This is a genomic window from Actinomycetospora corticicola (assembly GCF_013409505.1).
Classification (GTDB): Bacteria; Actinomycetota; Actinomycetes; order Mycobacteriales; family Pseudonocardiaceae; genus Actinomycetospora; species Actinomycetospora corticicola.
Window position 1 is genome coordinate 4,188,927 of the sequence record NZ_JACCBN010000001.1, and the last position, 112,207, is coordinate 4,301,133.

At 72.5% G+C, this 112,207-nt stretch carries 120 protein-coding genes, 1 tRNA gene and 1 pseudogene (2 of these 122 only partly in view); 59 read left to right on the plus strand and 63 right to left on the minus strand.

Translation table 11 applies throughout. The annotated features are described in order from the left end of the window. From BJ983_RS20430 to dinB, 9 genes are all read right to left on the minus strand, one after another. Positions 1–95 carry the 5' end (the start) of an amidohydrolase family protein gene (locus tag BJ983_RS20430; RefSeq protein ID WP_179795493.1) on the minus strand. 949 nt of this gene lie to the left of the window's left edge, so only the first 95 of its 1,044 coding nucleotides appear in the window; its start codon is at positions 93–95; its stop codon lies beyond the left edge, outside the window. A 44-nt stretch (positions 96–139) separates the two neighbouring features. Next, the gene (locus BJ983_RS20435; RefSeq protein ID WP_179795494.1) at positions 140–1,168 is read right to left on the minus strand and encodes an alcohol dehydrogenase catalytic domain-containing protein; all 1,029 of its coding nucleotides are present in this window, start codon (positions 1,166–1,168) and stop codon (positions 140–142) included. A gap of 41 nt (positions 1,169–1,209) precedes the next feature. After that, on the minus strand, positions 1,210–2,895 hold the full coding sequence (gene groL / locus BJ983_RS20440) for a chaperonin GroEL (RefSeq protein ID WP_179795495.1): 1,686 nt from the start codon (positions 2,893–2,895) through the stop codon (positions 1,210–1,212). Between the two features lie 123 nt (positions 2,896–3,018). Next, positions 3,019–3,399 (minus strand): propane 2-monooxygenase effector subunit MimD, encoded by a 381-nt coding sequence (gene mimD / locus BJ983_RS20445; protein ID WP_179795496.1) that lies wholly within the window; start codon positions 3,397–3,399, stop codon positions 3,019–3,021. After that, positions 3,396–4,580, minus strand: coding sequence for a ferritin family protein (locus BJ983_RS20450; protein WP_179795497.1), 1,185 nt, complete (start codon positions 4,578–4,580; stop codon positions 3,396–3,398). Before BJ983_RS20450 ends, mimD begins: the two co-directional genes overlap by 4 nt. An 8-nt stretch (positions 4,581–4,588) precedes the next feature. Continuing rightward, the gene (locus tag BJ983_RS20455) at positions 4,589–5,635 is read right to left on the minus strand and encodes an NADH:ubiquinone reductase (Na(+)-transporting) subunit F (protein ID WP_179795498.1); all 1,047 of its coding nucleotides are present in this window, start codon (positions 5,633–5,635) and stop codon (positions 4,589–4,591) included. A 160-nt stretch (positions 5,636–5,795) separates the two neighbouring features. Next, positions 5,796–7,448: a ferritin family protein gene (locus BJ983_RS20460; protein WP_179795499.1), complete on the minus strand. Its 1,653-nt coding sequence runs from the start codon at positions 7,446–7,448 to the stop codon at positions 5,796–5,798. 75 nt (positions 7,449–7,523) lie between these two features. Next, positions 7,524–8,429, minus strand: a complete 906-nt coding sequence (locus BJ983_RS20465; protein ID WP_179795500.1) for an IclR family transcriptional regulator — start codon at positions 8,427–8,429, stop codon at positions 7,524–7,526. Positions 8,430–8,779: 350 nt separating this feature from the next. Then, the gene (dinB, locus tag BJ983_RS20470; RefSeq protein WP_179798062.1) at positions 8,780–10,000 is read right to left on the minus strand and encodes a DNA polymerase IV; all 1,221 of its coding nucleotides are present in this window, start codon (positions 9,998–10,000) and stop codon (positions 8,780–8,782) included. A 101-nt stretch (positions 10,001–10,101) separates the two neighbouring features. On the opposite strand from dinB, the gene BJ983_RS20475 reads away from it, so the two are divergent. The 5 genes from BJ983_RS20475 (at position 10,102) to BJ983_RS20495 (ending at position 14,662) form a co-directional block, all read left to right on the plus strand. Beyond that, positions 10,102–10,632: a DUF2505 family protein gene (locus BJ983_RS20475; RefSeq protein ID WP_179795501.1), complete on the plus strand. Its 531-nt coding sequence runs from the start codon at positions 10,102–10,104 to the stop codon at positions 10,630–10,632. Continuing rightward, positions 10,632–11,747 carry a nuclease-related domain-containing protein gene (locus BJ983_RS20480; RefSeq protein WP_179795502.1) on the plus strand — a complete coding sequence of 372 codons (1,116 nt, stop codon included), beginning with the start codon at positions 10,632–10,634 and terminating at the stop codon, positions 11,745–11,747. The genes BJ983_RS20475 and BJ983_RS20480 overlap by 1 nt, the downstream gene beginning before the upstream one ends. Next, the gene (locus tag BJ983_RS20485; RefSeq protein WP_179795503.1) at positions 11,744–12,805 is read left to right on the plus strand and encodes a spore photoproduct lyase family protein; all 1,062 of its coding nucleotides are present in this window, start codon (positions 11,744–11,746) and stop codon (positions 12,803–12,805) included. The genes BJ983_RS20480 and BJ983_RS20485 overlap by 4 nt, the downstream gene beginning before the upstream one ends. Next, positions 12,795–13,964 carry an MFS transporter gene (locus tag BJ983_RS20490; protein ID WP_179795504.1) on the plus strand — a complete coding sequence of 390 codons (1,170 nt, stop codon included), beginning with the start codon at positions 12,795–12,797 and terminating at the stop codon, positions 13,962–13,964. The genes BJ983_RS20485 and BJ983_RS20490 overlap by 11 nt, the downstream gene beginning before the upstream one ends. 173 nt (positions 13,965–14,137) lie before the next feature. After that, on the plus strand, positions 14,138–14,662 hold the full coding sequence (locus tag BJ983_RS20495; RefSeq protein WP_179795505.1) for a hypothetical protein: 525 nt from the start codon (positions 14,138–14,140) through the stop codon (positions 14,660–14,662). A 134-nt stretch (positions 14,663–14,796) separates the two neighbouring features. Here BJ983_RS20495 and BJ983_RS32450 read toward each other — a convergent pair whose 3' ends face one another. The 3 genes from BJ983_RS32450 to BJ983_RS20510 are packed head-to-tail and all read right to left on the minus strand — an operon-like array spanning position 14,797 to position 16,988. Continuing rightward, complete coding sequence (locus BJ983_RS32450; protein ID WP_179795506.1) at positions 14,797–15,126, minus strand: TraR/DksA C4-type zinc finger protein; 330 nt, start codon at positions 15,124–15,126, stop codon at positions 14,797–14,799. After that, positions 15,123–16,070, minus strand: a complete 948-nt coding sequence (locus BJ983_RS20505; protein WP_179795507.1) for a diacylglycerol kinase family protein — start codon at positions 16,068–16,070, stop codon at positions 15,123–15,125. The genes BJ983_RS32450 and BJ983_RS20505 overlap by 4 nt, the downstream gene beginning before the upstream one ends. Before the next feature lie 51 nt (positions 16,071–16,121). Continuing rightward, the gene (locus BJ983_RS20510) at positions 16,122–16,988 is read right to left on the minus strand and encodes an NAD(P)H-binding protein (RefSeq protein ID WP_179795508.1); all 867 of its coding nucleotides are present in this window, start codon (positions 16,986–16,988) and stop codon (positions 16,122–16,124) included. A gap of 119 nt (positions 16,989–17,107) precedes the next feature. Between BJ983_RS20510 and BJ983_RS20515 the strand changes: the two genes are divergently transcribed. Next, positions 17,108–17,479, plus strand: a complete 372-nt coding sequence (locus BJ983_RS20515; RefSeq protein WP_179798064.1) for a winged helix-turn-helix transcriptional regulator — start codon at positions 17,108–17,110, stop codon at positions 17,477–17,479. On the opposite strand, the gene BJ983_RS20520 is transcribed toward BJ983_RS20515, so the two are convergent. The 5 genes from BJ983_RS20520 to BJ983_RS20540 all read right to left on the minus strand — a co-directional run bounded on the left by BJ983_RS20520 (position 17,446) and on the right by BJ983_RS20540 (position 23,962). Beyond that, a complete protein-coding gene (locus tag BJ983_RS20520; RefSeq protein WP_179795509.1) occupies positions 17,446–18,666 on the minus strand; it encodes a glycoside hydrolase family 88 protein in 1,221 nt (406 codons plus the stop codon). The two genes, BJ983_RS20515 and BJ983_RS20520, sit on opposite strands and share 34 nt — an antisense overlap. 135 nt (positions 18,667–18,801) lie before the next feature. Beyond that, positions 18,802–20,748, minus strand: a complete 1,947-nt coding sequence (locus BJ983_RS20525) for a primary-amine oxidase (RefSeq protein WP_179795510.1) — start codon at positions 20,746–20,748, stop codon at positions 18,802–18,804. Further along, positions 20,745–22,304, minus strand: coding sequence for an APC family permease (locus tag BJ983_RS20530; RefSeq protein ID WP_179795511.1), 1,560 nt, complete (start codon positions 22,302–22,304; stop codon positions 20,745–20,747). The genes BJ983_RS20525 and BJ983_RS20530 overlap by 4 nt, the downstream gene beginning before the upstream one ends. Positions 22,305–22,463: 159 nt before the next feature. Continuing rightward, positions 22,464–22,775 (minus strand): DUF4326 domain-containing protein, encoded by a 312-nt coding sequence (locus BJ983_RS20535; protein ID WP_179795512.1) that lies wholly within the window; start codon positions 22,773–22,775, stop codon positions 22,464–22,466. Then, complete coding sequence (locus BJ983_RS20540; protein ID WP_179795513.1) at positions 22,754–23,962, minus strand: cysteine desulfurase-like protein; 1,209 nt, start codon at positions 23,960–23,962, stop codon at positions 22,754–22,756. Before BJ983_RS20540 ends, BJ983_RS20535 begins: the two co-directional genes overlap by 22 nt. 281 nt (positions 23,963–24,243) lie before the next feature. Here BJ983_RS20540 and BJ983_RS20545 point away from each other — a divergent pair, with 281 nt between their 5' ends. Both BJ983_RS20545 and BJ983_RS20550 read left to right on the plus strand, forming a co-directional pair. Then, positions 24,244–24,414 (plus strand): hypothetical protein, encoded by a 171-nt coding sequence (locus BJ983_RS20545; protein ID WP_179795514.1) that lies wholly within the window; start codon positions 24,244–24,246, stop codon positions 24,412–24,414. A 53-nt stretch (positions 24,415–24,467) separates the two neighbouring features. Beyond that, positions 24,468–25,673 (plus strand): MFS transporter, encoded by a 1,206-nt coding sequence (locus BJ983_RS20550; RefSeq protein WP_179798066.1) that lies wholly within the window; start codon positions 24,468–24,470, stop codon positions 25,671–25,673. Between the two features lie 6 nt (positions 25,674–25,679). Here the strand turns inward: BJ983_RS20550 and BJ983_RS20555 are convergent, their stop codons facing one another. Beyond that, complete coding sequence (locus BJ983_RS20555) at positions 25,680–26,324, minus strand: hypothetical protein (RefSeq protein WP_179795515.1); 645 nt, start codon at positions 26,322–26,324, stop codon at positions 25,680–25,682. A gap of 387 nt (positions 26,325–26,711) precedes the next feature. Between BJ983_RS20555 and BJ983_RS20560 the strand changes: the two genes are divergently transcribed. The 3 genes from BJ983_RS20560 to BJ983_RS20570 all read left to right on the plus strand — a co-directional run bounded on the left by BJ983_RS20560 (position 26,712) and on the right by BJ983_RS20570 (position 29,193). Beyond that, complete coding sequence (locus tag BJ983_RS20560; RefSeq protein ID WP_179795516.1) at positions 26,712–27,932, plus strand: alpha-hydroxy-acid oxidizing protein; 1,221 nt, start codon at positions 26,712–26,714, stop codon at positions 27,930–27,932. Between the two features lie 17 nt (positions 27,933–27,949). Continuing rightward, positions 27,950–28,477 (plus strand): P-loop nucleotide/nucleoside kinase family protein, encoded by a 528-nt coding sequence (locus tag BJ983_RS20565; RefSeq protein ID WP_343054272.1) that lies wholly within the window; start codon positions 27,950–27,952, stop codon positions 28,475–28,477. 152 nt (positions 28,478–28,629) lie between these two features. Next, positions 28,630–29,193 carry a DUF998 domain-containing protein gene (locus BJ983_RS20570; RefSeq protein WP_179795518.1) on the plus strand — a complete coding sequence of 188 codons (564 nt, stop codon included), beginning with the start codon at positions 28,630–28,632 and terminating at the stop codon, positions 29,191–29,193. Here BJ983_RS20570 and BJ983_RS20575 read toward each other — a convergent pair. Continuing rightward, complete coding sequence (locus tag BJ983_RS20575; RefSeq protein ID WP_179795519.1) at positions 29,127–29,624, minus strand: hypothetical protein; 498 nt, start codon at positions 29,622–29,624, stop codon at positions 29,127–29,129. The genes BJ983_RS20570 and BJ983_RS20575 overlap by 67 nt on opposite strands. Positions 29,625–29,712: 88 nt before the next feature. Here BJ983_RS20575 and BJ983_RS20580 point away from each other — a divergent pair, with 88 nt between their 5' ends. Further along, positions 29,713–30,543: an SAM-dependent methyltransferase gene (locus BJ983_RS20580; protein ID WP_179795520.1), complete on the plus strand. Its 831-nt coding sequence runs from the start codon at positions 29,713–29,715 to the stop codon at positions 30,541–30,543. A gap of 57 nt (positions 30,544–30,600) precedes the next feature. On the opposite strand, the gene BJ983_RS20585 is transcribed toward BJ983_RS20580, so the two are convergent. Continuing rightward, positions 30,601–30,864 carry a hypothetical protein gene (locus BJ983_RS20585; protein ID WP_179795521.1) on the minus strand — a complete coding sequence of 88 codons (264 nt, stop codon included), beginning with the start codon at positions 30,862–30,864 and terminating at the stop codon, positions 30,601–30,603. A 427-nt stretch (positions 30,865–31,291) separates the two neighbouring features. Between BJ983_RS20585 and BJ983_RS20590 the strand changes: the two genes are divergently transcribed. Further along, the gene (locus tag BJ983_RS20590; RefSeq protein WP_179795522.1) at positions 31,292–32,806 is read left to right on the plus strand and encodes an amino acid permease; all 1,515 of its coding nucleotides are present in this window, start codon (positions 31,292–31,294) and stop codon (positions 32,804–32,806) included. A gap of 32 nt (positions 32,807–32,838) precedes the next feature. Here BJ983_RS20590 and BJ983_RS20595 read toward each other — a convergent pair whose 3' ends face one another. Beyond that, on the minus strand, positions 32,839–34,002 hold the full coding sequence (locus BJ983_RS20595; protein ID WP_179795523.1) for an agmatinase family protein: 1,164 nt from the start codon (positions 34,000–34,002) through the stop codon (positions 32,839–32,841). Between the two features lie 184 nt (positions 34,003–34,186). On the opposite strand from BJ983_RS20595, the gene BJ983_RS20600 reads away from it, so the two are divergent. Next, positions 34,187–34,522 carry a metalloregulator ArsR/SmtB family transcription factor gene (locus tag BJ983_RS20600; RefSeq protein ID WP_179795524.1) on the plus strand — a complete coding sequence of 112 codons (336 nt, stop codon included), beginning with the start codon at positions 34,187–34,189 and terminating at the stop codon, positions 34,520–34,522. A gap of 28 nt (positions 34,523–34,550) precedes the next feature. Then, positions 34,551–35,978, plus strand: coding sequence for an ABC transporter substrate-binding protein (locus BJ983_RS20605; protein ID WP_179795525.1), 1,428 nt, complete (start codon positions 34,551–34,553; stop codon positions 35,976–35,978). Between the two features lies 1 nt (position 35,979). On the opposite strand, the gene BJ983_RS20610 is transcribed toward BJ983_RS20605, so the two are convergent. Next, complete coding sequence (locus tag BJ983_RS20610; RefSeq protein ID WP_179795526.1) at positions 35,980–37,056, minus strand: HoxN/HupN/NixA family nickel/cobalt transporter; 1,077 nt, start codon at positions 37,054–37,056, stop codon at positions 35,980–35,982. A gap of 198 nt (positions 37,057–37,254) precedes the next feature. Between BJ983_RS20610 and BJ983_RS20615 the strand changes: the two genes are divergently transcribed. The 6 genes from BJ983_RS20615 to BJ983_RS20640 all read left to right on the plus strand — a co-directional run bounded on the left by BJ983_RS20615 (position 37,255) and on the right by BJ983_RS20640 (position 41,426). Further along, the gene (locus tag BJ983_RS20615; protein WP_179795527.1) at positions 37,255–38,796 is read left to right on the plus strand and encodes an amidase; all 1,542 of its coding nucleotides are present in this window, start codon (positions 37,255–37,257) and stop codon (positions 38,794–38,796) included. 26 nt (positions 38,797–38,822) lie between these two features. Next, positions 38,823–39,530, plus strand: coding sequence for a nitrile hydratase subunit beta (gene nthB / locus BJ983_RS20620; protein ID WP_179795528.1), 708 nt, complete (start codon positions 38,823–38,825; stop codon positions 39,528–39,530). Continuing rightward, on the plus strand, positions 39,527–40,147 hold the full coding sequence (nthA, locus tag BJ983_RS20625; RefSeq protein WP_179795529.1) for a nitrile hydratase subunit alpha: 621 nt from the start codon (positions 39,527–39,529) through the stop codon (positions 40,145–40,147). The genes nthB and nthA overlap by 4 nt, the downstream gene beginning before the upstream one ends. After that, positions 40,144–40,563, plus strand: coding sequence for a nitrile hydratase accessory protein (locus BJ983_RS20630; RefSeq protein WP_179795530.1), 420 nt, complete (start codon positions 40,144–40,146; stop codon positions 40,561–40,563). Before nthA ends, BJ983_RS20630 begins: the two co-directional genes overlap by 4 nt. A gap of 56 nt (positions 40,564–40,619) precedes the next feature. After that, the gene (locus BJ983_RS20635; RefSeq protein ID WP_179795531.1) at positions 40,620–40,934 is read left to right on the plus strand and encodes a hypothetical protein; all 315 of its coding nucleotides are present in this window, start codon (positions 40,620–40,622) and stop codon (positions 40,932–40,934) included. 114 nt (positions 40,935–41,048) lie between these two features. After that, the gene (locus tag BJ983_RS20640; RefSeq protein WP_179795532.1) at positions 41,049–41,426 is read left to right on the plus strand and encodes a DUF4333 domain-containing protein; all 378 of its coding nucleotides are present in this window, start codon (positions 41,049–41,051) and stop codon (positions 41,424–41,426) included. A gap of 18 nt (positions 41,427–41,444) precedes the next feature. Here the strand turns inward: BJ983_RS20640 and BJ983_RS20645 are convergent, their stop codons facing one another. After that, positions 41,445–42,419, minus strand: coding sequence for a nitronate monooxygenase (locus BJ983_RS20645; RefSeq protein ID WP_179795533.1), 975 nt, complete (start codon positions 42,417–42,419; stop codon positions 41,445–41,447). Between the two features lie 119 nt (positions 42,420–42,538). Here BJ983_RS20645 and BJ983_RS20650 point away from each other — a divergent pair, with 119 nt between their 5' ends. Together BJ983_RS20650 and BJ983_RS20655 are read left to right on the plus strand one after the other, a co-directional pair. Continuing rightward, entirely contained in the window at positions 42,539–43,600 is a 1,062-nt protein-coding gene (locus BJ983_RS20650; RefSeq protein WP_179795534.1) for an alcohol dehydrogenase catalytic domain-containing protein, read from the plus strand. A gap of 132 nt (positions 43,601–43,732) precedes the next feature. Further along, positions 43,733–43,930, plus strand: a complete 198-nt coding sequence (locus BJ983_RS20655; RefSeq protein WP_179795535.1) for a hypothetical protein — start codon at positions 43,733–43,735, stop codon at positions 43,928–43,930. Positions 43,931–43,933: 3 nt separating this feature from the next. On the opposite strand, the gene BJ983_RS20660 is transcribed toward BJ983_RS20655, so the two are convergent. Then, positions 43,934–44,431 carry a GNAT family N-acetyltransferase gene (locus BJ983_RS20660; RefSeq protein ID WP_343054273.1) on the minus strand — a complete coding sequence of 166 codons (498 nt, stop codon included), beginning with the start codon at positions 44,429–44,431 and terminating at the stop codon, positions 43,934–43,936. Between the two features lie 149 nt (positions 44,432–44,580). Here BJ983_RS20660 and BJ983_RS20665 point away from each other — a divergent pair, with 149 nt between their 5' ends. Beyond that, the gene (locus tag BJ983_RS20665) at positions 44,581–45,234 is read left to right on the plus strand and encodes an alpha-ketoglutarate-dependent dioxygenase AlkB (protein WP_179795536.1); all 654 of its coding nucleotides are present in this window, start codon (positions 44,581–44,583) and stop codon (positions 45,232–45,234) included. A gap of 12 nt (positions 45,235–45,246) precedes the next feature. Here the strand turns inward: BJ983_RS20665 and BJ983_RS20670 are convergent, their stop codons facing one another. Beyond that, positions 45,247–46,137, minus strand: a complete 891-nt coding sequence (locus tag BJ983_RS20670; protein WP_343054274.1) for an alpha/beta fold hydrolase — start codon at positions 46,135–46,137, stop codon at positions 45,247–45,249. Positions 46,138–46,447: 310 nt separating this feature from the next. After that, complete coding sequence (locus tag BJ983_RS20675; RefSeq protein ID WP_179795537.1) at positions 46,448–46,771, minus strand: hypothetical protein; 324 nt, start codon at positions 46,769–46,771, stop codon at positions 46,448–46,450. A 722-nt stretch (positions 46,772–47,493) separates the two neighbouring features. Here BJ983_RS20675 and BJ983_RS20680 point away from each other — a divergent pair. Next, positions 47,494–48,639 carry a rep family protein gene (locus BJ983_RS20680; protein ID WP_179795538.1) on the plus strand — a complete coding sequence of 382 codons (1,146 nt, stop codon included), beginning with the start codon at positions 47,494–47,496 and terminating at the stop codon, positions 48,637–48,639. 111 nt (positions 48,640–48,750) lie between these two features. On the opposite strand, the gene BJ983_RS20685 is transcribed toward BJ983_RS20680, so the two are convergent. The 4 genes and pseudogenes from BJ983_RS20685 to BJ983_RS20690 form a co-directional block, all read right to left on the minus strand. Then, the gene (locus BJ983_RS20685) at positions 48,751–50,682 is read right to left on the minus strand and encodes a DUF3732 domain-containing protein (RefSeq protein WP_179795539.1); all 1,932 of its coding nucleotides are present in this window, start codon (positions 50,680–50,682) and stop codon (positions 48,751–48,753) included. Next, a complete protein-coding gene (locus tag BJ983_RS32730) occupies positions 50,679–50,768 on the minus strand; it encodes a hypothetical protein (RefSeq protein WP_425484815.1) in 90 nt (29 codons plus the stop codon). Before BJ983_RS32730 ends, BJ983_RS20685 begins: the two co-directional genes overlap by 4 nt. Before the next feature lie 65 nt (positions 50,769–50,833). After that, positions 50,834–51,154 (minus strand): annotated as a pseudogene (locus BJ983_RS32735) (three component ABC system middle component); the annotation flags it as partial. Further along, entirely contained in the window at positions 51,151–52,356 is a 1,206-nt protein-coding gene (locus BJ983_RS20690; RefSeq protein WP_179795540.1) for an ABC-three component system protein, read from the minus strand. The pseudogene BJ983_RS32735 and the gene BJ983_RS20690, both read right to left, overlap by 4 nt. Positions 52,357–52,523: 167 nt before the next feature. Here BJ983_RS20690 and BJ983_RS20695 point away from each other — a divergent pair, with 167 nt between their 5' ends. Then, positions 52,524–53,087, plus strand: coding sequence for an NUDIX hydrolase (locus tag BJ983_RS20695; protein WP_343054275.1), 564 nt, complete (start codon positions 52,524–52,526; stop codon positions 53,085–53,087). On the opposite strand, the gene BJ983_RS20700 is transcribed toward BJ983_RS20695, so the two are convergent. Further along, positions 53,084–54,202 (minus strand): NsdA family TPR-like regulatory protein, encoded by a 1,119-nt coding sequence (locus BJ983_RS20700; protein WP_179795541.1) that lies wholly within the window; start codon positions 54,200–54,202, stop codon positions 53,084–53,086. The genes BJ983_RS20695 and BJ983_RS20700 overlap by 4 nt on opposite strands. A gap of 186 nt (positions 54,203–54,388) precedes the next feature. Here BJ983_RS20700 and BJ983_RS20705 point away from each other — a divergent pair, with 186 nt between their 5' ends. The 7 genes from BJ983_RS20705 to BJ983_RS20735 are packed head-to-tail and all read left to right on the plus strand — an operon-like array spanning position 54,389 to position 58,389. After that, positions 54,389–54,787: a hypothetical protein gene (locus BJ983_RS20705; protein ID WP_179795542.1), complete on the plus strand. Its 399-nt coding sequence runs from the start codon at positions 54,389–54,391 to the stop codon at positions 54,785–54,787. After that, positions 54,784–55,155, plus strand: coding sequence for a WhiB family transcriptional regulator (locus BJ983_RS32455; RefSeq protein WP_179795543.1), 372 nt, complete (start codon positions 54,784–54,786; stop codon positions 55,153–55,155). The genes BJ983_RS20705 and BJ983_RS32455 overlap by 4 nt, the downstream gene beginning before the upstream one ends. A gap of 2 nt (positions 55,156–55,157) precedes the next feature. Then, positions 55,158–56,408: an FtsK/SpoIIIE domain-containing protein gene (locus BJ983_RS20715; RefSeq protein ID WP_179795544.1), complete on the plus strand. Its 1,251-nt coding sequence runs from the start codon at positions 55,158–55,160 to the stop codon at positions 56,406–56,408. Continuing rightward, positions 56,405–56,626 (plus strand): hypothetical protein, encoded by a 222-nt coding sequence (locus BJ983_RS20720; protein ID WP_179795545.1) that lies wholly within the window; start codon positions 56,405–56,407, stop codon positions 56,624–56,626. Before BJ983_RS20715 ends, BJ983_RS20720 begins: the two co-directional genes overlap by 4 nt. Then, the gene (locus BJ983_RS20725; protein WP_179795546.1) at positions 56,623–56,970 is read left to right on the plus strand and encodes a hypothetical protein; all 348 of its coding nucleotides are present in this window, start codon (positions 56,623–56,625) and stop codon (positions 56,968–56,970) included. The genes BJ983_RS20720 and BJ983_RS20725 overlap by 4 nt, the downstream gene beginning before the upstream one ends. Before the next feature lie 3 nt (positions 56,971–56,973). Further along, entirely contained in the window at positions 56,974–57,228 is a 255-nt protein-coding gene (locus BJ983_RS20730; protein WP_179795547.1) for a helix-turn-helix domain-containing protein, read from the plus strand. Positions 57,229–57,231: 3 nt separating this feature from the next. Further along, positions 57,232–58,389: a tyrosine-type recombinase/integrase gene (locus BJ983_RS20735; RefSeq protein ID WP_179795548.1), complete on the plus strand. Its 1,158-nt coding sequence runs from the start codon at positions 57,232–57,234 to the stop codon at positions 58,387–58,389. Positions 58,390–58,446: 57 nt separating this feature from the next. Here the strand turns inward: BJ983_RS20735 and BJ983_RS20740 are convergent. Together BJ983_RS20740 and BJ983_RS20745 are read right to left on the minus strand one after the other, a co-directional pair. Further along, positions 58,447–58,519: transfer RNA gene (locus BJ983_RS20740), tRNA-Lys, on the minus strand. 226 nt (positions 58,520–58,745) lie between these two features. Next, positions 58,746–59,114, minus strand: a complete 369-nt coding sequence (locus tag BJ983_RS20745) for a hypothetical protein (RefSeq protein WP_179795549.1) — start codon at positions 59,112–59,114, stop codon at positions 58,746–58,748. Between the two features lie 390 nt (positions 59,115–59,504). On the opposite strand from BJ983_RS20745, the gene BJ983_RS20750 reads away from it, so the two are divergent. Then, positions 59,505–59,981 carry a L,D-transpeptidase gene (locus BJ983_RS20750; protein ID WP_179795550.1) on the plus strand — a complete coding sequence of 159 codons (477 nt, stop codon included), beginning with the start codon at positions 59,505–59,507 and terminating at the stop codon, positions 59,979–59,981. Positions 59,982–59,999: 18 nt separating this feature from the next. Next, positions 60,000–60,389, plus strand: a complete 390-nt coding sequence (locus tag BJ983_RS20755) for a hypothetical protein (protein ID WP_179795551.1) — start codon at positions 60,000–60,002, stop codon at positions 60,387–60,389. Between the two features lie 340 nt (positions 60,390–60,729). On the opposite strand, the gene BJ983_RS20760 is transcribed toward BJ983_RS20755, so the two are convergent. Further along, entirely contained in the window at positions 60,730–61,764 is a 1,035-nt protein-coding gene (locus tag BJ983_RS20760; protein ID WP_179795552.1) for a PHP domain-containing protein, read from the minus strand. An 87-nt stretch (positions 61,765–61,851) separates the two neighbouring features. Here BJ983_RS20760 and BJ983_RS20765 point away from each other — a divergent pair, with 87 nt between their 5' ends. Continuing rightward, positions 61,852–63,441, plus strand: coding sequence for a Rieske 2Fe-2S domain-containing protein (locus tag BJ983_RS20765; protein ID WP_179795553.1), 1,590 nt, complete (start codon positions 61,852–61,854; stop codon positions 63,439–63,441). A 136-nt stretch (positions 63,442–63,577) separates the two neighbouring features. Here BJ983_RS20765 and BJ983_RS20770 read toward each other — a convergent pair whose 3' ends face one another. Beyond that, positions 63,578–64,600 carry an LLM class flavin-dependent oxidoreductase gene (locus tag BJ983_RS20770; protein ID WP_179795554.1) on the minus strand — a complete coding sequence of 341 codons (1,023 nt, stop codon included), beginning with the start codon at positions 64,598–64,600 and terminating at the stop codon, positions 63,578–63,580. A gap of 14 nt (positions 64,601–64,614) precedes the next feature. On the opposite strand from BJ983_RS20770, the gene dusB reads away from it, so the two are divergent. The 5 genes from dusB (at position 64,615) to phoU (ending at position 70,764) form a co-directional block, all read left to right on the plus strand. Next, positions 64,615–65,742: a tRNA dihydrouridine synthase DusB gene (gene dusB, locus BJ983_RS20775; protein ID WP_179795555.1), complete on the plus strand. Its 1,128-nt coding sequence runs from the start codon at positions 64,615–64,617 to the stop codon at positions 65,740–65,742. 5 nt (positions 65,743–65,747) lie between these two features. Continuing rightward, complete coding sequence (locus BJ983_RS20780) at positions 65,748–66,212, plus strand: hypothetical protein (RefSeq protein ID WP_179795556.1); 465 nt, start codon at positions 65,748–65,750, stop codon at positions 66,210–66,212. Between the two features lie 219 nt (positions 66,213–66,431). Then, on the plus strand, positions 66,432–67,430 hold the full coding sequence (locus BJ983_RS20785) for a GGDEF domain-containing protein (RefSeq protein WP_343054276.1): 999 nt from the start codon (positions 66,432–66,434) through the stop codon (positions 67,428–67,430). An 863-nt stretch (positions 67,431–68,293) separates the two neighbouring features. Then, entirely contained in the window at positions 68,294–70,027 is a 1,734-nt protein-coding gene (locus BJ983_RS20790) for an LCP family glycopolymer transferase (protein ID WP_179795557.1), read from the plus strand. A gap of 80 nt (positions 70,028–70,107) precedes the next feature. Further along, positions 70,108–70,764 carry a phosphate signaling complex protein PhoU gene (gene phoU, locus BJ983_RS20795; protein WP_179795558.1) on the plus strand — a complete coding sequence of 219 codons (657 nt, stop codon included), beginning with the start codon at positions 70,108–70,110 and terminating at the stop codon, positions 70,762–70,764. A gap of 142 nt (positions 70,765–70,906) precedes the next feature. Here the strand turns inward: phoU and pstB are convergent, their stop codons facing one another. The 6 genes from pstB to BJ983_RS20825 all read right to left on the minus strand — a co-directional run bounded on the left by pstB (position 70,907) and on the right by BJ983_RS20825 (position 76,884). After that, a complete protein-coding gene (pstB, locus tag BJ983_RS20800) occupies positions 70,907–71,683 on the minus strand; it encodes a phosphate ABC transporter ATP-binding protein PstB (protein ID WP_179795559.1) in 777 nt (258 codons plus the stop codon). Between the two features lie 9 nt (positions 71,684–71,692). Further along, positions 71,693–72,604: a phosphate ABC transporter permease PstA gene (pstA, locus tag BJ983_RS20805; protein WP_179795560.1), complete on the minus strand. Its 912-nt coding sequence runs from the start codon at positions 72,602–72,604 to the stop codon at positions 71,693–71,695. A gap of 58 nt (positions 72,605–72,662) precedes the next feature. Further along, positions 72,663–73,748: a phosphate ABC transporter permease subunit PstC gene (gene pstC, locus BJ983_RS20810; RefSeq protein ID WP_343054277.1), complete on the minus strand. Its 1,086-nt coding sequence runs from the start codon at positions 73,746–73,748 to the stop codon at positions 72,663–72,665. Between the two features lie 23 nt (positions 73,749–73,771). Then, positions 73,772–74,878, minus strand: a complete 1,107-nt coding sequence (pstS, locus tag BJ983_RS20815) for a phosphate ABC transporter substrate-binding protein PstS (RefSeq protein ID WP_179795562.1) — start codon at positions 74,876–74,878, stop codon at positions 73,772–73,774. Between the two features lie 263 nt (positions 74,879–75,141). Then, the gene (gene mshD, locus BJ983_RS20820) at positions 75,142–76,044 is read right to left on the minus strand and encodes a mycothiol synthase (protein WP_179798076.1); all 903 of its coding nucleotides are present in this window, start codon (positions 76,042–76,044) and stop codon (positions 75,142–75,144) included. 39 nt (positions 76,045–76,083) lie between these two features. Further along, positions 76,084–76,884: a winged helix-turn-helix domain-containing protein gene (locus tag BJ983_RS20825; protein ID WP_179795563.1), complete on the minus strand. Its 801-nt coding sequence runs from the start codon at positions 76,882–76,884 to the stop codon at positions 76,084–76,086. A 177-nt stretch (positions 76,885–77,061) separates the two neighbouring features. Between BJ983_RS20825 and BJ983_RS20830 the strand changes: the two genes are divergently transcribed. The 6 genes from BJ983_RS20830 (at position 77,062) to BJ983_RS20850 (ending at position 79,710) form a co-directional block, all read left to right on the plus strand. Then, on the plus strand, positions 77,062–77,508 hold the full coding sequence (locus BJ983_RS20830) for a TlpA family protein disulfide reductase (protein WP_179795564.1): 447 nt from the start codon (positions 77,062–77,064) through the stop codon (positions 77,506–77,508). A gap of 33 nt (positions 77,509–77,541) precedes the next feature. Continuing rightward, complete coding sequence (locus BJ983_RS32740; RefSeq protein WP_372460379.1) at positions 77,542–77,625, plus strand: putative leader peptide; 84 nt, start codon at positions 77,542–77,544, stop codon at positions 77,623–77,625. Between the two features lie 117 nt (positions 77,626–77,742). Continuing rightward, positions 77,743–78,585, plus strand: coding sequence for a sulfurtransferase (locus BJ983_RS20835; protein WP_179795565.1), 843 nt, complete (start codon positions 77,743–77,745; stop codon positions 78,583–78,585). Next, positions 78,585–78,884, plus strand: coding sequence for a DUF1416 domain-containing protein (locus tag BJ983_RS20840; protein ID WP_179795566.1), 300 nt, complete (start codon positions 78,585–78,587; stop codon positions 78,882–78,884). Before BJ983_RS20835 ends, BJ983_RS20840 begins: the two co-directional genes overlap by 1 nt. 50 nt (positions 78,885–78,934) lie before the next feature. Then, a complete protein-coding gene (locus BJ983_RS20845) occupies positions 78,935–79,084 on the plus strand; it encodes a hypothetical protein (protein ID WP_179795567.1) in 150 nt (49 codons plus the stop codon). Further along, positions 79,081–79,710 (plus strand): heme-binding beta-barrel domain-containing protein, encoded by a 630-nt coding sequence (locus BJ983_RS20850; RefSeq protein ID WP_179795568.1) that lies wholly within the window; start codon positions 79,081–79,083, stop codon positions 79,708–79,710. The genes BJ983_RS20845 and BJ983_RS20850 overlap by 4 nt, the downstream gene beginning before the upstream one ends. Before the next feature lie 112 nt (positions 79,711–79,822). Here BJ983_RS20850 and BJ983_RS20855 read toward each other — a convergent pair whose 3' ends face one another. Next, on the minus strand, positions 79,823–80,200 hold the full coding sequence (locus BJ983_RS20855; protein WP_179795569.1) for a hypothetical protein: 378 nt from the start codon (positions 80,198–80,200) through the stop codon (positions 79,823–79,825). 36 nt (positions 80,201–80,236) lie between these two features. Next, a complete protein-coding gene (locus BJ983_RS20860) occupies positions 80,237–80,890 on the minus strand; it encodes a hypothetical protein (RefSeq protein WP_179795570.1) in 654 nt (217 codons plus the stop codon). A gap of 150 nt (positions 80,891–81,040) precedes the next feature. Here BJ983_RS20860 and BJ983_RS20865 point away from each other — a divergent pair, with 150 nt between their 5' ends. The 4 genes from BJ983_RS20865 (at position 81,041) to BJ983_RS20880 (ending at position 84,227) form a co-directional block, all read left to right on the plus strand. Next, entirely contained in the window at positions 81,041–81,472 is a 432-nt protein-coding gene (locus tag BJ983_RS20865; protein WP_179795571.1) for a Fur family transcriptional regulator, read from the plus strand. Beyond that, positions 81,469–82,617, plus strand: a complete 1,149-nt coding sequence (gene ygfZ / locus BJ983_RS20870) for a CAF17-like 4Fe-4S cluster assembly/insertion protein YgfZ (protein WP_179795572.1) — start codon at positions 81,469–81,471, stop codon at positions 82,615–82,617. The genes BJ983_RS20865 and ygfZ overlap by 4 nt, the downstream gene beginning before the upstream one ends. Next, on the plus strand, positions 82,614–83,555 hold the full coding sequence (locus BJ983_RS20875; RefSeq protein ID WP_179795573.1) for a threonine ammonia-lyase: 942 nt from the start codon (positions 82,614–82,616) through the stop codon (positions 83,553–83,555). Before ygfZ ends, BJ983_RS20875 begins: the two co-directional genes overlap by 4 nt. A 102-nt stretch (positions 83,556–83,657) precedes the next feature. Further along, entirely contained in the window at positions 83,658–84,227 is a 570-nt protein-coding gene (locus BJ983_RS20880; protein ID WP_179795574.1) for an RsiG family protein, read from the plus strand. Between the two features lie 57 nt (positions 84,228–84,284). Here BJ983_RS20880 and BJ983_RS20885 read toward each other — a convergent pair whose 3' ends face one another. After that, complete coding sequence (locus BJ983_RS20885; RefSeq protein ID WP_179795575.1) at positions 84,285–85,208, minus strand: DUF8083 family protein; 924 nt, start codon at positions 85,206–85,208, stop codon at positions 84,285–84,287. Positions 85,209–85,344: 136 nt separating this feature from the next. Here BJ983_RS20885 and BJ983_RS20890 point away from each other — a divergent pair, with 136 nt between their 5' ends. Continuing rightward, positions 85,345–85,533 (plus strand): DUF3073 domain-containing protein, encoded by a 189-nt coding sequence (locus BJ983_RS20890; protein ID WP_179795576.1) that lies wholly within the window; start codon positions 85,345–85,347, stop codon positions 85,531–85,533. 132 nt (positions 85,534–85,665) lie between these two features. Beyond that, a complete protein-coding gene (locus tag BJ983_RS20895) occupies positions 85,666–85,884 on the plus strand; it encodes a hypervirulence associated TUDOR domain-containing protein (protein ID WP_179795577.1) in 219 nt (72 codons plus the stop codon). Between the two features lie 215 nt (positions 85,885–86,099). Here BJ983_RS20895 and purM read toward each other — a convergent pair whose 3' ends face one another. The 5 genes from purM to BJ983_RS20920 all read right to left on the minus strand — a co-directional run bounded on the left by purM (position 86,100) and on the right by BJ983_RS20920 (position 92,326). Continuing rightward, complete coding sequence (gene purM, locus BJ983_RS20900; RefSeq protein ID WP_179795578.1) at positions 86,100–87,161, minus strand: phosphoribosylformylglycinamidine cyclo-ligase; 1,062 nt, start codon at positions 87,159–87,161, stop codon at positions 86,100–86,102. Next, positions 87,158–88,777, minus strand: coding sequence for an amidophosphoribosyltransferase (purF, locus tag BJ983_RS20905; protein ID WP_179795579.1), 1,620 nt, complete (start codon positions 88,775–88,777; stop codon positions 87,158–87,160). The genes purM and purF overlap by 4 nt, the downstream gene beginning before the upstream one ends. A gap of 109 nt (positions 88,778–88,886) precedes the next feature. Further along, entirely contained in the window at positions 88,887–91,058 is a 2,172-nt protein-coding gene (locus BJ983_RS20910) for an EAL domain-containing protein (RefSeq protein ID WP_179795580.1), read from the minus strand. Next, entirely contained in the window at positions 91,051–91,845 is a 795-nt protein-coding gene (locus tag BJ983_RS20915; RefSeq protein WP_179795581.1) for an SAM-dependent methyltransferase, read from the minus strand. The genes BJ983_RS20910 and BJ983_RS20915 overlap by 8 nt, the downstream gene beginning before the upstream one ends. A gap of 91 nt (positions 91,846–91,936) precedes the next feature. After that, positions 91,937–92,326 (minus strand): sterol carrier family protein, encoded by a 390-nt coding sequence (locus BJ983_RS20920; RefSeq protein ID WP_179795582.1) that lies wholly within the window; start codon positions 92,324–92,326, stop codon positions 91,937–91,939. 116 nt (positions 92,327–92,442) lie between these two features. Between BJ983_RS20920 and BJ983_RS20925 the strand changes: the two genes are divergently transcribed. Then, a complete protein-coding gene (locus BJ983_RS20925; protein WP_179795583.1) occupies positions 92,443–93,114 on the plus strand; it encodes a GDSL-type esterase/lipase family protein in 672 nt (223 codons plus the stop codon). A 97-nt stretch (positions 93,115–93,211) separates the two neighbouring features. Here BJ983_RS20925 and purL read toward each other — a convergent pair whose 3' ends face one another. Then, positions 93,212–95,515: a phosphoribosylformylglycinamidine synthase subunit PurL gene (gene purL, locus BJ983_RS20930; protein WP_179798077.1), complete on the minus strand. Its 2,304-nt coding sequence runs from the start codon at positions 95,513–95,515 to the stop codon at positions 93,212–93,214. Between the two features lie 277 nt (positions 95,516–95,792). Between purL and BJ983_RS20935 the strand changes: the two genes are divergently transcribed. Next, positions 95,793–96,356, plus strand: coding sequence for a hypothetical protein (locus BJ983_RS20935; RefSeq protein ID WP_179795584.1), 564 nt, complete (start codon positions 95,793–95,795; stop codon positions 96,354–96,356). Here the strand turns inward: BJ983_RS20935 and purQ are convergent. Together purQ and purS are read right to left on the minus strand one after the other, a co-directional pair. Next, the gene (gene purQ, locus BJ983_RS20940) at positions 96,340–97,017 is read right to left on the minus strand and encodes a phosphoribosylformylglycinamidine synthase subunit PurQ (RefSeq protein WP_179795585.1); all 678 of its coding nucleotides are present in this window, start codon (positions 97,015–97,017) and stop codon (positions 96,340–96,342) included. The genes BJ983_RS20935 and purQ overlap by 17 nt on opposite strands. Then, entirely contained in the window at positions 97,014–97,259 is a 246-nt protein-coding gene (purS, locus tag BJ983_RS20945; RefSeq protein WP_179795586.1) for a phosphoribosylformylglycinamidine synthase subunit PurS, read from the minus strand. Before purS ends, purQ begins: the two co-directional genes overlap by 4 nt. Positions 97,260–97,311: 52 nt before the next feature. Here purS and BJ983_RS20950 point away from each other — a divergent pair, with 52 nt between their 5' ends. Then, the gene (locus tag BJ983_RS20950; RefSeq protein WP_179795587.1) at positions 97,312–97,971 is read left to right on the plus strand and encodes an MBL fold metallo-hydrolase; all 660 of its coding nucleotides are present in this window, start codon (positions 97,312–97,314) and stop codon (positions 97,969–97,971) included. Between the two features lie 47 nt (positions 97,972–98,018). Here BJ983_RS20950 and BJ983_RS20955 read toward each other — a convergent pair whose 3' ends face one another. The 4 genes from BJ983_RS20955 to purB all read right to left on the minus strand — a co-directional run bounded on the left by BJ983_RS20955 (position 98,019) and on the right by purB (position 102,158). Then, complete coding sequence (locus BJ983_RS20955) at positions 98,019–98,969, minus strand: alpha/beta hydrolase fold domain-containing protein (RefSeq protein ID WP_179795588.1); 951 nt, start codon at positions 98,967–98,969, stop codon at positions 98,019–98,021. A gap of 99 nt (positions 98,970–99,068) precedes the next feature. After that, a complete protein-coding gene (locus tag BJ983_RS20960; RefSeq protein WP_179795589.1) occupies positions 99,069–99,773 on the minus strand; it encodes a DUF2334 domain-containing protein in 705 nt (234 codons plus the stop codon). Between the two features lie 55 nt (positions 99,774–99,828). Then, a complete protein-coding gene (locus tag BJ983_RS20965) occupies positions 99,829–100,728 on the minus strand; it encodes a phosphoribosylaminoimidazolesuccinocarboxamide synthase (RefSeq protein WP_179795590.1) in 900 nt (299 codons plus the stop codon). Positions 100,729–100,739: 11 nt separating this feature from the next. Next, entirely contained in the window at positions 100,740–102,158 is a 1,419-nt protein-coding gene (purB, locus tag BJ983_RS20970) for an adenylosuccinate lyase (RefSeq protein ID WP_343054279.1), read from the minus strand. A 1-nt stretch (position 102,159) separates the two neighbouring features. Here purB and BJ983_RS20975 point away from each other — a divergent pair, with 1 nt between their 5' ends. Next, positions 102,160–103,191, plus strand: a complete 1,032-nt coding sequence (locus tag BJ983_RS20975; RefSeq protein WP_179795591.1) for a threonine aldolase family protein — start codon at positions 102,160–102,162, stop codon at positions 103,189–103,191. Positions 103,192–103,255: 64 nt separating this feature from the next. On the opposite strand, the gene BJ983_RS20980 is transcribed toward BJ983_RS20975, so the two are convergent. Next, positions 103,256–103,804 (minus strand): TetR/AcrR family transcriptional regulator, encoded by a 549-nt coding sequence (locus BJ983_RS20980; RefSeq protein WP_179795592.1) that lies wholly within the window; start codon positions 103,802–103,804, stop codon positions 103,256–103,258. A 78-nt stretch (positions 103,805–103,882) separates the two neighbouring features. On the opposite strand from BJ983_RS20980, the gene BJ983_RS20985 reads away from it, so the two are divergent. Next, a complete protein-coding gene (locus tag BJ983_RS20985) occupies positions 103,883–105,037 on the plus strand; it encodes an MFS transporter (protein ID WP_179795593.1) in 1,155 nt (384 codons plus the stop codon). Positions 105,038–105,090: 53 nt separating this feature from the next. Here the strand turns inward: BJ983_RS20985 and BJ983_RS20990 are convergent, their stop codons facing one another. The 5 genes from BJ983_RS20990 to purD all read right to left on the minus strand — a co-directional run bounded on the left by BJ983_RS20990 (position 105,091) and on the right by purD (position 110,430). Then, positions 105,091–105,900, minus strand: a complete 810-nt coding sequence (locus BJ983_RS20990; protein ID WP_179795594.1) for a potassium channel family protein — start codon at positions 105,898–105,900, stop codon at positions 105,091–105,093. Between the two features lie 31 nt (positions 105,901–105,931). Next, on the minus strand, positions 105,932–107,098 hold the full coding sequence (locus BJ983_RS20995) for a pyridoxal phosphate-dependent aminotransferase (protein WP_179798081.1): 1,167 nt from the start codon (positions 107,096–107,098) through the stop codon (positions 105,932–105,934). 15 nt (positions 107,099–107,113) lie between these two features. Further along, a complete protein-coding gene (locus BJ983_RS32460; protein WP_343054280.1) occupies positions 107,114–108,526 on the minus strand; it encodes a transglycosylase SLT domain-containing protein in 1,413 nt (470 codons plus the stop codon). Positions 108,527–108,532: 6 nt separating this feature from the next. Beyond that, positions 108,533–108,874, minus strand: coding sequence for a hypothetical protein (locus BJ983_RS21005; RefSeq protein ID WP_179795595.1), 342 nt, complete (start codon positions 108,872–108,874; stop codon positions 108,533–108,535). A gap of 296 nt (positions 108,875–109,170) precedes the next feature. Next, the gene (gene purD / locus BJ983_RS21010; RefSeq protein WP_179795596.1) at positions 109,171–110,430 is read right to left on the minus strand and encodes a phosphoribosylamine--glycine ligase; all 1,260 of its coding nucleotides are present in this window, start codon (positions 110,428–110,430) and stop codon (positions 109,171–109,173) included. A gap of 168 nt (positions 110,431–110,598) precedes the next feature. Between purD and BJ983_RS21015 the strand changes: the two genes are divergently transcribed. Continuing rightward, a complete protein-coding gene (locus BJ983_RS21015; protein ID WP_179795597.1) occupies positions 110,599–111,726 on the plus strand; it encodes a glycerophosphodiester phosphodiesterase family protein in 1,128 nt (375 codons plus the stop codon). A gap of 6 nt (positions 111,727–111,732) precedes the next feature. On the opposite strand, the gene BJ983_RS21020 is transcribed toward BJ983_RS21015, so the two are convergent. Further along, positions 111,733–112,207 carry the 3' portion of an MIP/aquaporin family protein gene (locus BJ983_RS21020; protein ID WP_179795598.1) on the minus strand. 287 nt of this gene lie beyond the right edge of the window, so the window shows 475 of its 762 coding nt (coding positions 288–762); its start codon lies beyond the right edge, outside the window; the stop codon is at positions 111,733–111,735.

Consider the following 112,207-nt stretch of genomic DNA (forward strand, 5'->3'; position numbering starts at 1 on the left):
TGCTCCGCGCCCTCCACCCAGTTCTCGGGCGACGCGTCCCAGTAGTGCATGTGGGAGTCGACGATGAAGTACTTCTCGCCGTTCTTCTCGTACATGGAATACCTCTCCGCAGTTCGTGGTGGTTTCTTGCGGCTGCTTGTCAGGGCACGAGGATCGCCCGGCCGCGGACCTTGCCCGCGTCGAGGTCGTGCAGGGCGTCCAGCGCCTGGTCGAGGCGGTACTGGACGGTGTGGAGGGTGACCTTCCCGGCCTGCGCGAGGACCATCAGTTCCGCGAGGTCGTTGTAGGTCCCGACGATGTTGCCGATGACGTTCTTCTCGCCGGCGACGAAATCGAGGGTCGGGGCGGAGAACTGTCCGCCGTAGCCGAGCACGAAGCAGTAACCGGCCGGCCCGGTCATCGCCCAGGCGTCGTGCTCGGCGCCCTGCTCGGCGACGAAGTCGAAGACGACCGTGGCGCCGCCACCGGTGAGGTCCTGGACGGCCTGGACGTGGTTGCCGTCGGCGACCACGGTCTCCTCGGCCCCGATCTGCTTCGCGAGGTCCAGCGCGGCCTGGTTGCGGTCGACCGCGATGATCTTCGTGGCCGTCAGCGCCGCCAGGGCCTGCACGGCGATGTGGCCCAGGCCGCCGACCCCCTGCACCACCGCCGTCGTCCCTGGGTACAGGTACGGCACCGACTTGCGCACCGCGTGGTAGGCGGTGATGCCGGCGTCGGCGAGCGCGGCCACGTCGGCCGGGTTGGTGTCCGGGTTCAGCTTCACGCAGGCCCGGGCGGTGGTGCGCAGGTACTCGGCCATGCCGCCGTCGTTGTTGGACAGGCCGGGGAAGAAGGCGTCGCCGGTGCACTGCATGTCGCGGCCCGCCCGGCAGGCGAGGCACAGCCCGCAGGAGGGCTGCGGGTGCAGGATCACCGTGTCGCCGACCTTGACGTTGGTGACCGCGTCCCCGATCTCGTGCACCCACCCGGCGTTCTCGTGGCCGATGACGTAGGGCAGGTCGGGGTTCTGGATCGCCTCCCAGTCCCCGTTGACGATGTGCAGGTCGGTGCGGCAGACGCCGGCCCCGCCGATCTTGACGATGACGTCGAGCGGGCCCTGGAGCTTCGGCTCGGCGATGTCGTCGATCGACGGATCCTGCTGGTACTGGTGGACGCGGACGGCCTTCACGGGTGCTGCTCCTTCTCGACGTCGGGGGTGGCCGGGTCTGCTCAGCCCACCGAGGGCCCGAGACCCATCGACTGCGGCGTGCTGGCGTCCGGCGAGGGCTGGGGGATGCCTTCGTCGAGGGGGCCGTACTCGGTCATGAGCGCCTTGTTCCAGGGCGTCTGCTCCTCGGCCACCAGGGAGTTCGTGGTGAGGATGAGGCCGGCGACGGACGCACCGTTCTGCAGCGCCGAGCGCACGACCCGCAGCGGGTCGATGACCCCGAGCTCGACCATGTTGCCGAAGCGGCCCTCGAGGGCGTCGAAGCCCTCGTCGGTGCTCATGTCGCGGGTCTGCTTGACCACGTCGTGCCCGTCGTAGCCGGCGTTCGTCGCGATCAGGTACGCGGGCTCGGACAGCGCGGCCCGGACGATGTCCCGCCCGGTGCGGTAGTCCCCGTTGACCTCGACCCCGTCCAGCACGCTCTCGGCGTGCAGCAGGGCCGCCCCGCCGCCGGCCACGATGCCCTCCGCCATGGCGGCACGGGTGGCCTGCAGGGAGTCGTCGACGCGGTGACGGATCTCCTTGAGCTCGGCGTTGGTCGGAGCGCCGACCTCGAGGATCGCGGCCTTGCCCGAGAGGCGGGCGATGCGCGAGGAGAAGAAGTCCTCGTCGGTGCCGATCGTGGCGCGGTCCATCTCGGCGCGCAGCTGCGACACCCGCGTCTCGCGGGCGGCCGGGTCGCCGAGGCCGCCGATGATGACGGTCTGCTCGCTCGTGGCGCGGACCTGCGTGGCGCGGCCGAGGTGCTCGATCCCCATCTGCTCGATGGAGAACGCGGACGCCTTCGACTGGACCTTGCCGCCGCAGAGCGCGGCCATGTCCTCGAGGAGGTGGACGCGCTTCTCGCCGAAGCCGGGCGCCTGGATGCAGGTGACCTTGAGGTGCCCGTTCACGTGGTTGTGCACGAGCATCTGCAGGGCGGAGCCCTCGACCTTCTCGGCGACGATCACCAGGGGGCGCGGCTCGCGCATGATCCGCTCGAGCATCGGCATCAGGGACCGGACGTCGGAGATCTTCTCGGCGCAGAACAGCAGGTACGGGTCGTCGAGGACCGCCAGCATCGAGCCGGGGTCGGTGACGAGGTAGGGCGAGATGTAGCCGTTGTCGAACTCGAAGTCCTCGACGAAGTTCACGTGCAGACCGTGCAGGGGGCCGTCGTCGACGGTGATGACGCCGTCGTCGCCCACGGTGTGCAGGGTCTGGGCCACGACGCGGCCGATCGACTCGTCGTCGTTGGCGGAGATCGACGCGACCCGGGAGAGCGACTCCACGTCGTCCACCGGGTGGGCCACCGTCGCCAGGTGGTCCACGATCTTCTGCACCGCGATGTCCACGCCGCGCTTGACCAGCACCGGGTTGCCGCCCTGGCCGATGGCCTTGAGGCCCTCGCGGACGATCGCCTGGGCGATCACGGTCGCCGTGGTGGTGCCGTCGCCGACCACGTCGTTGGTCTTGACCGCGGCCTCCTTGAGGACCTGCGCGCCCATGTTCTCGAACTGGTCGCGGAGGAAGATCTCGCGGGCGATCGTGACGCCGTCGTTGGTCACCTCGGGCGTGCCGGTGATCTTCTCCAGGATGACGTTGCGGCCCTTGGGCCCGAGCGTCGACTTCACCGCCTCGGCGAGCTGGTCCACCCCCGCCTGCAGTGCCTGGCGGGCGTCGGCTCCGAATCGCAGTTCCTTGGCCATGGCCTCTCTTCTCCTCGGGAATTCGAAGTCGATAACGGTGGTGGTGGTCGTGCCGGAACCGCCGCCCACCCCACCCGCGACGACAGCGGTGGGCGGCGGTCCGACGTCAGGGGACGGGCCGGATCAGGACTTGTTCACCACGGGCGGGAGCATGTCGCCGATGAATTCGGCGGCCTCCTCCATGTTCCCGAACATCACGGTCCGATCGTCCATGTGGACCATCTTCCCGTAGTGGGTGGACATGTTCTCCTCGAACTCGGCGGCGTCGTAGAAGCCTTCCTCCTCGCCGAGCGCCTCGGAGATCTCGTCGTAGACGAAATCCATCCGACCCTTGCAGTCGACCCGGATCATCGCCGGCAGGTGCGTGACCGTCACGTTCTCCTGACGGTCCATCACCTCCGCGACGACCACGCCGATCTGGTTGTTCATCAAGGTGACGCCGGCCATGCCGGACTCGGTCTTGTCCGCCTTGAACGGGCTCTCGGCGGTCTTGAACTGGGTCACTGGGAGAGCTCCTTCGGGACGTCGAGGCCGAGGTCGCCGAGAATGCCTGCGAAGCGGTTCTTGGCGCGGTCGAGGGAATCCTCGAAACGGGGCGGCTTGTTGTCGGGCTGCGACCACAGGGGCGACATCTGCCGGGCAGCCTCGAGGCACTGCGGCACCCACTTCGAGAGCCACTCCCCCATGAGCGCCTTGTTGTGGTCGGCGAACTCCTTGTCCTGCGTGAGCAGCCCGAAGCACGCCTGGCTCCAGCGCAGGTCGCGCTGGGAGTAGTCGTACTCGCCGGCGCCCATGACGGTCGGGGTCACGTAGTCGCCGTTGCCGGGGGCCGCCTGCTGCACGAGGTTCGACCGGAACAGCTCGCCGAGCAGCGGCTCGAAGATGATGTTCGTCGCGAAGATCGTCTCCGCCCAGTCGTCCTCGATCGCGGTGAGCGCCTCACAGACCTTGCGGACGCCCTGCCACTCGGTGTCGTTGTTCCAGGCGTCGACGTGTGCGGTGCCGTCGAAGCCGTCGATCTCCTCGGAGAGCGTGAGGTTGTAGAGCGCGATGTCCTGGGCGAACCGGATCTTGTGCGCGCTGTTCACGGCCATCGCCGTGTTGTGCATGTTCGTGGGGCCGGAGCGGTTGCAGGCGGCGAACACGTACAGCCCGAAGATGTGCTCGATGTGCATCCACGTGCTGACGTGGCGCTCGACGAACTTCACCCAGTTCGGGTTCCACTGCTCGAACGCCTTGGCGTTGCGGGCGTTCTCGACGTTCGCCGTGATCTGCCGCTCGACGTTGGCGTTGTTCCGGAAGATCGTGAGGTCCCACTCCTCGTTGGGATCCCGGAACTCGTGCCAGCCGTGGGCGGGCCAGTCCTGCACCGGCTTGCCGCCGGAGCCGGGGCCACGCTCGGGCTCGGGGTTGTCGACCCCCCACGCCTTGAGCTTGGTCCAGGTCAGCGGGTAGCCCGAGGAGCCGTCCGCGAAGCCGTAGATCCACCCCTGCGACAGGTAGTGCCGCGGGTCGGGCTGGACCTCGACCGTGACGTCCTCGTAGTGGGTCTGCTTGCGCTTGGCCGGCTTGTAGTAGTTGTAGCGCCGCGCCGACGGGCCGGAGTCGGGGAATTCTTTCGCCCCGGCCTCGGCGTCGGTGAACTGCGGCTTCGGTACGCTTCTCTCGGTCTCGGTGCTCGTCATGTGTCGCCCTATTCCTCCGGCTCTCCGGTGGTGGTGAATTTGTCGAAGAAGATGTTGCGCTCGTCGATCCCACGCTGACTCAGGAGTGCGATGGCCGCGTCCACCATGGGTGGTGGGCCGCACACGTAGGCATCCCTTCCCTTCAGATCGGATTCCTCCGCACGGACCGCTTCGGTGACGAAACCGGTCAGTCCGTCCCACCCCTCTCCCTCGTGATCGGAGAGCACGGGGATGTAGCGGAAGCCGGGGAGCTTGGTCTCGAGCTCGCGCAGTTCGTCCTCGAAGCAGAGGTCGTCCTTCGTGCGGGCCCCGTAGTAGAGGACCGTGCGCCGGGTCGTCTCCTTCTCGACGAGGCCGCGGAGCAGGCCGAGCAGCGGCGCCATTCCCGCGCCCCCACCGACGAAGATGATGTCCGAGGTGCGGTTCTCGCGGAGGGTGCAGGTGCCGAACGGCGCCTCGACCTCGAGCTTGTCGCCGGCCTGCACCTCGTTCTTCAGGAACTGCGAGAACAGACCGTCGGGGTAGATCTTGATGACGAACTCGAACACGCCCTCGCGGTTCGGCGTGTTCGCCATCGAGAAGGACCGGCTCTCACCCGACTCCGGGAGGATGAAGTCCATGTACTGACCGGGGAAGAACTTGATGTCGTCCCCGGCGACCTGGCGCACCACGAGGTGGCGCATGTCGTGGGTGACCGGCTCGTTCGAGAGGACCTCGACGGTGCCCCGCCGCACCGGCAGCCCCGAGCGCAGGACCTCCTCGTCGTAGTTGAGCAGTTCGATCGTGAGGTCGTCATAGGCGTGGGCGCGGCACAGGAGCGTCTGGCCGTCCTCCCGCTCCATGTCGGGCAGGGCGAAGGTCGAGTAGCTGTCGAGCTCGATGTCGTCGATCTCGCCCTCGAGGACGAAGGACTTGCACGCGGCGCACTGGCCCTCCTTGCAGCCGTGCATGAGCTGGACGCCCTGTTCGAAGGCGGCGCGCAGGATCGTCTGGTCCTCGTCGACCTCGATCTCGATGCCCACCGGTTCGAACCGAACACGGTGCTTGTCACCCATCGATGAACTCCTGGAAGAGGGGGATTCGGACACAGCTCGGCCGTAGCCGGAATGCGTTTGAGAAAAGAAAACGCCGGGCCGGGATCGACACACGGCACGGCGGGGGACCGCGAGGGGCCGGAAACACCGGCCCCCCGCGGTTTACTGCTGGTCCGTCAGATCAGGACGTCGCGCCGGCCGGACGGCCGGCCGGGCCCTGCGCGTTGTAGTCCGCCACGAAGGCGGACCGCTCCGAGTCGCTCATCTCGTTGAGGATGACGTTCGGGCTGGCCACGTGCGGCATGCGCCGCATGTGGTCGAGCGTCCACATCTTCTTCGGGTCGAGGTCCAGGTGCGGCTGCGCCGTGAGCGTCTTGCCGTCGTCACGCACGAAGCCCATGTCCTGGATGACGTCGGCCCAGTTCCAGCCGTGGTACAGCGTCTCCCACTCGCGGTGGCCGACGAGCTTGCCCATGTTGGGCGTGTCGCGACCCTCGTAGGTGGGACGGAACGCGACGGCGTCGGTCCAGCGGCAGGCCTCGTGGCAGTACGTGCGCCACTGACCGTCCACCTTGTCGACGACCATGTCCTCACGCACCAGGCAGGGGACCATGCAGGTCCAGCAGCGGTGCGGGTACACGTAGTCGACGTCCTCGGCCACGATCGCGTGGTGACCGTTCGGGCGCGACAGGCGGTTGTAGTTCTCCCACCACTTGCCGTACCGGTCGTACCAGCCCGGGTACTTGTACTCGAACCACTCGAAGTCCTCGTCGGTCATGCCGTCGATCCGCCAGTAGTTGGCGACCCAACCGGTGGCGAAGAACTGCGCGACCTCGTGGACGTAGCCCTTGTTCCAGATCTGGTTCCACGACTCCTCGATGAGGTCGTGGGGGATCACCAGGCCGTACTTCTCGAGCGGCAGGAGGTAGGCACGGTAGTAGTCGTCGTAGATCCACCGACGCCACATCTCCGCGTAGGACTCGCGGTCCTTGCGGCGGTCCTTCGTGCCGTACTCGATGAAGGTACCGATCGCGGCGTCCACGACGCGGTGGTTGTTCCACCACGCGTAGCGCAGGTCGCGCTCGAGGAGCTGGCGGTTGTCCTCGTCCGACAGCGCCATGAGCAGCGTGGCGTAGCCGTTCGAGATGTGCCGCGACTCGTCGGACTGGACCGAGTGGAACACCGTCGGCAGCAGGTAGTCGCCGTTGGCGGCCGCCTCACCGGGCATGGCCACGAACAGGGTGTTCGTGAAGGCCGTCTCGGCGACGATCGTCAGGTAGATGCTGGCCGCGGTGATCGCGTCACCGGTGATGAAGCCCTCGGCGAACTGCCGGCCGATGGTGCCGCAGTAGTCCGAGTGGAAGTTGCGGAGCGTGTTGTTGAACCCCGCCGGGTCGATGTAGTTGTTCATGTACAGGCGCTTGAGGTTCTGCTGGATCGTGCTGTGCCGAACCTCGTCGATCATCTGGATCGCCTGGCCGTTGTGCAGCTCCGGGTTCGGAACCGCCTGGAACAGCATCGGCATCGAGCGCGCGGCCGAGATCTCCGGCAGCGGGATGATCGACAGGAAGAGCTTCTGCCACTCCAGCCAGCGCTCCTGCACCTGGCGGAACATGTTGCCGCGGATCGCGCCGTCCGACGCGCCGTACACGCGGCTGTCCTTCTCCTCCTCCATGGGGAAGTAGGAGCGGAGGACCTGCTTCAGCGGGTCCTTCTTGGCAGCCTTCTTGAAGGTGTAGTCCGTGCCGTATTTCATGTACGGCTCGTGGTACTGCGGCTCCCAGGAGAGTTCCTGGATTTTCTGGTGAGCCTTCGCCAAACTCTGACGGCTCATGCTTTCCTCCTCGGAAAGTACGACGGTGGATGTCTCGGGAGTTCCTGCGGTGCGGGCCGCCGCGCGGCCCCGGAGCTACGCCGGCCTCACCCCCTCCTCGTCGTCGTCGATGCGGTCGGCCGCGACCCGGGCCCGCCACTCGCGCATCGCGGTGGCGGCCACCTCCCGGACCGCGGTGGTCAGGGCGTCGCCGTCCTGGGCGAACCGCCGGGCGGGGCTCGAGACCGCGATGCTCGCCGCGACCCGGCCGTCGGGGGCGACGATCGGCGCGCCGACGCAGCAGAAGCCCTCGGCGAACTCCTCGCGGTCGACGGCCACGCCGTCGCGACGCACGCGTGCGAACTCGCGCTCGAGCCCCGGCGTCGTGGTGATGGTGGTGGCGGTGAAGGCCGTCCGGTCGGGCTGCGCGAGGAGCAGTTCCTCGATCTCCGACGACGTCGCGACCAGCGCCTTCGTGACGGCGAGCGCGTGGGCCTGGGCGACCGGGATGCGCTCGCGCAGGTCGGGGATGCGGGCGAGGCCCTGGTGGCCGCGGGCGTCGACGATCACGGTCGCGTCGCCGTCCCAGCGGGCGAGGTAGGAACGCTGCCGCGTGCGCCAGTAGAGCTCGGTCACCGCGTCGGCGAGGCTCTCGGGCAGCTCGTAGCGGCTGACCGGGTCGTCGTGCCGGCGCAGCGGGCGCGGCTCGACGACGTCCGGCGCCTCGATCCCGTCGGTCGCGTCCTCCTCGGCGGCCCCCCACGGGTCGCCCCAGGGCGGGGCGTCGCTCAGGCGGTAGACGCCGGTGTGGCCGTCGCGGCGGGCGTAGCCCTCCTGGCAGAGCGTGTTGAGCAGGTACCGCGCGGTGGCGGAGCTCTTGCCGATCTCGACGGCGAGCCCCTCGGCGGTGACGCCGTCGCGGGCGGCGGCGAGGTAGCGCAGGGACGTCAGGGCCTCGGCGGCGGTCTTGAGGGAACGCCCTCCGGAACGCTGGTCCGACATCACGCCTCCTCTCCGCCGACGGTGCGAGCGGTCCCGGGTCGCGACGACCCGGTCCCCCGACGGGCCCGGTGGTGGTGGTGGGGCCCGTCGCGCCTCGCCGGAGCGGTGCTCCTCGGCGAGACGTGGACCACTGAACGCGGCGGGACGACCTGTGGTCAACATCACCGTTTCGATGTGCAGATGCTGCACACCGCCGTCGAACCCGGTCGAATGACCGTTCGTCGCAGGTCAGAGAGGTATGGACGCCGCCGAAGTGGGTATCACGAGCTGTTGGTGTCTCAGAGGGAGACACCGCGAGGTCGAGATCCACTCGGTTCCGGCGGGGTCCGCGACCCGCCGTCGGGAGCGGATCACTCGTGCTCGGGCAGCACCGGGACCGAGATTCCCGGGTCCCGGCCGAGCTGGGTCGCGCGGCCGACCGCAGCGGCGCCGAAGCGGGCACGGACGGCGTCGAGGGCGGAGTCGAGCGCCGCCGGGTCGCGTTCGGGCCCGGGTCCGGCGAGCGCGGTGTGCGGCTCGTCGCGCTCGTCGAGGGCGAGCTCGAGCTGCTCGCGGCCGTCGCGATCCAGGTTGGCCAGCGAGAGCCCGATCAGCGTGATGCCGCGCTGCAGGATCATCGACATCGACTCCGTGAGCAGCTCGCGGGCGGCCGCGTCGAGCGCGGCCGTGCGGTCGGTCGCGGTGCGCAGCGTGTGCGAGCGCGTGACGCGCGTGAAGTCGCCGAAGCGCAGCCGGAGCACCACGGTGCGGCAGGTGCGGTCGCCCTCGCGCAGGCGGCGGGCGAGCCGGTCGACGATGCCGGCCAGGATCGTGTCCAGCTCCTCGGGGCTGCGGCGCCGGTTGCCGAGCGCGCGCTGGGAGCCGATCGAGCGGCGCGAGACCCCGGGGGTGACCCGCCGCGGGTCGGAGAACGTCGCGAGGGCGTGCAGGTGGTGCCCGGAGGCCGGACCGAGCAGGGAGACCAGCGCGGACTCGCCCAGCGCCGCCACGTCGGCGACGGTGTGGACCCCCAACCCGTGCAGCTTCGCCGCGGTCACCTTCCCCACGCCCCACAGCCGCTCCACCCGCAGCGGGTGCAGGAACTCGCGCTCGGCGTCGGGCTCCACGACGAGCAGGCCGTCGGGCTTGGCGACGCCGCTCGCGACCTTCGCCAGGAACTTCGTGCGCGCCACCCCCACCGTGATCGGCAGCCCGACCTCGGCGAGCACCCGGCCGCGCAACCGCGCGGCGATGTCCCGCGGGGTGCCGACGAGCCGGGCGAGCCCTCCGACCTCGAGGAACGCCTCGTCGACGGAGATACCCTCCACCAACGGCGTGGTGTCGCGGAAGATCGCGAACACGTCCTTCGACGCCGCGGAGTAGGCCTCCATCCGGGGCGGGACGACGATCGCGTCCGGGCACAGCGCCCGGGCCTGCCGGCCGTTCATCGCGGTCCGCACCCCGGCCCGCTTGGCCTCGTAGCTGCAGGCGAGCACCACGCCGCCGCCGACGAGGACGGGCCGACCGCGCAGATCGGGGTCGTCGCGCTGCTCCACCGAGGCGTAGAAGGCGTCGAGGTCGGCGTGCAGGATCGTCGCGGCGGTGGGCGGGCGCCCGGGGCCCGCCGGCCCGCTCCCGACGCGCGCGTCCGACACGAGGTCCAGTGTGCCCCGGCCGGGCACAATGTCCTGATGTGACGACCCGTCTCCAGGCCGGCCGGGAGTACCCCCACCCCGTCGCCGCCTTCGCCCGCGCGCTCGCCGACCCGGACTTCCACCGGGCCCGGCTCGACGCGGGCGGCGGGGGTGAGGTGGAACGCCACGAGATGCACGGGGCACGGTTGGAGGTGGTGGTGCGCCAGCCCGTGCCCACGGGACAGATCCCGCCCGCGATCGGGCGGCTGCTGACCGGTGGGCTGGTGCTGCGGCGCACCGAGCGGTGGACCCTGTCCGACGACCGCTGCCACGGCACCGTCGAGGTGAGCGTGCCGCTGGCCCCGGTCCGCGCCGAGGGGCGGATGTCGGTCGACCCCGTGGGCGCGGCGGCCTGTCTGCTCGACGTGGACGTCGCGGTCACGGTGACGATCCCGTTCGCCGGGGCGCTCGTGGAGGGCACGGTGGTCGACGGCGTCCGACAGCTGACCGGGGTGGAGCACGACAACATCACCCGCTGGCTCGACGGGGCCGGGGCGAGCGGAGCGACGGGGTCGGGGGGCGACTCCTGATGCCGGCCCGGCGCAACCGCCTCGGGCGCGGTGACAAGGTCGTGGTCATCTCCCCCTACGGCAGCCGCCTCGGCGTCTACGACCTGGAGACCGGTGAGGTCACCGACGTACCGCCTGCGTTCCGGGCGACGTTCGTGGCCGAGCTCGACGAGTGGCTGGCCGCGCACGGTCTCGACCCGTTCCCCGGCTTCGGGGAGAACGGCGCCACGACGCGGCCCCCGAGCCGACGGCAGCGGATGCGCGACACGCTGAGCTTCCAGCGACCGCGCGACACCGCGGCGCCGCCGCCACCGGCGGCCCCGCGCGGCCCCGACCCGACCCGTCGTCGGGAACCCGCGGCGTTGGAGGCGGGCGTGCCGACCCCCACCGGCGGCTGGTCGGCCGACTCGGCCGACGGCTACCGCTTCGACGCGTTCGACGACGGCGGGCCGCGTGCCGCCGGTCACCCGCGGCCCGACCGGCGGCCCGGGGACGAGTGGACGGACCTCGCCCGCTACACCCCCGACCACGGCCTCGCCCGGCGGGCCGCCGCGGCCCGACGGGACGGCAGGCGCGAGGAGGACGTGGCCCTGCGGCGGCAGGCGGACGCCCGGCTGGAGGTCGCGCAGTCGTTGAGCCGGGAGCTCGCCGCGCCGGTGTCGAGCCGGATCGGGCGCGTCGCGCGCTGGCGGATGCTGCACGGGATCGACCTCGTGATCGGCCGCGAACCGGTGGTCCTCGACCACCTCGTCATCTGCCCGGGCGGCGTGTTCGTGCTGGAGGACCGGCCGCAGCCCGGGAGCAAGGTGCACGCCTCCACCGACGGGCTCGAGGTCGACGGCCAGCACGTCGACCTGGCGCGCATCCGCACGATCGGCGAGGAGGTGGCGGATCGGCTCGCCGAGGCCATCGCGCTCGCCGCGGGCTTCGAGGAGGTGCTCAACCCGCCGACGGTGACCCCCGTCGTCGTGGTGGTGGGCGCGACGATCGTCAACCACAGCCGCCCCCGCGGGGTGATCGTCACCCGGGCCGGCGACCTGGGACGCGCCCTGCGCAGCCGGGGTGACCGGCTGACCGCGGCCGCCATCGAGGAGACCTACGCGGTGGCGCGGCGCTCGGACACCTGGACCTCGTGACCGTCTCCGACCTCCTCGACGTGCGCACCGTGTGGGCCGAGCCCGCGTCGCTGGTGTCGATGCGCGGCCAGGAGGTGCTCGCGCGGTTCCCCGACGCCGAGATCCGCGAGGTCGCCTCGCACTGGGCGATCCCGGAGCTGCACGGCAACGCGGGGAACGTCTCGCGGTGGGTGCGGGTGAAGGCGGAGAACCTCGTCCTCGGCGAGAAGAAGTCGCTGACGGTGCGGCCCAACGGGCGCTCCGCGGACTTCATCGCGCCGTCCTCGGCCAACGGGTGCGCGATGGCGTGCGCCTACTGCTACGTGCCCCGCCGCAAGGGGTACGCGAACCCGATCACGGTGTTCACCAACGTCGACGACATCCTGCGGGCCGTCACCCGCCACCTCGCCCGCACCGGCCCGAAGCCGGAGCCCAACCAGTGCGGCACCGCATGGGTCTACGACCTCGGGGAGAACTCCGACTGCTCGGTGGACGCGCTGGTCAGCGACGGCGTCGCCGACGCGGTCGCCCACTTCCGCGGCCTCGCCGGGGCCCAGGCCTCGTTCGCCACCAAGTACGTCAACCGCGGCCTGCTCGACCTCGACCCGCAGGGCTCCACCCGGATCCGGTTCTCTCTCATGCCGCCGGAGGACGCGCAGCTGCTGGACCTGCGCACCTCGTCGATCGACGAGCGCATCGGCGCCGTCGACGACTTCCTGACGGCGGGCTACGAGGTCCACCTGAACTTCTCCCCCGTCGTGCTGCGCGAGGGCTGGCAACGCCGCTGGGCGACCCTGCTCGACGAGCTGTCCGACCGGCTCTCGCCCGCCGCGCGCGAGCAGGCGGCGTGCGAGGTCATCCTGCTGACCCACAACGAGGGACTGCACGAGGTCAACCTCGGCTGGCACCCGAAGGCCGAGGACGTGCTCTGGCGGCCCGAGGCGCAGGAGGCCAAGACGTCGCAGAACGGGCAGGACAACGTGCGCTACCGGGTGGACGTCAAGCGCCGCGCCGTGGCCCGGATGCGGGAGCTGATCGGCGTCCACGCCCCGTGGCTCACGGTCCGGTATGCCTTCTGACATCGCCGTCGACCGACGCGCGCGGGGCGCGGTCATGGCGCTGTTCGCGGTCAACGGCGCCACCTACAACTCGCTCGTGCCCCGCTTCCCCGCGCTGCGCGACGGCCTCGGGCTCTCGAACGCCGAGCTCGGGACCGCGATCGCCGCGTTCCCGGCGGCCGCCCTGCTCGTCGGGGTGCTGGCCGGCCCGCTGGTGGCCCGGTTCGGCAGCGGGCGGGTCGCGGCGTCGGTGTCCCTGCTCGGGGCGCTGCTGCTGCCGCTGGTGGCGGTGGCGCCGGGCTGGTGGGCGCTCGCGGCCGCCCTGTTCGTGCTCGGCGTGACCGACGCCTGGACCGACGCCGCGATGAACGCGCAGGGCCTCGTCGTCCAGGAGCGCTACGGCCGCTCGATCATCAACGGCCTGCATGCCACGTGGAGCGTCGCCGCGGTCGGCGCGGGCCTGCTCGGCGCGGGGGCCGCGGGGCTCGGCGTGCCCATCGGGTGGCACCTGGCCGCGGTGTCCGTGGCCCTGCTGGTGACCTCCGCCGTGGCCTGGGTGTTCACGGTGCCGGACCCCGTACACCACACCGAGGAGTCCTCGGCCGGCGTCCGCTCGGTGCTGCGGTCGCGACCCGCCGTGCTCGGGCTGCTCGCGATCGCGGGCCTCATGGTGTGCTCGGGCGCGGTGGAGGACTCGTCGGCCTCGTGGGGCGCGGTGTACCTGCGCGACGACCTCGGAGCGGGCGCCTTCGTCGCCGGCCTGCCCTTCGTCGCCTTCCAGGTCTTCATGACGGCGGGCCGCATCGGCGGCGACCGCGTGGTCGACCGGTTCGGGGCGGTGCGCGTGGCCCGGCTCGGTGCGCTCGTCGCCGCCGTGGCGCTGGCGGTGGCGCTGCTCGTGGCGCACCCCGTCGCGGCGGTGGTCGGCTGGGCCGTCGCCGGGCTGGGCGTGGCGACCCTCTTCCCGCTCGCGTTCGCGGCCGCCGGTGCGGTGCCGGGGGTCCGGCCGGGCGACGGGATCGCCGTCGTGGGGTTCCTCGCCCGGCTCGGCTTCCTCGTGACCCCGCCCGTGATCGGCGCGATCGCGGACGCCTCGACGGTGGGCACGGGACTCCTGCTCGTCCCGGTCGCGGCCCTCGGCGCGGCGGCGCTCGCCCGGTCGTTGCGGCCGGCCCGCTGACCGGCCCCCTCCGCGGCAGCGAAGCGTCGTTGCTGTCATCCAGCGGCAGGATCTCCCCGTTGCTGGTCCAGAGCCCCGACCCGGACGCCGGCCATACGTCACTGCCGGCACTGGACGCCAGGAACGCCACACCGTCGCGGCCCGCGCTCCCTGCCCGCGGCAGACTCGTCGTCGTGACCCCCGACGAGGCCGCCGCCGTGCTCTCCGCCGCTCCGGGCGACCTCGACGGGACGGTCGCCGACCTCCCCGGCGCGCCCGGGCTCCACGCCTGGTGGACGGTCGAGCCGCTCGGTCTCGGCGGCGTGGTGCACGACGGCCGGACCCTGCTCGACGTCGGCGCCGCGCGCATGCTGCGCAACCGCATCCGTCGACAGGACCTCTACCGCACCGGGGTGTCGCGCCTGCGCCGCGTGCTGGCCGGACTGCAGCTCGACGAGCTGGCGCTCGCCCCGACGTGGGCGGCCGAGGTGGTGCTGCCGAAGGCCGACGAGGAGCGGCTCTCCGCCTGGATGCGCGAGCGGCTGCTGCTGACGGTCCTTCCCGACGACGGGGCGGCGGACCTGCTCGGGCCCGTCGCGGTCCGGCTCGGGGAGACCGCTCTGGCGTCGGAGGCGGCGGCCGGAGCGGAGGAGCGGTTCGTCGCCGCGGCCGGCGCGAAGCCGGTGCGGCCCGTCGGCGAGGTGTTCCGCCGCCCCTGACGGTGTGGCGTTCCTGGCGTCCGGCGCCGGCAGTGACGCACGGCCGGCATCCGGGACGGTGGCCCGGGACCGGCGACGACGTGGCGATCCTGCCACTGGATGACAGCAATGACGCTCCGCTGCCACGGGGGCACTCAGGCGTGCCGCACGCACCGCCGCGCGGCGGGCCGGGCCTCGAGCCGTTCGCCGGGGATCTCGCGCCCGCACACCTCGCAGATCCCGTAGGTGCCCGCGTCGAGCCGGGCGAACGCGGCGTCGATCTCGGCCAGGTCCGTGCGGGCGCGCGCGAGGAGGGCCTGGGCCTGCGCACGGTCGTAGGCGATCGTCTGGCCCTCGGGATCGTGTTCGTCGTCGCCGGAGCTCGACGACGCCGTCTCGACGATGTTCGCGATCTGCGCCTCGAGCGCCGCGATGCGGGCGCGGGTCTCGTCGCGGGCGACGCCGAGGTCGTCGGCGGCGCTCACCGGACGGTCGCCAGCGCCCCGGGGACGAGCTCGATCGTCACCGAGGTGTCCTCGGGCACCGTGATGACCTCGCCGTCGAGCTGCAGCGGCAGCTCCTCGATGCTGCGGAACCGCAGGTGGCGGGCGCTCGGCTGCCAGCCCAGCCCCTTCCAGGCGGCCCGGATGCCGGTGAACAGCAGCCGGAGGCGGCCGCGGTGCGGGATCGAGACGATCTCGAAGCGGCCGTCGGCCGGGTCGCCGTCGGAGAGACGCGCGTACTTCGCCATCTCCGAGAGGTTGGCGACGATGAGGCTGTCGTAGCTCCGCCGACCGAGGTAGTCGCCCACCCCCACCCCGTCGCGCGACTCGCCCTCGAACGCCTCGAGCTCGATCTCGAACGGCCGGAACCGGAGGAACTCGCGCCCGGTCGTGATGAGCTCGCGGATCGTGCCCTTGCCGTGCTTCTCGATCGCGAGCGCGACGACCGGGGTGATGCCGAGCCCGATGTAGGAGTGGGCGTAACGCACGTGGCCACCGATCGTCAGCCGGAGCACGTCGAGGTACTCCACCTCGCGCCCGGCGATCGCCTCGGCCAGCGGCCGACGCCGGGTGACCCGCCGGTGGTCGTTCGCGTTGCCCGCCGAGGTGACGGCGACGACCGTGCCGGTCATGTGCCCGTCCCCGCCGGCCATGGCGCCGTCGACGACCTCGTTGTAGCCACCGTCGCCGGACACCGACACCACGAGCGGCTTGTAGGTGCGCGCCGCGCTCTCCGCGATGCGGCGCGCGTGCCCGGCGTACTCGGTCGGCACGAGCTCGACGTCGAGGTCGGGCGCGCGCTCGCGCAGCTCCCGCGCGAGCGTCTGCGCCTTGCCCTCGCCGCCGCCGGTGCTGTGCGGGTTGTAGACGAGCAGCACGTGACGGTACGGGGAGTCGTCCGGGGCTGACCCGGCCGCAGCGGACACGAACCGGACAGTACCGCCGCGCCCCACGACACGACCGGACGAACGACCTGGTCAGGGGGTGACGAGGGCCGCCCGGACGGCCTGCTCCACCACCTGCGTCCACGGCTGCGCCGGACGGCCCAACAGGCGGGCGAGGTCGTCGCCGGGGGCCGCGAGCAGCCCGGCCGCGGCCCCGCGGTCGCTGTCGGCGAGGACGGCCGCGAACCCCTCGGGCAGACCGGCACCCACCAGGGCGGCGGTGTAGTCCTCGACGGACAGGTCCGTGTAGGTCACCGGGCGGCCCGCGGCCTGCCCGATCCCGGCGGCCAGCTCGGCCCGTGTGAAGCCCGGGGCACCGAGCTCGAACACGTCGCCGGCCGTCGCGCCGCCGGTCAGCGCCGCGACGGCCGCCGCGGCGAAGTCGGCCCGCGTGGCGGCGTCGAAACGGCCGTCACCGGAGGCCCCGACCATGCCGTGCTCGATCGTCACCGGGAGCGCGCCGAGGAAGTTCTCGACGTACCAGCCGTTGCGCAGCAGCACGGCCGGCAGCCCGGCTTCGGCGAGGAACCGTTCGGTCCCGGCGTGCTCGGCGGCGAGGACCAGGTCCGAGGTCTGCGCGTACAGGATGCTCGTGTAGGCCACCAGCTCGAGCGTCCCGACCGCGGACAGTGCGTCGACGACGGCGCGGTGCTGCTCGAGGCGCGCCCCCGCGTCGCTGCCGGAGACGAACAGGACGCGGGTGGCCCCGGCGAACGCCTCGGCGAGCGACGCCGGGTCGGTGTAGTCCGCCCGACGGACGTCCACGCCTCGCGCGGCGAGGTCGTCGAGCGTCCCGACGCGCCGTCCGGTCGCCCGGACCTGCTCCGCGGGCACGCGCTCGAGCAGGGACTCGACGGCGAGACGACCCAGGGCCCCGGTGGCTCCGGTGATCACGTACACGGCTTCTCCTTCACGACGACGGGTGCGGCTGCCCGGGCCAACCCCACCTGCGGTCCGACACTTCCCGATAGAGAGTGAGCACCTTGAAGTGGCGTAGGTACCTGGTGGATAGTGAGCAGGTGCAGGCCGACCTCTTCGACGCGAAGTGCCCGAGCCGTCAGGTGCTGGACCGGATCGGCGACCGGTGGAGCGTCCTCGTCGTGAGCACGCTCGCGGAGGGCACGCTGCGCCACGGCGAGATCGCCGGCCGCATCGGCGGCATCACGCCGAAGATGCTCACGCAGACGCTGCGGGGGCTCGAACGCGACGGCCTGGCGCGGCGCACGGTGTACGCCGAGGTGCCGCCGCGCGTGGAGTACGCGCTCACCGACCTCGGCCGCGACCTCGTCGGGCTCGTCCGGCAGCTCACGCGGTGGGCCGAGGTCCACATCCCCGACGTCGAGGCGGCGCGGGCGGACTACGACGCGCGCCCGACCGCCTCGAGGAAGTAGTAGTCGGCGTAGACCATCCCGACGTCGACCTCGCTGTCCTGCGGCTTCCCGCCCACCGCGTGCGCGAGCAGGGCGGGCCCGGCCGGCGCGACGTCGCGGCCGGCCAGCTCGTCGAGGGTCTCCAGCGCGACCTGCCGGTAGCGCGCGTCGCCGGTCTGCTGCGCGAGGTCGAGCAACCCGGACGCGGCGACGGCGGCCGCACTGGTGTCGCGCTCCTCGCCGGGTCGCGAGAAGTCCCACGGCGGGACGCGGGCGCCGGGCGCGGTGTGGGCGAGCCACCAGTCGGCGGCCTTCCGCGCGGCGGCCAGCAGCTCCGGGTTCCCGGCCGCGCGGGCCTGCGCGGCGAACCCGTGGATCGCCCAGCCCTGCCCGCGGCTCCAGGTCGAGTCCGGGGCGGCGCCCTGCCAGGTATCGCGCTTCACCAGCTGTCCCGACGCCGGGTCGAAGACGGCCACGTGCGCGATGCTCCCGTCGGGACGCATGTTCGTCGTCGACGCCGTGAGCGCGTGCCGGGTGGCGAGGTCCTTCCAGCGCGGGTCACCGCCCGGCAGCGCCGCCGCCCGGTCCAGCAGCGGCAGGTTCATCACCGTGTCGATGATGACCGGGAAGCGCCACGACCCCCGTTTGTCGTCGTCGCCCTCGGTGTCCCAGCTCTTGATCGCCCCCACCGTCGGGGAGTACCGCGTGGCGAGCGACCGGGCGGCGGTGACGACCTGCTCGGCCCCCTGCCCGGTCGCGTCGAGCTCCGCGCCGAAGCTGTCGTCCACGACGAAGCCGAGGTCGTGGGTGTCGGTGCGCGTCACCTGGCCGGCGATCGGGGCGGTCCAGCGCTGCGCGCGGGCGGTCCACGCCGGGTCGCCGGTGAGCCGCCCCGCGAGCCAGAGCTCGCCGGGGAAGAAGCCGGAGGTCCAGTCGTCGACGGGCTTCGTCGTCCACGTGGCCTCCCCGCCCTCGACCGAGCGCGGGTAGCCGGCCACCGGGTCCAGCCGGTCGGCGCTCGCCGCGAGCCGTTCCCACGCCGTCGGCAGCACGCGGGTCACGGACGACGGGAGGCCATCGGTGCTGCTCGGAGCGGCCGTGGACCCGGGAGCAGCCACCGGGGCCGACGACGGGACCGGCACCGACCCGGCGTCGGGAACGGACCCGCAGCCGACCAGCAGCACCCCGGCGAGAACCACTCCTGCCACACCCGTCACACGCCCAGCGTGCCCGCCCCCGGCCCCCATGACGCGGGACCGTAACCCGAACGGGGAGGTGCGCTCCGCGCCTGTGAGTACTTTTCCGTGCCTGGGCACGGAGAAGTACTCACAGGCCGAAGGCACCTAGTGGCAGGGCTCCCCGTGGGCGTCGGACGCCGGGAGGTCCAGCGCCGGGTTGCCGTCGAAGAACCCGGACGGCCGGAGCATGAAGCCGATCGTCGACACCGGCATCACCGGCCAGTCCTCCGGTCGCACCACGTGGTGGGCGCCGAAGGTGTACCAGACGACGACGTCGGAGCCCTCGAGCGGACGGTCGCCGTCGAGGTAGTACGGCAGGCCCGTCCCCACCGGCGCCTGGAGCGGGTAGTCGCCCGCGGCGAAGCGCTGGGCCGGGTCGTTCGCGGTGACCCAGAGCGTGTGCTCGGTGAACCCGGACCGCGGCGCGAAGACGGCCTCCGGCGAGTACATCGGCGGCACCGTCGAGCCCGGCAAGAGCGCGTAGGCGGTGGGCGCCCCCGTCGGGCCGGTCTCCGTGGCGCTCTCGATCTTCCAGAACCGGGCCCGCTCGGGCGCGGTGTCCCGGGCGCCACCGGCCTCCGAGATGATCGGCGTCCGGGTGGTGACCCAGGCGTTGCCGTGCGGGTTCGCGGGCCCGGGCGGCGAGGGCATCGAGTCGATCTCGGTGACCGTGTTGGCCGCGCCGTCCACCGTCATGTCGAGGCGCACGCAGAAGAAGTGCTGGTGGTGCGGGCCGTAGAGGCCGGGGGCGACCAGCGTGCCGTGCCCGGGCACGTCGCCGACCGGGATCGAGCCGGTGGAGATCACGCCGGAGAGCTTGACCTCGTACTCGATCATGCCGTCGTTGTAGAGGTACCAGAAGTAGCCGTACTCGTAGTTCCCGACCGTGACGATCGAGGAGATGACGAGGCGCCGTCGGCGGCGGACCTCGACCTTCTCGGTGCGGAAGTCGGTGTGCTTCCACGCGATCCCGGTGTCCTCCTCGTGCATGCAGATCGCGTTCGGGATGACGACGGCCTCGCCGTCCTGGTCGTTGACGACGCCGTCGAAGTACCGGATGTGCCCGACGCAGTCGCAGCCCAGGGTCAGCGGGTTCGCGAGCCAGCCGACGCCGTACTCGCCCTGGTCGAACACGTTCTTGAAGCGATGGGTGGGCGCCGGGTCGCCGTAGGGCACGTACATCTCGGCGAGCGAGGCGCGGTGCAGGATCGGGCGCCGGGTGCCGCGGTCGTCGTAGGAGACGTCGTGCAGGACGAGGCCCTCGCGCGGGGTGAACCCGATCCGCAGGTGCCACTTCTGCCAGGAGACGGCGTGCCCGTCGACGGTGAAGCTCGGCCCCTCGGGCTGCGTGATCTCGATCGGCTTCACGTCGTCGCGGATGGTCTCGACCCGCGGGACGTTCGCCGGGTCGTGGATCCACGGCTGCTCGTAGTTGGCGGGCTGCGGGGGCAGGTCGACGACGCCGTGGTCCTCCACGTCCACGACCTCGCGGAGATCGAGGTCCACGGTGACGATCAGGCCGTCGACCGGGCGGGCGTAGCCGTGCTCCCCGGGCGCGGACCGCATCCAGGTCAGCGGGCGGACGATGCGCCGGGCCGACGGGTCGTCCTCGGGCCCGGTCCACGACGAGGCCCACGGGTCGATCATCGCCAGGTCGAACTGCTCGATCCCGCGCCGCCGCATCGCCTCCTGCCAGCGCGGGTCGGCGCGGACGATGTCCTCGGTCGCGAAGAACTCCTCCGCCATGATCGGCGCCTGCACGCCGGGGCGGGGGCGCCAGTCGACGACCGTGCGGTCGCTCAGCGAGACGACGGCCTCGTACAGCGTCCTCTCGGCCCGCTCGTAGAGCACGATCTCGGCCTCGCGGGGCAGCGGCTGCCCGGACGCCAGGGCGGCCTTCGACGGCTCGTGGAGGTGGACGAACACGAAGCGGGCCGTGGGACCGAGGCCCCGGGCCTCCTTGAGGATCGCCGCCGCCGCGGTGACCTCGTCGGCGGTCAGCGGCTCGAGCGGGTGGGTGACGGACACCTGGGGTTCGTCCAGCGCGGTCATCGGGCGACCTCCTGCGGGCTGTCGAGCTGCGGGCTGTCGAGCTCGGGATCGGTGAGGGTGAAATGTCCGAGTCCCGCGTACACGGCGGGCCTCCGCGCGCGCAAGACCAGCGCGATGACGACGCCGACCACGAAGATGGCGACCGGCACGTACGGCAGCACGGTGATGAAGGGGACGCCCTCCGCGGCGGCGAGCTCGGCCCGGTTCGAGACGAGCAGGTAGCACGCGCCGACCATGGCCGCGCACCCCACGACGGGCGCGATGAGCGTCGTCAGGACGTTGAAGCCGTCGCGACCCGTCGTCAGGAAGTAGCGGACGATCGCGACGCAGACCAGCGCCTGGACGGCGAGGATGCCGAGCACGCCGAGCAGGGGCGACCAGGTGCCGAGCTTGGTCAGCGCGGCCTCGGTCGAGGGGTCGTAGAGCGTGAAGCCGAGCATGTAGAGCGCGACGATCGCCGTCGTCGTCATGGCCGCGACGCCGGGCCCGTGGTGCTTCGAGGTGCGCGCGAGCACCCGGGGCAGGACGCCCTCGCGGCCGAGCGCGAACAGGTAGCGCGCCGAGGTGTTGTAGAACGCCATGGCGCACGCGAACGAGCTGGTGACCGCCAGGATCTCGATGATCACGGTCAGCCATCCGCCGACGAAGCGGTCCGAGAGCGGGTAGAAGGCCGACGCGTACGTGCCGTTCAGCTGGTCGGACACCGCCTGGACGCTGCCGGTGAGCCCCCAGCCGGTGACGAAGGCGTAGGAGACGAACATGTAGAAGATCCCGAGCCCGATCACCGACCCGTAGGTCGCGATGGTCGCGATCCGGTGCGGGTCGCGGGACTCCTCGGCGTAGTTCGGCGCCATCTCGAAGCCGACCCAGGACCAGAAGGCCGCGAACAGGGCGATGCCGGCCGCCGTCGTCCCGAAGATCTGCAGTGCGCCGGCGTTGCCGAACACCTGTGTGGGGTCGAACGGCGCGGCCGAAAAGCCCTCGGCGCCACCGGCCACGAAGATCGCCAGCGAGAGGACGATCAGGGCGAGCACCTCGGCGACGAGCATGACCCCGAGGACCTTCGCGGTGAGTTCGATGTGGAACCAGGCGAGCAGGCTCATCACCGCGAGGCCCACGGCCATGTAGAGCCAGGCCGGCAGCGCGAGCCCGGTGAAGGTCTCGACGGTCGAGGCGGCGAAGTAGCCCATGACCCCGATGACGGCGCCGACGAAGATCATGTAGCAGAGCGCGATGAGCAGCCCGGAGCCGACGCCCACCACGCGGCCGAGCCCCCGGCTGACGAACGTGTAGAAGCCCCCCGCGCTCGTCACCCGCTTCGACATCGCGATGTAGCCGACGGAGAAGATCGTCAGGGCGATCGTCGCGATCCCGAAGGCGGCCGGCGCGGCCCAGCCGCCGCCGTTCACCGCGACCGGGACGTTGAAGAGCATCGCCGTCAGCGGGGCGGCCCCGGTGACGATGCAGAAGAGGACCGAGGGCAGGCCGAGCGCGTTGTCGGCGAGGCGGCCGTGCGAGACCTCGGGTGGCGCCGTAGGCGGGGCGGTGGCGGTCATCGGATTCCTTCGGGCCGGGGCGGGGGCCCGTCCACTCTCAGAAGGTCATGTGTCCTCCAGGTGACCGCCAGGTCAAGCCGCACGACGCTGACCAGCGCGAACAGGACGATCCGGACCCGTCATGACGGCGGGTGTCCGTGCGGTCGCGCTGCGGTACGGCTACGGATCTCCGCCGGCCGCGACACGCAGCAGCACGTCGGCGTGGCAGGCCTCCTCCAGGCCGCACCAGCAGGCGAGGTCGTGACCCGCGAGCTCCTCGCGTGCCCGCTCGACGAGCTCCGGGTGCTCGACGAGCCAGCGGCGGTACAGCGCGATCATCAGGTCGCGGTCGAGCGTGACGCGCTCGCCGCCCACCTCGACGGTCTCGCCGAGCTTGAACGGGTTCCCCCACGACGACGGCCGCGCGACCGTGATCGCGCCATCGGGCTTGCGCCACCCCTTCGCGCGTCTCAGCTGGATGCGGTCCGGCACACCTGCTCCAGCCCGTCGAGAAGTCGGTCGACGTCGTGGTCGTCCGAGTAGGGCGCGAGCCCGATCCGCAGTCCGCCCGCGTCGCCGAGGCCGAGCCGGTGCGACGGCCCGACCGCGTAGAACGATCCGCTCGGTGCGAACACGTCGCGCTCGGCGAGGAGGGCCGACGCCCGCGCGTCGCCGCCGGGGACCCGCACGAGCAGGGTCGGCGTCCGGTGCCGGGCACGGCTGAGCACCTCGACGCCGAGGTCCGCGAGCCCCTCCTCGATCCGCCGCCGCAGCCGGTCCTCGTGCGCCTCGACCGCGGCCATCCCGAGGACGAGCCGTTCCCGCCGGCTCCCGTCCGTCCCGCCGAGCGACGCCAGCACGTCGACCGCAGCGGTGGTGCCCGCGAGCAGCTCGTAGGGCAGCGTGCCGAGCTCGAACCGTTCCGGCACGGCGTCGGTCGAGGGCAGCAGCTTGTCCGGGTGCAGCGTCTCCAGGAAGGCCGGGTCGGCCGCGAGGACGCCGCAGTGCGGGCCGAGGAACTTGTAGGGCGAGCACAGGAAAATGTCCGCGCCGAGGGCCGCGACGTCGATCGACGCGTGGGCGGTGAGGTGCACGCCGTCGACCACGAACAGCGCGCCGCGTGCGTGGACCGCCGCCGCGGTCCCGACGAGGTCCGGCCGGGTGCCGACGAGGTTCGACGCCCCGGTGACGGCGACCAGCCGCGTGCGGTCCGACAGGACCGTCGCGACGTCGTCGAGCTCGCACGTCGCCGGGTCGAGGTCCAGCCACCGCACGGTCGCCCCGGCGCGTTCCGCCGCGATCACCCAGGGGCGGACGTTCGCGTCGTGGTCGAGCCGGGTCACCACCACCTCGTCCCCAGGACCCCAGCCGGTCGCGAGCGTGCGGGCGAGCGCCATGGTGAGCTCGGTCATCGAGCGGCCGAACACGATCCCGCCCGGGTCGGCGGCGAGCAGGTCCGCCATCGCCTGCCGTGCGGCGAGCACGACGAGCTCGGCGTTCCGGGCCGCCGCATAGGTCGTGCCGCGGTTCGCGATCGGCATCGTCAGCGTGTCCGCCACCGCCCGCGCGACCTCGACCGGGACCTGCGACCCGCCGGGCCCGTCGAAGTGCGCGAAGCCCGCGTCGAGCGCCGGGAACCGGGCACGCAGGGCGGCGACGTCGTAGGTGGGCTCCGGCACCCGCCCATCCTCGCGCGCCGACCCCGGTCGGGCGAGACGTCACGTGTCGGTCTCAGGCGACCCCGTCGGCCCCGACCGGTGAGGTCCCGCCGGGCGAGTCACGACGCGGCCGGGGATACGACCGATCGGGGAGACGGATACGCCGACCGAAGGATTCCCGGGGCCGATTCATCCGATCCGGGGCCTCCAGGGTTTCGGGGTAACGAAAGCGGACCATTCCGCGGATACACGTGCGACGACCGGCGCGACGGGCGCGCCGGACGGGAAACGGGGTGGACGAGATGGACGAGCGACTCGTGCGACACGACGTCACGGCCACGCAGCGTGCCCTGGCCTCCGTCCCCTCCGAGACCGAGCGCCCCCTCCCGCGCTGGCGTGAGGCCGTCGGCGCCGCGGTGCTGCTGTCGGTCATCGACACGGTGCGCGCGCAGGAGTCCGCAGCCAGCGCGTAGGCCTGATCAATAGCGGGAACAACTTCCTCCGTCCGACCCGACGGAGGTCCGCCATCAGTACGACGTCCGAGACCGGCACGCGCCGCGGCCTGCGAGGCCCGGCCGCCGCCGTCGTCGTCGCCCTCGCCTTCCTGGTCACCATGCTCGGCGCGACGCTGCCGACGCCGCTCTACCCGCTCTACGAGCGCGAGCTGGGGTTCGGCCAGATCGTCGTGACGCTGATCTTCGCCGCCTACGCGGTCGGCGTGGCGGCGGCCCTGATCTTCTTCGGCCGGCTCTCCGACCAGCTCGGACGCCGCGCGGTGCTGCTGCCCGGTCTCGCGCTCGCCGCCGTGTCGAGCGCGGTGTTCCTCGTCCCGGACAGCCTCACGGCGCTGTTCGTCGGCCGTGTCCTCTCCGGGCTGTCGGCCGGCATCTTCACCGCGACCGCCACCGCCACGCTCGTCGACCTCGCCCCCGAGGGACGGCAGGCCCGCTACAGCCTGGTCGCGGCCTGCGTGAACATGCTCGGCCTCGGGCTGGGCCCCGTGCTGGCGGGCGCCCTGGCCCAGTTCGCGCCGCTGCCCCTGTTCCTGCCCTACGCCGTGCACATCGTGCTGGTGCTGCTCGTGGCGATCGGGGCCTACCTCGTCGCCGAGCCCCTCGACACGACCGGCCGGTCGGTGTCGTTCGCCCCGCAGAAGCTCGGCGTCCCGGCCGAGGTCCGCGGCGTGTTCGTCGGCGCGGCCATCGCCGGGTTCGCGGGCTTCGCCGTGCTCGGACTCTTCACCGCCGTCTCCCCGGCGTTCCTCACCCAGGTGCTGCGGATCGAGAACCACTTCGTCAGCGGCCTCGTGGTGTTCACGCTGCTCGGCTTCTCCACGCTCGGCCAGATCGCCTCGTCCCGGCTCGCGCTGCGCCCGGCCCTGCTGACCGGGTGCGTCGGCCTCGTGATCGGCATCCTCGTGGTGGGCCTGTCCGTCGCGGTCGCGTCGCTGTGGGTGCTGCTCGCGGGCGCGGCGGTCGCGGGCGTCGGCCAGGGGATGTCGTTCCGGGCGGGGCTCGGGGCGGTCAACGCCGGCAGCCCGCCGGAGCGGCGCAGCGAGGTCGCGTCGAGCTTCTTCCTCGTCCTCTACGTGGCGATCTCGCTGCCCGTGATCGGTGAGGGCATCCTGTCCTCGGCCATCGGGCTGGTGACGGCGGCCGTCGTCTTCTCCGTCGTCGTCGCCGTCCTCGCCGCGATCGCCTTCGTGAGCCTGCTGCGCGTGCGGATGTCCTGAGCCGGGTCAGGCCGCCGCGAGCACGCGCCGTCCCGTCGGGCCGTCACACAGGACCCGCCCCCGGAGCTCGGCCGGGACCCGTCGTCCGGACAGCACCAACAGCAACGCCACCGCGTCCGCCTCGAGGGTCTCGGGGGCGCCCGCGCCCGTCGTCGGGAGGACGCGGTCGACGACCCGGCGGTCGGTCCGCACCACCACCCGCAGGCTCGACGCCCGCGGCTCCGGCACGTGCGCGAGCAGCCGCGGGATCATCCCGACGACGAGCCGGCACGCCTCGGCGGCCGCGGGTCCGGCCTCGTCGCGGTCCAGGTCGCGGCCGAGGGCCGCCAGCAGGTCGTGGGTGTGCAGGCACATGTCCAGGCACTGGGCGGCCAGCTCCTCCCCGCGCGGCGCCGCGTGGACCAGCTGCCGACCGGCCCGGGCGTGGGCGGTGACGAGCGCCGCCCGGAGGCGGTCCGGCCCGGCGTAGTGGACGCCGCCGAGGTGGGTGACCAGGTCCGCCACGACCGTGCCGCCGGTGTCGAGGACGGCGGCCGCTCGGGCCCGGTCGGTCCGGGCGAGCGGCCGGTTCCAGTCCGGCGCCGCGAGGGCCTCCACCGTGTCCTCGGTGGTGTCCCAGAGGTCGAGCAACGCCCGCGTCGCGTCGTCCATGGTCGGTCCCCTGCTCGTCGACGAATGTCCACGGTAGGTGACCCAGGACACACCCGGCAACGACCGTCCGGCGATCGCAGGCGTCGGGCGGAGCCGCTCCGGGCATTCCGATCGGGCTCGGGAAGGAATGGTCCTCCCCCGTGGAAAGTGCGGCAACAATGGTCGGAATCCTCGTTCTCGTCCTGATCGTCTGGCTCGTGCTCGCCATTCTCGGATTCGTCATCAAGGGCTTGTTCTGGCTCGCGATCGTCGGGATCGTCCTGTTCGTGGCGACGGCGATCCTCGGCGGCGTGAAGCGGTCGTCGCTGCGCCGCTGATCGCCGGCGCGCTTGCACCCCCGGCGGGGGCGTGTTGTGGTCGATCGATCCCGCGACGAAGGAGTCCCGCGTGCCCGTTCGACGCCAGCTCCCCCGCTACTCCGACCTGAGGCCGCTGGTGCGCGTCCGGCCGCCGCGCCTGGACCCGGTCCGACGCCGGCTGGAGTCCTCGTTCACCGTCGCCGACCTGCGGGAGGCGGCCCGGAAACGGGCCCCGCGGGCCGTCTTCGACTACGTCGACGGGGCCGCCGAGCAGGAGATCGGGCTCCGGCGGGCCCGCGACGCCTTCTCGCGGGTCGAGTTCTCGCCGCGGGTGCTGCGCGACGTCGGGTCGATCGACACGTCGACGACGATCCTCGGCGAGTCCGCGTCGATGCCGGTGATCCTCGGACCGACCGGCTTCACGCGGATGGCCCACCACGAGGGTGAACGGGCCGTCGTGCGCGCGGCCGAGTCGGCCGGCGTGCCCTACGCGCTCTCCACGATGGGGACGACGTCGATCGAGGAGTTCCGCGACGAGGCCCCCCTGGCCCGCCACTGGTTCCAGCTCTATCTGTGGCGGGACCGGGACGCCTCCGGCGAGCTCGTCGAACGCGCCCGCAAGGCCGGGTTCGACACGCTCGTGCTCACCGTCGACACCCCGGTGCCGGGCGCCCGGCTGCGCGACAACCACAACGGGCTGACGATTCCGCCGTCCCTGACGACGCGGACGCTGCTCGACATGGCGCGGCACCCCGCGTGGTGGGCGAACCTGCTCACCAGCGAGCCGCTCACGTTCGCCTCGCTGAGCTCCTGGAACGGCACGGTCGCCGACCTCGTCACGCACATGTTCGACCCGACCGCCGTGGCCCGTGACGTCACCTGGCTGCGCGAGCAGTGGCCCGGACATCTCGTGGTCAAGGGCATCCAGCACGTCGACGACGCGAAGGCCGTGGTCGACCTCGGGGCCGACGGGATCGTCGTGTCCAACCACGGCGGCCGGCAGCTCGACCGGGCCCCGGTGCCGTTGGAGATCCTCCCCGACGTCGTCGCGGCCGTGGGCGACCGGACGAACGTCTTCCTCGACACCGGGGTGATGAGCGGCGCCGACGTCGTCGCCGCGAAGGCGTTCGGGGCGAAGGCCGTCGTCCTGGGGCGGGCCTACATGTACGGCCTGATGGCCGGCGGCGAGGCCGGGGTGACCCGGATGCTCGACATCGTCCGCGCCGAGATGACGCGGACGCTCGCGCTCATGGGCGTGGAGCGGATGGACGACCTCGACCCGTCGCGGGTGCGTCTGCGACCCGTGTGAACGCCGAGGTCTGGGTCGTGGCCGGCGCGCCCGGCGCGGGGAAGTCGACCGTCGCCGCGCGCCTGGCCGACCGCCTCGACCCGCACCCGGCGCTGCTCGACAAGGACACGCTCTACGGCGGCTTCGTGGGGGCGACGCTCGCCGCGGCCGGTCGGTTCGACGGGGAACGCGAGGGCCCCTGGTACGACGAGCACGTCAAGGTCCACGAGTACGCCGGCATGACGGCGGCGGCGCGCGAGATCCGGGCGCACGGGTGCCCGGTGGTGCTCGTCGCCCCGTTCACGTCGCAGATCCGCGACCCGGACCGATGGTCGGCGTGGCTGGCCGAGCTCGGCGGCGACCCGGTCCGGCTGGTCTGGGTGCGGATCGACCCGGCGACGCTGCGGGAGCGCCTCGTCGCCCGGGGCCGTCCGCACGACGCGGGCAAGCTCGAGGCCTGGGCCGCCTTCATGGAGCGCATGTGCCCGGACGTCCCGCCACCGGTGCCGCACCTCGTCGTCGACACCTCGGGGGACGGCGAGCTCCCGCCGGCTCTAGGCAGATGATCATGCCGAGCGCGACGTCCCGGGGTGTCGCGCTCGACATGATCATCTGACTGGCGTCGGCCGACGCGTCATCCATCCGGCTCGCGGGCCCCTCACGAGCCCGACACGTGACGTCTCGGCGGCGTCGGCGACCGGGCCCTAGCCTGCGGCCCGTGGACACACGGCGGATCGGTGCCCTCCTGCGCGCGGCGCAGCCGCTCTACATCGTCGTCGAGCTGCTGGTCGCGGCTGTCGTCCCCGGGCCGTACTCGCTCGCCCGCGACACGATCTCCCAGCTCGGCGTCGTGGCCGTCTCGCCCGGGCACGCCGTCATGAACGGTGCGTTCGTGCTGTTCGGGACCACCCTGGCGCTCGGCGCGGCGCTGTCCGACCGGCGCCCCCGGTACGCCGGAGTCCTCTGGGTGATCGCCGGGTTCTCCTCGATCGCGACCGGGCTGGCACCGTTGGACTCCGCCCCGGTCGCCCACCTCGTGGTGTCCGCCCCGGTCTTCCTCACCCAACCCGTCGCGCTGCTGCTCACCGGTCTCGCGCTGCGCTCCCGCGTGGCCGCGGGGCTCGGGATCGTCAGCGTCGTCGCGAGCGTGCTCTTCCTGCTCGGGGCGGTCCCGGACCTCGCCGGTGCCCTCGAGCGCCTCGCGCTCTGGCCCGGCTACGTCGTGCTCGGGGTGCTGGGGGTCCGCACGCTCGCGAGGGCGTCGGCGGCCAGCGCCGGATAGGTCGTCCCGACGGCGGGCGTGGTCACGAGGTCCTGCAGGAACTGGGCCTGGGCCTCGACGTTCAGGGCCGCGAACTCCGCGGTGCCCGCGGCCCGCCAGTCGTAGCCGGTGCGCGAGCCCTGCGCCCGGATCGCGTCGAGCACGTAGCGGGCCCCGAGGCGGTGGTACTGCCAGACGTGCACCGCCTCGTGCACGAGCAGGCCGGGTGCGGCGTGCCCCTTGAGGTGGATCGCCGTGCCGAGGGTGACCGGACGGCGGCTCAGCCCGAGCAGGCCGGCCCGGGCGGGCACGACGACGATCCCGTCGAGGTCCAGCCCCTCCCGGAAGACGGCCGCGAGCACGGACCGTTCGTCGCCGGTGAGGCCGCGCCGGGCGCGCCCGCCGACGGCGTCACCCGCGCGGAGCAACAGCCCGCCGACGACATCCCGCACCCGGGCAGTCTGACCGGCGGACACCCGACGTCGGGAAGTTGAAACTGACACACTGATTCGCGACGATGTGGACGTCGGCGGGAGCACCATGAGCATCGAGCGACCGGCCTCTCCGAGGGCCGCAGCGACGATCGACCGGACGCGCGCGAGCATCGCGCGCGTCTACGACTGCGCGCTGGGCGGCAAGGACAACTTCGAGGCCGACCGCGAGGTCGTCGAGAAGCTCAAGGTCGTCGCGCCCGAGGTCGAGCAGTTCACCGTCGACCACCGGCAGTTCCTCATCCGGGTCACCCGCTTCATCGCGGGCCAGGCCGGCATCCGGCAGTTCCTCGACCTCGGCTCCGGCCTGCCGACCGCGGAGAACACCCACCAGGCCGCGCAGCGGATCGCGCCCGACACCCGCGTGGTCTACGTCGACAACGACCCGTCGGTGGTCGCGCACGGTCGCGCTCTGCTCGAGGAGAACGAGCTCACGCGGTTCTCCCCCGCCGACCTGACGCGGCCGGAGGAGGTCCTCGCCGACCCGATCGTTCGCGAGCACCTCGACCTCGACCGACCGCTCGCCCTGCTGATGCTCGGGACGCTGCACCACTACGTCGGCGAGCGCCCCCCGGCCGACATCATGCAGACCTACATCGACGCGCTGCCCTCGGGTTCCTACGTCGCGCTGTCGCACTTCTACGACCCGCAGGACGAGAACTCCGAGCTCGCGCGCCGCATGGAGGACACCTTCGTGCACAGCCCGCTCGGCAGCGGCGTGTTCCGGACGAGGGACGAGATCCTCGCGATGCTCCCGGGTCTCGAGCTCGTCGAGCCCGGCTTCTCGCTGGTCAGCGAGTGGTGGCCGGACGGCCCCCGCCTGCGCGATCTGCTGCCCGCCCAGAAGTGCCTGGCCGGTGCCGTGGGCCGCAAGCCCTAGACACGACGAAGCCCGGGCCGGAGCGCAGCGGCACTCCGACCCGGGCCTCGCACGGCCCTACAGGCCGAGGCCCTCCTCGGCCTTCGTGATGCCGAGCTCGTTCTCGAGGTCGGTCAGGCCGGTGGCCTCGCCGAGCTCGTCGGACACGGCGGCGACGCCGGTCGACTCCTCGACGCCGCTGACCGCCGCGCCGACCTCCTGGATCGCGCCGGACGGGGCCTCCTCGGCGTTCGCGACGCCGCCGCCGAAGCCGACGAGGCCGGCGGCGATCAGCAGTCCGCCGGCGAGGCGGCCGGTCACGGTACGAGAGTTCAGTGCCATGGGGGAGCTCCTTGTGGACGTCGACCGCCGCCCCGACTGTCGGCGACGGGTCTTCGGGGAACGCCGAGCGTGGGGACCGCTCGACCGTCCGAGCACCATGTCAGGTCTGTCCGGGTGGTGTCGGAAATCCTGTTACGACCGTATGACGACGTTGTGCGAAGGGTCTCCGTAACCATCGGGGCCGTGCGTCGGTCCTGCGTCCGAAACACGGGGAAACGCGGACGACAACTCTGCGCAGCGTGCACGACACGATCGGCTCTTCTACTGATTCGTGACCCGCCGACCGAGGCGGGGCGCGCCTAGGGTTCCGCCGGCCGAAGGCCGGGTCCGCGACCGAGAGGCACAGGCGGGCCCGCGTCGCGCGGCCCGTTCCACGGCGGGACAAAAGCCCGGGAGACGTCGTCCGCACCGCCGGAGGTCTCTCCCCGTGTCCCTCGACCAACGCGCCACCACCCAGGGTGGCCACGATTCCGACGCGCTCGGCGCCCTCGGCTACCGCCAGGAACTGCACCGGGGCCTGAGCCCGTTCGCCTCGTTCGCCTCCGGGTTCTCCTTCGTCTCCATCCTGACGACGGTCTTCCAGCTCTTCATCATCGGCTTCGGGTTCGGGGGGCCCGCCTACGTCTGGACGTGGCCGGTCGTCTTCGTCGGCCAGTTCTGCGTGTGCCTGGTCTTCGCCGAGCTCGCGGCGCGCTACCCCGTCGCCGGGGCCATCTACCAGTGGTCACGCCGCATCGCCTCCGACCCGGTCGGCTGGATGGCCGGCTGGCTCATGCAGCTCGGGTACGTCGTGTCGGTCGCGGCGATCGCCATCGCGCTGCAGGCCGTGCTCCCCGAGGTGTGGGACGGCTTCCAGATCGTCGGCGGGGACCCGTCGCCGACGTCGAGCACCGGAGCACTGAACGCGATCGTGCTCGGCACGATCTGCATCGCCGTCTGCGTCGCGGTCCAGCTGCTCGGGGTCACCCGGGTCGCGATCGTGACCCGGATCGGGGTGACGCTCGAGATCGTCGGCATCGTGCTGGTCGTCGTCGCGCTCTTCGCGCACGCCCAGCGGGGCCCGGAGGTCGTGTTCGACACCGCCGGGGTGCAGGGCGACGGGTCCTACCTCTGGCCGTTCCTCGCGTCGATGCTGATGGCGGCGTACGTCATGTACGGGTTCGACTCGGCCGCCGAGCTCTCCGAGGAGACCGACGACCCCCGTCGCGTCACCCCCCGCGCCATCGTGCGGTGCATGGTCATCTCGGGCGTGGGCGGGCTGCTGCTGATCGTCGCCGCCCTGATGGCCGCGCCCGATCTCGCGTCGCCCGACCTCGCCTCGCAGGGCATCGCCTACGTCGTCACCGCGCAGCTCGGGGACGTCTTCGGCCGCATCGTCCTCGGGATCGTCGCCGCCTCCATCCTGTCCGCGGCGCTGGCCATCTCCACGTCCGCGACCCGGGTGATGTGGTCGATGGCGCGGGACGGGCGGCTGCCGTTCTCGAACGCGCTGGCGAAGGTGTCGCCGCGGACCCGCACGCCCGTCCTGCCGAGCATCGTGGTCGGGGTGCTCTCGATCGCCGTGCTGCTGATCAACCTCGGGCAGTCGAGCGTGTTCGCCTCGGTCACGAGCATCTCGGTGGTGATCGTCTACCTGGCGTACCTGTTCGTCACGGTGCCCCGGCTCTACCACCGGCTCCGCCGCACGGGACGGCACGACCCCGAGCCCGGCACCTTCTCCCTCGGCCGCTGGGGGATCCCGGTCAACGTCGTCGCAGTCGTGTTCGGGATCTTCCTGCTGGTGAACGTCGGCTGGCCGCGGGCGGCCGTCTACGACCCGGACGGGTCCGGCGGGTGGTTCCTGCAGTACTCCGCGCTGATCGCCGTCGTCGTGATCCTCGCGCTCGGCCTCGTCGCCTACCGCGTTGTGGCTTCGCCAGGTGAGCAGAAAGGGGGGCTATAGCCCCCCTTTCTGCTCACACGCGCGGAGCGCACCTACGCCTGCGGGCCCCAGGCGTGCCGGTCGCGGGCGGCGGGCTTCTTCCCGAGGTGCCCCTCCCGCACCAGCACGCCCAGGGAGTCCAGCACGATCCGCGAGCTCATCAGCGCGGTCTGCTCGGCCCAGTCGTAGGGCGGCGAGCACTCCACGATCTCCAGCCCGGACAGCCCGGCGGCGGAGATCAGGCGGATGAGGTTGAGGGCCTCGCGCGGCAGCAGGCCCCCGGGCTCGGGCCACCCCGTGCCGGGCACGAACCCGGCGTCCAGGACGTCGATGTCGAACGACAGGTAGACCGCCTTCGCGCCCTTCCACGCGAGCTCGAGGGCGGTCTCCGCGATCTTCTCCACGCCCACCCGCTCGACGTCGCCGATCGTCATGATCGACGTGCCGCGCTCCCGGCCGACCTTCACCCCGGCCCGGGGCGACTGCCACCCGCCGATGCCGATCTGCACCAGGTTGGTGGCCGGCGCGTTGGCGATGTTGGTCGCGTGGAACCAGGGCGTGGTGTGCATCCGCTCGTCGAGGTCGGTCTCCTGCGTGTCGACGTGGCGGTCGAAGTGGATGATGCCGATGTTGCCGTCGACGTGCGGCGCGATCCCGCGGATCGTCGGGTAGCCGATGGAGTGGTCGCCGCCCAGGACCACCGGGAACACCCCGCGCGAGTACACGTGGGAGATCGCCTGGCTGATCTGGTCGAACGACTTCTCCAGGTTGCCCGGGATGGTGAAGACGTCCCCGATGTCGACCATGTTCAGCTGCTCGCGCAGGTCGACACCCAGCTCGTAGCAGTAGGTGCCGAACAGGTTGGTCGACCGACGGATGCCCTGCGGCCCGAAGCGCGTGCCCGGCCGGTAGGTGGTGCCGGCGTCCACCGGCGCCCCGAAGATCGCGACCTCGGCGTCGTCGACCTGGTTGACGTCCTCCAGGTACGGCGCGTTGAGGAAGGTGCCCCGCTCACCCGCGAAGTGCGGCAGCTCGCCGCGGGAGAACGTCGGGATCGTGCGGTCGACGAGGGTCGGCGAGCCGGAGAGGCCGAAGGCCAACCCGCGCTCGATCTCCTCGTCGTGGCGGAACAGCGAGATCGCCGCTTCCGCCTCCTGGGCCCACCGGCCTTCGGACTGCGCGAAGGCATCGCTGTGGGAGTGGCCCTGCTCGGACATCGGTCACCTCACCGTGGCCGTCTTTGCAGGGTCCGGTACGGCCACCCTCGTCGGCGGAGACCGAGGCGGCCTCGGGAGGGAAATTAGCACGGTCGTCCGTCCGTCCGACCCCGTCGCGGACGGCCCGTCGGGGGCCGTGGCGCCCACATGTGGACATGCATCGACACGTGCTAGCTTCGCCCGTGTGGAGCAGAACGAGACGCTCGCCTTCGACGCGCTGTCCGACCGTGTGCGGCGGCGCATCCTCGCCGCGCTGGGCGAGGAGGGCGAGCTGAGCGTCGGTGAGATCGCGGCGCGGATCGACGCCGTCGGCCGCACCACGGTGTCGAGCCACCTGCGCGTGCTGCGGACCTCGGGGCTCGTGCGTGAGCGCCGCGACGGGCGCAACCGCTTCTACTCCCTCGACACCGACGGCGCCGTCCGCGATGCTTTCGTGTTCCTGCAGTCCATCCTCCGCCAGGGCATCACCGACGCCGTCCCCGCCGCCGAGGACCCCCGGGGGGCGCAGGAGACCGGCTGAGCAGACCACGCGTGTCGTGGGGGACCCGATGGACACCACCACCGTCGCCGTCGAGCACACGGTGGCGCTCACCCCGCACGCGCTGTTCGCGCTGTTCGGGGCCGGTCCCGCGGCGGGCTGGCTGTTCGGCGCGCACTGCGACGACGTCCGCGTCGGGGCGCCGGTCAGCCTGCGGCTCCCGGTGGATCCCGACGGCCGCCACGAGGTCGAGGTCCTCGGCCGGCTGGCGCGCGTGGTCCCGGGCGTCCTGCTCGACATCGAGCACTCCCAGCCCTGGCGGGGCCGCCTGAGCCTGCGCCTCGCGCCCGTCGGCGCCGGCCGCACGCGCGTGCGGCTGCGCGCGGACGTCCCGACCGAGGGGCTGGAGTGGCTGCTCCACCGGCGCGGAATCCCGCTGCCGGAACCTCCCGACGACGGGTCGCTGCGGCTCGGGGCGATCACCAACGCGTCCGGGCCCGGCGCGGTGTACTCCCTGTCGGCCGAGCTGATGGCCGAGCTCGCCGTCGCGGAGGTCAACGCCGACGGCGGGATCGCGGGCCGCCCGGGCCGCCTCGTCGTCGCGGACGACGGCACCGACGCCCGGCAGGCCGCGACCGAGGCGGTCCGCATGGCGCGGCTGGGCTGCCGGGCGGTCTTCGTCAACAGCACCTCGGCGAGCTTCGAGGCGGTCCGCCGCGCGCTCGCCGGCCGCGACGTCCTGGTGGTGCACTCGGTGCTGAACGAGGGCGGCGGCACGTCACCGACCGCGGTGCGGTTCGGGGAACGGCCGCGAGCCCAGCTCGAGGCGCTGGTCGGTCCCACGATGGCGACGACGGGCGGCCGGCGCTGGTTCCTCGTCGGCGAGGACTACGTCTGGTCGCACGGGGTGCACGCCGCCGCCCGCCGGGTGGTCGACCGGGCCGGCGGCGAGGTCGTGGGGGAGTCGCTCACCCCGCTGGGCACCGGCGACTTCACGGCGGTGCTGGAGCGGATCCGCACCTCGGGGGCGGACCTCGTGCTGAGCAGCCTCATCGGCGCCGACGAGGTCGCCTTCGAGCGGCAGTCCGCGGACGCCGGGCTGCGGGACACCGTGCGCACCGTCGCGCTGGTCCTCGACGAGTCGACGCTCGCCCACATCGGCCCGGCGGCCGGGCAGGGCCTGCGCACCGCCCTGGCCTACTTCGAGGACGGCCCGATCGCCGGCAACGACGGGTTGCAGCAGCGCTACCGCGCGGCGTACGGCACGTGGGCGCCGGCGATCACGGCCCTGTCCGAGACGGTCTACGAGTCGATCCACCGCTACGCCCGCGTGCGCCACCTCGACCCGTCGGGCAGCGCGGGCGACCACGGCCGCGCCCTGATGCGGCGGCGGGCCGGCGCCGTGGACGTGGTCGGCGCGCGCGACCTCGTGGCGCCCCGGCTCTACGTGGCCGAGGCGACAGCGGGGCGGCTGCGGGTGGTCGGGGAGGCCTTCTGACTCAGGCGGGGGCGTGCCGTTCCTCGAAGCCGCCGAACCGCCAGAGCAGGGCCGCCCCGCCCCACACCAGCACGAAGAAGCCGACGATCAGGTAGCCGAGCAGCTCGAAGTCGTCGGCCAGCCCGGCGTAGCCCGCCAGCGCCGTCACCCCGAGGTCGTCGGCGAGGACGCCCGCCAGGTAGACGCTGGCGATGAACCCCGCCACCGAGACCGTCGCCGCCGTCGTCGCGATGTTGTAGAAGAGCCGCCGCGCCGGGTTCCGGTTGGACCACGAGTAGGCGACCGACATGAGCAGCCCGTCCGCGGTGTCGAAGGCGCTCATCCCCGCGGCGAACAGCAGCGGGAGGGTCAGCGCCGCCAGCAGCGAGGCCCCGCCGCTCACCCCCGCGCTGGACGCCGTCGTCGCCGACAGCGTCAGCAGGGTGACCTCCGAGGCGGTCTCGAGGCCGAGCCCGAACAGGAAGCCCAGCGGGTACATGTGCCAGGAGTGCCGGATCCAGGCCCGCGCGCGGCCGCCGAGGATGCGGTTGACCAGGCCGCGGTTGAGCAGCTGACGTTCGAGCTCCGGCTCGTCGAGCCGGCCGGCGCGCAGGTCGGACCAGAGCTTCACGATGCCGCGCAGCACCATCGCGTTGAGCACCGCGACGAGGCCGAGGAACACCATCGCGACGACCGTCGAGATCGTGCCGCCGATCTCCCGGAACGCGTCCACCTGCGTCGCGGTGGCGGCTCCGGCGGCGAGCGCGATGACCAGCGACAACGCCACGACCACCGAGGAGTGGCCCATGGCGAAGAAGAAGCCGACCCCCACCGGGCGGCGGCCCCGCTGCACCATCAGCCGCGTGGTGTCGTCGATGGCGGCGATGTGATCGGCGTCGAAGGCGTGCCGGATGCCGAGCACGTACGCCAGCACGCCGGCCCCGGCGAACGCACCCGCGCCGAGCGGACCCGCCGTCAGGAAGAGGTAGAGCGACCAGCCCGCGACGTGCAGGAGGGCGATCACGGCGACGATGCCGGAGAGCTTCAGGCGCTGTCCGTGGGACCAGCCGGTGGTGGGCGTGGCGGCGATCGTCGTCACCCGGGGCTCCTTCACGACGACAGGTGGGGGCGGCAGGACCGTAACCGCGTCGTCTGAGCATGTCGATGGCCGTCGGCACATCATCACGCCGTCATCCACTTGTCACATGTGGATACGTCGGTGGTTGTTGACGTTTCCGCGTGATCCTTCCTAGTGTGCGGTGGTTCACACCCGGTCGCGACCTCCTGGAGAACACCCATGCCGCTCCCCCCACCCGACCACGACGCCCTGGCCGCCGTCGCCGCCGGCTACGGCCTCGGACTGTCCGACGCGGCGGTCGACGAGTTCGCCCCGGCCGTGTCCGGCCTGCTCGGCTCGTGGGACGCCGTGGAGGAGCTCTACGCCGCCGAGGCGCCCGCGACTCCGGAACGCGCGTGGACCCGGCCCGACGCCGACGAGAACCCCTACAACGCCTGGTACGTGACCACCTCGATCACGGAGGCCGCCGACGGTCCGCTCGCGGGGCGCACCGTCGCGATCAAGGACAACACCGCGGTCGCGGGCGTCCCGATGACCAACGGCTCGGACACCTTCGACGGCTACGTGCCGAGCGTCGACGCGACGATCGTCCGGCGCCTGCTCGACGCGGGCGCGACGATCGCCGGCAAGGCCGTCTGCGAGGACCTCTGCTTCTCCGGGGCCTCGATCACCGCCAACACCGGCGACGTCGAGAACCCCTGGGACCCGACGCGCAGCGCCGGCGGCTCCTCGGGCGGCAGCGCGGCCCTCGTCGCGGGCGGGGTGGTCGACATGGCCACCGGCGGTGACCAGGGCGGCTCGATCCGGATGCCGGCCGCGAACTGCGGCCTCGTCGGGCACAAGCCGACGTGGGGCCTCGTGCCCTACACCGGGGCGTTCCCCATCGAGGCGAGCATCGACCACCTCGGCCCCATCACCCGCACCGTCACCGACGCCGCACTCATGCTCTCGGTCATCGCCGGGGCCGACGGGTACGACCCCCGCCAGCCCACCGGCGTGGCGGCCGACGACTACCTCTCCGCGCTCGCGCAGGGTGCGACCGGGCTGCGGGTCGGGGTGCTGCGGGAGGGCTTCGGGCTCCCCGAGTCCGAGCCCGAGGTCGACGACGCCGTGCGCGCCGCGGTCACGGGGCTCTCCGACGCCGGGATGACCGTCTCCGAGGTGTCGGTGCCCTGGCACCTGCACGGCCCGAAGATCTGGGACGTCATCGCCACCGAGGGCGCCGCCTCGCAGATGATCGAGAACTCCGGGTACGGCCTGAACTGGAAGGGCCGCTACGACCCGGAGCTCATGGAGCAGTACGGGCGGCTCTGGACCGAGGACGGGACCCGGTTCCCCGACACGGTCAAGCTCGTCCTGCTGGCCGGGAAGTACGGCCTGAACACCACGCACGGCAAGCACTACGGCATGGCCCGCAACCTCGCCCCGAAGCTGGCCGCCGCCTACGACGCCGCGCTCGCCGACGTCGACCTGCTCGTCCTCCCGACGATGGCCATGCGGGCGAGCGTGCGTCCCGACCGCGGCGCCCCCGTCGTGGAGCGACTGGGCCGGGCGCTGGAGATGCTCGCCAACACCGCGCCGTTCGACGTCACCGGCCACCCGGTCTGCACGGTGCCCGCCGGGCTCGTCGACGGCGTGCCGGTCGGCCTGTCGCTCGTCGGACGCCAGTACGAGGACGCCACCGTGCTGCGCGCCGCGCACGCCTACGAGCAGGCGGTCGGTGGCTTCCCGGCCCCCACCTCCGTCGTCGCCCAGGCCTGAGCCGACCCCACCCCCAGGAGGAACGCGTGAACGGACTGCACGATCTCGGCGGGAAGGACGGCCTCGGCGCCGTCGACCCGCCCCCGGAGGAGCCGGTCTGGAAGGCCGAGTGGGAGAAGCACGCCCACGCGATGTTCCCGCTGGCCTTCCGCGCCGGGTTCTTCGGTGTCGACTCCTTCCGCTACGGCATGGAGCAGATCGAGCCGGTGGAGTACCTGACCTCCACCTACTACGAGCACTGGGTCCACTCCGTGACCCACCACGGCGTGCTCAAGGGTCACCTCGACCCGGACGAGATCGAGAAGCGCACGCAGTACTACCTGGAGAACCCGGACGCCCCGCTGCCCGAGGGTCAGGACCCCGACGGCGCGCTGGTCCAGTTCATCGAGGCGGTGATCCCGGCCGGCGCCACCGCGGCCCGTCCCGGCGACAAGGCCCCGAGGTTCGCCGTCGGCGACCGGGTCACCGTGGTCAACGACGCGCCGCGCGGCCACACCCGGAAGGCCTCGTACGTCCGGGGGAAGACCGGGGTGATCATCATGGCCCACGGCGAGATGATCTACCCGGACACCGCGGGCAACGAGCTCGGTGAGGCGCCGGAGCACGTCTACACCGTCCAGTTCACCAACGCCGAGCTCTGGGGCGAGGAGTCGGCCGAGCCGAACGGCACGGTCACCTTCGACGTCTGGGAGCCCTACATCGTCCCCGCGCAGGTTCAGGAGCACGCCGCATGAGCGCCAGCCACTCCACCGCCCCCGTCGCCTCCGACCACCAGGCCGAGGTCGTCGCCCGCGTCAAGGCGATCGAGTCGATCATGATCGAGAAGGGCCTCATGACGACGGAGGCGGTCGACCGCCTCGCCGAGATCTACGAGAACGAGGTCGGCCCGCAGCTCGGCGCCAAGGTCGTCGCCCGGGCCTGGACCGACCCGGAGTTCAAGGCCAAGCTGCTCGAGAACGCCAGCACCGCCTGCGCCGAGATGGGGATCGGCGGGCTGCAGGGCGAGGACATGGTCGCCGTCGAGGACACCGACGACCTGCACCACGTCATCGTCTGCACGCTCTGCTCCTGCTACCCGTGGCCGGTGCTCGGGCTGCCCCCGAACTGGTACAAGCAGCCGGCGTACCGCTCGCGCATGGTCCGCGAGCCCCGCAAGGTGCTGCGCGAGGAGTTCGGCTACGACGTCGCCGACTCCGTCGAGGTGCGCGTGTGGGACTCCAGCTCCGAGCTGCGCTACTGGGTGCTCCCGCAGCGCCCGGAGGGCACCGACGGCTGGTCGGCGGAGCAGCTCGAGGCGCTCGTCACCCGTGACTCCATGATCGGCGTCGGGGCCCCGAAGGCCGCCGCGTGAGCACGCCGATCCGCGAGGAGAGCGAGCTCGGCGAGGCCCGTCGTCGGGTGCAGGACCTGGTGTACGGGCTGCCCGGCGGGGACGGCGACGCGCCGTTCCGCGAGCCGTGGGAGCTGCGGGCGTTCGCCCTCGCGGTCGCCGCGTACCACTCCGGGCAGTACGAGTGGTCGGAGTTCCAGTTCTCCCTGATCGAGTCGATCAAGCAGTGGGAGGCGGACGGCGCCCGCGAGGGTCAGGAGCCCTGGAGCTACTACGAGCACTGGCTGACCGCGCTCGAGACCGTCCTCGCGGGCAGCGGCCTGCTCTCCGAGGCCGACCTGGACGACCGCACCCGCACCGTCCTGGCCACGCCGAAGAGCGCGAACCACCACGAGCCGCACCGCGAGCCCGTGGCGATCGATCCGGCGCGGCGCTGAGCCCGATCGGAGACGGCGGGTGCCCCGAGCACCCGCCGTCGGGCAGGGTGAGACGCATGTACCTCGCCATCGCCGACGACGGCATCACGCTGCACCAGCCGGACCGGGTGAACGAGCTGTACGCCTCGTACAAGCAGCGCCTCACCCCGGCGCGGATCCACGAGGTGCTCGTCGAGCACGCCGGCGGGGAGCTGCTCCCCGACGGCAACCACGTGATGGTGCCGGTGGAGACCCTGCGCCGCCTCGCCGCCGGGCAGGTCGACGAGGGCTGGGACCACGAGTTCTCCGGGATGCTCTCCTACGCCGAGAGCAAGGGGTGGATGAGCTCCGACGGCACCGCGGTGCGGGCGCACCTCGAACGCGAGATGTGAGTGTCGCGGCGGTGACACACACAGTGTGACGACGGCGGCGGACGGGGCGGTTCCTGCGCGGCATCCTTCTCGGCGTCGGCCACAGAGCGTGGCCACCGCCCCGAGGAGCTCTCCATGACCGCGTCCGTCACCCCCGAGCCCACCGCCACCACGAACGGCGTCGTACCCGGGACCGGCACCCCGGCGGCGTCGCCCCCGCGCCGCCGGCTCGGCCCGATCCTGACCGTCCTGGGCAGCCTCGCCGCAGTGGTGGTCGGCGTCATCGCGCTCTTCGGTCTGCTCGGCCCGGGCGTCGTGGACTCCTCCGTGGTCGCGAACGAGATACAGGGCCGGATCACCTCGGGACAGGCGACCTGCCCGGAGGACCTGAAGGCCGAGGTCGGCGCGTCGATCTCCTGTTCGGTGCTCGACGGCGCCGACACCTACTCCGTGCGCGCCACCGTCACGGCGGTCGACGGGGACGACGTGAGCTACCGGATCGAGCAGGTGTGAGCTTCGCTCAGGTGAGCACTAAAGGGGCCTATAGCCCCCTTGAGTGCTCACCTGCGCGAGCACCTCCGCGGTCTCCCGGGCGATCGCGCCGACGAGATCCGCGGCGGGCACCAGGTCGGTGACGAGGTCCAGCGACTCCCCCGCCCACACCACCGAGGCGTCCGGCTCCCCGCGCTGCTCCGCGGCCCGGAACCCGGCGCGCACCTCGGGGTCGGCGCGCAGCGCGTCCTCGTGCCCGCGCCACCGGTCGGAGAACGGGGTGCGCAGCGCGCGGCCGGTCCAGCGGGCCGGCCACCCCGACTCGTGGGCGATGTCGAAGACGCTCGACCGGTCGGTGTCCTCGCTCCCGCCCTCGAGCACCGCCTTCTCGGACGCCGGGCTCGTGAGCGCCTCCGGGGTCGCGAGGAAGCGGGTCCCGAGCAGGGCACCCTCGGCCCCCAGCGCGAACGCCGCCGCCACCCCGCGCCCGTCCCCGATCCCGCCCGCCGCGAGGACCGGCACCTCGCCCGCCAGGTCGGCGACCACCGGCACGAACCCGATCGTCCCCCGCGAACCGCCGTGCCCGCCGGCGTCCGTCCCCTGCGCGATGATCACGTCGGCGCCCGCCCCGAGTGCACCGTGGGCCTCGGCGAGATCGGTGACCATGACGATCAGCCGTGCGCCGGACCGGCGGATCGCCGGCAGGTAGGGGGCCGGGTCACCGAACGCCAGCATGATCGCGGCGGGCCCTCGCTCCAGCACCTGTTCCACGACGCGCACGGGCGCCGCCCAGCACTGGAACCCGGCCCCCCAGGGCCGGTCGGTGGCACCGGCCAGCACCTCGACCTCGCGCTCCACCCACGCCGGGTCCTTGGCGCTCCCCGCACCCAGGAGCCCCAGCCCGCCGCCGTTCGACACCGCGGCGGCCAGCGCCCCACCGGCCGACCCGCCCATCGGGGCCAGCGCGATCGGGTGCTCGATGCCGAACAGCGCCGTGAACCTCGTCGTCAGCACGCGACGAGCCTGCCCGCCGCGGACCGTTGCCGAGTAGTTCCATGCTGGGACCGCCGGTGACCTGGGACACATGCGACCGTCGAGATGCCAGATTTCAGCGACGAGATCGGAGGCCACCCGTGGCCGACACCATGAAGGCGCTCGCCATTCTCGGGCAGGGCAAGGTCGGACTCATCGAGCGGGAGATCCCGACGGCGGGTCCGGGCGAGGCGGTCGTGAAAGCCACCGCCGCGCTCATCTGCACCTCCGACGTGCACACCGTCGCGGGTCTCCTGCCCGTCCCCGACGGGCGGCTGCTCGGGCACGAGAGCGTCGGCGTGGTGCACGAGATCGGAGCGGGCGTGACGTCGGTGCAGGTCGGGGACCGGGTGGCGGTCAACGCGGTGACCCCGGACGGCACGTGCGACAACTGTCAGGCCGGCTACACGTCGCAGTGCCGCGGGGCGCTCGGCGGCTACCGCTTCACCGTCCAGAAGGACGGCAACATGGCGGAGTACTTCCACGTCAACGACGCCGACTACAACCTCGCGCCAATCCCGGAGGGGCTCTCCGACGAGGCCGCGGTCTACGCCTGCGACATGCTCTCCACCGGCATCATCGGCGCCGAGAACGCCAACATCCCGGTGGGCGGGACCGTCGCGATCTTCGCGCAGGGCGCGGTCGGGCTCTCCGCCACGATCGGCGCGAAGCTGCGCGGGGCGGGCCTCGTCATCACCGTCGAGGGCATCGGAAACCGGCAGGAGATGTCGCGCCGCTTCGGCGCGGACGTGGTGATCGACCCGTCGTCGGGAAACGTGGCGGAGCAGATCCTCGAACTCACCGGCGGCGGCGCGAACTCGACCGTGGAAGCCCTCGGGAACCAGGTCACCTTCGAGGCCGCGCTGTACGCCACCGCGCCCGGCGGGACGCTCTCGAACGTCGGCTACCACGGTGAGTCCGGCCCGACGCTCACGATGCCGCTCGACGCCTGGGGCCTCGGCATGGCGGGCAAGAAGATCGTCACCGACCTCTGCCCCGGCGGACGCCTGCGCATGGAGCGCCTCATGCGGCTCATGGCCAACGGCAAGATCGACCCCACGCCGATGACCACCCATCGGATGGGGATCGACCAGGTCGAGGACGCCTTCGACATGATGACCCACAAGCGCGACGGGATCATCAAGCCGCTGATCACCTTCTGACCCCGTCCCGACGCCGGGTCGGTGCGGGCTCGCCGTCCCGGCTCCCGGTCCCGGCTCCCCGTCCCGGTGACGTTCGCCGCCTCCGGCCCGTCGGTGCCGGGCCCGCGCCCGGCACCGACCTAGCGTGCGGACGTGCTCGAGTACCCGCGCCCCGAACCCCGCCCCGCGACCCTGCTCGAGCGGATGACGGGCGCGGGGATCGGGGAGGAGCGGGCCCGCGCCGTCATCGCCGCGGGCGGGGTCCGGGTGGCCGGGCAGGAGGACGCCGTCACCGACCCGGACGCGTCCGTGCCGTGGCCGACGCCGTGGGAGCTGCTGCCGAGCTCGTGAGCCTCACACGCCGAACGCCGGTGGATAGGTGACCGTGCCGGTCGGGGTGGGGCGCGACGGGTCGAGCGCGAGGGCGAGGAAGGCCTCGTCGGGGACGTCGAACGGCGCCCGGACCCCGTGGCCCGACGCCGGGGTGAAGCCGAACCGCGGGTAGTAGTCGGCGTGCCCGAGGACGACGACGAGGTTCTCCCCGTCTTCCCGGGCGGCGTCGAGCGCGGCGCCGATGGTTGCGGCGCCGAGGCCCTGGTGTTGGTTCTCCGGCAGGACGGCGCACGGGGCGAGGGCGAGCGCCGGCCCGCCGTCGACGTGGCAGCGGGTGAGGAGGGCGTGGGCGACGACGTGGTCGTCCTCCAGGGCGACGAACGACAGGTCGACCCAGGCGTCCGCGTCGCCGCGGAGGGCGTCGACGAGGTCGGCCTCATCCGTCGTCGGGAAGGCGGCGGCGTTCACCACGTGGATCGCGGCGCGGTCCTCGGGCCTTTCGCGGCGGGTGGTCCACACGGAGCGCAGTGTGGCGGCGCGTCCCGCGACCGTCGACGCCTTTCCGGTGCGCTGCCCGACAATGGTGCGCCGCTCCCGCTCGGTGCGTGCAGCGCGCCCTCGTCGTCCGGTGTTCACCGGTCGGGGTCCCGACCTGGTGGAGTGGTCACGTGTTCGAGCTGATCCCGCGCGAGCGGCGGACGATCGCACCCGGCGTGGTGCACGTGCCCGACTGGCTCGACCCGGACGCGCAGCGCCGGCTCGTCGCGGCCGCGCAGGAGTGGGCGGCCGAGGGACCCGGCGCCCGCCAGGCGGTACTGCCGGGCGGCGCGCGGATGAGCGTGTCGTCGGTGTGCCTCGGGTGGCACTGGATCCCCTACCGCTACAGCCGCACCCGCGACGACCAGGACGGTTCGCCGGTGCAGCCGTTCCCGTCGTGGTTGGCGGACCTGGGCGCGCGGGCGGTGGCGGACGCCTACGACGTCCCCGAGGTCGACTACCGACCCGACGTCGCGCTGGTGAACTCCTATCGCGGCGACGCCCGCCTCGGGATGCACCAGGACCGCGAGGAGCGGGCGCCCGACCCCGTGGTGTCGTTGAGCCTCGGCGCGGCGTGCGTGTTCCGGATCGGGAGCCCGCACCACCGCCGGGGCCCGTGGCACGACGTCGAGCTCTGCTCCGGGGACCTGGTCGTCTTCGGTGATGAGCACCGGCTGGCGTACCACGGGGTCACGAAGCTCCTCCCCGACCGGGACGTGCCCGACATCGGGGTCGCGCCCGGCGAGCGGATCAACCTGACCCTGCGGGTGTCGGGTCTCGCGTGACGTACCGGGCGGTCACGCCCACCGACCGATGAACTCGACCGCCGCAGCGTTCACGTCCTTCGGGTGCGTGGAGCTGAGGAAGTGCTGCCCGCCCTCGACGACCTGCAGCTCGGCCTCCGGGACGTTGACGAAGAGCCGGATCTCCTCCTCGGCGTTGGCCACGGAGTAGACCTGGTCGGCCGTGCCCTGGAGCCAGCGCACAGGACAGCGGACGTCGTCGAGCCGGGCGTGCAGACCGTCGCGGTCGCGGAGGTTGATCGACGCCGTGCGGAGCCGGTGCCGCCCGTCGTCGCCGGTGTAGTTGCGCTGGTGCTCGGCGTGCCAGAAGGCGCGCTCGTCGTCGCTCGTGTCGGCCCCGAAGCCGGCGCCGAGCACGGCGTCGACGAACTCGGTCGGCACCACCCAGTCGTCGCCGACGGGGGCTGCGAGGTCGTCGATCGCCGGGGTGCAGAACGCGACGCCGTCCCAGCAGCCGAGCTCCCGGCTCCGCTCGCTCTCGTCGTCCATCGACGTGCCGAGCGGGAGGATGCCCTGCACGACGTCGGGCGCGAGCATCGCCATGCGCGCGGCCACCCAGCCGCCCTGCGACGTGCCGAGGACGAACGCCCGCGCGATGCCGAGTGCATCGAGGACCTGCAGGTTCGCGACCGCGCTGTCCCAGTAGGTGAACTGCCGCCACGTCGCCCGGGTGTCGCCGTGGCCGTAGAGCTCGATCGCGAGCAGGTTCGCCGCGTCGTTCACGGCGTCGTCGGCGAACTGGGCCCGGTAGAGCTCGACCGAGGTGCTGAAGGAGTTCACGAGCACGAGCGTCGGCTTGCCCGGGTCGTACGCGCGGGCGAAGGCGTACGCGACGGTGGACCCGCCGAGGTGGGGCACGGAGACGGTCTGGCGCTCGATCGGCACGGGTCCTCCATCGTCGGGGGTGTGGAGAACTCTGCCCGGCCCGGAGGACGACGGAAAGGGGCGACCCACGGCGGACGACCTCGTCGGACCGTTCGTGCAGCGACGGTGGGGTGGGCCCCGTGGGACTCGAACCCACAACCAGCGGATTGTCGTCCCTTGTTGGCGAGCCTCACCGACTGATGACGACGCGGCTCGGCTGACCTGCGACAACACCCCTGGCGCGGCCCGGTGGCTCCGTACTCGTGACGGTGGCTGCCGGGCCGTTTCTCATGGGTACGTCATGGCGCGAACTTGGTCGCCCAGTCGCTGGTCAGAGCACCTCGCGGTAGGCGCTCACGTCGCGACCGAGGGCCTGCTCCTGGCGGTCGAGCACAGCGGCGTACTCGGCGCGGGCCTGCTCGACGGTGGCAGACGTGGTCGCAGCGACCTGCTCCCAGCTGGCCCCATCGCGCCGCGCGGCGTGGACGGCCTGCCACTGCCAGCCAGTGAGCAGCTCGACGAGCTCGCGGCTGTGTCGGAGGGCCTCCAGTGCGCTGACCGCCGACTGGCCTGCCTCGCCACCGAGGGCGCGGGTCATGACGTGGTGGGCGTTCCACTGCTGCCAGGTGTCGAGGAGGGCGGCGAGGTTGGTCATGGGGGCCTCCGGTGGTTCGCCGTGTCGGCGGCGGGCGCTGTGGGTGGGGCCGTCCCCGGCTCCACCGCGCCTGCGGCCCGTTCGGCCGTCGGAGGCTCGCCAGCAAGGGAGGAAGCGAACGATCTTGAGCGGCCCTCGACGTCGTTGAGCTGTCCCGCTGTGGTTGCCGGTCAAGATGGTTCGCGGCCCTTGCTGGTGAGGGACGGCCGTGCAAACTCGGCCGCCGCCGACACGGCAGACCGGCGCAGCCGGTTCCTCGGGGTTCTTGGCCGCGCGGCCCTGAGCCGCCCCGCCTCGCGTCACGGCCAGCCGAGTGCTGTCCCCGCGCCTCGAGCTGGGCTCGTGGTCCTGGTGCTCGCCGTCGTGGCGCTGCCTGGTGCTGTCGCTGCCTGGGTGCCGGGCCCCCGGGCTGGGCGCGCGCCCCGGGTCGAAGACAGGAGGGGTGGCGTGCCCGGCCCGCAGGGGCCGGGCACCCCCGGCGCGTCAGCGCTGGCCCCGTACACGGCTGGCGGCACCCGATGACCCGGCCCGCTCTCGGTAAAGGGGCAACAACTCTTCGACCCGCACCTGCGAAGGGCACACGGCGTCGGCGGGAGTCGTGCCAGCCGCGCACCCCGGAGCAGGTATCGGGCGCGCAGGAGCGTCGCGCGAACCGGTGGGCGCGTCGTGCGCAGGTGCGCCGGATCAGCAGCCTCAAGAGGGTCCGGTACTGCGGGCACGCCATGAACCCGGACTCCGGGGTCACCCTCGGGGTGATCACCAACCCGGACGGGACCCGCACCGCCGCCTACGCCGGGCTCAAGACGTGCGGGTCGGTGTGGTCGTGTCCGGTGTGCGCCGCGAAGATCGCCACCCGCCGGGCCGATGACCTCGCAACCGTCATGCGCGCCGTCGACGAGCTAGGCGGGTCGGCGTTCCTCCTCACCCTGACGATGCGGCACACGAAGGCCGACCGGCTCGGGATGTCCCGCGGCGAGCGCCGCACCGCCGAGCGGCTCACCGAAGAGCACCGCGACCTCAAGCTCGCCCACGCCAACGGCTGGGACAACGTCACCGCCGACCAGGTCCAGGCCGCGAAGGACACGCACGCGGCGTTCCTGGACGAGAAGGCCGGCTGCTGGGACGTCCTCGGCTACGCCTGGTCGGCAGTCACCTCGGGGTCGTCCTGGCAGGCCGACATGCAGCTCTTCGGGGGGCTACTCGGCTGGGCTCGAGCGGTGGAGGTCACCCACGGGGCGAACGGGTGGCACGTCCACGTCCACGTCCTGCTGTGCTTCCGCGAGCAGGTCTCCGCCGACCTCGCCGCCGCCTCGCTCGGGCCACGCATCTTCGGTCGCTGGAACCGGGCCTTACAACGTCGCGGGTTCTCCGCGTCCGAGGAGCACGGGTGGGACCTGCGGCGGGCGCAGCTCGGGGACGGGGACCTGGCCGACTACTTCACCAAGATGGCCCACGAGGTCACCTCGGGGCACCGCAAGGAAGCCCGCCGGCACGGCGGCCGCACGCCGATGCAGCTGCTCGCCGACGCCGTCGAGACCTACGAGGAGACCGCGATGCACCGTTGGTGGGAGTGGGAGACCGCCTCCGACGGTCGCCGCCAACTCACCTGGTCCACCGGCGCCCGTGACCTACGGGCCCTCGCCGGCCTCGGCCGCGAAGCCACCGACGAAGAGATCGCCATCAACGACCAGGAGGCCGAGGAAGTGATCGTACTTCCAGGAGCGACTTGGACCTTCGTGGTATCAATTAAGAAGGAAACCGAGCTCCTCGAAATACTTGAACGTGGCAAGCTAGACGACGTACGCGCGTGGCTAAACGACCGAAAGCTGTTGTCAGCAATACTGCAGCCCTTGACCAACTCTCATTAATCTCGAGTGCCGTTCAGTTGACGATAGAGTAGCCGAAGACCAGACATCCACCCTCCACTCGATATTCCTAGTGTCAATCCAGCAACATCTACGGTGCGCGGGAGCTCTCGCTCACCAGTCTTGAGGAATCAACGCGTTGCCAGGTCCACGCCACCGTTCGACGATGGCATCTTGGTACCAATCGTCCGCGAGATCTGCGTGTTCAAGAAGAATCACCTGGAACCCCTCGCTTGCCGATTCTACAAAATCGAAGATGCGGCGAAAGAAGCGTGCGAGGGCCGCTGAGTCTTCATCCGCAAGCGACACTTCATTCGTTTGAGCTCCCTGCGGGAAGTAGACCTGTGAGGGCTGATCCATGACGAGGAAACGCGGAACTGGCCTGTTCTCCGTCAAGAAGAAGTCGTGGAGCGAGATCAAGACCGCTATATGATATCCGAGCCAGTTTGCAGCGCTACCTATCTGCGCGAGTGTCCGAGGCCCTTGCCTCATATCAACTACGACTGTAAGTCGTCGACGATCGAGGCGAGCTGGAAACTCGCTGTGCTCAAGGTTAAGTTCCTGAGCGACGGAACTCAAAGTCCTCGACACCCGATTTAGCGCACTTTCTAGTCTGACCTCCGTCTCGTCACTTCTTAACGCTTCTTCGAGTAAATCGATCGACTCTTGGAGTTCCCGGATACGCGCTGCAATTGCTACGTCTTCAAGATCTCGACTCACAGATTCCAGATATAGATTGATACGACCTCGCACCGCCGCTCGCTGGAGTGCGCGCGAGGAAAGCTCTTCGATATCTGCCTGCGCCGCAGTTTGTTGTTCAAGCGCTAGCGTGTTCGCTCTCAGTTGACCATTGAGGTCCGAGAGCTCCGACTCATTTGCGGATATGAGCTGCTGGATGCGCGGAACGCTTTGTCCCACCTGCTGGATATCGCGCTGGATCGAGCGCAGAGAGTCCTGCAGGTCGCCGATACCATCTATCGCCTCGTCGAGCGTCGAAGCGCAAACAGGGCACGAAGTAATCTCTGCAACTGGCGTCTCACGCTCAAGGCGTAGTAAGCCCAAGCTCTCTAACCTAGCGCCCTGCTCAGCCGCCTCGGTACCGAAGCTACCGTGAGCAGCGAGCAGTTGACGTAGGTTCTCATTCTGGGAGCGAAGTGACGCAGCCTCCTGCCTTAAGGCTTCGCGTTCGTCTCTGAGTCCGCTGATGGCCTCTGATAGTCCATCTCCAACGGCATCGTCGACGTCACCAACGTCAGCCCTCGCAGCGTCTGCAAGAATCTCGAGGGTTCCGCGCTCGTCTTCTAATTGTCGTGACGGGATAAGACCGGAGCGAGCGGCCTCGGCCAGAAGCGACGCGGCGCGCGGCGAGGCACCTATACTCGCCGACTCGTTGCGCTGACGATCGAGCCCGCGAAGCTCGCGCTGCGCGTCTCTCAGCGCGTTTCTCTTTCGTACGTAATCTGGGTCAGTGGCGCCGAGAAAGTAAGGCATCGTATCCCGGATGGCCTGCGGTATGCGTTCCTCCCCTTGCGAGTGGAAAAGAATATCGCGATTCGCAACTTCACTCTGGCTCTGCATTGTGTAGAACATGGCGTGGCGGATGTTCGCCGTGAAGGACTCCCGTGCCCCGCCAGCTGGGTCGGTCTCGTTATCCCTGATGCCAGCCAGCCGAGAAAGAAACTCCCGCGCTCCAGCCAGCTCATAATTTGGCCGAAGAAGCTGCGGACTTGGCGGGTTGATCCCGTCCGAGAACCCTAGATACATCACCGTGTTGCTACTTCTGCCTTCGTCTGGCGCAGGCCGGGCGGCGATGACAATTCCTTCCGGTGTTTGAAGTTCAAGTGCATAGACGGCAACAGTGTCCCGTATACGTCCCTCCGCGACATTGTAAGAGCGACTACCCGTGCAGAAGTCGATAATATCCAAGATCGCACTCTTGCCGCGTTGCGAAGCACCGGTAATAACGTTAACTCGTCCCAGACGAAAGCGGACAGTTCGTACGGCATTCTCAAAGTTGAACAGGTGCAGAGCCCGAATCTGAATCATGGCTGAACTCCAAAGATGGCCAATACAGTTCCTGATGGACCTGCGACTGAGAACCACCGCCCGAGAAAGAACGCTGCTGTCTGAATTTCCCGAACTTCATTACTTGACCCTCGGACGGCCTGTGTCGGCCCTCGCGCTCCCGGAGAAAACGTCCCGACGAGAGCGAGATGACGTTGTTTTGCAGGGAAAAGATTAGACCATTGCGGATATAAGGAACCAGAGGAGGAACCTTCTTTGGCACGAGCGCAGCGACGTCCGGATTGTTGAAGACCCAGGTCCCGAGGTTGGTTGTAATCCTTCGCGTCAATAAGCCTCTACACTTCGGGTTCAGGCTGATTCCGACTGCTAAGTGCAGCAAAGGAAGATCGACCCCTAACCCTGACTCTGAAAAGTGTCCGGCACAAACCCGATGGCAGAGTAGCGCCATGAAGGCAGGATTGAATAGATTGCTCTCATCTACAGGTGCAGTCATGTGGCCGCTCCGGCAGCACCGCTTGGTTCGAGTACCTCACGCAGGAGTCTTGCGTAATCAGGGTGCCAACCGATGCGCTGATTGTCGGCCAGCATGTGCAGTGAGCCGCGTATGACGAAAGGTTCGGTGCAGTCCCGACGGATAGGGTCAATGCTTGCTTCTTGGGCCCACGCGTAGACCTCCTGAGCAATCTTCAGCCGCTTCTCGTCAGCAGCATCTTGCCCCATCTCGTCGCACCATCGATGGAATATAAGAGCCCATTCTTCTTGCAGGCGTCGTTCGTACTTCTTGAGTTCACCTGCGACGACAAACCCGTCGCGCAGCCACCTTGAGCGTTGGGCGTATGCCCTTAGGTAATCATGAATTGCCTTCTGCAATCGATAACTACCAATTCGCACCAAGAGGGCTTGTCTTACGTAGATCTTGTTTGAATGAGCATCAATCTCGGGGTCGTCCATCTCAAGGAGGTCTTCGTCGATAGGTAAGTTGGTAGGTTTGAATTGATCTCGTAGATCGGAAAGGAAGGCATCAAATTCAGGTCCCTCAATTGCGGCTATCTCTCCTGACAAGCACTTCACCGCGCGCTCGTACCACCAGCCCTCAACCCTCTCAACGTATGCATCCAACAGCTCTTCCTGCAGATTCACCCTGAACTTCGCCTCCACCTCGTCCCTAGCGGCGGCGATGTCAGGGCTGTTAGGAACGCACACAATATTGTCTACGAGGGCCCTTCGCTTATCCTCGGGAAGATTCTTGAACGCCTCGTAGGCGAGACGATTGTCTTTGTTGGTTGAGCTAGAAGCTACTTCCAGCAGTCGCTCGATGACTCCGCCTGAATCCCGATCCTCTTTGCTCGTCAACGCCTCCGCTATGGAGTCCGTGGCGACGTTGGCTGTGGTAATCAACAGGAAGGACGTGGTGTTCGGGTCAGTTTTCCCCGACGCGATAGACTCACACCAAACGCGTATGGTTTTCCACAGGTCCGAATCCGCATTGGTCAAGGTCGTCCCAGCGGCCCTGTGCTTGAGTTGCCTCAACTCATACGACCGAGGACCGAATACTTCTAGGTCGTCCGCGCCTTCAATTGCAATTGCCCAATTTATGCCGGTGGCTTGTTTGCGCAAGGCAATCAAGAGACCATATCTGAGCTGGTAGAGGTAGCCGAGTGTTGCGGCGGTAGCCGCGAAGATGCTGTCGGGCACGCCCACGTACCTCCTGACTCCGCGGCCGTGTCCAGAACCGCCCACAGCCGCTCATGGCTAAGCTCACAGTCTCAAGGGGCTGAGTCGATCACAAGGTCGCCGGCGTTACGGGTGCTCGGAGACCACGACGGGTCGCGCTGCATGGCACTGGGACTACGGTGCTCCCTGTGACCGACAGGGGACGCCTGGAGGCGTTGAGCACCCGCATACACGGGGAACGCGCTGTGTACACCGACAAATGGGTACGCCTGACGCTTGTCGACATCGAGCCTCCTGGTGGCGGTCGATTCGAGCACCACGTGGTCCGCTTGGCTCGAGTTGTAACAGCCGCAGTGATCAACGAGTCTGACGAAGTCATGTTGATGTGGCGGCACCGCTTCGCGGTCGATGAGTGGGGCTGGGAACTCCCCGGCGGCATCGCGGAAGTCGGTGAAGAGCCGGCGGTCACCGCAGCACGTGAATTTGAGGAAGAGACTGGTTGGCGCCCGATTGGAAGTTTGCGCCATCTCGTCTCCTTCCAGCCGATGCCTGGCATGGTCGACACTCCACACGAGGTCTGGACGGCTGTGGGGGCAGAGAAGGTCGGAGAGCCCTCAGACACCGAGGAGGCTGCCGTCATTGAGTGGGTACCGCTCGCGAACGTCCCTGACATGGTGAAGCGGGGCGAGATCGCTGGCTCAGGACCGCTGGTAGGCCTGCTTACTCTGCTGATGGAGCGTCAGGGCAACTAAGCAGACAGCTGGAGGGCTTCGAGACGTCGTCGCTGGCGGACCGAACCAGCTCGGCGCGCGAGTGTTCGACCAGCCGTCGCGTGTTTCCGGGCCTCAGTGTGCTCATGTTGAGCAAGCATTGATGTCGCCAAGTCGCAGCGAAGGCTTGCGCTCGCCCTGGTGAAGCTCGCGTCCATCCCCTTCAGCGCCACCATGAGGTCCTCCGTGGCGTCGTGGTCTCCAAGTCGCGCGAAGACGTTGCCCCGCCACCGGGCTAGGTGGGAGGCGTCAAGCGAGATGTACGGCAAGGGGTCCGCGTTCGCGCTGTCGCTGGGGACGACCGCTGCCGCCTGGTCGAGAGCCCGACGGGCGCCGAGCTGGTCCCCGGCGGCCGCCGCCATCTCGCCGACCACAGCCGAGAGCCAGGCATCGAGTACCGGCGGCACGTCGCTGGCGGCCTGGTCCTGCGCGACATGCGCCAGCTCCAGTGCGTCCCCAGCTCGTCCGACGTCGAGCAGCACGTATGCCTGCTGCGCCATCGCATGCACCAGCGCGGGCAGGTCGTCCGCCTCGCGCGCTGCCTGCTGCGCGGTGAGGTGCAGCGTCCACGCCTGGTCCAAATCCCCGGTGTCGAGCGCCTGCCATCCGGCCAGCGCCGCCGCGTCGGCCAACACGGCTGCCATAGGTCGACGAGCCTTGGGCAAGACGGCGTGCTTGAGCAGCCGCTCGACCGTCGCCGACAGCGCGCGCAGCTCCTCGAGCGCGGCCGGCGCACCGAGCTGCCGATCAAGAGCCCGGACAGCTTCGAGACGTGCCGCGTATTCACCGCCGGCCGCGGCACCGGCAGTCCGCGAGAGGTCGAGGCCGGCCATGAGGTGCTCGGCCTGCGCCGTCACCACTGTGCGGGCCGGGGCAAACCCAAGCTCTGCCGCCGTCCGGCGGTACGTAGCGCAGAAGAGGTCCTGGTACATCTCGCCCGGCTCGACGAGCCCGCTCTCCCAGCGCGGGAAGTTGCGCTTCAGCGACGCGTCGCCGGGGAGGCGAATGCCACGAGCTTCGGCGTGACGACGCAGCTCGCGAATTGCGCGGGGCTGCGACCAATGGAGGAGTCGGCGGACCTCGGCCAAGTTGTTCATGCTTGAAGCCCCCTCCCGCATCAGATCTTCAGTGTGAGCCCTCCGCCCTGCTCGCACCAGGGGTGACAGGCTCCGTGTCATCCCCGTGTCACCTGCTGACAGCTGCCGCTGCACACGTCTGCGGCCGTCTCCTGAACCCGTCGCAGAGAACGCCTCTGCGAATTCGAGGCCAGGAGAGAACCACCGATGTTCGAGTTCAACGCACCGATCGACACTGGACTCATGCAGGCCGTCGCCACCGGCCACGCCCAGACCATGGAGCGTTGGGAGGACACCCCCGCCGGTCGCCGCTCCTCTGGACAGCCGCTCATCGACGAGGCCACCGGCGCCCCGGTCCGGGTCTACGACGTCATGCTCCCCACCGGGCGCGACGGCCGCCACGAGCTGCACGGCGTCCGCGTCATCAGCCACGAGGCCCCGGAGCTGGCCCCGTACGCCCCGGTCGAGCTCGTCGGCCTGGTCGCCAAGGTCCGCCAGGCCCGCAACGGTGGCAAAGGCGTCGACGTCGCCTTCTCGGCCGAGTCCATCCGCCCAGCCACTGCTCCCGCCCGGGGACGCCGCGCTGTCGAGGGTGAGGCCGCGTGACCGCCTGGCAGGCCCGGGCCGCGTGCCGCGACGCCGACCCAGAGCTGTTCTTCCCCGCCTCCGACGACTTCACCGCCATCGAGACCGCCGCCCAGCTCGTCGCCGCCGCCAAGGTCTGCCACCGCTGCCCCGTGCGCCGCGAGTGCCTGACCTACGCCGTCGACACCGGCCAGCGTCACGGCATCTGGGCCGGCCACACCCCCGGCCAGCTCCGCATCATCCGCCGCGACCGTCGAGCTGGGGTCCCGCACCCCGACATCGACGCCGCGCCGATGTGTCCCGGCTGCTCGCTGCTCTTCCCGATGCCCGCGGTCGACGGTCAGCTCTGCTCCGGCTGCCTCGAGCGCCTGCACGGCAAGGGGGCCTGACCATGTCCGAGCTCGTCCGCCCCCGACGCCACCACCACACCGCACGCCCGTCCGGCTTCATGGCCTGGCTGCGTGCCCGCCGCTCTGAGCTGGAGTACCAGGCGTGGGTCGAGGAGTTCACCTCGCAGTTGCGAGGCGTCTTCCGCGAAGCCTGCCAGTTCACCGGCCTCTGCCACTACATCAGTGCCGCCGCCGGGCTGACCGTGCGGACTCCGCGCGTGGGCAACGTCGTGCTCGGCCCGCCGGTCTCGCTGACCGTCGAGCTGATGCCCGGCCAGGAGCCCGAGGACTTCCGCGCGCCTGGCCAGCGGATCGCGCACACCCTCGGCGGCCACGGCCTCCGCATCGAGCGACTCTCCACCCGCTGGCTGCGCCTGGTCCTGCTCGACGCCGATCCGCTCGGCGACCCGTTTCCTCTTCCCGACGTCGTCGTCGCGAGCGGGCGCGAGTCGCTGCTGCTCGGACGGGGTGAGGACGGCACTTCGCTCGGCCACGGCATCGCCGACGCGGCCCACATCGCGGTCCAGGGTCAGAACGGCTCCGGCAAGTCGGCCTTCTGCTATGCGCTGCTCGCTCAGCTCGCGGCCGCCGACGACGTGCTCATTGCCGGCTCCGACATCACCGGGCTCCTGCTCGGGCGCGCCTGGGGCGACACCCTCCATCGCGAGTGGCAGACCGTGGGGACCCGCGACCTCGAGGCGCACGCGCTCATGCTCGAGGCGCTGGTGGCCGAGATGGACCGCCGCCTCGACACGATCCCGCAGCGCTGCGACAAGGTCACCGCTACATCGGCGACGCCCACGGTGCTCGTCGTGCTCGAGGAGTTCCCCGGGCTGCTGCGGGCGGCGGCCTCCCACCCGAAGCCGAAGAGCGGCAAGAGCCTCGTCGAGCGGATCGTCCTCGCCCAGCTGCGGCTGCTCTCCGAGGGACGCAAGGCCGCCTTCCGCGTGCTCACGCTCGCCCAGCGCTTCGAGGCCACGGCCGTGGGTGGCGGTTACGCCCGCGACCAGTTCGCGCTGCGGCTCTCGTTCCGGGTCCCGGCCGACTCGCTCGTGATGCTGCACGGTGATGAGGCCCGACCTCTCGGCCAGGAGCACGCGGGGGCCGCTCCCGGCATCGCCTACCTCTCCGCGCCCGGCCGCGACTGCGAGCGCATCCGCGTCCCGTACCTCGGCAGCTACGGCGAGTACTGCGACCGGATCGCCCGGCACGGCCTCACCGCTCGCGTGGTCGATGAGGAGGCAGCGGCATGAACCTCGTCGCGATCGTCCTCATCGCCTTCCTCGTGACCCTCCTGCTCGCCAAGAGCCACAAGGCCGGCCCCGCCGTCGTATCCGGCGTCGTCACTGTCTGCCTGCTGTTCGCGGCCTTCCCCGCCCTCGGGCCCGCCGTCACCTCCGGCGCCGGAGCCTTCGCCGAGCAGATCGGCCAGGCCACCGACCGCGCCGCCAACACCGGGGATGCGCGGTGACCCGCCTCGCGGCTGCCGTCGCAGCCACCGCCGACCAGCTCCGCGCCGCGAACCACGCCACCGTGCGGGGCGCCATCACGCCCACCGAGACCTACGACGTCGTCGGCAACCTCGACGACCTCGCCCACCGGCTGCCGCAGCTCCTCGACTTCCTCGTGCGCTCGCTCCGCCGAGCCGACGGCACCGAACACTTCGACGACCGCGGCACCGACTCCGGCCAGGCGCTACGCCTCGCCCGCGGTCACCTCGACGATGCCCGGCACCGCGCCGCCGAGCTCGCCGCCCACCTCACGCACGCCCATAACGAGCTCGGCCACCTCGGCCAGCTGCGCCCGGAGGACTGAGCTATGGCCGCCTACGAGATCGTCCGCCCTGTCGGCCAGGTCCAGGTCCCCGCGCCGCGCACTCCGACCCGCCCCGAGCGCTGTTGGGGCGTGGAGGACGTCGCCGCGTTCCTCGACGTGCCCGTACGCACCGTCTACGAGTGGCGCCGTACCGGCTACGGGCCGCGCGGACGCCGCGTCGGTCGCTGGCTGCGCTATGACCCCGCCGAGGTCCGCGCCTGGTTCGCCGACCTCGATGACCGGCCGGCGGCGAGCTGACCCATGCCACGTCCGCCGATGCCCGTCGGCACGTACGGCCGCATCCGGGTCCAGGGAACCAAGGGCAAGTACCGGGCGCTCGCACTCTTCCGGGACCTCGACGGCAAGACCCGGCAGGTCGAGCGTGGCGGATCGACGAAGGCGCAGGCGACCGAGGCCCTGAAGCTCGCGCTCCGCGACCGTGGCCGGCTCGGCACCGGCATCTCCGGGGAGACCCGCCTCGAGGAGGTCGCCGCGCTGTGGTTCGCCTCGGTCGAGCGGGCCGTCGAGGCCGGGGAGCGCTCACCCGGGACGGCCGAGCTCTACCGGCGGCAGATGGAGACCGTCGTCGTCCCCGGGGTCGGGTCACTCCGCGTCCGGGAGGCCACCGTCCCGGTGCTCGACTCCTTCGTCCAGACCGTCCGTGCCCGCCGGGGGCCGGCAGTCGCGAAGCTCGCCCGCTCCGTGCTCTCCGGCGTCCTGGGCCTGGCCGTGCGCCACGGCGCCGTCCGCTCCAATCCGGTCCGCGACCTCAGCCCCGTCCACGCGGGCCGTCGCAAGCCGACCCGGGCGCTCACCCTCGCCGAGTGCCGGGCCTGGCTCGCCCAGCTCGACGCCGACGAGGCCGCGCGGGAGAAGGACCTGCCCGACCTGTGCCGGTTCATGCTCGCCACCGGTGTCCGCATCGGGGAGGCGCTGGCCGTCGCCTGGCCGGACGTCGACCTCGAGGCGGGCACCGTCGACGTGTCCCGGACCCTCATCCGCCTGACCGGCGTGGGCCTCGTCCGGAAGTCCACGAAGACGGAGGCCGGCGAGCGTCGGCTGATCCTGCCCCGCTTCGCCCTCGAGATGCTCGGCGAGCGCAATCCCGACGGCGAGGCCATGGGTCCGCTCTTCCCCGACACCCTCGGCGGTTGGCGCGACCCGTCCAACACCCGGCGCGCGCTCCGGGACGCCCGTGGCTCCGAGGGCTTCGCCTGGGTGACCAGCCACGTGTTCCGCAAGACCTGCGCCACCGTGCTCGACGCCGCCGGCCATTCGCCCCGCGCGGTCGCCGACCAGCTCGGGCACGCGCAGGTCTCCATGACCCAGAACTTCTACTTCGGCCGCCGCATCGCGAACCCCGACGCGGCGTCCGCTCTCGACGCCTGGCACGACAGGGAGGACGAATCTCATGGGTAAGTCATGGATGTCGACCGAGGCCGGAGAGCCCGCACCGTCGCTGACCTGGGCAGAGGGTGGGCCCCGTGGGACTCGAACCCACAACCAGCGGATTAAAAGTCCGATGCTCTGCCCATTGAGCTAGAGGCCCGCTGGTCGCGAGCCTAGTCGGGACGGCGAGGGTCCGACACGGGTCGGGTCGAGCGGGTGCTCAGTGCTGTCGGCGGGACCACCACGCAGCACCGGGCACCCGATGTTCAGTCACCGACCATCCCGCGCGGACCGAGTCCGCTTGACACGGTGCCGCCGCAGCCCAACGCCGTGGAGCCTGCTCGTCGGTGGCCGATCCGTGTCACTGGATGCGTCAACGGGGCCACTCACGCACTCGCGGGAGCACGCCCCGCCCGGGAGCGACCCAACGCCGGGGCGACCAGCACGATCCCGATCACCGTCACCACGAACGCCACCGCCAGCACGAGCGCCAACCCACCCCCGACCCCGCTCAGCCACGCCGGCACCGCGAGCAGGGCCGAGACGGCGCGGATCACGACCGCCGCCCACAGCGCGGCACGGGACCGACGCGCCCACCACACGGCGAGCAGCACCAGGGTCAGCACACCGAGGACCAGCGACACCGCGTCCACGAACGGCGGCGCGTCCGGCGGGGCCGGCAGAAGCCACGGGCTCACCGCGTCGACCAACCCCAGCACCGCCAACACGACCACACCGATCTCGACACGCCTCATCACGACCTCCTCGCCGGAGACCTCAGCGTCGGACACAGCCCAGGGCGCTGTCTGCCGTAGTCCACTACGGCACCGCTCGCCCTTTCGGCGCACTCGCGCTCCCGCTCGGCGCCGGCACCGACCCGACGTCGGGAAGGCGGATCCGGACACCGCACGCAGGTCGCCCGGACCGCCTCCACGGGAGCACCACCGAGCGCCCACCCATCGGCGGAGAGCGGGCTCACGACGGCACGAATCAGCAGCATCGTCGCAGGTCAGACGGGCTGGAGCCGCTCGGATGCACCAGGGCCCGCCGCCACCCTCCGTGACCTGACCGAACGCGATCGGTGACATGACCGAGACGTATCGTCGCCGCGCAACGCCAGACCGACCGTCGGGGAAGGACACGAGTTGGGTCGTCATCAGGAGCACTTCGAGCGCCGTCGTCTCGTCCGAGGGGCGCTCGCAGCCGCTGCCATCGGCATCGGGGTGCTGTCGGCCGCCGTCCCCGCCATGGCCGCACCCGCAGCCGGCGCACCGCCCTGCGCGGTCACGGCCAAGGCCTGCGTCAGCATCTCGCAGCAGAAGGCCTGGATCGGTGACGGCAAGGGCACGCTGCTGCGCGGGCCGGTCCCGGTGACGACGGGGGGGCCGGGCAACGAGACCCCGACCGGCGTCTTCCACGTGATGTGGAAGGACCAGTACCACCACTCGCGCGAGTACAACCAGGCGCCGATGCCGTACTCGGTGTTCTTCGCGCCCGGTGACGCCTTCCACGGCGGCAGCCTGCAGCGTGCCTCGGCCGGGTGCGTGCACCTCGGCGACGACGACTCGAAGGCGTTCTTCGACTTCCTGCAGGTCAACGACGAGGTCCAGATTCTCCCGTAACTGATGAGGAGGCCACGCATGTCGATGGCCCTGGTGATGTCCGAGATGCCCGACCTGGTGCGCCGGGTCAAGGCCGAGCACGTCCCCGACGCCGCCGGCCGCTGCGGCGGCTGCCGCGACACGGCGGGTCGGACGGCCTCGTGGCCGTGCCAGACCTACCGGATCGCGCAGGAGGCGGAGTGGGTCGGGCGGGGCAACCTGCCCGGCACGGGCCCGCACGCCCCCGTCGTGCCGCCGACCGCCCGCCCCGAGCGGACCCGGTGGCGGGCCGAGGCGCCGTACTCCCACGACGCCCCGATGACCGGCGACACCCCGGCGATCGCGGGTACCGGCGGGCGCCGTCGTCGCCGCGAGGGCGACGCCATCCCCTTCCCGACGACGGGTGGGCACGCGCGGCACGCCATGTGAGGACTCGTGAGCAGTAAGGGTCGTGACAGCGACCGTTAGTGCTCACGGGCGGCGGAGCCGCACATGGGAAAACCCCCGGAGCATGCTTCCCTCGAACGGCGTTCGAGGGGCTCGGATGGACAACTCCGAGCGCTCCGGGGGTCCGGTGTCCGTCGGGAATTCACCAGCTGACGTGTCCGCCCCGGAGGGGTGGAGCCGGTCAATCCACGACCTGACGTCGGCTAGCTGACGGACACCTCACGAGTCCTGTCGTTCATCAACGTCGGACCACCTCCTCTCCCATGTACTCACCACGCTAAGCCTGGATCCGCTGATCCGCAAACGACTTCGAATCCCCTGCTCAGAGGCGTGTTCGCCACGCGAGAAGGTCGTCGACGTCGCGCGTGTTCACGATCTTCGAGACGGGCACCTCGCACTCCTGTGCCCGCTCGCAGCCGAAGGGTTGCCAGTCCAGCTGACCCGGCGCGTGGGCGTCCGTGTCGATCACGAACTCGCACCCCGCCTCGAGGGCCTGGCGGAGCAGATCGCGCGGCGGGTCGAGGCGTTCGGGCCGTGAGTTGATCTCCACGGCGACCCCGTTCTCCAGGCACGCCTCGAACACCGCCTCGGCGTCGAACGTCGACGGCGGCCGGGTGCCGCGGCCGCCGGTCACCAGCCGGCCGGTGCAGTGCCCGAGCACGTCGACGTACGGGTTCGACACCCCGCACACCATCCGCGCGGTCATCTCCTCGCTCGGCGAGCGCAGTTTCGAGTGCACGCTGGCGACGACGAGGTCGAGTTCGGCGAGCAGGTCGTCCGGCGCGTCGATCGACCCGTCCTCGAGGATGTCGACCTCGATGCCGCGCAGCAGCCGGAACGGCGCCAGCTCCGCGTTGACCTCCTCGATCACCGCGAACTGTTCCCGACGACGGGCGGGGCTGAGCCCGTTCGCGACGGTCAGGTTCTGCGAGTGGTCGGTGAGCACCATCCAGGCGTGCCCGAGGTCGCGGGCCGTGCGGGCCATCTCGAGGATGTCCGACCCGCCGTCGGACCACGTGGAGTGCGTGTGGCAGTCCCCGCGCAGCGCCGCCCGCAGCTCGATCCCACCGGCCACGGGTTCGGCGTGCTTCGCGGCCAGTTCCTCCACGGCCGCCGACGTCCCCGTCGCGACGACCTCCGCGACCACCGCCGCCGTCTTCTTCCCCACACCCTTGAGGTCGGTCAGCGTGCCGGCGGCGGCGCGCGACTCGACCTCGTCGCGGCCCAGTTCGGCCAGACGGTCGGCGGCCGTCCGGTACGCCTTCACCCGATAGGTGTCGGCCCGCTCACGCTCGTAGTAGAAGGCGACGGCGCGCAGCGCGGCGATCGGGTCGCCGTCGACGGGGAGTCGGCTCACGCGTCAGGGATACCCCACCCGGGAAGCCCCCGTGACGCGGCGACGCGGACAATCGGGCACAGCAGTCGAGCACGAGGAGGTCCGCTGGTGCGGGTCACGGGAACCGGACACGCCGGGATGCGTTTCGAGACCACGGGCGGCAGCGTGCTGTGCGACCCGTGGACCAACCCGACGTTCTTCGCGTCGTGGGTCCCGTTCCCCGACAACACCGGGCTCGACTGGGCCGCGCTCGGGCAGTGCGACTACCTCTACGTCTCCCACCTGCACCGCGACCACTTCGACGCCGAGAACCTGCGCCGGAACGTGTCGAAGGACGCCCGGGTGCTGCTGCCGGACTTCCCGACCGACGAGCTCGAGAACGAGCTGCGCGATCTCGGTTTCCGCCATTTCGTGCGGACCCGCTCGGGTGAGCCGATCGACCTCGACGGCGGCCTGCGCGTCATGGTCACCTCGCTCAAGGGCCCGGGCGACGGCCCGATCGGCGACTCCGCGCTCTCGCTCGACGACGGCACCGCCCGCATCGTCAACCAGAACGACGCGCACCCGCTCGACATCCCCGAGCTGCTCGAGTTCGGCGCCTACGACGCGCACTTCACGCAGTTCTCCGGCGCCATCTGGTGGCCGATGGTCTACGACCTGCCCACCGCCGCGAAGCGCGAGTTCGCCCGCCGCAAGCGGATCGGGCAGGAGGACCGCGCGATGCGCTACATCCGCGAGGTCGGCGCCCCGAACATCTTCCCGACGGCGGGTCCGCCCTGCTTCCTCGACGACGAGCTCTTCCGCTGGAACGGCCTGGGCTACGAGGGCGTCGAGAACGAGTCCATCTTCACCGACCAGTGGGAGTTCCTCGGCCGGATGCGGGAGCTCGGCCACGACGGCGGCCACCTGCTGCTGCCGGGGACGACGGCGGAGATCGACGGACCCGCCGTCCGGAACCTGACGCACCCGATGTCCGACGCCGAGGTCGAGCGCATCTTCGTCGACAAGGAGAGCTACCTCCGGGAGTTCGCCGAGCGCGCCCGCCCGGTGATCGAGGCGCAGAAGGCGGCCTGGTCGGCGCCGCAGCCCGACATCCTGCGCCAGCTCAAGGAGTGGATCGAGCCGCTGATGAAGCGGGCCGACCACATGTGCGACGGCATCGGCGGCGTGGTCCGGATGGACCTCACCGGCATGCCCGCGGGCGCGCCGGGCGTCGACGACGACGGCGTGCTCCCGCTCGCCTTCGACTTCGCCGGCCGGGAGATCCGCACCTGGGACGGCGAGCAGGCCCGCTACCGCTGGACCATCCCGGCCACGCTGGTGCAGACCAACATCGACACCGGCGAGGTCGACTGGTCGAACTCGCTGTTCCTGTCGGTGCGCTTCGCCGCCACCCGCGTGGGCCAGTACAACGAGTACCTCTACACGTTCTTCAAGTGTCTGTCCGAGGAGCGGATGGACTACGTGGAGAACTGGTACGACGCCGCGAACGACGACGGCCGCGACATCGAGCTCGACGGCTGGAAGGTCCAGGCGCGCTGCCCGCACCTGTCGGCCGACCTGTCGAAGTTCGGCGCCGTCGACGGCGACGTGCTCACCTGCACGCTCCACAACTGGAAGTTCAACCTCGCCACCGGGCGCTGCCTCACGAGCGCCGGCCACGAGATCCGGGCCGAGAAGCTCGGCGCCTCCGACTGACCCGCACCCCCTCCCCGCGCGAGGGGAACCCTGGTGCCACAAGAGCGCTCGGGAGTTCCCCTCGCGAACGGCGGCGTCGACGCTGCTCCGCGCGCGAGGGGAGGAATCGAGCGCTCTATGCGCTCGAGGGTTCCCCTCACGCGCCATCGGCGGCAGCCCGCGCGGCCGTCAGGATGCGGCGCTCCTGCTCGCGGGCGACCTCGGGCGGCACGTCCCGGGAGGCACCGATCAGCACCAGGTGGTCCAGGCCGAGCGCGACGAGCCCGCGCAGCCGGTCGGTGACCTCGGCCGCCGACCCGACGACGGCGAAGTGGTCGATGTAGGAATCGGTCAGCGCGTCGGCCTGCGCCGAGGCGGCGACGCCGTGGGTGGCCTCCTCCCACCGTCGGGTCACCTCACCGACGACCGCCCGATCGGCGGTGCCGAGGTCGCCCGCGTGCCGCTGGAAGTGGGCGAAGATCGCGACGTTGCCACGCACGAGGTTGCGGGCCCGGCAGGCGTCGTCCTCCACCGCCACGACGAGGTACGCCCCGACCGACCGTGCGCCCGCCTCCCGCGCCGTCGCCACGCGGGCCGCGACCAGTTCCGGGCGCGCCCCGACCACCACGGTGACCCGGTCCCCCAGCTCCGCGGCGACCCGCGTGATCCGCGGGCCGCTCGCGAACACCTGGATCGGCACCGCCCCGTCGTCGGGACGAGGGAGCCAGCCGAGGCGCGCCGGGTAGCCGCGCTCGTCGACCGTCCCGCCGTGCAGGTAGGTGCGCAGCCGGGCGAGGTCGCGGGCGAACTCGGCGGGCGGCTGCGGCGCGAGCCCGACCTGCAGCAACGCCGAGTCGCCCCGGCCCACCCCCAGCACCGTCCGCCCGTCGCCGACCCGCTGCAGCGTCGCGGCGGCCGACGCGAGCACGGCCGGGTGCCGCGTGACGAGGTTCGTGACCGCGGGTCCGAGCTCGAGCGTCGTCGTCGCCCCCGCCGCGACCGTCAGCGCGACGAACACCTCGGGGGTCAGGTTCTGGCTGTCGGCGAGCAGGAGGCCGTCCCAGCCCGCCGCCTCGACCTCGCGGGCGCGGGCGGCCATCGCGACCGGATCGGCGTCGGTGAACCCGTGCAGCAGCAGGCGTGGCCCCATGGCGATGAGAGGGGCGGTCCGGGCGCGCATGACGGCGGCGCACAATGGAGGACGTGAAGGCTCTCCGCATCGGCCCGCACGAGCTGGCCGCCCCGGTCGTGCTCGCGCCGATGGCGGGCGTCACGAACCCGCCGTTCCGCCGCCTGTGCCGCGAGCAGGGCGCCGGCCTCTACGTCTGCGAGATGATCACCGCGCGGGCGCTCGTGGAGCGTCACCCGGGCACCGCCGAGATGATCGCCTTCGACGAGGACGAGTCGCCGCGCTCGATGCAGCTCTACGGCGTCGACCCGGTGACCATCGGGCGGGCCGTCGAGCGGATCGTCGCCGAGGACCTCGCCGACCACGTCGACCTCAACTTCGGCTGCCCGGTGCCCAAGGTGACCCGGCGCGGCGGTGGCGCGGCCCTGCCCTACAAGCGGCGGCTGTTCGAGTCGATCGTGCGCACCGCCGTGCAGGCGGCGGGTCCGCTCCCGCTCACGGTGAAGATGCGGATCGGGATCGACGACGACCACGTCACCTTCCTCGACGCCGGGCGCATCGCGGCCGCCGAGGGCGCGGCGGCGGTCGCGCTGCACGCCCGCACCGCGGCCCAGCGCTACTCCGGACAGGCCGACTGGAGCCGGATCGCCGAGCTGCGCGACGCCGTCCCCGCCGAGGTGCCGGTGCTGGGCAACGGCGACATCTTCGCCGCGGACGACGCGCTGGCGATGGTCGAGAAGACCGGGTGCGACGGCGTCGTGGTCGGCCGCGGCTGCCTCGGGCGCCCCTGGCTGTTCGGCGAGCTCGAGGCGGCGTTCGCGGGCCGCGAGCGGCCGACCCCGCCGACGCTGGGCGAGGTCGCGGGGATCATGCGCCGCCACGTCGAGCTGCTCATCGCCCACCACGGCGAGCGCAAGGGCGTGCGCGACTCCCGCAAGCACATGTCCTGGTACCTGCACGGCTTCGCGGTGGGCTCCGAGGTCCGTCGCGAGCTCGGCATGATCGACGGCCTGGAGCGCCTCGACGAGCTGCTCGCGCGCCTCGAGCACGACCAGCCGTTCCCGCCCGACGCCGACGGCCCCCGCGGCCGGCAGGGCTCGCCGGGCCACGTGACCCTCCCGGAGGGTTGGCTCGACGACCCCGAGGACGCCACGGTGCCCGCCGGCGCGGACGTCATGCACTCCGGCGGCTGAGCCGCGTGCGCGTCGCCGCCGTCGTCGTCGCGGTGTTCCTGACGGCGGGTCTCGCCGGCTGCGGCGCCACGGTCCCGGGCACGCCGCGCGTCGGAGCGGTGCCACCGGGCGACCGGGCCCTCATCGACGCCTACGTCGCCGACTCCAACCGCGCGGCTGCGGCGGGCGCCCGGGCGCAGGCGGACTTCCTGCGCGCCAGCCAGGCCGAGGGGGTGCCGTTCCCCCCGGACCGCTGCTTCGCCGAGCTGACGCTCGACACCCGCCTGGTGGCCCGGACCCTGCGGCCGGACCCCGACTGGAAGCCGCCCGCGAGCCTGCCCGAGATCGGCCGCCCGGCCGGTGCCGTCTACGTCGCGGCGGCCGCGGTGACCGTCCGACGGGGCTCCGCGGAGGTCCGCGAGGACGTCGGATCGAAGCACTTCGTGATCCGGGACACGCGGGTGTCCAGCTACGCTCCGTGTGCTGACTGAGAGCTGACGGCACGAGCGGTCACGGTGCTCTGACTTGAGCACCCGGTCGGGCAGGAATCTGGGGCCGGACGAGCAGCAGCCCGAATTCGCCACGCACCGTCACGTCGACCGGACGGTTGATTCGGTTGGCGGGCGGGGTGCGGGCGTTGCACAGGAACGCATCAGCGGCACACTGGAGTCAGCACGGGCGCGAGGGACACGAGGGGGTGGCGGGTGGTCGTGAGGGGCTCCACGGTCGGCAGTTCGCCGGACCGGGTGTCGACGGGTGGGTCCGCCGCGCTGGCGGGCGCCCCCTCCTCGGAGACCCCGCAGACGGGCTTCCACCAGCCTCCTGCCAGCACCTTCGACACCGCGCCCATCGTCGGGATCGACGAGGCGCTCCGGTTGGACGCGGCCACGGACGACGCGGGGACCGCCCGGGCGGCCCAGGCGCGCGCCCACGAGGCCGCCGCGGAGGTGCTCGCCGACCGCGGTGACTGGCGGCGCGCCTACCAGCACCTGCGCGCCGCGATGGCGCTGGTGCACCTCGGCGACACACCGCCGGTGCACGTGCCCGAGCAGTTACGGCGCGAAGTCGACCGTCTCCGACGCGAACGGGCCGAGGCGCGGGAGCAGAGCCGGCGCGACAGCCTGACCGCCACGTGGAACCGCCGCTACCTCGACGAGCGACTGTCCACCCTGCGTGACGGCGGGTCCGGGGCGGTCTGCGTCGCCCTCGTCGACGTCGACCACTTCAAGCAGGTCAACGACACCTACGGCCACGCGGTCGGCGACGCGGTGCTGCGTACCCTCGTCGGCCTCATGCGGGCGGAGATCGACGCGCGGGCCCCCGAGGGCTTCTGCGCGCGGTACGGCGGCGAGGAGTTCGCCCTCGTCCTGCCCGGCCCCGCGGACGCGGACGCCGTCGCGGTGTGCGAGGCGGTCCGCGCGCGGATCGAGACGCACGACTGGGCCGCGATCGCCCCGGAGCTCCGCGTGACGGCGAGCGTCGGGCTGGCCTGCCTCGACCCCGACGACCAGAGCGGGACCTGCGACGGCCTCCTCGACCACGTCGACGAGCTGCTCTACGTCGCGAAGCGCACCGGCCGCAACGCCGTGGCCCACCGCGACGAGACGGGCCAGGTGCGCCTGGCCGGCCCGGCCTCCGGTCGCCGCGGCGTCGACGCCGTCGCCCGGGCGGTCACCTCCTCCGCCCGATCGGGTCGCCCCGTCCGCTGAGCGCGGGCACGGACAGGGCCGATCGGCCGCGCGCGTCACGATCGGGTGACGACGCTTGCCTCGCGTGGTGCTCGAGAGTAAGCCCGCGCGCGCGATGCCGTGATGGGCTCAGTACGATTCGTGCACCCCGGACGGCCTGTCGGTCTCCGGCCCGTCCCTGACCACCCGGGGGTCCCGTGACCGACGACCGTGAGCGCGGCGCCGGTTCCGGCGTCCCCGCGGTCCCGGCCCCGCCCGACGGTGTCCGCACGGGCCCGCCGTCGGTGCCGACCCGGGTCGTCGTCGGGGACACCCCGGCCGAGCGCCGCGGCGGCGCGGTCCCGACGATGGTGCCGCTCGCCCGCAAGCGCCCCGGGCGGCGCAGCCTGCGCCCCGCCGGCGCGGCCGCCGAGACCGAGCCGATGCGCGACCTCGTCGCCGCGGCCGCCGTGGCCGACGAGGCGGCTGCACCGGCCAAGACGTCCGCACCGTCCACACCGGCCGAGCCCCCGACCGTGCGCACCGCGCGCCCGGCGCCGACGCCGCTGCCCGTGCCCACGCGAGATGCACACCCGGCAGCCCCACCGGCGGCTGAGCGCGCGTCCGCCCCGGTCGCTCCCGTGCCGACACGAGACGCACACCAGGCAGGCCCAGCGGCCCCGGAACCTGCCCCACGTAGCCCTCGCGATGCGGCGTCCGCCCCGGTCGCGCCCGCGCCGCCGCGAGATGCACACCAGGCAGGCCCACAGGCTGCCGAACCTGCCTCACGTCACCCTCGCGACGCCGCGCCCGCTCCGACGCGGGACGCACACCCGGCAGCGCCGGCAGCCTCGGCACCTGCCCCACGTACGTCTCGCGAGCCCAAGCCCCGGCGCGCGGTCGTGGTGCCGGCCGCGGAGGACGGCGCCCCCGAGTTCGCGGCGACGTCGGCGGTGCTGGCCGGAGTGGGCGCACGGGTGCGCCGTCGGGTGGGCCCCTGGACGTGGGCGCGGTCGTTGCGGCTGGTGGCCGTCGCGATGTCCACGGTCATCGTCCTGGTCTGCGGCGTCGCGTGGGGCGCGACGTCGTGGTTCGAGGCGGCCGTGAAGAAGATCGGCGCCCTCGACCCGACGTCGGCGGCCATCATCGACCCGGCGGCGCAGGTCGGGGACCAGAACTTCCTCGTGGTGGGCTCCGACACCCGCGTCGGCGCGCCGCCGAGCGAGGACGTCGGCGACGCCACCGACGTCCCGGGCGCCCGGTCGGACACCGTGATGATCGTCCACGTCCCGGCGAACCGGGCCCGGATGACCGTGGTGTCCTTCCCCCGCGACCTCGAGATCGACCGGCCGGACTGCGAGCGCTGGGACTCCGTCTCCGGGGCGTACACCGGTCAGACGATCCCGCGCACCACGAAGGTCAAGCTGAACTCGGCCTACCAGGTCGGCGGCCCGCGCTGCGTGACGAAGGTGGTGCAGGAGCTCTCCGGGCTCGCCGTCAACCACTTCCTCGGCGTCGACTTCTCGGGCTTCAAGGACATGGTCGACGCCGTGGAGGGCGTGCCGGTCTGCATCGAGAAGCCGATGCGGGACACCGTGCTCGGCACCGTCATCCCGCGGGCCGGCACCTCGCTGCTCACCGGCGACCAGGCCCTCAACTTCGTGCGGGCCCGCCACGTCATCGGCGACCCCACCAGCGACTACGGCCGCATCAACCGCCAGCAGATCTTCCTGTCGGCGCTGCTGCGCCAGGCGCTGTCGGCCGGGACGCTGCTCGACGTCGGGAAGCTGCGCGCGCTGGTCGACGCGGTCGGGCGCTCCACGTACGGCGAGAACATCGAGGCCGCCCAGCTGCTGTCGCTCGGCCAGTCGCTCTCCGGGCTCGACGCCCGGGCCGTCACGTTCACGACGGTGCCCACCACCGGCGTCGCGAACTCCCGCGGCAACGAGGTCCTGCGCGTCGCCGAGGACCGCGCGCTCTTCGACGCGATCATCGACGACACCCCGCTGCCCGGGCAGCCGGGCGCCCCCGCCGGTCGGCCTCCGGCCCCGCCCGTGCCCGCCGAGCGGGTCGCGCTCCGCCTGGTCGACGCGCGCTCCGACACCGGTACCTACGACGACGGGTCCTCCACCACCGAGGTCACCGCCTCCGGCGACACCTCGGGCTCCAGCAGCAACAGGTCCGGGAACGGCTCGGGAGACGAGAGCGGCTCCGGTGACGGCAGCGGTTCGGGCGACGGGAACGGCGACGGCGGGACCCGGCGCGACGACGAGGGTTCCGGCTTCCGACGCGACGGCGCCGCCCGGGTCGCCCAGCAGCAGGGCCCCTCGGCCGGCTCGGTGGCGGGCTCGCTGCGCGGCTACGGCTTCACCGTCGCGAGCGACCTCCGCGGATCGAGCGCCGCGGCCGCGACCGACGGACGCACCACCATCCGCTTCAGCCCGGACCAGGCGGGCGCGGCGGCGACCCTGCAGAAGTCGGTGCCGTCCGCAGTGCTGACCCCGCGCACCGACGGCATCGGCTCGCTGGTCCTCGAGCTGGGGGACGACTTCGACGGCCGGGTCGTCGACCCGACGGCTCCCGCGCCCGCCTCGCCGCTCCCGGCGCTGGTCAACGCCGCGGACGCCACCTGCCGTTGACCAGCGCACATCCGCCGTCGTTCACCGCCGGTTCATGCGGGCGACGGGTGGTCGACCGGGCGTCCGCCTAGTCTGCGGCCATGCGCGCGGCCTACCACGAGAAGCTCTCGTCGCTGAACGACGAGCTCGCCCAGATGTCCCTGTTGGCCGGCGAGGCCATGAAGAAGGCCACGAGCGCCCTGCTCGACGGTGACCTCGACCTGGCCGAGGAGGTCATCTCCTCCGACACCGAGATCGACGCGCTGCGCACCTCCGCCGAGGACCAGGCGTTCGGGCTGCTCGCCCTCCAGGCCCCCGTGGCGGGCGACCTGCGCTCGGTCATCGCGGCCATCCACTCCGCCGGCGACCTCGAGCGCATGGGCGACCTCGCCCTGCACGTCGCGAAGGCCGCCCGCCGGCGCCACCCCGAGCTCGTGCTCCCGCAGGAGGTGGCCCCGTACTTCGCCGAGATGGGCCGCGTCGCGCTCGACCTCGCCCAGGACGCGCGGCGCGTGATCCTCGACCGTGACGTCGAGCTGGCCTTCACCATGGAGTCCGACGACGACGCCATGGACGACCTCCACCGCCACCTGTTCACGGTGATGATGACGAAGGACTGGCCGCACGGCGTGGCCCCGGCCGTCGACGTGACGTTGCTCGGCCGCTTCTACGAGCGCTTCGCCGACCACGCGGTCGCCGTCGCCCGCCGCGTCGTCTTCATGGTCACCGGCAAGATGCCCGACCCGCCGCTGGCCTGATCGGAGCAGCCCCACCCTGAACGAGCGGCACTCTCGCGCACATAGAAGCAGCGAGAGTGCCCTTCGCTCGTTCCGGGCCGGCCCGCGAACGACGACGGGCCCCGCCGCACCAGGTGCGGCAGGGCCCGTCGTCAGGAAAGGCCTAACCGAAGCGGCCGGAGATGTAGTCCTCGGTCTCCCGCTCGGTCGGGTTCGAGAAGATCTTCTCGGTGTCGTCGATCTCCACCAGGTGGCCGGGCTTGCCGGTCGCCTCGAGGTTGAAGAACGCCGTCTGGTCGCTCACCCGCGCGGCCTGCTGCATGTTGTGGGTGACGATGACGATCGTGTAGTCCTTCTTGAGATCGCCGATCAGGTCCTCGATCGCCAGCGTGGAGATCGGGTCCAGGGCCGAGCAGGGCTCGTCCATGAGCAGCACGTCGGGCTGCACCGCGATCGCGCGGGCGATGCAGAGCCGCTGCTGCTGCCCGCCGGAGAGGCCACCGCCGGGCTTGTCGAGCCGCCCGGAGACCTCCTTCCAGAGGTTGGCGCCGCGCAGCGAGGCCTCGCAGACCTCGTCGAGCTTCTTCTTGTCCCGCACGCCCTGCAGCTTCAGGCCGGCGACGACGTTGTCGCGGATGGACATCGTCGGGAACGGGTTCGGGCGCTGGAAGACCATGCCGATCGTGCGGCGCACGGCCACGGCGTCCGAGCCGCGGGCGTAGATGTCCTCGCCGTCGAGCTGGATGGACCCCTCGACGCGGGCGCCCGGGATCTCCTCGTGCATGCGGTTCAGCGTCCGCAGCACCGTCGACTTGCCGCAGCCCGACGGGCCGATGAACGAGGTGACGCTGCGCGGCGGGACGGACAGGTTGACGTTCTGCACGGCGTGGAACTCGCCGTAGTAGATGTCGACGTCCTTCAGGTCGAGACGCTTGGCCACGATGTTCCTTTACTTCGAGATCGCCGAGTAGCGGGAGATGAGGCTCGCCGCGAGCTGGAAGAGCATGACGATGAGGATCAGCGTGAGCGCTCCGCCCCAGATGCGGAGTTGGCCGGCCGCCGACGGGTTCGTCGAGAGCTCGGTGTAGATGAGCAGCGGCAGCGAGGCCTGGTTGCCGTCGAACGGGTTGAAGTTGATCGCCCGGGCGTAGCCGACGAGCACCAGCACCGGTGCGGTCTCCCCCATGACGCGGGCGAAGGCCAGCATGACACCGGTGACGGTGCCGGAGAGCGCCGTGGGGAGCACGATCCGCAGGATCGTCTTCCACTTCGGGATGCCGAGGGCGTAGGAGGCCTCCCGCAGCTCGTCGGGGACGAGGCGCAGCATCTCCTCGGTGTTGCGGATGACCACCGGGAGCATGAGCAGCACCAGCGACAGCCCGACGAGGAACCCGCTCTGCTCGAACCCGCCGATCGACACGAACAGCGCGAACACGAACAGCGCCGCGACGATCGAGGGGACGCCCGAGAGGATGTCGACCATGAAGCTCGTGGTCTTCGCGATGCGGCCGCGCCCGTACTCGACGAGGTAGACGGCGGCGAGGATGCCGATCGGGACCGCGATCACGCCCGCGATCAGCGCCTGGACCAGGGTGCCGACGATCGCGTGGTAGACGCCGCCGCGCGCCTCGTCGGGCGTGACGCCCGAGAGCGACCGGGTCCACCAGTCTGCGGAGACGATGGCGGGGAAGCCCTTGATCAGCACGCTGACCAGGAGCCACACCAGCGGGACGACCGCGATGAGGAAGGCCAGGGTGACCAGCACCGTGGCGGCCCGGTCCTTGATCTTGCGCGCGGTGGAGACGTTGCGGAACGTGGCCGGGACGGCCGGCCGCTCCGGGGCGTCGAGGGCTGCACTCATCACCCGTTCACCGTCCTTCCGGCGACCGAGGGGGTGGCCGCGAGACGTGCGCCGCGCATCAGCCGTTCACCTTTCCGCCCGCGACCACACGAGCCATCGCGTTGACCACGAAGGTCAGGACGAACAGCACCAGGCCGGCCGAGATGTAGGCCCCGGTGGGGAGCGGCTGGCTGAACTCGGAGGCCGCCGAGGCGATCAGCGAGGCGAACGTGTACCCGCCGTCGAACAGGCTGCCGGTGGACGGCGACGTGGCCGCGCGGATGACCAGCAGGACCGCGATCGTCTCACCGAGCGCGCGGCCGAGGCCGAGCATCGAGGCGGCGATGAACCCGCTGCGCCCGTAGGGCAGGACCGCCATGCGGATGACCTCCCAGCGCGTGGCGCCCAGGGCCTGGGCCGCCTCGATCTGGAAGCGCGGGGTCTGGGCGAACACCTCGCGGGTGGTCGCGGTGACGATCGGCAGGATCATGATCGCGAGGACGATCCCGCCGGTGAAGATCGTGCCCGTGAGCACCGGCAGGTTGCCCGGCGCGAACAGGAAGAACCAGCCGAGGTAGGTCTGCAGGAACGCCGCGACCGGCTCGATCGCCGGGGCGAGCACGAGGATGCCCCAGAGACCGAAGACGATCGACGGGACCGCCGCGAGCAGGCCGATCACGTAGGAGAACGGTCGCGCGAGGCGGGCCGGCGTGTACTGCGTGAGGAAGAGCGCGATCCCCATGCCGATCGGCATGGCGATCACGAGCGCCATGAACGACGACAGCAGCGTGACCACGAGCAGGTCACGGATACCGAAGCGCAGGTTGGACGCGTCGGTGGTGTTGAAGTCGGGGCTCGTCAGGAAGTTCGCGTTGTTGGCGAGCAGCGACGGGACGGCCTGGACGACCAGGAAGAGGCCGATCAGGGCGACCGCCGCGACGACGACGAGGCCGGATCCGGTGGTGAGCCCGCGGAACACTTGCTCCCCGCTCCCGCCGGAGGTCGTCCGGGCGGGCTTCGGAGCGCTGGGCTGGGTGTCGGTCACGGTGGACATGGTGGCCGATCCGCTCGGACGGTCCCGGGTCTCGGGGTCGTCCGACGGGGCCCGCTGTGTGGTGCGTTCGCTCACGGTGTTCGCATCCGCCTCGTCGCCGTCGGGGGTCACGCGTCAGTCGTCGTTCCGGTCGATCAGGAGATCGAGTTGATCGACGTGGTCAGGCGCTGCTTGAACGCGTCCGGGATCGGCACGTAGCCACCGGCGGTCAGCGTGCCCTGGGCCTGCGGCGAGAGGGCGGTCTGCAGGAACGCCTTCACGGCCGTGCCGGTCTGCGGGTCGGCGTACTTGGTGCAGACGATCTCGTAGGTCGCCAGCGCGATCGGGTAGGCGCCCGCGGTGGTGGTCTTGTAGAGGCTGTTGAGGTCGAGGGTCAGGTCGTTGCCCTGGCCGGTGACCTGCACGGCGTCGATCGCCTTGGCCACGTTGTCGGTGGACAGCGCGACCGGCTGGCCGCCGCCCGAGTTGATGATCTGCGCGGCCGGGAGCTGGGCCTTCTGCGCGAAGGAGGCCTCGACGTAGCCGATCGAGTTCGGGGTGTTCTTGGTGGCGTCTGTGACGCCCTGCGAGCCACGGGCACCCGCGCCCACGCCGCCGTTGAACGTCTGGGTCGCCTGCTTGCCGTAGGCGTTGTTCGACGCGGCGTTCAGGTAGGTCTGGAAGTTCTGCGTGGTGCCCGACTCGTCGGAGCGGAAGTTCACGACGATCGGGGTGGCCGGCAGGGTCTTGCCCGGGTTCAGGGCGGCGATCCGCGGGTCGTTCCAGGTGGTGATCTGGCCGTTGAAGATGCCGGCGACGGTCGGGCCGTCGAGGGCCAGGTCCGTGACGCCCTGCAGGTTGTAGGCGACGGCGATCGGGCCGAAGACGAGCGGAAGGTTCAGCGCGGGCGAGGCGCAGCGCTGGGCGGCCTTCTGGGCCTCGTCGCTCTTCAGCGCGGCGTCGGAGCCGGCGAAGTCGGTCTGCCCTCCGATGAACTCGTTGCGCCCCGCGCCGGAGCCGCTGGCGGTGTAGTTGACCGTCTGGCCGTTGCAGGTCTGCTCGAACGTGTTGACGAAGCCGGTGATCGCGTTGGCCTGGGCGGTCGATCCGCTGGCCCGCAGGTCCTGCTTGCCACCGCAGGTGACTCCCGAGGCCTGCGCGGCCGAGCCACCGCCGGAGTTGTCGTCACTGCCGCACGCGCTGAACAGGAGCGCCCCGGCCGCGATCAGACCGATCGCCGCTGCGCGCCGCTGGAACCTCACAGAGTTCTCCCGTCTCGTTCCTCGCCCGCCGTCACGTCGACGAACCGGGCATTCCGGCCGTCCTCCTGACACGCGACAGCCGAACGCGGAGGTTAGGCAGCCGGGATGGACGCATCCCGGGGAGCGGGTGAACGCGAGGTGAACAGGCACGTGGGGCGTCACCGGAACGGGTTGACGCTGATCACAGCACGTACCGGGGTCAGCGGAGCGTGGTTGGACGCTCACGCATCGCGAACGAATGACCGGCGGATGACCGGGAGGTGTCAGGCCGGGAGCCGGTAGGACACGTCCGTGGCGTCGACCTCGAAGCCGAGGTGGCGGTAGGTCGCGACCGCCGGGACGTTGTCGGCCTCGACGTAGAGGATCACCTCGTCCAGGCCACGTCCCGCCAGGTGGTGCAGGCCGGCGAGCGTCAGCGCCGAGCCCAGCCCGCGCCCCTGCGCGTCCGGGTCGACCCCCACCACGTAGACCTCGCCGATCGGCCCGTCGTCGGCCGAGGCTCCCTCGGGGTGGCGCTTGGTCCAGTGGAACCCGAGCAGCCGGCCCGAGGCGTCCTCGCGAGCGAGGAGGAACCCCGCCGCGTCGAACCACGGCTCCTGCTCCCGCCGCCGCACGTCGTCCGCGGTCATCGCGCCCTGCTCGGGGTGCCACGCGAAGGCGCGGGCGTTGACCGCCACCACGTCGTCCTCGTCGCGGCCGGGCTCGAACGCCACGAGCGACACGCCGTCCACCGGGCGCTGCGCGGGCAACGGCCCGACGCCGGCCGGGCGCCGCATCATCCACAGCTCGCGGTCGCGCACCAGGCCGCGCTCCTCGGCGAACTCCGCCGACCCGGGACGGCCGCCGTGCGCCCACGCCCGCAGACGGCCGGGACGGGCGACGTCGTCGGCGGCGACCGCGTCCGCGAGGGCCCGCGCCACGCCGCGGCGCCGGGCGGCCGGGGCCACCCCGAGCTCGACCACGACGTCGTCGGGATCGGCCGCGTCGACGTGCGCCCAGCCGAGGAGCGCACCCTCGTCGTCCCGGGCGACGAGGTGGCGACCGTGCCCGGTGGGCGTCGCGAGGTCGAGCAGCGTCGGCTCGGAGAAGGCCGCCACGCCGTCGGCGTGCGCGACGTCCGCGGCGAACCGGCCGAGCTCCGCCCGGTCAGCCGCGGTCGGCTCGATCCACTGCGCGGTGATCACGGCGACGACGGTACGCCGAGGTCAGCGGCGGCCGGCCCACACCGCGGGACGCACCACCCGGTCGTCCCGGGCGACCGCCCCGGAAGGCTCCTCGTCGTCGCCGGACTCCTCGAGCGCGAGCCCGCCACGTCCGCCGTCGCCACCGCCGAGGACGCCGCGCACCGGCCGGACGAACTTGTACCCGACGTTGCGCACGGTGCCGATCAGCTGCTCGTGCTCGGCGCCCAGCTTCGCGCGCAGGCGCCGGACGTGGACGTCGACCGTGCGGGTGCCACCGAAGAAGTCGTAGCCCCAGACCTCCTGCAGCAGCTGGGCCCGGGTGAAGACCCGGCCCGCGTGCTGGGCGAGGTACTTGAGGAGCTCGAACTCCTTGTACGTCAGGTCCAGCGGCCGGCCGCGCAGCCGTGCGGTGTAGGTCGCCTCGTCGATGACCAGCTCGCCGAGGACCAGGGCCCCGTCGCCGCCGGACGCGTCGCCGGACCGGCGCGCGCGCAGCAGCCGCAGGCGGGCGTCGATCTCGGCCGGGCCCGCGCCCGGGAGCAGGATCTCGTCGACGCCCCACTCCAGCGAGACGGCCACGAGCCCGCCCTCGGTGAGCACGGCGATCACCGGGACGTCGAGCCCGGTGGAGCCCAGGAGACGGCACAGGCTCCGGGCGGCGGCGAGGTCGTGCCGGGCATCGACGAGGACGGCGTCGTGCGGTCCGGCGTCGAGCAGGGCGGCCACTTCGGGGGCCGCGGTGCGCAGCCCGTGGGGTAGCAGGGTCAACGACGGCAGCACTGACGTCGGTTCGGGGTCGGCGGTGAGCAGCAGGAGCTCCACGCGTGTCTCCCTCCACAGTCGTGAGGGAGACCTTAGCCCTGTTCACCGCGCCGTCACCCCGGCGCGCGTTGCATGTCACGTGGAGCCCGGCGGGCCGGGCGCCGGAGCGGTACGCCTACCGTGGTGCCGGGCGTGGACGGGCGGGTCCGCGGCCGCGGTCGGAGAGGGGATCTGCGCATGACGGCGGCCGTCGTCACCCTGGTGGTGATCCTCGCGCTCGGCGCGGTCGTGCTCGCGGTCGGCCTGCTGCTGCGCCGCCGTCGTCCGGCGGCGCCCGCCGCGAGCGAGGGCAGCATCCCCGCCCCCCGGCTGCCCGCCGACCTGACCGCCCGCGACGGCGGGCTGGTGCTCCTGCAGATCTCCTCGGCGTTCTGCACCCACTGCCGCGACACGCGCAGCGTGCTCACCGACGTGGCCGCCGAGCTGCCCGGCCTGGTGCACCGCGACGTCGACCTCGCCAACCGGCCCGAGCTGGTCCGCCTCCTCGGCGTCGCCCGCACCCCCACGACCCTGCTGGTGGACGGCCGCGGCCACGAACTGCTCCGGGTCGACGGCGTGCCGCGCCGGGCGGCGCTGGTCACCGCGATCGCGCCCCACCTCGGTCGGTCCGCCGGACACGGGTGACCTCGACGGGGACCTGTGGGTAACGTGGCGTCCGTGGACGAAGGCCTGACCCGACGACGCGCAGTGGACCTGTGCCGCGTCGACAGCAGCCTGTGTCCGGGCGCCCGTCGCGCCTGAGGTCCTCCTCTCCTGCTCCGCCGAGTCCGCGGAGCGTCCGGCGCGACGTCTCTCGAACGAGTCAACCGAGGGCGGCGCCGTGCGGGTGCCGTCCCATCCCCGCACGAGGAGTCATTCATGAGCCGCCAGGACGCCCTGGTCACCGCCGACTGGGCCGAGGAGAACCTCGATGCGCCCGGTGTGGTGTTCGTCGAGGTCGACGAGGACACCAGCGCCTACGAGGGCGGGCACATCCCCGGTGCCGTCCGGATCGACTGGAAGACCGAGCTGCAGGACCAGGTTCGCCGCGACTTCGTGGACAAGGCCGGCTTCGAGGCGCTGCTCTCCTCCAAGGGCATCTCGAACGACGACACCGTGGTGCTCTACGGCGGCAACAACAACTGGTTCGCCGCCTACGCCTACTGGTACTTCAAGCTCTACGGCCACACCGACGTGAAGCTGCTCGACGGTGGCCGCAAGAAGTGGGAGCTCGACGGCCGCAAGCTCGACACCGCGGTGCCCGAGCGCCCGAAGACGTCCTACACCGCGCAGGAGCAGGACCTCTCGATCCGCGCCTTCCGCGACGAGGCGGTCGACGCCATCGGCACGAAGAACCTGGTCGACGTCCGCTCGCCCGACGAGTTCTCCGGCAAGCTGCTCGCGCCGGCGCACCTCCCGCAGGAGCAGGCGCAGCGCGGCGGCCACATCCCCTCGGCGCTCAACGTGCCGTGGTCGAAGGCCGCGAACGAGGACGGCACCTTCAAGTCCGACGACGAGCTCCGGAAGCTCTACGAGGAGCAGGGGCTCGACTCGTCGCGGCCCACGATCGCCTACTGCCGCATCGGCGAGCGGTCGTCGCACACCTGGTTCGCCCTGCACGAGCTGCTCGGCGAGTCGGACGTCAAGAACTACGACGGGTCGTGGACCGAGTACGGCTCGCTCGTGGGCGTGCCGGTCGAGACCGGGGATGGGAAGTCCTGATGTGCGGAGCTCCTGAGCAGACGGCCGAGATTCCGGCCGGGGTCGACCTCACCAAGGAGTCGGTGCTGGTCGGCAAGGTGACCAACGGCGGGTCGCCGGTGGGCGGGGCCTACGTGCGCCTGCTCGACGGCACCGGCGAGTTCACGGCCGAGGTCGTCTCCTCGGCGACCGGCGACTACCGCTTCTTCGCGGCGCCGGGCAGCTGGACCGTGCGCGCGCTCTCGCGCTCGGGCAACGGCCAGTCCGACGTGGCGGTGCAGGGCCCCGGGCTCTACACGACCGAGGTGTCGGTGGGCTGATTCCACCACCGACGTCAGGACACCCGTCCCGCCCCTGCCGGGTGGGGCGGGTGTTCGTCGTTAGGGTGGTCGGCGTGGCCTGGGTCTACACGGTCCTCCTCGCCGCGACCAGCGCCGGGATCCTCTCCTACGCGCTCGTCCTGACGAGGCGGCTCTTCCGCGACGAAGCTCCCCGCGATCTCTCCGGGGGTGCCTCGTGAGCGAGCCCGAGGGACTGGCGGGCAACGAGGCGATCCGGGCCGCCGAGGAGCGGGCGGAGCACACGCGGGGCGAGAACCGGCCGCAGTGGACCGACCTCCCGATCCCGGACGACACGGCGAACCTCCGCCTCGGCCCGGACCTGAACGACGCCCTCCTCCCGGTCCTGCCCCTCGTCGGGGTCTGGCGTGGCGGCGGCGAGGTGGTCTACCCGACGATCGACGGGCCCTTCCACTTCGGCCAGCAGATCACCGTCGCCCACGACGGCCGGCCCTTCCTGTCCTGGGAGGCCCGCGCCTGGCTGCTGGACGGCCCGGGCGGCGCGGTCGTGCGCCCGGCCGCGCGCGAGACCGGGTTCTGGCGGCCGCAGTCCGACGGCACGATCGAGCTGCTGCTGGCCCACGCCACCGGCATCGTCGAGATCTTCTACGGCTCCGCGCGGACGCAGACGTCGTGGGAGCTGTCCACCGACGCCACCGTGCGCACCGCGACCGCCCAGGACGTCCAGGGCGCCAACCGGCTCTACGGCATCGTCGAGGGCGACCTGTTCTACGTCGAGGAGCGGGCGATGATGGGCCAGGAGATGCAGCCGCACACCTCGGCCCGCCTCCAGCGCATCGTCGGGTAGATCCTTCCCGACGGCGGGTGCGGCCCTGGCCGTGCGGAACGAACGACCCGTTCGTGCAGCCAGACGCCACGAACGCGTTCGTCCCGGACGACGGGTGGCTCCCGACGGCGGGTCAGCTGGGCTCGAGCACCCCGAGCCGCGTGGCGACCACGTCCCCGAGCTCGGCCACGTCGATCCCGGTCACCCGGGCGACCGCGGGTGCCGCGACCCCGGCCTGCAGCAGCGCGATCGCGGTCGCGCACGGCTCGTCGTCGCGCGCCAGGGCCGCGAGGGCCGCGTCGGGGTCGGTGACCAGCGCCGCCAGCAGACGCCGCGACCTGTCGTCAGGAAGAACCCGGCGTGCCTGACGAGCCCGCCGCCGCGCGCGGAAGGCCGCGACCGCGGCGAGGAGCAGCAGGACGACGGCGACCCCGAAGAGCACCGCCGCTCCGACGATCCACGCCTGCGGCTCGCGCGACCACGACCCCAGCTGTTCCGACCAGTCCCCCATGGCGACGCAGCGTACCTGCGCCACCACGGAGAGCGATCAGTTCTCGGCGGCGAGGTCCGAGGTGTCCTCGATGGACTGCGGTGGCGCCTGCCACGGCGGACCACCGGGCGGCGGGTACGGCGGCGGGCCGTACGGGCGACGCGGGGGGCCGCCCCAGGGCCTCGACGGACGGCCGGAGTTGGCCACCAGGTCGTCGAGGTGGCCCTTGACCTTCACGAGCTCGTCGAACACCGCGTCGCGCTGGGACCGCAGGTCGGCCAGCGCCGCGCGCGACTCGGCGTGCTCGGCGAGCAGCGACTCGGCGGCCTTGCTGCGCACGAGGGCGGCCTCCTGCTCGGCCGCCTGCAGGATGCCGCGCAGGCGTTCGTTGAAGGCACCGACCTGGTCGGGGTCCTGGGGCGCGGCCGCGGGTGCCGGGGCGCCGGGCGAGCCCTCCTGCAGCGTCGCCGCGAGCTCCCGGCGGGGCGCGGGCGGCGGCTCGGGGGTCCGGCGTCGCTCGCGGACGGCGAGCTGGGCCCGCAGCTGCGCCACCATGCGGCGCAGCCCGGCCACGTGCTCGTCGACCTGGGCCCGGTCGTACCCGCGGAGCACCACGTCGAAGTGCGGCCCGTCCGCCTCCTCCGGTGCGTCCGGCAGGTCCAGGTAGTGCTCGGCGTCGGGGGGAGTCCGACCCCGCTCACCCGTCGTCATACATCACCTCGTCACGTCGCCCGGTCCCGTGTGTGACCGGGCGCCACCCGATCGTAAGGATCGATCCGGAACGGTGCGAGACGCCGAACGGCGGCCGAGGGCCGGAACCAGCTCCGCCCCCGGCGTGTCGCGGCGGCCTACCATCGTGGCGTGGACACCGAACTTCGGCAGACGCTGCACCGCCGCGGCCTGCGGATGACCCCACAACGCCAGCTCGTGCTCGACGCCGTGTCCGAGCTGGGGCACGCCACCCCGGAGGCCATCTGCACCAAGGTGCAGGAGATCGCCCCCGCGGTGAACATCACCACGATCTACCGCACGCTCGACCTGCTCGAGCAGCTCGGGATCGTGCGCCACACCCATCTCGGCCACGGCGCGCCGACCTACGCCACCGGCGAGCACGAGCACGTCCACCTCGTGTGTCACCGCTGCGGCACCGTCGACGAGGTCGACGCCGGTCTGCTCGACGATCTGGCCGAGGTCCTCGCGACGCGGACCGGGTTCGCCCTGGACCCGACGCACGTGGCGCTGTCCGGGCTGTGCTCGCGGTGCGAGTCGTCGGACTCGGAGGCAGAGGTATGAGTCGTTCCCCCTTGCTCGACACCCCCGGCGCGATCGGCCATCCCGACGGCGAGGACGCCCGCTCGGACGCCGAGGTCGCCTCGCACTTCGGCGACCCGTTCGCCGAACAGCGCGCCGCCACCCGCCGCGCGGTGGTCGTCGACCGCTCGCACCGCGGGCTCGTCGTCGTCACCGGCGCGGACCGGCTGAGCTGGCTGCACCTGCTCGTCTCCCAGCAGGTCGCCGACCTGCCCGAGGGCGCCGGCACCGAGGGCCTCGTGCTCGACGTGCAGGGCCGGGTGGAGCACCACGCGGTGCTGAGCCATGTGACCGGGACGAGCGCAGCGACGGGGGAGGCGGAGCCGGCGGTCTGGCTCGACGTCGAGCCCGGCACCGCCGAGGCGCTCGCGGCCTACCTGTCGTCGATGACCTTCTGGTCGAAGGTCGAGGTCCGGGACGCCACCGCCGAGTACGCGATGCTGTCGCTCGTCGGGCCGGACACCACGGAGGTCCTGACGGCGGGCGGGGTCGAGCTGCCGTCGTCCGACGCCGGACCGCTGTCCGGGGGCGGCATCGTCCGCCGCAAGGACTGGCCGGCCGACGCCGTCGACCTGATCGTCCCCCGCGACGCGCTGCGCGACTGGTGGGACCGGCTGCGCGGGGCGGGCGCCACCCCGGCCGGCCTGGACGCCTTCGAGGCGCTCCGGGTGGCCTCGCTGCGCCCGCGCCTCGGCGTCGACACCGACGAGCGCACCATCCCCCACGAGGTCGGCTGGATCGGGTCGGCGGTGCACCTGTCGAAGGGCTGCTACCGCGGGCAGGAGACCGTCTCGCGGGTGGCGAACCTCGGTCGGCCGCCCCGTCAGATGGTCCTGCTGCACCTCGCCTCCGGCGACGACGCGCTGCCCCCGCCCGGGACGCCCGTGCTCACCGCCGAGGGCGGCCGGGCGGTCGGACGCATCGGCACCGCCGTGCGCCACCACGAGCTGGGGTCGGTCGCCCTGGCGCTGGTGAAGCGCTCGGCCGTGGTCGGCGGTTCCGAGCTGTGGGTGGCCGACGACCGTGACGAGGGCGTGCCCGGACCGGCGACGGTCGACCCCGACTCGGTGCCCCCGGACACCGGCGAGCCCCCGGGGCGGGCGGCCGTCCGACGGCTGCAGGGATGACCACCTCGGTCTCCCTGGTCTCCCGGGCCGACGTCGAGGCGGCCGCGGCGATCCTCGACGGGGTCGCCGTGCACACCGCGCTCGAGCCCCTGGCCGCCGTGCCGGGGCTGCGCCTCAAGCGCGAGGACACCCAGCCGGTCGGGGCCTTCAAGCTGCGGGGCGCGTTCCACGCGGCCTCGCGGCTCGACCCGGACGTCCGGGCCCGCGGGCTCGTGACCCACTCCAGCGGCAACCACGGACGCGCCCTGGCCTGGACGGCGGCCCGCCTCGGGGTGCCGTGCACGGTCGTGGTCCCCGACGACGCCGTGGCCGCCAAGGTCGAGGCCATGGCCGCCCTCGGCGCCCGCCTCGTCCCGGTGTCGCCGGCCGACCGGGCCGCCCGCGCGGAGGAGATCGTGGCGGAGACGGGCGGAGCGCTCGTCCCGCCGTTCGACCACCCGCACGTGATCGCCGGACAGGGGACGGTCGGTCTGGAGCTGCTCGGCGAGGACGTGGACCGCGTCCTCGTGCCGGTGGGCGGCGGTGGGCTGATCTCCGGGATCGCGGCCGCCCTCGCGGACAGTGGCATCCCCGTCGTCGGGGTGGAGCCGGCGCTGGCGGGGGACGCGGCGGCCTCCGTGCGGGCCGGTGAGCTCGTCGCCTGGCCCGCGGCCGACGTGGCCCGCACCGCCGCCGACGGCCTGCGCGCGCAGCGACTCGGCGAGCTTCCCTGGCGGCACGTGTCGGCCCTCGTCGAGGACGTGGTGACCGTCGACGAGGACGCCATCGCGGCCGCGGCCCGGCTGCTGCACGCCGCCGGGGTCCCCGCCGAGGCCAGCGGGGCGGTGGCGACGGCCGGGGCGCTGACCCACCCCGCGCTCGTGGGTGGCCGCACCGTCGCGGTCGTGAGCGGCCGCAACGCCGACCCCGCGTGGGTCGCGCGTGTGCTCGCCGCCTGAGCCGGGGTCGGGACGACCGGCGCCCGCGCAGCGATGCCCGGTCGACGCCCGTCGGGCCCCGACGGGTGACATCGAACGGGTGGGTCGGTCACCATGGAGCACATGATCGAGTTCCGGCAGGGTGGTCGGCGGCGCCTCGACCGCGTCCTCGACCCCGGGTTCCTCGCCGCGATCGGTGACCGCTCGCTCGACGAGCTGCGCGAGATGCGCGACGACGCCGCCCAGGAGGAGACCGACCTGTCCTACCTGCGCCGGCTGCTCCACGCGCGCATCGACATCGTGCGCTTCGAGGAGCACCGGCGCGCCGGGACGGGGTCCTCCGAGGAGCCCTCCGTCGTCGACGCCCTGCCCCGCATCCTCGCCGACAACGCGATCGGGCCGGCCGCCGGCCGCGGGCGCCACCACACGGTGCAGCCGTCGCGGGCCGAGTCCCACCGCCGCCACGTCGAGGCCCTCCTGGCCGACACGGGGCTCTCCGACGTCGCGTCCCTCTCCGACGCCGAGCTGACCGAGTCCGCCGAGGCCTACGCGGCCGAGGAGGCGTCGGTGTCCGACCACCGGATCCGCGTGCAGCAGGTCATGGACGCGTGCAACGACGAGATCGGGCGCCGCTACCGCACCGGCTCCGCCAGCATCGACGAGCTGCTGCGCCGGGAGCGCGAAGGTGCCTGACGGCATGTGAGCACTTTCGGTCGTCATAGCGACCGAAAGTGCTCACGTGCGAAGCACCTAGTTCGCGCGCTCCCGGATGGCCCGGCTCGCCCAGAAGTCGCGCAGCCGGCGGTAGCTCTCCATCGCCTTCTCGGCGTCGCCCTCACGCAGGGCGTCCAGCGCGGCCGTGACGTCCTCCGCGGAGGTGTCCGCCGCCAGCGTCTCGTCGTCGACGAGCTGGACGAGCCCGCCGTAGTCCAGCTCCACGACCGAGCCGGCGTCGAAGTGCCGCAGCCAGCGCGCCGTGTCCCGCAGGACCTCCGCCGGCCCGCCCTCGCCGAGGGTCGAACTCAGCAGCTCGGCCGCGGAATCGGCGCGCGCCAGCGCGTCCGCCATGGACACCCGCCAGTAGCAGCGCCGCCGGAGCCCCGGCCCGTCCGCGGTCGCCGGGTCGTCGTGCGCGAGCACCAGGACGCGGTCGGTGGCCTCCACGAGCACGAACCACGGCAGCGGCACCGTCCAGGTGGCCGACACGATGTGCGTGGCGCCCTCGCCGAGCTCCGCCACCACCGCCTCCGCCCGCGACCGCACGGCGGACTCCTCGTGGTGCAGCGCGGCGGTCCGCAGCACGGGCGACTCGGTGGACAGGAAGCCCACCAGCGCCGCCGCCGCCCGCGGGCGGGTGTCGAGCGGGCACACGAGCGTGGTGGGGCCGAACCGCGGCGTGGGCGAGCCCTCCTCGGCGGCCGGGGCGTCCGCCCCGTCGGCCAGCAGGACGTCGACCGGACCCTCCGAGGCGGTCCCGTCGGCCCGCTCGCCGGGCAGCAACCGGACCGGGACGCCCAGCTGTGCCCGGAGACACACGTCCCGTTCGCGGGCACCCACCCGGGTGACGGGGATCGCTCCGCGCGCCAGTCCGGCCCGCACACGCTGGGCCAACGGCCCCGGGAGCGCCCCCAGCGGCTCGTAGACGCGGAGGTAGCAGACGAAGGGGGCGGGCACGGGCGCGATGGTGCCACGTCACGTCGCACCCCGGTTCGGACACACGCTATGCTCGTGACACGAGCATTGCTATGAGATGAGGGGGGCCGCCGGTCTGACCGGCCGCCCCCCGCCCTGTTCGAGGGGGTCATTGCCCATGGGACGCGGAAGAGCCAAGGCGAAGCAGACGAAGGTCGCTCGCGAGCTCAAGTACAGCTCCCCCAGCACCGACTTCGACGCCCTGCAGAGGGAGTTGGCCAGCGGGGACCCGTTCGCGCGGCACACGGTCGACGAGGACGACCAAGTGGACTCCCGCTACTCCGAGTACAGCTACGACGAGCGCTGATACCTCGGACGGGTCTTCCCCGCCGCGCTTCACCGCTCCGTACCGGGGGCATCCCGCCCCGTCGAGTCACCCCGTGCCAGGGGCGACGACGGGTCGTGATGCCGCACGTCCCGATGCGGAGGGGAGAGCGCGATGACGAAGGCCTTCAGCAAGGGCGACCAGGTGAAGTGGAACTGGGGCAACGGTGAAGGTGAGGCCCAGGTCGACGAGGTGCACACGGAGCGCGTCGAGCGTCAGATCGACGGCAAGAAGCAGACGCGCAACGGCACGGACGACAACCCGGCCTACGTGTTGAAGCAGGACGACGGTCAGCGGGTCCTCAAGCTCCACAGCGAGCTGAAGAGCGACTGACCCGTCCCGCCGACGACGGGTCCGGCGCGGACCCGTCGTCCGGACCGTCGGCGGCATCCGTGCGGTGCACGCCGGGCATAGTCTGCTGCTCGGCGGGCAGCCTCATGCCACCCCTCGTGGACGGCCCACGCGGCCGCTCCACCGCGAGATGCACAGCAGGCAGGTCCCGGCGTACCGGAACCTGCCTGACGTGGACCTCGCGGCGGGCGTGACCCTCAGAAGCGCGGGTGGTCGCCGTACAGCGTCGCGCCGGGGATCTCCCCGCGGACGACCTCGCCCAGCACCCACGCGGGCACGTGCTTGGCGGTGAGGACGGCGAGGGCGCGGTCGACGTCGTCGGGCGGCACGATCGCCACCATCCCGACACCCATGTTGAACGTCGCCTCCATCTCGGCGCGCTCCACCCGGCCACGGCCCGCGATCAGCTTGAAGACCGGGGCCGGGTTCCACGTGGTGCGGTCGAGGTCGGCGTGCAGGCCCTTGGGGATCACCCGGGCCAGGTTCGCCGTCAGGCCGCCGCCGGTGATGTGGGCGAAGGTGCGGACGTCGGTCTCGGCCGCGAGCGCCAGGCAGTCCCGCGCGTAGATGCGGGTCGGCACGAGGAGCTCCTCGCCCAGGGTGTGCCCGAACTCCTCGACGTGGCCGTCGAGCGACATCCGGCCGATGTCGAGCAGCACCCGGCGGGCCAGCGAGTAGCCGTTGGAGTGCAGCCCCGAGGCCGCCATCGCGATGACCTGGTCGCCGGCGCGCACCCGCTCCGGGCCCAGCACGCGGTCGGCCTCGACGACGCCGACCCCGGTGGCCGAGAGGTCGTAGTGGTGCGGCTCCATGACGCCGGGGTGCTCCGCGGTCTCGCCGCCGAGCAGGGCGCAGCCCGCGATCCGGCAGCCCTCCGCGATCCCCGAGACGATGGCCTCGACCTTGGCGGGGTCGACCTTGCCGATCGCGAGGTAGTCCTGGAGGAACAGCGGCTCGGCCCCGCACACGACGAGGTCGTCGACGACCATCGCGACCAGGTCGAGGCCCACGGTGTCGTGCTTGTCCGCGGCCTGCGCGACGGCGATCTTCGTCCCGACGCCGTCGGTGGAGGCCGCGAGCAGGGGCTCGGTGTACTTGCCCGTCTTGAGCGCGAACAGCCCGGCGAAGCCCCCGATGCCGCCCCGCACCTCGGGACGGCGGGTGGCGGCGGCGAGCGGCTTGATCAGGTCGACGGCGCGGTCACCCGCGGCGACGTCGACCCCGGCCTCGGCGTAGCTGGCTCCCGGTCCGCGGGTCACGGGCGCGAGAGGGCGTCCTCGGCGCCGTAGGCGGGGGTGGAGCGCGAGAGCGGGAGACGCACCGGGGCGCCCGACCCGTCGGCGGCACTCGGCACGGGGACCCCGGCGCGGGTGCCGTTCTGGTGGACGACGTTGCCCGGGTCGCCGCAGGCGGTGCCCGCGACGTCCTCGAGCAGGTGCTTGCCCACCATGGCCTCCTCGGGCAGGGGGATCGGGTACTCGCCGGAGAAGCAGGCCGTGCACAGCCGCGAGCGGGGCTGCTCGGTGGCCGCGATGAGGCCCTCCGAGGACACGTAGCCGAGGCTGTCGGCGCCTACCGAACGCCGGATGCCCTCGTTGTCCAGGCCGTTCGCGATCAGCTCCGCCCGCGAGGCGAAGTCGATGCCGTAGAAGCAGGGCCAGCGCACGGGCGGCGACGCGATGCGGACGTGCACCTCGACGGCGCCCGCCTCGCGCAGCATGCGGACCAGCGAGCGCTGCGTGTTGCCGCGGACGATCGAGTCGTCCACGACCACGAGCCGCTTGCCCCGGATGACCTCGCGCAACGGGTTGAGCTTGAGCCGGATGCCGAGCTGGCGGATCGTCTGCGAGGGCTGGATGAAGGTGCGCCCCACGTAGGCGTTCTTCACCAGGCCCATGCCGTAGGGGATGCCGGAGGCCTCGGCGTACCCGACCGCCGCCGGCGTGCCGGACTCCGGCACCGGGATGACGAGGTCGGCCTCGGCCGGGTGCTCCTGCGCGAGCTTGCGCCCGATCTCCACGCGCGTGGAGTGCACGCCGCGGCCGGCGATCGAGGTGTCGGGCCGGGCCAGGTAGACGTACTCGAAGACGCAGCCCTTGGGCTCCGGCGCCGCGAACCGCGACGAGCGCAGCCCGTCGGCGTCGATGGCGATCAGCTCACCGGGCTCGACCTCGCGGACGAACGACGCGCCGACGATGTCCAGCGCGGCGGTCTCGGAGGCGACCACCCAGCCGCGGTCGAGCCGGCCGAGCACCAGGGGACGCACCCCGTGCCGGTCGCGGGCCGCGTAGAGGGTCGTCTCGTCGCAGAAGGCGAGGCTGAAGGCGCCGCGGAGGTCGGGCAGCAGGCGCAGGGCCGCCTCCTCCACCCCGAGGTCGGCGGCCGACTCGGCGAGCAGGCCGGTGACCACGTCGGAGTCGGTCGTGGCCGTCACCCGACCGCGCGAGGGCATCGGGTCGGCGCGGCGCGCGACGAGCTCCGCGGTGTTGACCAGGTTGCCGTTGTGGCCGAGCGCGATACCGGTGCCCGCGCTCGTCGTCGTGAAGGTCGGCTGGGCGTTCTCCCAGGTCGACGAGCCCGTCGTCGAGTACCGGGTGTGGCCGACGGCCATGTGCCCGCGCAGCGAGGACAGCGTCTGCTCGTCGAAGACCTGGCTGACCAGCCCCAGGTCCTTGAACACCACGATCTGGCGACCGTCGGACACGGCGATGCCCGCCGCCTCCTGACCGCGGTGCTGCAGGGCGAAGAGGCCGAAGTAGGTGAGCTTCGCGACCTCCTCGCCGGGAGCCCACACGCCGAACACCCCGCACTCCTCGTGCGGGACGTCGTCCTGGGGTGTTGCTGACGCCGATGGACCGGGATCGGCTTCGACCACCGAGGGGCTCCTCGAGACGGGGGCGGGACGCGGCCCCCAGGGTACGTGGGTCGGGAGCCCCTGCGGAGTCGCGCTGACAACACCTCGGACGCGGAACCGCCCCGGAACCTCAGGAAACGGACGAAGCGAACGCGTCCTCGGGACCGGGCCAGGACCTGACGTCGGGATGGGCGAGGATCTCCCGGATGTCCTCGCGGGGCAGCGCGGCCGCGAAGTGCCAGCCCTGACCCTCGTCGCACCCGAGCCGGCGGAGCCGGCCGGCCTGCGCCCCGGTCTCGACGCCCTCGGCGCACACGGTCATCCCGAGCGCGTGCCCGAGGTCGACCAACGTGCCGACGATCCGCTCGTCGACGGTGTTGGTGACCTCCTCGTCGCGCAGCCGCTCTCCGAAGGAGCCGTCGAGCTTGATGACGTCGACGGGCAGCTTGCGCAGGTAGGACAGGTTCGAGTAGCCGGTGCCGAAGTCGTCGATGGCGATCTTGACGCCGAGCTCGCGCAGGCCGTCGAGAGCCTTCAGCGGGGCGCCCTCGTCGGTGGTCAGCGCGCGCTCGGTGAGCTCGATCTGCAGCAGGCGCGGCGGGAGGCCGGTGTCGGCGAGCACCTGCTCGACCTCGCCGAGCAGGGCCGGCTCGTGCAGCTGGCGCGGCGCGACGTTGACCGAGACGAACGGCGCGGCGTCCCCGAACTCGTCGTACCAGCAGCGGGCGTCGCGGCAGGCCCGCGCGAGGACCCAGTGCCCGAGCGCGACGATGGCGCCGGTCTCCTCGGCGAGCCCGATGAACCGGCCCGGTCCGAGCACCCCGAGCTGCGGGTGGTGCCAGCGCACGAGGGCCTCGACACCGCGCATGCCGTGGTCGCCCATGGCGACGAGCGGCTGGTAGAGCACGAAGAACTCCTCGCGCTCGATCGCCGCGGGCATCGCCGCCGAGAGCGCGAACCGGGTGATCTCGGCCTCGTCGCGGCTGGGGTCGTGCAGCGCCCAGCGGCCCCGGCCGTCGGCCTTCGCCGAGTACAGCGTGATGTCGGCGGCCCGCATGAGCTCCGAGGAGTCCCCGCCCACCACGGGGCGCTCGACGATGCCGATGCTCGCGGTGACGGCGAGCTCCTGCCCGGCCAGTTCCAACGGGGCGGCGATGGCCGCGAGGATGCGTTCGGCCAGCGAGATGAGCTGCTCGACCCCGCGCGAGTTCTCCACGAGCACCACGAACTCGTCGCCGCCCATGCGGGCGACCAGCTCGCCGTCGGTCGCCTGGTCGGCGAGCCGCTGCGCGACCTCCTTCAGCATGAGGTCGCCGACGTCGTGCCCGAGGGAGTCGTTGACCGCCTTGAACCCGTCGAGGTCGAGGAAGCAGAGCCCGACGCGCCGGGCCGAGCCCGGCGCCGTCGTCGTGAAGATGTGCTCGACGCGGTCGGCGAACAACGCGCGGTTGGGCAGCGTGGTCAACGTGTCGTGGAAGGCCTGGTACTCCAGGTGGGACTGGAGCTCGTGCCGCTCGGTGACGTCCTCGAGCATCGCGACCTGGTAGGCGGGGCGCCCGCGCTCGTCGCGCACCAGCGAGAGCGTCAGGTTGCAGATGATCTCCTCGCCGTCCTTGCGGTAGAACCGCTTCTCGATGCAGAAGTTGTCGAGCTCGCCGGCGAGCAGCCGCTCGTAGAGCACCCAGACCGACGGCAGGTCCTCCGGGTGGGCCAGCTCGCCCACCGTGCGCCGGCGCATCTCCTGCGCGGTGTAGCCGAACATCTGGGTCAGCGCCGGGTTCACCTCGACGATCCGCCCGTGCATGTCACCCAGGCCGATCCCGATGGCGGCCTCGTAGAACATCGCCCGGAAGCGGGCCTCGCTCGCGTGCAGGGCCTGCTCGGTCTGGTGGCGCGCGACGATCACGGCACGGCGGATCGCCTCCTGCTCGTCGAGCGTGCGGTCGCGCAGTGTCGTGGCGTAGCCGGCCGCCAGCGCGCCGACCAGGGCGAGGGCGTCGTCGCGCCGGTCCTCGCCGAGCAGCTCGGGCAGCCGCCGGCCCAGCAGCATGAGGGTGCGTTCGACGGTGGACGGGCCGGTGAAGTGCGCCTGGACGAGCCGGCGTCCGGCCTCGTGGCCGACGGCGGTGCGGACCGGGCGGGACCGCAGCGCCGACACGAGGTCGGCGGTGATCTCGGTGAGGTACTCGACGAGCTCGTCGGAACCCATGGGGACGTAGCTGGTGCCCTCGACCTCGACCGCCCACTCCTGGGCGAGGACGTCGACGACGGGGGTGTCGGAGCGCGGGCGGATCTCAGTCACGGCGACCCACACCCGCGTAGCCGGGCACCGGGGCACCCTCGGTCGGGGAATCGGGCCGCCAGTCCACCAGGGGCACGAGGCCGGGGTCGACGAGTTCGAAGCCGTCGAAGAACCGCAGCACCTCGGCGTGAGGCCGCATCGACATCGGCGTCGCGGTGCGGCGGTAGAGCGCGACGTGCCCGTCGGCGTGGCTCCCGGCGTCGTCGGCCGACGCGTGGCTCAGGACGAGGACACTGCCGGGTGCCAGCCGCTCGCGGTAGCGGGCGAGGGCCTCGGCCGGGCGGCGGTCGTCGCCGACGAAGTGCAGCAGCGCCACCACGAGCAGGGCGACCGGGCGGTCGAGGTCGAGGACCTCGCGGGTGACCGGGTCGTCGAGCACCTCGTCGACGTCGCAGAGGTCGGCGTGCACCACCCCGGTCCCGGGCACGCCCTCGAGCAGCGCGACGGAGTGGGCGACCGCGACGGGGTCGACGTCGACGTACACCACCCGCGCGTCGGGGGCGTCGGCGCGCGCGACGTCGTGCACGTTGCCGACGGTGGGGATCCCGGACCCGACGTCCAGGAACTGGTCGAGGCCCTGCCCGACGCACCAGCGCACTGCGCGGCGCAGGAAGGCGCGGTTGCTCCGCATGATCCGGGGCAGGTCGGGCCAGTCGGCGACGGCCCGCTGCGCCATCTCGCGGTCGACGGCGAAGTTGTGGCTGCCGCCCAGGTAGTAGTCGTAGACGCGCGCGGCACTGGGGCGGTCGATGTCGACCTCCTGCGGTGCCCACGCCGGTCGCGTCACGTCGTCACCATCCCCCGTCGAGGCGAGCATACGGACCACGGCACGCCCGCGGTCGGCCTCGCCCACCCGGACGGTGCTCCCCCGAGCCCGGTCACGACGCGTCGACCAGCGGGAGCCAGTCGGCCACGCGTCCGGCGCGGTGCCCGGAGGCCGACACGGCGCCCGACGCGACGGCCGCGTCGAAGTCGAGCCGCCCGAGCGCGAGGGCACACCACGTCCGCGGGTCGGTCTCGACCACGTTGGGTGGTGTCCCACGGGTGTGTCGGGGGCCATCGACGCAGTGTACTGCTCCGAATGGAGGTACGCGGACCTCGACGCTGCGACCGGGCGCGACCTGTTCGAGAACCGCGAGCGACAACCGGACGGCCGCCGCCCGGTCGGGTCGGGGCGGCACGGGCGCGTCCGGCTCGTCCACCCAGTCGACGACGGTGAGGAGGGCGGCGCGGACCTCGGCGGGGTCGGGAGGGCGGCGGCTCGGCATCGTGTGTGAATGTAGGCGCCGTGGGCGGGGAGACGAAGCGCAGCGGAGCTCGACCGTCGAGGCGGGAGACGAAGCGGAGCTCGACCCCGGGGACGACGCGGGGCCGAGCTCGACCGGTGGTGGTGGTCCGCCGGGTGCTCGGGGTCCTGCTCCTCGCGGTGCTCGCGGCGTGGGGCCGCGGCCTGGCCGCGGCGCAGACGATGGAGGCGGACCACGCCGCCTACTGGCGCCGTCGCCGGCGCTCCCCCGGCGAACTCACGCTGGTCGCGCTCGGCGACTCGCTCTCCCAGGGGCTCGGGTCGACCGACCCGTCGTCGTCCTGGGCGGGTCGGCTGGCGGCCGCGTGGGAGGAGCATTCCGGACGACCGGTGCGGGTGGTCGTCCTCGGGGTGGTCGGCGCGACCGCGGCGGACGTGCTGCGCGACCAGCTGCCGGAGATGCCGCCCGCGGACCTGGTCGCGCTCGGCATCGGGACCAACGACGCCGCCCAGGGTGTGACCCCCGAGCAGTACCGGGAGACGTTCTCGGCGTTGTGCGCCGCCCTGCCCGCCGGCTCCCTCGTCGCGGACGTCCCCGACCTGCAGCGGGGCCCGGTGCGCCGGGCCGGGCTCGAGCTCTCCGCCGTGGCCCGTGAGGTGCTCGCCGAGCACCCGCACCTGCGCCCGGTCGCGCTCGAGGCCGCGACGCACCGGATGTGGCCGTGGATGTTCGGCCCCGACCTCGCGCACCCGAACACGCTCGGCTACGCCCGGCACGGCGCGGCGTGGGTGGCGGCGCTGCCGGACTAGACGGCCCCGCCCGTGGCGGCCCCCGCCCTGTGGCAGGAAAGCGTCGTTGCCGTCACCGGACGACAGCAACGACGCTCCGCTGCCACAGGGGGAGGGGTCAGGCGTCGAGCACCGACGGCAGCGTCGCGGCGTGCGCGATGACGAGCTCGGCGACGTCGAGCGGGTCGACCCCGTCGATCGCGAGCACGTCGCCCCCGACCTCGCCGAGCCGGGCCGCGGGCTGCCCCGCCTCGACGCACAGGCGGGCGAGGTCGGCCTCGGCCCCGGCCGGCACCGAGACCAGCATCCGCGCGGCCGACTCCGAGAACAGCGCGGTCGCGGGGTCGAGCTCCCCGGGCGGCAGCGTCACGGCGGCGCCGATCCGGGAGTCGACGGCGCACTCGACCAGGGCCTGGGCGAGCCCGCCGTCGGACAGGTCGTGGGCGCCGGAGAAGAGGCCGCGTGCGGCGCCGTCGGCGAGGATCCCGGCGAGGCGGGCCTCGGCGGCGAGGTCGCAGCGGGGCGGGCGACCGCCGAGGTGGTCGTGTACGACCCCGGCCCAGGCCGATCCGTCGAGCTCGTCGGCGGTCTCGCCCAGCAGCCACACCGCGTCGCCCGGGGCACCGAAGCCGTGCGGCACCGTGCGGTGCACGTCGTCGACCAGCCCGAGGACCCCGACGACGGGGGTCGGGAGGATCGCCGTCGTCGCGGTCTGGTTGTAGAAGCTGACGTTGCCGCCGGTGACGGGGATGCCGAGCTCGGCGCAGGCCTGCGCGAGGCCGTCGACGGCCTCGGCGAACTGCCACATCACCGCCGGGTCCTCCGGCGAGCCGAAGTTCAGGCAGTCCGACACCGCGACCGGCCGCGCGCCCGAGGCGGCGACGTTGCGGACCGACTCGGCGAGCGCCAGCCGGGCGCCCTCCCGCGGGTCGAGCAGACAGAAGCGGGCGTTGCAGTCGATGGCCAGCGCGATCCCGCGGTCGCCGGACTCGTCGAGCCGCAGGACGCCGGCGTCGGCGGGGGTGGCGGCGGCGGTGTTCCCGCGGACGTAACGGTCGTACTGCTCGGTGACCCAGGCCCGCGAGGCGAGCTGCGGGGACGACGCGAGCGTCACGATCTGCTCGGCGAGCTCCGTCGGCGTGCCCGGGCGGGTCAGACCCGCCGTCGTGTCCGCCTGCAGCGCGTCCTGGGAGGCCGGGCGGGCGTAGGGGCGCTGGTAGACCGGACCGTCGTGGGCGACCGTGCGCGGCGGGACGTCGACGACGACCTCGCCCCCGGCGTGGATGCGCAGGTTCTCGCCGTCGGTGACCTCACCGATCACGCGGGCGGTGACGTCCCAGCGCTCGCAGACCGCCATGAACGCGTCGACGTTGTCCGGCGTGACGACCGCGCACATCCGCTCCTGGGACTCCGAGGAGAGGATCTCGGCCGGGGTCATGCCCTCGGCGCGCAGGTGCACCTGGTCGAGGTCGATCTCCATGCCGCCGTCGCCGGCGCTGGCCAGCTCGCTGGTCGCGCAGGACAGCCCGGCGCCGCCGAGGTCCTGGATCCCGACGACGAGCCCGGCCGAGTAGAGGTCGAGGCAGCACTCGATGAGGACCTTCTCGGCGAACGGGTCGCCCACCTGGACGCTCGGGAGCTTCTTGCGGCTCGGGGCCTGGGTGGGGTCGGAGGCGCCGAAGGTCTCGGAGGCGAGGACGGAGACGCCGCCGATGCCGTCGAGCCCGGTCCGCGCGCCGAAGAGCACGATCCTGTTGCCGACGCCGGAGGCGAAGGCCAGATGCAGGTCCTCGGTGCGCAGCACCCCGACGCACAGCGCGTTGACCAGGGGGTTGCCCGCGTAGGTGGGGTCGAAGACGACCTCGCCGCCCAGGTTGGGCAGGCCCAGGCAGTTGCCGTAGAAGCCGACGCCGGAGACGACGCCGGGCAGCACGCGGGCGGTGTCGGGGGCGTCGAGCGGGCCCACCCGCAGGCCGTCCATCACGGCGACGGGGCGCGCACCCATGGCCATGATGTCGCGGACGATGCCGCCCACGCCGGTCGCGGCGCCCTGGTGGGGCTCCACGTAGGAGGGGTGGTTGTGCGACTCGATCTTGAAGGTGACGGCCCAGCCGTCGCCCACGTCCACGACGCCCGCGTTCTCGCCGATGCCCGCGAGCAGGTGGCGGCGCATCTCGTCGGTGGTGGTCTCGCCGAAGCGGCGCAGGTGCACCTTCGAGGACTTGTAGGAGCAGTGCTCGGACCACATGACCGAGTACATGGCGAGCTCGGCGTCGGTGGGGCGCCTACCGAGGATCTCCCGGATGCGGGCGTACTCCTCGTCGCGCAGACCGAGCGCGGCGTAGGGCTGCTCGTGCTCCGGGGTCGCGGCGGCGTTCGCAACCGTGTCGAGGGGCGGGGAACCGGTGGCCTGGTCCTGCACAGTCACGTCGACGACCCTACTGACGCGCGGGCCCCGGCGCGGCGGGCGTGGCGGTGCCCACTGGTCCGGTGATCCAAACCGCCCACCTGACTGACAGCGGGCTTGATCATGTTCATTCGGTCACTCGTCGTACGTCACCGACCGCACAACCCGGTAGCGCTTCGTGTCCGTCGTTCGGGTGGCCGCTCACGGCCCGACTGCGACATCTCGGCGAGTCTGCCGCGTGGCGTGTCGCGCAATGACCGTGACTGTCGGACCCCCCGTTCATGATGTGCCCATGACCGCAGCTTCCGTGAGTGCTTCCGCACAGCGGGTCGCCGCCGTGCGGGCGCAGTGGGTCGCGCCGACGTCGCCCGACGTCGCCGCACCGGCCGCGCCCGTGCTCGCCACCGACGTGGCGGACGCCCCGCGCACCGACCCGTTGGCCGCCCTGTCCCTCGTGCTGGACCGTGAGCTCGTCGCGGTCCGCCGGCACCGGCTCGACGTCGAGGGCCGTGTCCCCGCCGGCGTCGCCCCCTACGTCGACCCGTCGCAGGGGATGCTCGAGTTCGTCTTCGCCGGCGCGGACGACGCGCCGATCGTCCTCGCCGTCGCGCCCGGGTCCCGCGGCGACACCGTCGTCCCGGTCCTCCCCGCGCCCTTCGACGACGAGGAGGGCATGCCGGTCGCCCGGCTCTCCCCGTTCGACGAGATCGTCGGTGACGCCCTCGAGGACGTCGACCGCGTGGTGTCGCACGTGGAGCGACCGGACGAGATGCGGGGCCTGGTCCTGCACCTCGGCGGACGGATGCTGATGATCTACGCCGACCTCTGGGAACTGCGCGTCACGCTGCTGCCGTGAGGCGGGTGAGCACCGAGCTGAAGAGCCCGAGGCCGTCCGCGCTCGGCCCGGTCAGCGGGTCGATGGCGTGCTCGGGGTGGGGCATGAGCCCCACGACGCGACCGTCGGTGGAGCAGACGCCGGCGATGTCGCGCAGGGCCCCGTTCGGTGCGGGCTCCGTGTAGCGGAACACCACCTGGCCCTCGCCCTCCAGCCGGTCGAGGGTCTCCGCGTCGGCCACGTAGCGGCCCTCACCCGACTTCAACGGCACGGTGATCGCCGAGCCGACCTCGAACGCGGAGGTCCAGGCGGTGTCGGCCTCGACCCGCAGCCGGATCTCGCGGCAGATGAAGCGCAACCCGGTGTTGCGGACGAGGGCGCCCGGGAGGAGGCCCGCCTCGCAGAGGATCTGGAAGCCGTTGCAGATGCCGAGCACCGGCAGGCCACGGCGGGCCGCGTCCACCACCGGCCCCATCACGGGCGAGCGGGCCGCGATGGCACCCGCGCGCAGGTAGTCGCCGTAGGAGAACCCGCCGGGCACCACCACCGCGTCGACCCCTTGGAGGTCGGTGTCGCGGTGCCACAGGGAGACGGCCTCGGCGCCCGCGTAGCGCACGGCGCGGGAGGCGTCGACGTCGTCGAGGGTGCCCGGGAAGGTGATGACCCCGATCCGCGCGCTCACTGCTGCCGGCCCTCCCGCCGCACGACCCACTCCTCCATCACCGGGTTCGCGAGCAGCGATTCGGCGATGCGCTCCAGCTCGGCGTCGCCCACCGAGTCGTCGACCTCGAGGACGAAGTGCTTGCCCTGCCGGACGTCGGCGACGCCGGACACACCGAGACGCCCCATCGCGCGGGCCACCGCCTGGCCCTGCGGATCGAGGATCTCGGCTTTGGGCAGGACGTCGACGATCACTCGTGCCACGCCGACCACCGTACCGGGTTGCCCGGCCGTGCCCCGGGGGAAGTCGGGGGTCGTGACCGCCACCGAACTCGTCCACCTCGGACACGCCTGCGTCGTCGTCGACACCGGATCCGCACGGGTCCTGCTCGACCCCGGGGTCTTCTCCGACGGCTGGCAGACCCTCGAGGGCCTCGACGCGATCCTCGTCACCCATCAGCACTTCGACCACCTCGACGTCGAGAAGCTGCCGGCCCTGCTCGCGCAGAACCCCGACGCCGAGCTGATCGTGGACGAGGGGACCGCCGGCGTGCTGCGCGAGCGCGGCATCGCCCACACCCGTCGCGAGCCCGGCGAGACCTTCACCGTCGCCGGCACGTCGATCGAGGTCGTCGGCGCCGAGCGCGGCGAGCACGCCGTGATCCACGCGGACATCCCCGTGATCCCGAACAACGGCTACGTGCTGCGGGCCGAGGGCTCCACCGTGATGCACCCGGGCGACGCGTACGTCCCGGCCCCGGCCGGCGTGGACGTGCTGCTGCTCCCGACCGGCGCGCCGTGGCTGAAGGTCTCCGAGGCCGTCGACTACCTCCGCGCCGTCGCCCCGCCGGTCGCCGTGCCGATCCACGAGGCGGTGCTCGCGAACCCCGACCTGCACTACGGCCTGTTCGACCAGCTCTCGCCGTCGGGAACGGACGTGCGCGTGCTGGCCCGGGGGGTGGCTGCCGCCATGTGAGCAGAAAGTGGGGTTATAGGCCCACTTTCTGCTCACGGGAGCGTAGCTCACACGGCGCGCAGGGCCCGCACCCGGGCCGCCACCGCCCGCTGGGAGACCGCGGCCTGCGGGGCGAACACCTCGAAGGCGTGCGGGACGCCGGGGTAGAGCTGCAGCTCCACCCCGACGCCCGCCTGCGCGAGCCGCGCGGCGTAGTCGACGTCCTCGTTGCGGAAGATGTCGAGCTGCCCGACGTCGATGAAGGCCGGCGGCAGCCCGTCGAGGTCGGTCGCGCGGGAGGGCGCCGCGTAGGCGGGCACGTCCGGGCCGCCCGCGGCGTCGCCGAGCAGGCAGCCCCACCCGGTGATGTTGTCGTCGGTCGACCACATCGCGAACGGCTCGATCTCGCCGTCCGGCGTCGTGGTCCGGTCGTCGAGCATCGGGTAGACGAGGATCTGCGCGGCCAGGGCCGGCGCGCCGCGGTCCCGCGCCATGAGCGCGACCCCGGCCGCCATCCCGCCGCCCGCCGAGTCGCCCATGATCGCGATCCGGGCCGGGTCGACGCCGAGCTCGTCGGCGTGCTGCGCCGCCCAGACCAGCGCCGCGTAGACGTCCTCCACCGACGTCGGGTAGGGGTGCTCCGGGGCGAAGCGGAAGTCCACCGACAGCAACGGCACGCCGGAGAGGTGCGTGTAGACGCGGCAGACCGGGTCGTGGGTGTCGATCGAGCACAGGAACATGCCGCCGCCGTGGACGTACACCGCCAGCGAGCCGGGCTGGTCGCCCTCGCGGCGGTAGAGCCGCATCCCGATCGGCGTGCCGTCGGCCGCGGCCGCCTCGAGCTCGGTGACCGTGACGTCGGCCGGGGGCACCCACGCACCGGTGTAGGCGCCGATGAGCTCGTCCACCGCGGCACGGCGGGTCTGCCAGTCGCCGGCCGGGGGCGGGGTCTGGTTCGCGGCCGCCTCCGCGATCGGGGCCATCGCCGCCGCCACCTCGGGGTCCATCCGGATCGTCACGCCGTGAAGTGGACCACAGCACCCCGGGACACGCCGAGGTCCACATCAGGCAGCTTCCGGAGCGCCCAGACCTGCCCCAGGTGAACCTCGCGGCAGCCCCTACGCCGTGGTCGACCAGAACTCCGGGTCGACCGAGCCGTCCGCGGACCGGCGGGTGCGCCGACGCCCGACGGCGTCGACCGCCGCGACCGGCAGCGCACCGTCGGCGAGGGCGGCGTCGACCGCCGCGAGCAGCGGCTCCGCCGGACGGGACACGTCGACGGTCAGGTGCACGAGCTCGGCCACGGGTTCCGGACGACGGGTGCGGGTCAGCCGTGACCGCCACCCGGTCGGCACGGACCGGCCGGGCTCGACGACGAGACCGGCGAGACCCGTCGTCGGGACCCCGGCCGCGCCCAGTCGGTGGACCCCGGCGTCGTCGAGGAGCAGGTCGAGGCCCGCCTCGGCGAGGGCGAGGCGCGTCCCGGGCGAGACCGTCCAGCCGGGGGCGCCGAAGCCGTCGACCGGGAGGCCGAGCGCCTCGGCCGACCGGGAGGCCCCGGCGAGGCGGAGCCGGGCCTCGAGGACGGGCAGGCGGCGGTAGGGGCGGGCGTCGTCGTGCACCGACCGGAAGCCGTGGAGCAGCACCGTGTCGCCCGCGCGGCGGCGGGCGGCGGCGAAGCCGGCGACCTCGGGGTGCGGGCGCGGCCCGACGAGCAGCGTCAGCGGGACCCGGCGGGCGTCGAGCGCGTCGCACAGGGCGACGGCGGAGCCGAGCGGGGCACCGGGGGCGAGGCCGGTGACGGAGACCAGGAGGCGCTGCACCCCACCATCCAGCCGGACCGATGTGCCGAGCAGGTGAACGCCGTGTGCAGACCGCTCAAAGAGCCGGGGGCCACTGCTGGCCGGTGATGCGGGTGTAGGCCTCGATGTAGCGGCCCCGGGTGGCCTCGACGACCTTCTCGGGCAGCGGCGGCGGGGCCTCGCCGGAGTGCCGGTCCCAGCCGGACTCGGGGGCGGTGAGCCAGTCGCGGACGTACTGCTTGTCGAACGACGACTGGGCGTGCCCGGGCTCGTAGGCGTCGGCGGGCCAGAAGCGCGAGGAATCGGGGGTGAGCACCTCGTCGCCCAGGACGAGGGCGCCCGAGGCGTCGCGGCCGAACTCCAGCTTGGTGTCGGCGAGGATGATCCCGCGGCTCGCCGCGTAGGCCGACCCGCGGGCGTAGACCGCGAGCGTCGCGTCCCGCAGCGCACCGGCCAGCTCGGCCCCGACGAGGTCGGCGACGTAGGAGAACGACACGTTCTCGTCGTGCTCGCCCATCTCGGCCTTCGTCGCCGGGGTGAAGATCGGGTCCGGGAGCATGGAGGCCTCGGTCAGGCCCTCGGGGAGCTCCACCCCGCACACCGAGCCGGTCGCGCGGTAGTCGACGGTGCCCGACCCGGCGAGGTAACCCCGCGCCACGCACTCCACCGGCACCATCTCGAGCCGACGCACGAGCAGCGCCCGGCCCCGCACCTCGTCGGGAATCCGCTCGTCGCGGGCGGCGAGGAGGTGGTGGGCGACCGGTGGCGACGCCGCGTCGGCACCCCCGAGCAGGCCGAACCAGAACACCGACAGCGCGGTGAGCACCCGCCCCTTGTCGGGGATGGGCGTCTCCAGCACGTGGTCGAAGGCCGAGATCCGGTCCGACGCGACCAGCAGCAACGTCTCGTCGTCGACCTCGTAGAGGTCACGGACCTTCCCGGACGCGAGGTGCGGGTAGTCCGCCAGGCTCACCACGGCGGACGACGCTAGAGGATGCTGCCCGGGGCGTACGCCGCCGCCTCGGGGAACTTCGCGACGAGGGCCTCGACCTGCTCGGCGATCGCCGCCACCTGCGCGCCCGCGGCGCCCACGAAGGCGGACGGGTCGGCCACGGCGGTCTGCAGGTCGGCCTCGGAGACGCCGAGGCGGGAGTCCGCCGCCAGCCGCGCCAGCAGGTCGTTGCCCTCGATCCCCCGCTCGCGCATGTCGAGCGCGACCGCCCGGGCGTGCTCGCCGACGATCTCGTGCCCGGTCTCGCGGCCGACGCCCGCGCGCACGGCGGCCATGAGCACCGCCGTCGTCGCGAGGAAGGGCAGGTAGCGGTCGAGCTCGCGGGCGATGACCGCCGGGTAGGCGCCGAACTCGTCGAGCACCGTCAGGAAGGTCTCGAGCAGGCCGTCGATCGCGAAGAACGCGTCGGGCAGCGCGACGCGGCGGACGACGGAGTCGGAGACGTCGCCCTCGTTCCACTGGTGCCCGGAGAGCTCGGCGACCATCGAGGCGTTGCCGCGCAGCACGATCGCGAAGCCGTTGATGCGTTCGCACGAGCGGGTGTTCATCTTGTGCGGCATCGCGCTGGAGCCGACCTGACCCGCCTGGAAGCCCTCGGTGACGAGCTCCTGCCCGGCCATCAGCCGGATCGTGGTGGCGAACGACGACGGCCCGGCGGCCAGCTGGACGAGCGCGGAGAGCACGTCGTGGTCCAGCGAGCGCGGGTAGATCTGCCCGACGCTGGTGAGGACCTCGGAGAACCCGAGGTGGTGGGCCACGCGGCGCTCGAGTTCGGCGAGCTTGCCGGCGTCGCCGTCGAGCAGGCCGAGCATGTCCTGGGCGGTGCCGACCGGGCCCTTGACCCCGCGCAGCGGGTAGCGGTCGATCAGCTCGGTGACCCGCCGGTGGGCGACGAGGGTCTCGTCGGCGGCCGAGGCGAAGCGCTTGCCCAGGGTGGTGGCCTGGGCGGCGACGTTGTGGCTGCGTCCGGCCATGACCAGCTCGGAGTACTCGCCGGCGCGGCGGGCGAGCCGGGCCAGCACCGCGACGGTCTTGTCGGCCACGAGTCGCAGCGAGTCGCGGATCTGGAGCTGCTCGACGTTCTCGGTGAGGTCGCGGCTGGTCATGCCCTTGTGCACGTGCTGGTGGCCCGCGAGGTCGTCGAACTCCTCGATGCGGGCCTTCACGTCGTGCCGCGTCGTACGCTCGCGGGCGGCGATCGAGTCCAGGTCGACCGTGTCGATCACCCGGCGGTAGTCGTCGAGCACGCCCTCGGGCACGTCGATCCCGAGGTCACGCTGGGCGGTGAGCACCGCCAGCCAGAGCTCGCGCTCGAGGACGACCTTGCGCTCGGGCGACCACAGGTCGCGCAGGGCGGGCGAGGCGTAGCGGGCGGCGAGCACGTTCGGGATCACGATGATTGAGGATAGATACGTGCTCGACCTGCGCTCCGACACCGTGACCAAGCCGTCGCCCGCGATGCGGGAGGCCATGGCGACCGCCGACGTCGGGGACGACGTGCTCGACGGCGACCCCACCCTCGCCGCGCTGCAGGACCGGGTCGCCGCGCTGCTCGGCGTCGAGGCCGCCCTGTGGACCCCCACCGGCTGCATGGCCAACACGATCGCGCTGATGTGGCACCTCGAGCGCGGGGACCGGTTCCTCGCCCCGGTCGGGGCGCACGTGCTCGAGGCCGAGCTCGGCACGTCGGCCTGGCTCGCGGGCGGTCTGCCCTCGCCGCTGCCGTGGTCGGCAGGCCCCGGCCGCCCCGATCCGCAGGAGGTCATCACGACGGCGGGTCACGCGGGCCCGTACTTCGGCCTGCGGTCCCGGCTCTTGTGCCTGGAGAACACCCACAACGCGGCGGGCGGGGCGGTGACGCCGGTCGGCGAGCACGTCGCGCTGGTCGAGGCCGCGCGGTCGGCGGGGCTGCGCATCCACCTCGACGGGGCGCGGCTCTGGCACGCGGCCGTCGCGCTCGACGTGGCGCCGTCGACGCTGGTCGCCGGGGTCGACACGGTCAGCGTGTGCCTCTCGAAGGGGCTCGGGGCGCCGATGGGGTCGGTGGTCGGCGGCTCCGCCGAGTTCGTGTCGGCGGCCTGGCGGCTGCGCAAGATGCTCGGCGGTGGGATCCGGCAGGGCGGGGTGGTCGGGGCGGCGGGCCTCGTCGCGCTGGACCAGCGGGAGGCGCTGGCCGACGACCACGCCCACGCGGCCCGCCTGGCCGACGGACTCCGCGAGCAGGGCTGGCCGGTCTCGACGCCGGACACCAACATCGTCCTCGTGACGACGGCCGAGCCCGGACCCGTCGTCGGGAAGCTGGCGGACGCGGGCGTGGCGGCAGTGCCGTTCGGGCCCGGCGTGCGGTTCGTGACCCACCGGGACGTCTCGCGGGCCGACGTGGAGACGGTGCTCGAACGGACGGCGGCACTGCCGGTCCCGGCCTGACGGCCCTCCCTCTCCTGGCAGCGACGCGTCGTCGCTGTCGTCCAGTGGCAGGAGAGCCACATCCTCAGCCGGCCCGGAGCCGCTCCTCGGCGAGCCGGCGGGCACGTCCCGCCGGCTCGGGATCCAGGCCGAGGGCGAGCGCACTCAACGCACCCTCGTGCAGGAGGAGCAGGTCGGCGGTGAGGTCGGCGGCGTCGGCGACCCCGGTCTCGGCGACGAGGGCGCGGAGCCGGTCGGCCACCGCCCGCTTGTGGCGTAGGGCCGCGGCCCGGCCGGGGCGCTCGTCGTCGAGCTGGGTCACGGCGGCGACGTCGGCGCAGCCGTTCCGGTTCGACCCCGCCCAGGTCGCGAAGGCATCGAAGAGCGCGAGCACGCGCTCGACCGGGTCGGTGCGGGCGGCGACGAGCTCCTCCCAGCGCTCCTCGAAGCGGGCCTGGCGGGCGTCGAGGTAGGCGGTGACCAGGCCGTCCTTGCCGCCGAAGTTGTTGTAGAGCGACCCGATGGCGACCCCGGCCCGGGCGATGACCGCGTCGACGCCCGTCGCCGCGATGCCGTGGGCGTAGAAGAGCTCGTCGGCGGCCGTGAGCAGACGGTTGCGGGCGTTCGTCGGCATGGAGCGATCGTTTCATTTTCTCCCGCGATGGGGAACACTCGCGTACTGAAGCGATCGTTCTACTCTGGGAGCCGCGTCATGACCGTCGACCACGCCGACGCCCGCGTCACCACGCCCGTGCCCTGGTCGATGGTCGGGGCCGGCGCCGCCCTGATCGGGACGTCCTACGGGTTGGCTCGCTTCGCCTACGGGCTGTTCGCGCCCGACCTGCAGCGCGCGTTCGCCTTCGGCCCGGCGCTGTCGGGCGTCATCAGCGCCGGCAGCTACGTCGGCTACTGCGTGGCGATCGTGGTGGCCCTCGTGGTCACCGACCGGGTCGGGGCGCGCCGCACGGCCGTCGCCGCCGGGGTGGTCGCCACCGTGGGCACGGCGACCGTGGCGTTGGCGCCCACCACCGCCGTCCTGGCCGCCGGCATCCTCGTCGCGGGGTCCAGCACCGGGTTGGCGTCACCGCCGCTCGCGGTCGCCGTCGCCCACCGGATCGCCGGGACGGCCCGCGACCGGGCGCAAACGGTCGTCAACGCCGGGACCGGGCTCGGTGTGCTCGTGTCGGGTCCGGTCGCCCTGGTGCTCGTCGGGCAGTGGCGTCTCGCCTGGGGACTGTTCGCGGTGATCGCTGCGGCGGTGACGGTGTGGGTGGCGCGGACCGTGCCGGCCGCCAGGAGCGGCGCGGAAGGGTCCGCCGAGCGGGGCGTGCGCCCCGGCACCGCGCGCCTGGTACTCGCCGCGGGAGGACTCGGCGTCGCGAGCATCGCCGTGTGGACCTTCGGGCGCGACCTGCTCACCGCCGCCGGGTGGTCCTCGGCGGGCTCGACGACGCTGTGGGTCGTGCTCGGCGCCGCGGGGTTCCTCGGTGCTCTCGGGGGTGACCTCGCGACCCGGTTCGGGGCGGCGCGCTCCTGGACGGTGGTCGTCCTCGTGTTCGCCGGGTCGACGCTGCTGATCGCGCTCGCGCCCGGGGCGCCGGGGGCCGTCCTGGTGGCCGCGGCGGGGTTCGGCGCCGCCTACGTGTGCCTGACCGGTCTCCTGCTGCTCTGGGCCACCCGCCTCTACCCGGACCGCTCCTCCTTCGGGGTCGGCCTCGCGTTCCTCGTGATCGCGCTGGGCCAGGCCGTGGGCGCGCCCGCCGTGGGGGCGTTGGTCGGCGGGTTCGGGGCGGTGACCGCGTTCGTCGTGTGCGCCGGGGTGGGGCTCGTGGTCGCCGCGGTGCGGCCGCCGTCCCCCGCTCCGTGACAGGAAAGCGTCGTTGCTGTCATCCAGTGGCAGGAAGGCCACGTCGTCGGAGGTCAGTCCGACGGTGTGGCTCTCCTGGCGTCCAGTGCCGGCAGTGACGCATTGCCGGCACCGGAGATGCCCTCCAACGCGTCCAAGCGGGCGCGGACGGCCCGGAGCTCGACGAGCAGCAGCTCGGTGTCCGAGGGCTCACCGGGATGGAGGGCGTCGGAGGCGTCCCGGGCGCCGATCTGCTCCAGGAACCACGTCGCGATCGCCGCGGTCACGGTGCCCAGGATCGCGATCCCGCCGAGCATCAGCCCGGCCGCGACGAGGCGCCCCTCGGTCGTGACGGGGTAGCGGTCGCCGTAGCCGACCGTGGTGATCGTCGTCAGCACCCACCAGGCGGCCTCGCCGAAGCTGGTGATCGTCGCGTCCGGGGCGTCCCGCTCGGCCTCGTACGCCGCGAGCGCCGCGACGAACCCGACCAGCGACGTCGACACCGTGAGGTAGGCCGCCACCCGGCCGCGGAAGTCGTCCCGCAGCACGCGCGCCAGCGAGGTCACGACCCCGACCAGCCGCAGCAGACGCAGGAACCGGAAGAACGGCGCCACGATCACGAGCAGGTCGAACGGGTGGTGGAGCACGAACCGCCACTTGCGGCGGGCCAGCACCACCCGGCCGACGAAGTCGATCGCGAAGCCGGCCCAGATCACCCACAGCACGTCGTCGAGGACCCGCCAGCCCGGATCCGTGACCCGGAAGGCGAGCACCTGGACCGCGTAGACGGCGAGGTAGACGACCCCGGCCGTCGTCAGGGGCAGGTCGGCCCGCCGCTCCCACGCCTGGACCCGGGGCTCGTCACGGTCGGTCTCCACCGGCATCGCCGCAGCGTAGGCCCGGCGACAGGAATGTCTACAGCGTCGGGATCCAGCGGCCGAGCCGGTCGAGCGCTTCCCGGACGTCGTCGGTCGCGCCGGCGAAGGAGAAGCGGATCCAGGTGTGGCCGTCGACGGGGTCGAAGTCGATGCCCGGCGCCACCGCGACGCCGGTCTCGGCGAGGATGCGCTGCCCGAAGGGGAGGGTGTCGTCGGTGAGGTGGCCGATGTCGGCGTAGACGTAGAACGCGCCGTCGGCGGGGGCGAGCCGGGTGATGCCGATCTGCGGCAGGCCCTCGAGCAGCAGCTGGCGGTTGATCGCGTAGCGCCCGACGTGCGCGTCGGCCTCGGCGTAGGCCGCGTCGGTGAAGGCGTGCAGCGCGGCCATCTGCGCGGGGACGGGGGCGCAGACGGTGAAGTTGCCGGAGATGACGTCCACGGCCCGGCGCAGCCGCTCGGGCACGAGCAGCCAGCCGAGGCGCCACCCGGTCATCGACCAGTACTTCGAGAAGCTGGTGACGACGACGGCCTCGTGGCTGGTGCTCCACGCCGAGGCCGTCGCGGGGCCGGTCTCGTACTCGATGCCGTGGTAGATCTCGTCGCTGATCAGCTGCGTGCCGTGCTCGTCGCACCAACGGGCCAGGGCCGCGAGCTCGTCGGGCTCGATGACCGAGCCGGTCGGGTTGGCGGGGCTCGCGACGATCAGCCCCGCGGGCGGCTCGGGCAGCGCCTCGAGCATCGCGACGCTGGGCTGGAAGCGGGTCTCGGGCCCGCACGCGAGCTCGACGACGTCGCAGCCCAGGCTCGCGAGGATGTTGCGGTAGCAGGGGTAGCCGGGCCGGGCGAGGACGACGGTGTCCCCGGCGTCGAACGCGGCCATGAAGCTGAGCAGGAACCCGCCCGAGCCGCCGGTGGTGACGACGACGTCGTCGGCGGTGACCTGCTCGTCGCCGTAGCGGCTGCGGTGGTGCGCGGCGATGGCCTCGCGCAGCTCGGTGACGCCGAGCGAGCCGGAGTAGCCGAGGACCTGCGTCGCGAGCGCGTCGGTGGCGGCCTGCCGGACGTCGACCGGCGCCGGGGTCGACGGCTGGCCCGCCGAGAGGTTGACCAGGTCGCCGTGGGTGCGCGCCCTGATCGCGGCCGCCGCCCAGACGTCCATGACGTGGAACGGCGGGACCTGGGCCCGGGTCGAGGGGCGGCGCATCGTGGTCACGCCCCATCAGTACCCGACGTAGGAGTCGCCCCGGGCCACCGCCTCCACGCCGGGCACCTCGCTGACCGACCCGTACCGCTTGATGGCGTACCGGACCGCGGCGATGATGTTGTCGACCGGATCGGTGATGTCGTCGTGCCCCGGCAGCTTGTTCGCCTCGAAGGTCGGACCGATCGTCTGCATCAGGCCCTTCGACGGCGTGCCCTTGTCGGCGTTCGAGTCCCAGTCGTTCACCGCGTCCGGGTCGCCGCCGGACTCGTGCTCGATGATCGTCGCGATGTCCTCGGCCCTCATCTGGTCGGCGTCGACGCCGTTCTCGGCGAGGATCGCGGTGGCCTGCCGGATCCAGTCCTGCACGCCGCCCTTTCCTGACGACGGGGCGGTGCCGGTCGCGTCGTCGTCGGCCCTGTCGGCGCCGGCCCGGTCGTCGTCGGTGTCCCCGCCCTTGTCGGCGGCATCGGTCTTGTCGCCGGCCTCGCCGTCGTCGGCGTCCTCGTCGGGTTCGTCACGCTCGTCCCGCACGGTGTCGTCGCGGTCGTCCCGACCCTGGTCGGAGGCCCCGCCCGACTCGCCGTCGTCGGACCCGCCCGCGTCCGCGCCGCCGGTGTCATCGGTCCCGGTGTCGTAGCGCTCCGAGTTCCCGGGGTCGGCGGCGTCCGCCCGCGAGCCACGGTCCGCGTCGTCGGACCCGGCGCCGCCGTCCGTGGAACCCGTGTCACCGTCATCGCGGCCGCCGTCGGCATCGCCGCCGTCGGAGCCCGAGCCCTCCGACCCGCCGTCGAGAATGCGGGCGGCCTGCACCGGGTCGTCGGCGCCGATGACCGCGCCCTGCCGATCGGTCCAGCGGGACGTCGCGCCGGAGGACGCGGACATCACCCCGGCGTCGGGCGAGCGGAGCCGGGAGAAGCCCGTGACGCCGTCAGCGACGGAGCGGAGCCGGCGGGCGCAGTCGGCCACCTCCTGCTCGGCCCGGTCGAGGGCGACCTGCGCCCGGGCGGTCGGCGTGGCGACGGCGGCGCGGACCTGGCCCGGGCGGGCGCGCGCGAGGTCGAGCGCGTCGGAGACGTGCCCGGCGACCTCCTCACGCAGCGCGGCGAGGGTCCGGCCCAGGCCCGCGAGCTCACCCTGGATACGGCGCGCCGACTCGCCGGTCCCCGAGCCGGCGCGGGCGAAGTCGGCGGCGTAGCGCGCGAAGGCGTCGGCACCGGGTCCCTGCCAGGCCCGCCCGACCCCGTCGCCCCGATCAGCCACGGCGCGCAACGACTCGTCCATCCCGTCCGCGAGGGAGGCGTAGCGCCGCGCCAGGTCGGCCAGGGCCCCGGTGTCGACCCGTTCGACCCGTGCGGCGACCACGCGGAGCTCCTCGGTGCCGGGGGTGGCGTCGAGCGCCCCGAGCACGTCGTACCCCCAGCCGGCCACCGCGCCCTACCCGAGCGAGGCGAAGCCCCGCGAGCCCGAGGCGAAGGAGCGGGCCCCGAGCGACGCCGCGGTCCCGGCCTCGGCGGACTGCATGGCGCGCAACGTGGCGTCGAGGGCGCGGTCGGTCTCGTCGAGGCGGGCGCCTCCGGCGGTCAGCTCACTCTCCAGCGCGGCCCGGCAGTCGGCGAGGGCCCCGGCGAGCAGACCCGCCGACTCCAGCCCGCCCATCCCGGACGCCTGGCCCGCCGGCCCGAGGAGATCCGCGAGCGCGGGGAGACGACGGGCGTGCGTGGCCACCTCGGCGCGCGCCTGCTCGATGGCGGCGGTGCCGTAGACGACGTCGGGCATGCGACGCAGATTAGGTCGGACCCGCACGTCGTGGGGGCCGTTCCGGAGATCCCGGCCCACCGGCGCGATGAAGATCCGGACGTCCGTGGCGACACGCCCGACGAGCAGGGCGACACGCCCCAGAGATCCGGACCTCCAGTACCCCACCCCGAGGCGCACACCAGGCACCCTGGCCGGCCCCGGAACCTGCCCCACGTGACTCTCGCGCCGAGACCACCGGACGGCCGCCACCCCACGACGTGGCGGAACTGCCACTGGACGACAGCAACGACGCTCCGCTGCCACCGAGAGCAGGGTCAGGCCGGGGCGACCCGACCCTCCACGGCTGCGAGCCCGATGTCGGTCCGCCAGTGCGCGCCCGGGAGCTTGATCCCCTCGAGCCGACGGTAGGCGTCCGTCCGGGCCTCCTCCAGCGACTCCCCGGTGCCCACCACCGACAGCACCCGGCCACCCGAGGACACCACGGCCCCGTCCTCGCGGCGGCGCGTCCCGGCGTGCAGCACCCCGTCGGCGTCGGCGCCGGTGATCACCTCGCCGGTGCGGACCCGGCCCGGATAGCCCTCCGCCGCGACGACCACCGTCACCGCGGAGCCCTCCGCCCACGTCGGCGCCGGTTCGGACCCGAGCCGCCCGGTCGCCGTCGCGAGCAGCAGCGACGAGAACGAGGAGCGCAGCAGGGCCAGGACCGCCTGCGTCTCGGGGTCGCCGAACCGGCAGTTGAACTCCACGACCTGCGGGCCCGACGAGGTCAGCGCCAGCCCCGCGTAGAGCAGCCCCGAGAACGGCGTCCCACGGCGCGCCATCTCCTGCGCGACGGGGCGCACGATCGTCGCCACCACGTCCTGCACCAGTCCGGTGGGCGCCCACGGCAACGGCGCGTAGGCCCCCATCCCACCGGTGTTGGGCCCGACGTCGCCGTCGCCGAGGCGCTTCGAGTCCTGGGCCGGGACGAGGGGCACCACGTCGGTGCCGTCGACGCAGCAGAACAGCGACACCTCGGGCCCGTCGAGGTAGGACTCCAGGAGCACCGGGTGGCCCGCCTCGAGCACGGTCATGGCGTGGGCGCGCGCGTCGTCGTAGTCGACGGTGACGAGGACGCCCTTGCCCGCCGCGAGCCCGTCGTCCTTCACCACCCACGGCGGCTCGAACCGCGCCAGCGCCGCGTCCAGCCGGGCCGGGGTGTCGACCGCCTCGGAGCGGGCGGTCGGCACGTGCGCCGCCGTCATGACGTCCTTGGCGAACGCCTTCGACCCCTCGATCCGCGCGGCCGCCGCTGACGGACCGAAGCACGGGATGCCCGCCTCGCGCAGCGCGTCGCCGACCCCCGCGACCAGGGGCGCCTCCGGGCCGACCACCACGAGGTCGGCCCGCCAGCGCCGCGCCAGGTCCACCACGGCCGTTCCCGACGACGGGTCGGCGAGGCCGGGGTGCTCGGCCACGGCCGCGGTCCCGGCGTTGCCGGGTGCGGCGGCGAGCGCCGTCACGGCGGGGTCGGCCGCGAGGGCGAGCAGCAGGGCGTGTTCGCGGGCGCCGGACCCGATGACCAGGACTCGCACGGCTCCGGACCCTACGGGGTGCCCCGGCGCGGCCCCCTCGGTGGCAGGAAAGCGTCGTTGCTGTCATCGGGCGACAGCAACGACGCTTTCCTGTCACCGGGGAGGGGCACGCCGTGTTCACCTCCACCCGGTGGCGGCGCGACCCGTCGTCGGGACAACATGCCGCGTATGTCCCTCTCCCGACGCGCCGCGTTCACCGTCGCCGGCGGCCTCGCCGCGACCGCGGGCCTCGCCGCGTGCTCCGACAGCGCCCCCGCCGCGGCCCCGACGGCGGCGACGGGCACGGGCGCACCGGCCCAGCAGGGCGGGCCGGGTCGGGGCCAGGTGACGATCGTCGGCCACCGCGGGGCGTCGGGTTACCGCCCCGAACACACCGCCTCGTCGTACTCGCTTGCCGCGCGCATGGGTGCCGACGCCGTCGACGTGGACCTGTGCTCGACGAAGGACCGGCAGCTCGTCGCCCGGCACGAGCCCGAGATCGGCGGCACGACGGACGTCGCCCGGCACCCGGAGTTCGCGTCCCGCCGTCGGACCGTGGTGATCGACGGGACCTCCTACGACGGCTGGTTCACCACCGACTTCACCCTCGCGGAGCTCAAGACCCTCCGCGCCGTCGAGCGCATCCCGGCGACGCGGCCGCACAACACGCTCTACGACGGGCGCGACCCGATCCTCACCCTCGACGAGATCCTCGACCTGCTCGCGGGCCTGTCCCGGCAGCTCGGACGGCGGGTCGGCATCCTGCCCGAGGTCAAGCACTCGACGTGGCACGCGTCGGTCGGGCTGCCGATCGAGCCGGTGTTCGTGGACGTCCTGCGCCGACGGGGACTGGCGGACGACCCGCAGGTGATCGTGCAGTCGTTCGAGGTCGCGAACCTCAGGGCGCTGAAGACCCAGATCGGCTGCCCGCTGCTGCAGTTGATCGACTCGACCCCGAAGGCACCCGCCGACTTCGTGGCCGCCCGCGACCCGCGGACCTACGACGACCTCGTCTCCGCCCGTGGCCTGCAGGAGGTCGCGACCTACGCGACGTGGATCGGGCCGTCGAAGGAACGGGTGATCCCGCCGACCGGGACGCCGACGACCCTCGCCGGCGACGCCCGGGCGGCGGGACTGAAGACGATGCCCTACACGTTCCGCAACGAGAACGAGTTCCTCCCGCCCCGCCTACAGCGCCCGAATCCGGAGCGCTCCACCTACGGCGACGCCTTCGGCGAGTACGCCCAGTACCGCGCGCTCGGGATCGAGGGGCTGTTCAGCGACAACGCCGACACCGCGATCGCCGCTTGGTCCTGATCGCCGTCAGGCGTTCTCGACGGCGGGCTCGCTCGGCTCCGGCGCGCTCGCCCGGGCGAGGAACCTGTCGTAGACCAGCGCTGCCACCGCGGCCCCGACCAGCGGGCCGACCAGGTAGGCCCACCAGGCGTCCAGGCTGCCGGACACGAGCATCGGCCCGAGCGCCCGCGCGGGGTTGACGGCGCCACCGGAGATCGGCCCGCCGATCAGGACCGCCGCGGCCAGGGCGAACCCGACGGCGGGCCCGACGGCCGCAGGCGCGACCCGGTCGTCGGTGGCCACCGAGATGATCACGAACATGAGCAGGAAGGTGATCGCGACCTCGACGAGGAGGACCTGCCAGACGCTCGCGCCTGCTGCGGGGGTCGTGGCGCCCAGGGCGGCGTCGTCCCGGGCCGTCGAGCCGAACACGCCCCACACCACCAGGGACGCCAGCACCGCACCGATCAGCTGCGCGACGACGTAGGCGGGGACGGTACGC

Bases quoted from the DNA above. Each gene is read 5' to 3' on its own strand.
- BJ983_RS20450 (WP_179795497.1), bottom strand. From the start codon at position 4,580: ATGACGAGCACCGAGACCGAGAGAAGCGTACCGAAGCCGCAGTTCACC.
- BJ983_RS20830 (WP_179795564.1), top strand. From the start codon at position 77,062: ATGACGGCGGCCGTCGTCACCCTGGTGGTGATCCTCGCGCTCGGCGCG.
- dusB (WP_179795555.1), top strand. From the start codon at position 64,615: ATGGAGGACGTGAAGGCTCTCCGCATCGGCCCGCACGAGCTGGCCGCC.
- BJ983_RS20745 (WP_179795549.1), bottom strand. From the start codon at position 59,114: ATGAGGCGTGTCGAGATCGGTGTGGTCGTGTTGGCGGTGCTGGGGTTG.
- BJ983_RS20875 (WP_179795573.1), top strand. From the start codon at position 82,614: ATGACCACCTCGGTCTCCCTGGTCTCCCGGGCCGACGTCGAGGCGGCC.
- BJ983_RS20985 (WP_179795593.1), top strand. From the start codon at position 103,883: ATGACCGTCGACCACGCCGACGCCCGCGTCACCACGCCCGTGCCCTGG.
- BJ983_RS20580 (WP_179795520.1), top strand. From the start codon at position 29,713: ATGAGCATCGAGCGACCGGCCTCTCCGAGGGCCGCAGCGACGATCGAC.
- BJ983_RS20860 (WP_179795570.1), bottom strand. From the start codon at position 80,890: ATGACGACGGGTGAGCGGGGTCGGACTCCCCCCGACGCCGAGCACTAC.
- BJ983_RS20460 (WP_179795499.1), bottom strand. From the start codon at position 7,448: ATGAGCCGTCAGAGTTTGGCGAAGGCTCACCAGAAAATCCAGGAACTC.
- BJ983_RS20890 (WP_179795576.1), top strand. From the start codon at position 85,345: ATGGGACGCGGAAGAGCCAAGGCGAAGCAGACGAAGGTCGCTCGCGAG.
- phoU (WP_179795558.1), top strand. From the start codon at position 70,108: ATGCGCGCGGCCTACCACGAGAAGCTCTCGTCGCTGAACGACGAGCTC.
- BJ983_RS20755 (WP_179795551.1), top strand. From the start codon at position 60,000: ATGTCGATGGCCCTGGTGATGTCCGAGATGCCCGACCTGGTGCGCCGG.
- nthA (WP_179795529.1), top strand. From the start codon at position 39,527: ATGAGCGCCAGCCACTCCACCGCCCCCGTCGCCTCCGACCACCAGGCC.
- BJ983_RS20545 (WP_179795514.1), top strand. From the start codon at position 24,244: ATGGACGAGCGACTCGTGCGACACGACGTCACGGCCACGCAGCGTGCC.
- BJ983_RS20555 (WP_179795515.1), bottom strand. From the start codon at position 26,324: ATGGACGACGCGACGCGGGCGTTGCTCGACCTCTGGGACACCACCGAG.
- BJ983_RS20465 (WP_179795500.1), bottom strand. From the start codon at position 8,429: ATGTCGGACCAGCGTTCCGGAGGGCGTTCCCTCAAGACCGCCGCCGAG.
- BJ983_RS20975 (WP_179795591.1), top strand. From the start codon at position 102,160: ATGATTGAGGATAGATACGTGCTCGACCTGCGCTCCGACACCGTGACC.
- BJ983_RS20680 (WP_179795538.1), top strand. From the start codon at position 47,494: ATGAACCCGGACTCCGGGGTCACCCTCGGGGTGATCACCAACCCGGAC.
- BJ983_RS20730 (WP_179795547.1), top strand. From the start codon at position 56,974: ATGGCCGCCTACGAGATCGTCCGCCCTGTCGGCCAGGTCCAGGTCCCC.
- BJ983_RS20455 (WP_179795498.1), bottom strand. From the start codon at position 5,635: ATGGGTGACAAGCACCGTGTTCGGTTCGAACCGGTGGGCATCGAGATC.
- BJ983_RS20835 (WP_179795565.1), top strand. From the start codon at position 77,743: ATGAGCCGCCAGGACGCCCTGGTCACCGCCGACTGGGCCGAGGAGAAC.
- BJ983_RS20720 (WP_179795545.1), top strand. From the start codon at position 56,405: ATGAACCTCGTCGCGATCGTCCTCATCGCCTTCCTCGTGACCCTCCTG.
- ygfZ (WP_179795572.1), top strand. From the start codon at position 81,469: ATGAGTCGTTCCCCCTTGCTCGACACCCCCGGCGCGATCGGCCATCCC.
- BJ983_RS20880 (WP_179795574.1), top strand. From the start codon at position 83,658: ATGATCGAGTTCCGGCAGGGTGGTCGGCGGCGCCTCGACCGCGTCCTC.
- BJ983_RS20990 (WP_179795594.1), bottom strand. From the start codon at position 105,900: ATGCCGGTGGAGACCGACCGTGACGAGCCCCGGGTCCAGGCGTGGGAG.
- BJ983_RS20585 (WP_179795521.1), bottom strand. From the start codon at position 30,864: ATGGCACTGAACTCTCGTACCGTGACCGGCCGCCTCGCCGGCGGACTG.
- BJ983_RS20605 (WP_179795525.1), top strand. From the start codon at position 34,551: ATGGACACCACCACCGTCGCCGTCGAGCACACGGTGGCGCTCACCCCG.
- BJ983_RS21005 (WP_179795595.1), bottom strand. From the start codon at position 108,874: ATGCCCGACGTCGTCTACGGCACCGCCGCCATCGAGCAGGCGCGCGCC.
- groL (WP_179795495.1), bottom strand. From the start codon at position 2,895: ATGGCCAAGGAACTGCGATTCGGAGCCGACGCCCGCCAGGCACTGCAG.
- BJ983_RS20635 (WP_179795531.1), top strand. From the start codon at position 40,620: ATGTACCTCGCCATCGCCGACGACGGCATCACGCTGCACCAGCCGGAC.
- BJ983_RS20675 (WP_179795537.1), bottom strand. From the start codon at position 46,771: ATGACCAACCTCGCCGCCCTCCTCGACACCTGGCAGCAGTGGAACGCC.
- BJ983_RS20935 (WP_179795584.1), top strand. From the start codon at position 95,793: ATGACCGCAGCTTCCGTGAGTGCTTCCGCACAGCGGGTCGCCGCCGTG.
- BJ983_RS20705 (WP_179795542.1), top strand. From the start codon at position 54,389: ATGTTCGAGTTCAACGCACCGATCGACACTGGACTCATGCAGGCCGTC.
- BJ983_RS20595 (WP_179795523.1), bottom strand. From the start codon at position 34,002: ATGTCCGAGCAGGGCCACTCCCACAGCGATGCCTTCGCGCAGTCCGAA.
- BJ983_RS20980 (WP_179795592.1), bottom strand. From the start codon at position 103,804: ATGCCGACGAACGCCCGCAACCGTCTGCTCACGGCCGCCGACGAGCTC.
- BJ983_RS20715 (WP_179795544.1), top strand. From the start codon at position 55,158: ATGTCCGAGCTCGTCCGCCCCCGACGCCACCACCACACCGCACGCCCG.
- BJ983_RS20700 (WP_179795541.1), bottom strand. From the start codon at position 54,202: ATGAACAACTTGGCCGAGGTCCGCCGACTCCTCCATTGGTCGCAGCCC.
- BJ983_RS20480 (WP_179795502.1), top strand. From the start codon at position 10,632: ATGCCGGCCCGGCGCAACCGCCTCGGGCGCGGTGACAAGGTCGTGGTC.
- BJ983_RS20895 (WP_179795577.1), top strand. From the start codon at position 85,666: ATGACGAAGGCCTTCAGCAAGGGCGACCAGGTGAAGTGGAACTGGGGC.
- pstA (WP_179795560.1), bottom strand. From the start codon at position 72,604: ATGAGTGCAGCCCTCGACGCCCCGGAGCGGCCGGCCGTCCCGGCCACG.
- BJ983_RS20920 (WP_179795582.1), bottom strand. From the start codon at position 92,326: ATGCCGAGCCGCCGCCCTCCCGACCCCGCCGAGGTCCGCGCCGCCCTC.
- BJ983_RS20995 (WP_179798081.1), bottom strand. From the start codon at position 107,098: ATGCGCCGCCCCTCGACCCGGGCCCAGGTCCCGCCGTTCCACGTCATG.
- BJ983_RS20840 (WP_179795566.1), top strand. From the start codon at position 78,585: ATGTGCGGAGCTCCTGAGCAGACGGCCGAGATTCCGGCCGGGGTCGAC.
- BJ983_RS20685 (WP_179795539.1), bottom strand. From the start codon at position 50,682: ATGATTCAGATTCGGGCTCTGCACCTGTTCAACTTTGAGAATGCCGTA.
- BJ983_RS20490 (WP_179795504.1), top strand. From the start codon at position 12,795: ATGCCTTCTGACATCGCCGTCGACCGACGCGCGCGGGGCGCGGTCATG.
- BJ983_RS20640 (WP_179795532.1), top strand. From the start codon at position 41,049: ATGACCGCGTCCGTCACCCCCGAGCCCACCGCCACCACGAACGGCGTC.
- BJ983_RS20615 (WP_179795527.1), top strand. From the start codon at position 37,255: ATGCCGCTCCCCCCACCCGACCACGACGCCCTGGCCGCCGTCGCCGCC.
- BJ983_RS20530 (WP_179795511.1), bottom strand. From the start codon at position 22,304: ATGACCGCCACCGCCCCGCCTACGGCGCCACCCGAGGTCTCGCACGGC.
- BJ983_RS20770 (WP_179795554.1), bottom strand. From the start codon at position 64,600: ATGCGCGCCCGGACCGCCCCTCTCATCGCCATGGGGCCACGCCTGCTG.
- BJ983_RS20735 (WP_179795548.1), top strand. From the start codon at position 57,232: ATGCCACGTCCGCCGATGCCCGTCGGCACGTACGGCCGCATCCGGGTC.
- BJ983_RS20525 (WP_179795510.1), bottom strand. From the start codon at position 20,748: ATGACCGCGCTGGACGAACCCCAGGTGTCCGTCACCCACCCGCTCGAG.
- BJ983_RS21015 (WP_179795597.1), top strand. From the start codon at position 110,599: ATGTCCCTCTCCCGACGCGCCGCGTTCACCGTCGCCGGCGGCCTCGCC.
- BJ983_RS20855 (WP_179795569.1), bottom strand. From the start codon at position 80,200: ATGGGGGACTGGTCGGAACAGCTGGGGTCGTGGTCGCGCGAGCCGCAG.